Source organism: Actinomadura sp. J1-007 (genome assembly GCF_009793335.1).
GTDB lineage: Bacteria > Actinomycetota > Actinomycetes > Streptosporangiales > Streptosporangiaceae > Spirillospora > Spirillospora yumaensis.
In genome coordinates this window covers 3,866,839-3,980,995 of the sequence record NZ_WING01000001.1, presented here as the reverse complement: position 1 = coordinate 3,980,995, position 114,157 = coordinate 3,866,839, and the positions used below count along the sequence as shown (strand labels likewise).

The following is a 114,157-nucleotide window of genomic DNA, read 5'->3' as shown; positions in this document are numbered from 1 at the left end:
GAACCGCGGGCGCCCGTCCGCGCCGGCGCCGTGCGCGGCGAGCCGCGGGGCGGTGACGACCAGCCCGGTCGCCCCGGTGCACGACACGATCAGGTCGGCGCCCGCGAGCGCGCCGTCCAGCTCGGCCAGCCCGATCGCGCGGGCCGGCACGTCGAGGGACGCGGCGAGCCGTTCGGCCTTCTCGAACGTCCGGTTGGCGATCACGACCTCGCGGGCCCCGGCGCGGCTCAGCGTCGCGGCGGCGAGCGAGCTCATCGACCCGGCGCCGACGACGAGGGCGCGCGCGCCGTCCAGCGGGCCGAGGTGCGCGGCGGCGATCTGGAGGCCGACGCTGACCAGGGACGCCCCGGCCTTGTCGATGCCCGTCTCGTGGTGGGCGCGCTTGCCGACCCGCAGCGCCCGCTGGAGGACGTCGTGCAGGTCGCGGCCCAGGGTGCCCTGCTCCTGGCCGAGCCGGAACGCCTGCCGGATCTGGCCGAGGATCTGGCCCTCGCCGACGACCATCGACTCCAGGCCGCACGCCACCGCGAACGCGTGCTGGATGGCGCGTTCCTCGTAGTGCACGTACAGGTGCCGCGACAGGTCGTCCAGCGGCACGCCCGAGTGCAGGGCCAGCAGCTCGGAGATCGTCGAGACGCCGCCGTGGAACTTGTCGACGACCGCGTACACCTCGACCCGGTTGCAGGTCGACACGATCGCGGCCTCGGCGACGTGCGGCGAGTCGTGCACGGCGTGCAGCAGCTTGACCAGGTCGTCCCCGGTCACGGCGGCCTTCTCCAGCAGGGCCACCGGTGCGCTCCGATGGCTGAGCCCCACCACCAAGACGCTCATCGCACCCGTTCCTCCCGCTCGTTCCCAACGCGCCCTGCCCGCCCCGGCTTCCCGGGGCCCTGCGGCTTGCCGCGGCCCTTCGGCCTGTAGTGTCCCGCGGCGGCCTCACGCCCGCCTTGAGGCCCGCGCACGCCGATCACAGATCCACCGCCTCGACGTAGTGGGCGGTGCCCGGCGGGGCCTCGCCGGTCGCCAGCGCGTCGTAGTCGCCCGGCCCGCCGGCCTTGCGCTGCTCGTGGAACGCCAGGATCTGGAGCTCGATGGACAGGTCGACCTTGCGGACGTCCACGCCGTCGGGCACCGACAGCACGACCGGCGCGAAGTTGAGGACGCTCGTCACGCCGGCGGCGACCACCCGGTCGCACACGCCCTGCGCGGCGGCGGCCGGCGTCGCGATCACGGCTATGGACACGCCGCGCTCGGCGATCAGCTCCTCCAGGCGGCCGATGTTCTCGACGGTCATCCCGGCGATCTCCTGGCCGACGATCGACTCGTCGGCGTCGAGCAGGCCCGCCACCCGGAAGCCGCGGGAGGCGAACCCGCCGTATCCGGCCAGCGCACGGCCCAGGTTACCCACGCCGATGATGGCCACGACCCAGTCCTGGGTGAGGCCGAGCTCGCGCGAGATCTGGTAGACGAGGTACTCGACCTCGTAGCCGACGCCGCGCGTGCCGTACGAGCCGAGGTGCGACAGGTCCTTGCGGAGCTTGGCCGAGTTGACCCCGGCGGCGGCGGCGAGCTCCTCGGACGAGACGGTGGCGACCCCGCGTTCCTGGAGGGTGTGCAGGGCCCGCAGGTACACCGGCAGGCGCGCCACGGTGGCTTCCGGAATGCCGCGTTCCGCGCGGTCGCGGGGGCGGGTCTGTCGAGATGTCACGGCCTGCTCTTCGGGGCTCGACGCTAGGGGCGGGGCCCGAGAACCCCTGGCCCCGGCTCGCCGGGTCCGGGCGTCAGCCGCGGCCCGGCCGCCCCAGGGCTCCCCCCAGGTTAAGCCTTTGTGAATACGCGCACAAAGTCGCCCCCCGGTTCGGCGTTGGGAAAGGGTGCCCTAAGAAACCCTGTATCCCCAGGTCAAGGGCCGTACCAGTGGACGGTCGCGAGCGCCTTGCCGGGCGTCCTGGTGTGACTGACGAGACATCGCCCGCCCGGTGTTTCCCCGTAATTGCGGGCGGCTCACTTCGCCTTTCGCAATTCGGCGACGGCGGCGCGCAGCCGCGCCTCGTCCACCCGCCAGAAGTCGTGCTGGACGCCGTTGATCAGCGTGACCGGGATCTGCTCCCAGTACTCGCGGGTGTCGGCCTCGGACCGGGTGATGTCGCGTTCGGTCCAGGCGACGCCGAGGTCGGCGGCGACCCGCTCGATGACCGCGCGGGCGTCGTCGCACAGGTGGCAGCCGGGCTTGCCGAGCATCGTGATCACGATGTTGTCCGCCGGGGACGGGCCGTTCGGGGCGGACGGGTCGTCCGGGGCGGGCACGGTCACCGCCCGGGGTACTCGGGCGCGGTCGCGGACGGCGACGGGGACGCGGGCGGCTTGGGCCCGGACGGTCCGGACGGGCCGGGGGGCACGGGGGGCACCTTCGCCGTGCCGAGCTTCAGCTCGATCACGTTGGTGGCGAGGACGTGCCCGCGCGACTCGGCCTGGAAGCGCCGCAGGTGCGGCTGCCGCCGGTGCGCGGCGAACGCGGCCTCGTCGCGGAAGAGCTGGTAGAAGATCCGCTGCGTGGGGGCGTTGACCACCTCGTGGCAGGCGAAGATCACCGTGTCGGGCTCGGCGGTGCGGGCGCCGTTCACCAGGTCGTCGGCGAGCCGGTCGAACGCCTCCTCCCGGCCGTCCAGCAGCGTGTAGACCGTGATCTGCCCGCAGGCGGACGACAGGTCGGCGCCACCGGCGCCCGCGGGGCCTCCGGCGCCGGGCAGGCCGCCCAGGAGGCCGGGCAGGGCGGCCGCGGCGGCGGGAACGGACGGCTCCGGGACGGCGGCCCGGTCGACCGTGGTCGGCGCGGGCGGCTCGGGGAAGCGCAGCTCCTCGGCCTGCGGCTCGGGGAAGCGCAGCTCGCCCGCTTGGTCGCGGGCGAGACGGGCGGCGCGCCGGGCGGCGGGGCGGGCTCGGGCGGCGGCGGGGCGGCGTAGCCCTGCTCCTCGTAGCCGGCCGCCTGGTCGCCGGCGTAGTCGTCGCCGTACTCGTCGTCGTAGTCGTCCTCGTCGTACACCGGGATCGTGCGCATCGCGCCGTACCAGACGAGCCCGGTGGCGGCGCCGAGCGCGATCACGGCGAGCGGGCCCGGCAGGAACCCGCGGGTGCCGCTCACCACCAGCACCCCGGCGAGGGCGACCAGCGCGATCGGGATCAGCAGCTCGGCGGCCTCGCGGTCCTGCTTGCTCGCGAGCCAGGCGGTCACGCCCGCGCAGCCCATCAGGGCGATGACCGCGACCACGTGCGCGCCGTCGATCAGCAGCAGCGGCAGCGCGTCGTAGGTGTCGCCGGGCTTCGGCAGGCTCTTGGTCAGCGACGCCTTGAGCGGGTCGAGCACCAGGATGACCAGGGCGACCACGGTGTAGGAGACCGCGAACAGCCAGGCGGCGAACCGGACCTGCACGTACCGGGCGATCAGCTCGATCATGCCGAGGGCCAGCCAGACCGGCCCGATCATCGCCGCGCCGATCTCCATGACGCGAAACAGCGGGCCGCTGTAGCCGAGGAAGAAGCCGAGCGTCATCGCGGCCAGCGCCAGCGAGAGCCCGACCAGGGTGAGGGACCAGGCGATCAGGTAGAGCAGCCGGTCCTTGTAGGCGCGCGAGACCAGCAACCCCGTGGCCACTAAGGCACCCAGGGTCGCCAGCAGCGCGAGAACTCCGTCGACCATCGCGCCCCATGGTGCCCGATGCGAGGGGGTGAGGGGTAACCGCTCCCCCGAACCGGGCCGTCCCGGCACTTCGCCCACGGCACACCATTGCCTGCGATACCTGGCGGTATCTAGAGTGGCAGATCCCGCCGGAGGTCGCGCACGCCCCGAGGAGAACTGCATGAGCAGCCTGACCCTCGACGCACGGGTCGTCCCGTTCCCGCGGCGCTCCCGGCGGACCGGTCCAATCGGGCGGGCGGCCGGGCCGGCGGCGGACCAGGCGGAGACCGTGAAGGCCCTGGTCCTGCGCGCGCGGGACGGCGACGCCGACGCGTTCGGACTCCTCTACGACCACTACGTCGAGCTGGTCTACCGGTACGTCTACTACCGGGTCGGGACGCACTCGCTGACCGAGGACATCACCAGCGAGACGTTCCTGCGGGCGCTGCGCCGGATGAGCGACTTCAACTGGCAGGGCAAGGACTTCGGGGCCTGGCTCGTCACGATCGCCCGCAACCTCGTCGCCGACCACTTCAAGTCCAGCCGGTACCGGCTGGAGATCAGCACCGCCGAGACGCTGGAGCCGGGCCGCCCCCAGGAGGGCCCGAACGGGCCGTGATCGACTCGATGACGCACCGCACGCTGCTCACCGCCGTCCGCCGGCTGGGCTCCGAGCAGCAGGAGTGCGTGGTGCTGCGGTTCCTGCACGGCCTCACGGTGGCGGAGACGGCGCTGGTGATGGGCAAGAAGACCGGCGCGATCAAGGCCCTCCAGTACCGGGCCGTCCGCTCCCTCGCCCGGATGCTCCCCGACGACCTGCGCGCCTGACCCCCGGCCGTCCCGCTCGGCGTCCGGCGCCGCTCCGTTCCGGCCCCGAGGTCCGGGCATCGCCCGCTGGAACGTCCAATCGGGGTCGGGCCGTAACCCCGGCCGCGTCCGGCTCGTTCTTGCGGGCAGGGAGCGTGCGCGCGGCCGTGCCACCGGCACCGTCCGCGCGTGCGGGGAGAACGTTGGGGGCCGACGGCATGATGAAGGTGTGCAGGGTCACCGGGAGGATCTCGCGGGAGGAGCGCAACCCGTTCACGGGACTGCGGGCGAGCGAGGCGGCGCCGGACCCGGAGTTCCGCGCGGGCCTGCGTGAACGGCTCGTGTCGGCCGCGGCCGACCGCGGTCTCGCGGCGGCCGCCGCGGGCCGGGCCCCGGCCGGGAGCGACGACGTCCGGGGTCGCGCGGGTTGACTAGGCTCGGGGCCATGCGGCGATTCTGGCAGCGCGGCAAGGAGAACGACCACGTGAGCGCCGGGGAGGCGGCGGCCGCGGCGGCCACCGGGCCGAACCGCCCGCTCCCCGACCCCGACCCGACGGCGGCGGCGTTCTTCGACGTCGACAACACGATGATGCGCGGCGCGTCGATCTACTACTTCGCGCGCGGGCTGGCGTCCCGCAAGCTGTTCACGGCGCGCGACCTGGCGATGTTCGCGTGGGGCCAGGCCGCGTTCCGGCTGCGCGGCACCGAGAACCACGAGCACATCGGCAGCGCCAAGGAGGCCGCGCTCGCGTTCGTCGCCGGGCAGCGCGTCGACAAGATCGTCCGGCTCAGCGAGGAGATCTACGACGAGGTGATGGCCGACCGGATCTGGCACGGCACCCGCACCCTCGCCCTCCAGCACCTGGACGCGGGCCAGCAGGTGTGGCTGGTCACCGCGACGCCGGTGGAGGTGGCGCGCACGATCGCGCACCGGCTCGGGCTGACCGGCGCGCTCGGCACCGTGGCCGAGACCCGCGGCGGCGTCTACACCGGACGGCTCGTCGGCAACCTGCTGCACGGCCCGCCAAGGCCGAGGCGGTACGGGCCCTGGCCCAGCGCGAGGGCCTCGACCTCGCGCGCTGCTCGGCGTACAGCGACTCGGTCAACGACCTGCCGATGCTCACCGTCGTCGGGCACCCGCACGCCGTCAACCCCGACGCCGACCTGCGCGACCACGCCAAGGAGAACGGCTGGCCGATCCACGACTTCCGCACCGGCCGCAAGGTGACGATGGTCGCCCTGCCCGCCGCGGCGGGCGCCGGCGCGCTGGCGGGCGGCGTCGCCGCGGGCATCGCCCTGCGCCGCCACTACTCCCGCTGACCCGCGGGCGTCCCGGCGCTCGGCGGGGCGGCGGCCGTCCAGAAGGGCCGGAAAGGTCAGAAGAAGGCGGGGCCCCGGCGCAGGAGCGTGTCGTAGAGCATCTGCTGGACGTTCTCGCGGACGTGGTCGGTGATGTTGAACACCGTCATCGGGTCGTCGGCCGCGTCCTCGCCGTACTCCTCCAGCGGCATCGGCTCGCCGAACCGGATCATCCACTTGGACGGCAGCGGCAGCAGCCCGGCCGCGCCGAGCAGCGGGAACGTCGGGGTGATCGGGAAGTAGGGCAGGCCGAGCAGCCGGGCCAGCGGCCTCAGGTCGGCGATCTTGGGATAGATCTCCTCGGCCCCGACGATCGCGCACGGGATGATCGGGACGCCGGCGCGCAGCGCCGTCTCCACGAATCCGCCGCGGCCGAAGCGCTGGAGCTTGTAGCGGTCGGCGAACGGCTTGCCGACGCCCTTGAACCCCTCCGGGAACACGCCGACGAGCTCGCCCTTGCCGAGCAGCCGGGCCGCGTCGGCGGGGCACGCGAGCGTGTGCCCGGCCTTGCGCGACAGGTGGCCGAGCAGCGGGAGCTGGTAGACCAGGTCGGCCCCGAGCAGCCGTAGCGCGCGGTCGGCGTGGTCGTGCACGGCCACCGACAGCATGAGCCCGTCGAGCGGCACGGTGCCCGAGTGGTTGGCGACGAGCAACGCGCCGCCCTTCTCCGGAACGTTGTCGAGACCGAGCAACTCGACCCGGAACCACCGCTCGTACAAGGCCCGCGCGACGGGCAGCATCACCGCGGCGTTGAAGTCGGGGTCGTAGCCGAACTCGTCGACCTCGTACTCCCCCGCGATGCGGCGGCGCAGGAACGCCAGCCCCGACGCGATCCCGCGCTCCAGCGCCCCGCGCTCGTCCGGCCCGCGCCGGTGCCCGTCGGAACGGGCGGAGTCGAGCGGGATCACCCGCGCCCCCTCGTCCTCGCGGTCCCCGTCCAGGCGCCGCTCGTGGTGGGCGTTCATCCTGGTGGACCTCCTCGGGAGAACGCGGCGGTCAGCCGGTCGAAGAGCTGGAGCGGCACGCCGGGCCCCGGGGCGCGCGCCGACAGGAAGTCGGCGAGCGCCGCCTCCGAGCCGTGCTTGGGACGCCATGCCAGCTCGTTGACCAGCGCGGTGTTGTCGATGACCCGGCCGTACGTCAGCCAGCGCAGCAGCTCGGGCGAGAACCCGGACATGCCGCCGAACCTGCGCCCGAGGTCGCCGAGCATCGACATCGACGGCGCGGGGACCGGCACGTAGGGCCGTCCCGCCCGGCGCAGCGCCTGCGACAGCAGCAGCACGCCGTCGCCCGCGACGTTGAAGCAGCCGGGGTGGTCCTCGACCGTCATCCGGCGCAGCACCTCGACCCCGTCGTCCTCGTGCAGGAACTGGAGGCGCGGGTCGAAGCCCAGCACCGTCGGGACGACCGGCATGGTCAGGTAGCGGGTCAGCGGGGAGTCGACGCCCGGCCCGAGGAAGTTGGCGAACCGCAGCACCGACACCGTGAGGTCGCCGCGGCGGCGCCGCAGGCCGCGCACGTAGCCCTCGACCTCGACCGCGTCCTTGGCGTAGCCGGAGGTGGGCGCCTCGACGGGCTCGTCGCGTTCGGTGAACACCGCCGGGTCCATCGGCGAGGAGCCGTAGACCGCGGCCGACGAGCGCACCACGAGCTTGCGCATGTCGGGCGAGCGCTGGCACGCCGCGAGGAGCTGCATCGTGCCGATGACGTTGAACTCCTTGACCTTCGCCCGGGAGACCGTCTGGGAGGTCACCAGGTTCAGGTGCACCACCGTGTCGACCTCGGCCGTGGCGATGATCTTGGCGATGCTCGGCGTGCGGATGTCCACGCGCACGAACTCGGTGCGGCCGAGCGGTGTCGAGGGTGGGACCGTGTCCACGCCGATGACCCGCTCGATTCCGGGGTCGGCTTGGAGGGTGTTCGCGACCCGCGCCCCCAGGAAACGGGAGACGCCCGTGACAAGTACGACACGGGCCGCGGCGGCGGGCATGGAGGACACTGTGCGCCCCACCCCTTACGGCTGAGTGGCAGGCGTGTTTACTTCTTGTTGCGACGCTGGATGCGCGTCTTCTTCAGCAGCTTGCGGTGCTTCTTCTTGGCCATCCGCTTGCGGCGCTTCTTGATGACAGAGCCCACGAGACCTCGCTCGACGTGTCGGGAGTTGTGCAGGAGACGGCTGTGGCGCATGCGAGCATGACTCGGCGGGCGTACACGGGCCGCTGCCCAAGGGTACCGCTGTACCGGTGGAGGTCATGCCGCCGGTCACCGGCCGGGCGCCCGCCCACGTCGCGGGCCCCGTTCCCGCCCCTTCGGAGGAACGCGTCGCCGCACCCGTTCCCGAGCCCTCGGGGGAACGCGTCGCCGTCCCCGTTCCCGCGCCCGTCCGGTCGCGCGCCACCGAGCGCACCGCCGAACGCGCCGTCGTGCTCGCCGTCTCAGCCGCCCCGGCGTTCGACTCCATGCGCGCTCCCCGCGCGCAAGCCGTCACGGACCCGGCTCTCATCGACGCGACCGGCACAGCCGCCGCCGTCATGGACGCCGCCGTGGCGGACGTCACCGTCACGGTCGCCTGCGGTATCGCGTTCGGTATCGCATTCGGCGTCGCGTCCGCCGAGGCGTTCGCCGCCGCGTCCGTCGCCGCGCTCGCCGTCATGGGAGTCACCGGCGGGCACCGCCTCGCGGCGGCCCCCGCCCGGTGCCCTGTCCACTGCCGTCCCCGGCGCCGGGGCGCGCGGCGGGCATCGTCGATGCCGCCGACCCCCCGGACACCGGTACCGGCGGCCTCGCGGTCGCCGGCCGGCCTGTCTTCTCGGCTCGTCCCCGCTGGTGCGGGGAGTGTTCCCCAGCTTCCGCCGCGGATCGTCGGATCCGCGCCGGAGCCCCCTGCACGGCCGGGTGTGGAGCTGGCGACGGGGTCATGGTGCATGCCCCGCCACTACCCCCCGGAACGTCCCCGCATTCGCGGGAACGGACGTTATCCGGCTTCGATGTACGCTTCGCGCAGGTAGTCGTGAACGGCCTGCTCGGGAACTCGGAACGAGCGGCCCACGCGGATCGCGGGCAGCTCGCCTGAGTGGACGAGACGGTAGACGGTCATCTTGGACACCCGCATCACCGCCGCCACTTCGGCCACAGTCAGGAACCTGACCTCGCTGAGAGGTCGCTCGCCTGAGCTCATCGGACGCCCTCTTCCACACGTGCCGCGCACCGGCCCTTTGGGTGACTTTGATCACGCACGTGTACTTCCCCCAGCGTAAATCGTGTATCGACAGTCGCAAGAGGGGAGTTCCACCCATTTCCGTATCCGGACCTGACCGACCGGACACATTGTCGTCCCGCACGCAGCGTGGGTCTGACCGCACCGGGCGTGAGGCGGCGAACCGTTGTCAACCGAAACCACGCGGTGACCTGCGACTCAGGCGCCAACGAGGGCTCCGCGCGGGCGCAGACGCCACGCTACGGCCGTTACGTCACACGCAGTGACGTCCGAACGGGCGTTCCGCGGGCATTTCGGAGCCCGCGGCGGGTCAGCCGAGCCCGGCGCGGGCGAGCAGATAAGCCGTCAAAGGGGCGTAATGGTGCGGAGATATGCCGTCGTCCAGCGGAACGACCACGTCGATCTTGCCTTCGGCGGCGCCCGCGAACAGCGCGGGGTCGTTACAGTCCGCGAATCCGACCGTGTCGATGCCCGCCTGACCGGCCGCGCCAGCCCAGCCGTGGTCGGCGATGGCCAGATCCGGCCAATCCTCGCGTTTAGCGCCCGCTATGTCCGTGTCGGCGGTAACGGCGGCCCCCTCCTCACCGATGGCGCCGCCCCCGCGCGCCCCCTTCAGCCCCTCGTCACGCGGCGCGGAAGCGGCGCCGGCTCCGGCCCGGACGCGGGCGCTCCGCCGGTACGGGCCAGCTCGTCGAGCATGGCGTTCATCGGGTGGGGGTCGTGGGTGTGCTGGGTCAGGCCGCTCTCGTCCTCCAGCATCGCGACGCCGCCGGGCGCGTAGACGAGGCGGCGCGTCTCGGTGCCGTGGTACGAGACGTCGATCTCGTACGTCCAGCCGTCGGCGGGCGTCAGCACGCGGCACCCGCGTCCGGCGAGCGCGCGGGCCACCGCCTGGTAGAGGGGCGTCAGCGTGGCGGGGTGGCCGGTGGCGACCACGACCGTCTCGCGGCGGCGCGCGGCCTCGCCGATGCGGTCGCCCATCGCCTCCAGCGCGTCGATGGTGAGGTCGGGGTCGATCGTGTCGTCGCCGTAGACGTGCCGGGGGTCGGGATCGACGCCGCAGCGCTCGACCATCATCTCCAGCACGGTCCGCTCGGTCCACGAGGGCTTGAGCTCCAGGCCGAACTGGTAGTACGGGTGGCCGGCCGCCATCCGCCGGTAGTGCAGCAGGTTGTTCTGGCGCGGGGTGGCGACCTCGCCCGCGATCATCGTCCGGACGAGGTGCGCGCGCAGGTCGGGACGCGACGGCGCGTCGGCGGCCTCCGGACGGCCCGCCGCTCCGAGGCCGGTCACAGGTCGCTCATGGGGTCCAGGCCGTGTTCGGGGAACACCGCCCTCCGGGTCGCCAGCACCGCCTGGTCGACCGGGTTCGCCGGGTCGTAGCCTTCCCCCCACGTGTGCACCTCCACGACGTTCGTGCCATCGGTCATCCGGCGGGGCGCGACCTCCTCGGTGCGCTGCCGCACGAACTCGCGCCACCCGTCGGGCGTCTGCGTCTCGGGCGGGATCGGCGCTCCCGCCGCCTCCGCCAGCAGGTGGGTCCACGCGCGAGGAACGACCTGCACCAGCTCGTAGCCGCCGCCCCCGGTCACCACCCACCGGCCGCCCGCGGTCTCGTGCGCGAGCCGGTGCAGCCAGGAGTAGGCGGTCCGCTGGCCGTCCACGCTGAGGATCAGGTGCGCGAGCGGGTCGAGCGAGTGCGCGTCGGCGCCGTGCTGCGTGACCAGGACCTGCGGGCCGAACGCGCGCAGCAGCGGCGGCACGACGGCGTCGAACGCCCGCAGCCAGGGCGCGTCGCCGGTGCCGGGCGGGAGCGCGACGTTGACCGCGGTGCCCTCCGCGCCGGGCCCGCCGGACTCGTTCGGGAAGCCGGTGCCGGGGAACAGCGTGCGCGGCGTCTCGTGGAGGCTGATCGTCAGCACCCGGGGGTCGTCGTAGAACGCGGCCTGCACGCCGTCGCCGTGGTGGACGTCGATGTCGACGTACGCGACGCGTTCGGCGCCGGAGGCGAGCAGCCGGGCGATCGCGACGGCCGGGTCGTTGTAGACGCAGAACCCGCTCGCGGCGCCGCGCAGCGCGTGGTGGAGGCCGCCCGCGATGTTGGCGGCGTGCTCGGCGCGGCCCGTCCACACCGCCTCGGCCGCGGCGACCGAACCGCCGACGACCAGCGCGGACGCCTCGTGCATGCCGAGGAAGACCGGGTTGTCCGGGGTGCCGAGGCCGTGCCGCGGCTCGGTCAGCCCGGTCGCCCCGGCGTGCCTGACCGCCGCGATGTACTCCTCCTCGTGCACCGTGCGGAGGAGTTCGTCGGACGCCGCGTCGAACGTCCGCGTCGCCACGTTGGGCGGGTCCGGGACCCCGAGCTCGCGGGCGAGCGCCATGGTCAGCTCGACCCGGATCGGGTTCATCGGGTGGCCGGGGCCGAAGTCGTACGAGGTGAGCCGGTCGTCCCAGAAGATGTCGAGGCCGCAGCCGACGGGGGCTTGGGGCCTGGGCCCGGAGTTCTCGGGTGCCGGGGACGAGGCGCTGCTCATGGGCTCACGCTATCGCCCGTCCCGCCCCGCCGCCGGACCGCGTGGCCCGGATCACAGCCGCACCGCGGTACTCGCGTCCCTGGTCGGAACGGTCCCGGACCGTTCGCAACGGCCTCGCGGGCGGACGCGCCGAACGTCGTAAAGAAGTTGTGACGTGAACAAAGCGCCAAGGATGGGTATCCCACGTAACAACACGGAAACACGACATGGGGTGTGAATGGACTCGCGACTCCCCTCCCGGCCCCGGCGGAGGTGACCCCTCTGCCGCTCGGCACGGCAGCCGGCACCGAGGCCGCCCAGACCCCCCGGTCGCAGGCCACCCCGCAGCCCGCGCCGCCCGACGGCGAACCGTCCGAGCACCCGCCCGGCACCCGCCCGGCCGGAGCACCCCCGTCCGGGGCCCGCCCGTCCGGCGCACCCCCGTCCGGCGCACACCCGTCCGGGGCTCAGCCGTCCGGGGCTCAGCCGTCCGGTGCACATCCGTTCGGCGAGCGGCCGTTCGGTGAGCGGCGGTTCGGTGAGCGGCGGCCGAGCGTCCGCAGCCGCGCCATCTCCGGTGCCCTCCGGCTCGGCGTCTTCCCGTTCCTGCACCACGTGCCCGGCCGCGCGCGCGGCCTGCGCACCGCGCGCTCGACCGTGGACGCCGCGTCCCTGCTGATGCGGCACACCCAGCGGGTGCGCGTCCGGCCGCTGTACGACCCGCAGGTCGAGGTCGCCGGGGTGCGCCGTCCCGTCGTCGGCGAGTGGGTCGTCACCCGCGGCGCCGAGGAGGAGTCGCCGCCCGGCGCGATCCTCTACCTGCACGGCGGCGGGTACGTCGTGTGCTCGCCGCGGACGCACCGGCCGATCACCTCGCGGCTCGCGCTCGACACCGGCCTGCCGGTGCTCGCGGCCCGCTACCGGCTCGCGCCCGAGCACCCGTTCCCGGCGCCGCTGGAGGACGCGCTCGCCGCGTACCGCTGGCTGCTGACGCGCGGGATCCCGGCGTCCGGGATCGTCGTCGCGGGCGACTCGGCGGGCGGGCACCTGGCGGCGGCGCTGACCGCCGAGATCTGCCGCGCGGGCCTGCCGAGGCCCGCCGGGACGGTCCTGTTCTCCCCGTGGGTCGACCTGACCTGCGAGCTGTCCACGCGTGCCCAGCACGGCACGCGCGACGCGTACATCAGTGCCTCCGCGGCCCAACGGGTCGCGCGTCTCGTAGTGGGGCCGGCCGGATTCGACGACCCGCGGCTGGCCCTGCTCACCTGCGGATGGGACGAGGCGCCGCCGGTGCTGATCCAGGTCGGCGGCGCCGAGGTGCTGCGCCCGGAGGCCGAGGCGCTCGCCGAGGCCCTCGCGGCGGCGGGCGCCGACTGCGAACTCCAGGTCTGGAAGGGCCAGATGCACGTCTTCCAGATCCTCAACCGCGTCCTCCCGGAGGCGAACGCGGCGATGCGGGAGACCGCCCGCTTCGTCCGCGACGTCACCGCCGGCGCGGACGCCGCGCTCGGCGCGGGAGCCGTGGCGTGACCCGCCCGCACGCGCGCGGGACGCCCCTGACCTGAGGTGACCTCCGCACGGCCGCCTGGTGCGCGAGACCGCGGCCGTGCGGAGGCGCCTCGCCAACCACGGGAACGACCACGAGAACAAGACGACCCCCGGCCGAAACCGGGGGTCGTCGCACGCGGGGCGTCGGTCAGGGACGGGCGGGGGATTCGCTTCGGGGTTCCGCGGTCGGGGTCCTTCGCGCCGTCAGGAAGGCGGCGAGGGCGGCCAGGGCCGCGACGGCCTCGCCCGCCAGGCTGACCGTCTTCTCCGCGTACCAGACGGGTTCGTGCATGTCGGGCAGCGGCCAGATCGCCCCCGCGTCGACGTAGTAGTAGAGCACCACCGCGCCGGCGGCGCTGGCCGCGACGAGGAACGCCAGCGCGTACGACCAGCGGCGCGCGACCGCGAGGACCAGCACGGCGACCGCGGCGGCGAGGACGGCCTGGGCGCGGAACACCTCGTCGCCGCCCAGCGCGCCGCCCTCCACGTAGGCCATGTCAGGGGCGAACTTCCAGTGCACGACCGCGTCGGCGGCGAGACCGGCGGCCACGAGCACGCGCAGCAGGATTCCCATACCTCTAACACGGCCCGTGCGGGCCGTTCGGCTCAACGATTGAGGCGTCAACTTCCGGGGCCGTCCGGGCGGGGCGCCGCCGGGTCAGCCTCCGGCGAGGGCCCGGCCGCGGTCGCGGGCCGCCTCGATCGCCTCCAGGACGGCGGCGCGGACGCCGTGCCGCTCCAGCTCGCGGATGGCGGCGATGGTCGTCCCGCCGGGGGACGTCACGGCCTCGCGGAGCAGCACCGGGTGCTCGCCCGAGTCGCGCAGCATCACCGCGGCGCCGACGGCCGACTGGACCACCATCTCCAGCGCGGCGGCGCGCGGCATGCCGAGCAGGATGCCCGCGTCGACCATGGCCTCGACCAGGTAGTAGAAGTACGCCGGGCCGCTGCCGGACAGGGCGGTCGCGCCGTCCTGGAGCGCCTCGGGGATGCGCAGCACCTTGCCGACCGGGGACAGCAGCTCCTCGGCGAGCTTCAGGTGCTCCTCGCCCGCGTGCGCCCCGGCGGAGATCACGCTCATCGCCTCGTCCACGAGGACGGGCGTGTTGGACATGACGCGGACGACCGCGACGCCGTCCGGGAGCCGCCCCTCGATGAACCCGGCGGTGATCCCGGCGGCCATCGAGATCACCAGCGCTCCGGCCGGGACGTGCGGGCCGATCTCCTCCAGCAGCGCGCCCATGTCCTGCGGCTTGACGGCCAGCACGAGCGTGCTCGCGGACGCGGCGGCCTCGACGTTGGTGACGATCTCGATGCCGTACCGCTCGCGCAGCAGCGCGCCGCGCTCCTCGCGGCGGGCGGTCGCCCTCAGCTCGGACGGGCGGCGGCCGGCCCGGAGCACCCCGGACAGCAGCGCCTCGCCCATCTTCCCGGCACCCAGAATCGCGATCATTCGCATACCTTGACGTGGGGTTGCAACGACCGGCCCAGCCTAGTCGACCGCCCGGGACCGCCCGGCGCGGGGCGCGGGGCGCTGGCGTGCGCGGTCAGGAGCGGCCGGCGACCGAGCGGATGAAGAACCCGACGTTGGCGGGGCGCTCCGCGAGGCGGCGCATGAAGTAGGCGTACCACTCGCTGCCGTACGCCACGTAGACGCGCACCTGGTCGCCGCGGGCCGCGAGGCGGCGCTGCTCCTGCGGGCGGATCCCGTAGAGCATCTGGTACTCGAACGTCTCGGCGTCGCGTCCGTCCAGCACGGCCAGCGCGCCCGCGATCTCGATGAGCCGCGGGTCGTGCGTGGCGAGCATGGGGTGGCCCTTGCCCGCCATCAGCACCTTCATGCAGCGCACGAAGGACCGGTCGACCTCGGCGCGGTCGGTGAACGCGACCGCCTCCGGCGCCGCGTAGGCGCCCTTGCACAGCCGGACCCGCGACCCCTCGTACGCGAGGTCGGCGCAGTACTCCTCGGCGCGCCGCAGGTAGGACTGGACGACGACGCCGACGTCCGGGAAGTCGCGGCGCAGCTCGTGCGCCATCGCCAGCGTGGCGTCGACCCGGTCGTGCTCCTCCATGTCGAGGGTGACGGTCGTGCTCGCCGCGCGGGCCGCCTGGCAGACGCGTTGCGCGCTCGCGAGCGCGAGGTCGTCGTCGATGCCCTGCCCGATCGCCGACGGCTTGAGCGAGACCTCCGCGCGGGTGCCGAGGCCGGAACCGCCGAGCCGTTCCAGCAGCTCCACGTAATGGTCGGCGGTCGCGGTGGCCTGCCGGACGTCGCCCACGTACTCGCCGAGGACGTCGAGGGTGACCAGCAGCCCCTGGCCGGTCAGCTCCTGGGTGACGCCGAACGCGTCGTCGACGGTCTCCCCGGCGATGAACCGCCGGACGACGTCGCGGCCGAACGGAGCGGTCTCCACGATCCTGCGCGCACCGCCGCTGCGCGACGCGGCCAGCAGGGCCTGACGAAACACGTGCGATCCCCTCGTCCGGAGGGACGGCTCCGTCCCTCCCGTTCCAGGTTAACGCGCCGAGGTCGGCGAGCCGTTCCGGCGCGAGCGGCCGGGGGAGGCGGCGCGCCGGAACGTCAGGAGACGGTGCCGAGCGGGTTGACGCCGCCGTACTTGCGCACGTACTCGGGCATCTCCGCCGTCTTCACGGCCTCGAACAGCGCCGACGACTTGGCCCGGTCGAGCAGCACCACGCTCTGCTTGCCGCGCTGCGCGCTGCCCTTGTTGGGCGCGGTGATGAACTTCACGTCGCCCGCGCGCAGGTTGCGCAGGCCGAGCGCCAGCGAGCGCAGCTTGCCGCCCGACAGCCCGTCGTCCACGCTGATCGACTTGGTGAACGCCGACATGAACCGGTCGAGCTTCAGCGGGTTGGTGAGCGTCCCGCCGTCGGCGGCCTTCTTCGCGAGCGCGCCGAGGAACGCCTGCTGCCGCCGGATCCGGTCGAAGTCGCCGTTGGGCAGGTTGTAGCGCTGCCGGACGAACAGCAGCGCCTTCTCGCCGTCGAGCCTCTGCCGCCCGGCCGTCCAGTTCACCTTGCGGGCCGGGTCGTACACGCTCTGCTTGATGTCGACCTCGACGCCGCCGAGCGCGTCGGTCATCGACTTGAACCCGGCGAAGTCGATCGCGCCGAAGTGGTCGACGCGGATGCCGGTGAGGCTCTCGACGGTCTCGATCAGCAGCTTCGGGCCGCCGAACGAGAACGCCGCGTTGATCTTCTGGTTGCCGTACCCGGGGATGCCCACCCACGAGTCGCGCGGGAACGAGATCACGTACGCCTTGCGCCGGTCGGCGGGCAGGTGCAGCAGCATGATCGTGTCGGAGCGCTGCTGCCCGGGCTTCCACACGTCCGCGCCGTCGCCGGTCGTGTTGGCGTCGGCGCGGGTGTCGGAGCCGACGAGCAGCCAGTTCTGCGTGCCGGTGACGTTGGGGCCGGGGCGCTTGCCGCCGGGCATCACGCCGTGGATCCGGTCGATGTTGCCGTTGTAGGCCGACTGCCGCTGCCAGATCAGTCCGCCGAGGCCCGCGACGACGAGCGCCAGGAAGACGCCGATGGCGATGAGGATCCGGGGCCAGCGGCGCTTGCGCCTGCGGGTGCCCGTGCCGTCGCCGCCGGGACCGTCGCCGCCGTCCCCCCAGAACGCCTCGCCGGGGCCGCCGTCCTGCGTCGCGGTCGCCGGCGAGCCGCCGCCGGGCGGCACCGGAGCTCCCGCCGGTCCCCCGACGGGGCCGCCTGGCGCACCGGGTCCGCCGGGGCCCGCCGGGCCCGCGCCCGTCCCTGCCGGCCCGGAGGCCGGACCCGGCGCCTGTGCGCCGGGCATCGGGTCCGCCTGGTGCGCGGGCGCCTGCTCACCGCCGGGGTACGGGGAGGCCGGAAGGCCGTCGGGGTCTCGGGGGCTCATGGCGCCGGAGGCTACCAGCCGGACCTGTGGGGGACGGGCGGGTTGACCGGTGTCGCCCGTTCTCAGCCGGTACGGCGGCGCAGCGTGGCCGCGCCGAGCACCAGCGCCAGCAGCGTGCAGCCCGCGATGATCCCGACGTCCCGCGCGAGCGCCCCGGTGAAGCCCGGCTCGCGGCTGACCTCCTGCATCGCGTCCACCGCGTACGACAGGGGCAGCACGTCGGAGACCGCCTCCAGCCAGCCGGCCATCTGCCCGCGCGGCATGATCAGCCCGCACAGCAGCGCCTGCGGCAGCACGAACGCGGGCATGAACTGCACCGCCTGGAACTCGGTGCGCGCGAACGCGCTCGCGAACAGCCCGAGCGCCATGCCGAGCAGCGCGTCCAGCACCGCGACCAGGACCAGCGACCCGACCGAGCCGTTCAGGTCCAGCCCGAGCCAGGTCAGCGAGATGGCGAGCACCACGCCGACCTGCGCGAGCGCGACCAGGCCGAACGCCAGCGCGTAGCCGAGCAGCAGGTCGAGCTTGCCGAGCGGCATCGTCATCAGCCGCTCCAGGGTGCCGCCGGTGCGCTCGCGCAGCGTCCCGACGCTGGTCACGATGAACATGATCACGAACGGGAACAGCCCGAGCAGCATCGGCCCGACCCGGTCGAACGCGCCCGGCCGGTCGAACACGTACCGCAGCAGGATCATCAGCAGCGACGGCACGCCGATCAGCAGCCCGAGCGTGCGGTGGTCGTGGCGGAGCTGCGCGAGGATGCGGCGCATCGTCGCCAGCGTGATCGTCAGGCTCATGTCGGGCTCCCCGCGCGTTGGCTGATCACCTGGAGGAACGCCTCCTCCAGGTCGTCCGCCCCGGTGCTGGCGCGCAGCGACGCGGGCGTCGAGTCGGACAGGACGCGGCCCTCGCGCATCAGCAGCAGCCGGTCGGTGCGGCCCGCCTCGTCCATCACGTGGCTCGACACGACCAGCGTGGCGCCCCGTTCGGCGAGCTCGCGGAACAGCTCCCACAGCTCCTGCCGCAGCACCGGGTCGAGCCCGACGGTCGGCTCGTCCAGGACGAGCAGCTCGGGCGCGCCGAGCAGCGCGACGGCGAGGTTGGCGCGGCTGAGCTGGCCGCCGGACAGGGTCGCGGCGATCTGGTCGCGGTGCCGGCCGAGGCCGACCTCCTCGACGACCCGGTCGGCGTCCCCGCGCGGCGCGCCGAGGACGGAGGCGAAGTAGCGCAGGTTCTCGCCCACGCTGAGGTCGGCGTAGACGGCGGGCGACTGGGTGGAGTAGCCGACGCGGCGGCGCAGGCCGGGCGATCCGGCGGGCTCGCCGAGGACGGACACGGCGCCGCCCTTGACGGTCTGCACGCCGACCAGGCAGCGCATCAGCGTCGTCTTGCCGCAGCCGCTCGGGCCGAGCAGTCCCACCACCGACCCGCGCGGCGCCTCGAAGGTGACGCCGTGCAGGACCGGCCGCCCGCCCCGTTCCACCAGCAGGTCGCGGACGCTGACCGCCGGAGATGAACTCATCATGTGTTGAATTTAAGCCCGCGCCGGTCCCGAGTCAAGCCCCCGCGCCCCGTCGAACGGCGGCGAAGCCGAGGCGCGAGGTGGTCACGGGAGCGCTCCCATATCGGACGCGCCGCAGCCCGCGCCGGGAAACTGAGAAACCGGGAGCGACGCGGCGGTCAGGGGGCGGAGTGGTCCAGATAGCGCTGGATGGACGGGCCGATCAGAGTGACCAGCTCCTCCTCCGGAACGGAGGCGATCGGCTCGACCCGGATGACGTAGCGCAGGAGCATCACGCCGATGAGCTGCCCGGCGGCGCTCTGCACGTTGACCAGCGGGACGTCGGCCGCCGCGCCCGCGCGGGCGAACAGCGCGGAGCTGACGAACTCGCGCATCATCGCCGCGGCGCGCTCGTTGGTCATCGCCGAGCGCAGCATCGCGAGGATCGGGGCGCGGCGGTCGGCGTCGCTCCAGATCTCCAGGAACGTGCGGACCATCGTCTCGCCGAGCCGCTCCCGCGGCGCGGCCATGATCACCGGCAGCAGCCTGCCCGGGTCCACCGGGAAGCGCATGGCCGCGATGAACACGCCCTCCTTGTTGCCGAAGAAGTGGTGCACGAGCGCGGGATCGACCCCGGCCTCGCGCGCGATCGCGCGCAGCGACGCCCCGTCGTACCCCTTCTCGGCGAACAGCTCGCGGGCGGACGCCAGGATCGCCTCGCGCGTCTCGGTCGGACCGGGACGGCGGCCGGGCCCGCGCGAGCGGACCGCGCCCGTCACCGCAGGCTCCTGCGGGAGACCTCCCCGCCGGAGGTGACCTCCCACGTGCGGTCGGCGGCGGCCAGGTGCAGCCGGGCGAACGCGAGGGCCTCGGCGAGGTCCTCCATGCGCTCTGCGCGGGACGCGGCGCGTCGCGTGTTGACCTCCAGCACGATGTGGCCGCGGAACGAGCTCTCGGCGAGCCTCTCCAGGAGCGGCCCGCACGGCTGGCCTCCCCGGCCGGGCACGAGGTGCTCGTCCTTGTTGGTCACCCCGACGCCGTCGGCCAGGTGGACGTGCCGGAGCCGGTCGCCGAGGTCGGCGGCCATGCCGAGCGCGTCCGAGCCGGACACCGCCGTGTGCGACAGGTCGAGCGTGACGTACGGGTAGTCCTGGTCGACGGGGTCCCAGTCGGGCAGGTACATGCCGGCCTCGGCGCCGCGCGCCTTGAGGGGGAACATGTTCTCCACCGCGAACAGCACGTCGGTCTCGTCCTGCATCCGGGCGATGCCCTCGACGAAGTCGCGCGCGTACTCCCGCTGCCAGCGGAACGGCGGGTGCACGACCACGACGTCGGCGCCGAGCTCCTCGGCGACCTCCTTGGAGCGCACGAGCTTGCCCCACGGCTCGCGCCCCCAGACCCGCTGGGTGAGCAGCAGGCAGGGCGCGTGGATCGACTTGATCGGGACCTGGTGGTACTCCGAGAGGCGCCGCAGCACGTTGAGGTCCTGGGAGGAGGCGTCGGTCGAGACCATGACCTCGATGCCGTCGTAGCCGAGCAGCGCGGCGATCTCGAACGCGCTCGGCACCTTCTCCGGGTAGACCGACGCCGTGGACAGCGTGATCGGCGCGTCCGGGACCCGGATGGCCGGTGCGGCGCTGCCGTTGTGCTGCGGGGTCAAGGCTCCCTCGCCAGAATGTCGCTCGACAGGTTCGTCGGAAGGTTTCGTGGCAAAGCCTATGCGCCCGGAGCGCGGACGAAACCCTCGGCCCGCGGTGATCCTCATCGCCCGGCTCCGGGGCGGCTACGCTCTGTGGACCATGGTCGAGATCGCCCCGGGGGCCGTGCCGAGCCCCAACATCTGGAACTCGCCGCGCGTGTACGAGATCGAGAACCGCGCCGTGGACCCGGACGGGACGCTGGAGGCGGCCATGCGCGCCGTCCGCCCGTGGGACGGCGCGACGGTGCTCGACGTCGGCTGCGGAACGGGCTTCCACCTGCCCCGCTTCGCGCGGGACGCGGCGCGGGTGGTCGGCGTCGAGCCGCACTCCGGCCTCGCCGCGTCGGCGCGCCGCCGCGCGAAGGACGTACCGAACGTCACGGTCCGTGTCGGCAGCGCCCAGGCGTTGCCGCTTCCGGACGCCTCGGTGGACGTGGCGCACGCCCGCTGGGCCTACTTCTTCGGACCCGGCTGCGAGCCGGGCCTCGCCGAGCTGGACCGGGTCGTCCGGCGCGGCGGCGCGATCTTCGTCATCGACAACGACGCGACGCGGTCCACGTTCGGCGGCTGGTTCCGGCGGAGCCTGCCGTCGTACGACCCGGAGGCGGTCGAGCGGTTCTGGTCGCGGCGCGGCTTCTCGCGGGAGCCGCTCACGATCCGCTGGGCGTTCGACAGCCGCGACGACCTGCGCGCCGTGCTCGGGATCGAGTTCCCCGCCGACCTCGCGGACGCGTGCATGCGCGAGCACCCCGGCTGCGAGGTGGACTACGCGGTCAATCTGTGGTGGCGTTGCCCCTGAGTTACTGACTGGTCGGTCACCGCGGGGCCGGTGTGACCGCTACTGGACCTCGTATACAACAATGCGGTGCACAGCACGCGGAAGGGGAGCACCATGGGCCGAGCCGCCAGGACGAGCCGTACCGTCATCGCCGCGACCGCGCTCGGCGCGGGCGCCGCCGGAGCCGGGGTCGCGGCCCAGCGCCGCGCCCTGCGCCGGCTCAGGCTCCGTCCCGACCCGTACGCGGGCGAGCCGTTCGGGTCCCTGCGCGGGCGCCCGACGCCCGTCCGCGCGAGCGACGGCACCCGCCTGTACGCCGAGGTGGACGGGGAGGACCGCACCGACCTCGCCGTGGTCTTCTCGCACGGCTGGACGCTGACCCAGGACTCCTGGCACTTCCAGCGCAAGGCCCTGCGCGGCCTCGGCCGCCTGGTGTTCTGGGACCAGCGCGGGCACGGCCGCTCCGACGGCGGCGCCCGCGACGGCTACGCCATCCCGCGCCTCGCCGCCGACCTCGCCGCCGTGATCGACGCGACCGTTCCCGAGGGCACGCCGGTCGTCCTGGTCGGCCACTCCATGGGCGGCATGACGACCCTGCGGTACGCCGACGAGCACCCGGACGAGATCGGCCGCCGGATCGTCGCGACCGGCCTGCTCTGCACGTCCTCCGGCGGCCTCGGCGAGGTCACCCTCGGCATGCCCGCCGCCCTCGCCCGCACCACCCAGCGCGTCCTGCCCCGCGCGCTGCGCGCCGCGGGCGCCGGGTCCGCGCTGATCGAGAAGGTCCGCCACCTCGGCCGGGACGGCTCGATGCTGATCGAGGACCTGATCGCGTTCGGCCCGGACGCGAGCCCGGCGGCCGTCGCGTTCGCCGAGCAGATGATGGCCGAGACCCGGATGGACGCGTTCATCGACTTCTTCCGCTCGATGATCACGACCGAGGTGATCAGCGACTGCGCCGCCCTCGCCGAGGCCGACACCCTGGTCATCGGCGCCGAGAACGACATGCTCACCCCGGTCGAGCACAGCCTCAAGATCGCGAGCTGCGTGCCGTCCGCCCGGCTGGAGATCGTCCCGACGGCGGGCCACATGGCGATGATGGAGCGCCCGAGCGTCGTGTCCGACCACCTCGGCGACCTCATCGAACGCGCCCGCAAGTCGGCCGCCGCCTGACCCTCGCCCCCACCCGTCCGCGCCCGCGCGGAGCGGGTCGCCGGGCCCGCCGGCCACGGAATGTCACCGGCGGGCTCTACGCTTCGGCGCATGGCGAAGGCGAAGACGGCGGCCAAGGCGGCCTACCGCTGCGCGGAGTGCGGCTGGCAGACGTCCAAGTGGGTGGGGCGCTGCGGCGAGTGCCAGGCGTGGGGCTCGGTGACCGAGGCGGGCAGCGCCACGCCCGCGCGGGTGGTGACCGCCGGGGTGGTGAGCAGCCCCGCGCGCCCGATCGGTCAGGTGGACGTACGGTCCGCGCAGACCAGGCCGACCGGCCTCGACGAGCTCGACCGCGTCCTCGGCGGCGGCATCGTCCCGGGCGCGGTGCTCCTGCTGGCCGGCGAGCCCGGCATCGGCAAGTCCACCCTCCTGCTCGAAGTGGCCGCCCTCGCGTCCACCGGCGGCGTCCCGCCCAACGCCGACGCCGCGCGTGGCGCGGCCACCGCCAGCGGATCGGGGGCCGGTCCGCCCGGCGACGCCGCGCGGAGCGCGGCCACCGCCAACGGCTCGGGGGCCCGGCCGACCGGCGACAGCGCGCGGGGCGCGGGCTCCGGCGGCGGAACGGAGGCTGGGCCAACAGGCAACGGGGTCCGTGGCTCCGGCTCCGGTGGCGGTTCGGAGGCGCGGCCGACGGGCGACGGCGTGCGCAGGCCCGTGCTGTACGTGACGGGCGAGGAGTCGGCCGAGCAGGTGCGGCTGCGCGCCGACCGGGTGGGCGCCATCACCGACGACCTCTACCTCGCCGCCGAGACCGAGCTGTCGGCCGTCCTCGGGCACGTCGAGGCCGTCGAGCCCGCGCTGCTGGTGGTCGACTCCATCCAGACGATCGGCACGTCCGAGGTCGACGGCGCCCCGGGCGGCGTCACGCAGATCCGCGAGGTCGCCGCCAACCTGATCCGCGTCGCCAAGGAGCGCGGCGTCACGGTCGTGCTGGTCGGCCACGTGACCAAGGAGGGCGCGATCGCCGGTCCGCGCCTGCTGGAGCACCTGGTCGACGTCGTGCTGTACTTCGAGGGCGACCGGCACAGCCGGCTCCGCATGATCCGCGCCGTCAAGAACCGCTACGGCCCGACCGACGAGCTCGGCTGCTTCGACCTGTCCGAGGTCGGCATCGTCGGGCTGCCCGACCCGTCCGGGCTGTTCCTCACCCGCCGCGAGGAGCCCGTCCCCGGCACGTGCGTCACGGTCACGCTGGAGGGGCGCCGCCCGCTGGTCGCCGAGGTGCAGGCGCTGGTCGCCAAGTCGCACCTGCCGTCGCCGCGGCGCGCGTCGTCCGGCCTCGACACCTCGCGGGTCGCGATGGTCCTCGCCGTCCTCGCCCAGCGCTGCAAGATCTCCATGCACGAGCAGGACGTGTACGTCTCCACGGTCGGCGGCGTCCGCCTCTCCGAGACCTCCGTCGACCTCGCGCTGGCCCTCGCCGTCGCCGGGTCCACGGTCGAGCAGGCCCTGTCGGGCAGCCTCATCGCGCTCGGCGAGGTGGGCCTGGCCGGGGAGGTGCGCGTCGTGCCGGGCGTCCAGCGCCGGCTCGCCGAGGCCGCCAGGCTCGGCTTCAAGCACGCCGTCGTGCCGCGCGGCTCGCTCGAACTGGCCGACGGATCGCCGCTGCGGCGGGCCGATCCGCAGCTGTCGAGCTACGAGGGGATGAAGGTGATGGAGGTCGACAGCCTCCAGCAGGCGCTCCAGGTTTCCTTTACGGCGCCGTAACGCACCTCACGCCAGAGTATTACGCGCGACCCCGCACGCTTGCGACCAGGGGAGGAACCGGCGCGCGCGCCTCCTCGGTAAACTGACGCCGTCCAGCGACCTCCGGGGGCCAGGTGCCATCACTAGACAAGCCTCATGACGAACGACGCCGCGCCACGCTCGCCGCGGTGGCCCCGGGCACCCAGATCCGCGACGGACTGGAGAGGATCCTGCGGGGGCACACCGGCGGCCTGATCGTGCTCGGCTACGACCAGCTCGTCGAGGAGCTGTGCAGCGGCGGCTTCGAGCTCGACGTGGAGTTCTCCGCGACGCGGCTGCGCGAGCTCGCCAAGATGGACGGCGCGATCGTCCTCGACGGCACCCACGACCGCATCGTGCGCGCGGCCGTGCACCTGGTGCCCGACTCCACGATCCCGACCGAGGAGTCCGGCACCCGGCACCGCACCGCCGAACGGGTCGCGCGGCAGACCCGCTACCCGGTGATCTCGGTCAGCCAGTCGATGCACATCATCGCGCTCTACCTCGACGGCATCCGCTACGTCCTGGAGGACTCGGCGGCGATCCTGTCGAAGGCCAACCAGGCGCTCGCGACGCTCGAACGCTACAAGCTGCGCCTCGACGAGGTGTCCGGCACGCTGTCGGCCCTGGAGATCGAGGACCTGGTCACGGTCCGCGACGTCAGCGCGGTCGTGCAGCGCCTGGAGATGGTGCGCCGCATCGCCGACGAGATCGAGGGCTACGTGGTCGAGCTCGGCACCGACGGCCGGCTGCTGTCCCTCCAGCTCGACGAGCTGGTCTCCGGCGTCGACGTCGACCGCGAGCTGATCGTGCGCGACTACCCGTCCGCCGACACCCGCGCCCGCGGCGTCGAGGCCGTCCTCGCCGACCTCGACGTGCTGTCGGCCAACGAGCTGCTCGACCTGTCGACGGTCGCCGAGGTGATGGGCTTCTCCGGCCCTGACGCGCTCGACCTGCCGGTCAGCCCCAAGGGCTACCGCCTGCTGGCCAAGGTCCCGCGCCTGCCGAGCCTGGTGGTCGAGCGCCTCGTCGAGCACTTCGGCGGCCTCCAGAAACTCCTGGCGGCCAGCATCGACGACCTCCAGGCCGTCGGCGGCGTGGGCGAGTCCCGCGCCCGCAGCGTCCGCGAGGGCCTCTCCCGCCTCGCCGAGTCGTCCATCCTCGAACGCTACGTCTGACCCCGTCCCCGCCTCCGCGGGCGGGCCCGTGGCGCCGCGGGGGGCGGCTCAGCGCAGGGAGAAGATCTGCTTGCGGACCTTGATCTTGTCGGGCGAGTGGACCTTGGCGACGTAGGTCCCGGGACGTACGGGCAGGCGCTTGCCCTGGCAGCGGCCCGAGCCGCGCTTGCGGTCCCACGTGATCGTCGCGGCGTAGGGGATCCCGCGGCGGAGCATCTGGATGGACGAGCCGTCGCCCCGGTCGCACTGCGCCGACGACCACACCCGGTCCGAGCCGGACGTGACGCGCACGTCGAGGGAGCGCGGGCCGACGTCGAACGTGCAGGCGCGCCCGCCGGTGTTGACGGCCGTCAGGCGGAACTGGGGCTGCTCCCCCGCCGCGTACGTCTCGCGGGTCGCGGCCATGGTGACCACGACGTCGCGGGCGTCGCAGGCGTCGCCGGGCTTCTGCGCGGGCTTCGGCGTCGCGGTGACCTTGGCGGTCGCGGTGACGGTGACGGTCGGCATCGCCGAGGGGATCGGGACCCCCGACGGGGACGGGCCCGCCGTCGCCGCCGCGTTGCGCAGCGGCTTGCCCTCCTCGCCGCCGTCGCCGGCGCAGGCCCACGCCAGCAGGCCGACGGCGCCGATGACGCCGCCGAGCGCGATGGCGCGCCGGCGCCAGTACTGGTCGAGGCCGCCGGGATCACGACCGGTGTCCGCACCCATACGGTCAGTATGCATTCGCGGGTCCCGGGAGGCGGCGCGACCCGCCGTGCCGGGCGCGTCCCGCCGTGCCACAATGGCGAGTCGTCATGCAGATTCCGAACTCCCCCGCCTACCACGACCCGATCCTCGCCTGGTACGAGGCGAACGCCCGCGACCTGCCCTGGCGGGCCCCGGACGCCACCCCGTGGGGCGTGCTGGTCAGCGAGATCATGCTCCAGCAGACCCCGGTGGCCCGCGTCCTGCCGGTCTGGCGCGAGTGGCTGGAGCGCTGGCCCGAGCCCGCCGCGCTCGCCGCCGAGCCGTCCGGCGAGGCCGTGCGGGCGTGGGGCCGCCTCGGCTATCCGCGCCGCGCGCTGCGGCTGCACGCGAGCGCCGCCGCGATCGTCGAACGGCACGGCGGCGAGGTCCCGTCGTCGCACGACGACCTGCTCGCCCTGCCCGGCATCGGCGCCTACACGGCGGCGGCCGTGGCGAGCTTCGCGTTCCGGGGGCGGCACGCGGTGCTCGACACCAACGTCCGGCGGGTGCTGGCCCGGCTGGTCTCCGCCGAGGAGTACCCGCCGAGGTCGCAGACGCGCGCGGAGGTACGGCTCGCCGAGTCGCTGCTGCCGCTCGACCCGCCCACCGCCGCGCGCTGGAGCGTCGCGGTGATGGAGCTCGGCGCGCTGGTCTGCACGGCCCGCTCGCCGCGCTGCGTCGACTGCCCGGTGCTCGCGCGGTGCGCGTGGCAGCGCGCGGGCCGTCCGGCCTACGACGGGCCGCCGCGCAAGGGCCAGACGTACGCGGGCACCGACCGGCAGTGCCGGGGCCGCATCCTCGAAGTGCTGCGCAACGCCGAGGGGCCCGTCCGCAAGCCGGAGCTGGACGTCGTCTGGTCCGAGCCCGTCCAGCGGGAACGGGCCCTGGACGCCCTGATCGCGGACGGCCTGGTGGACCCGCTGGACGACGGCCGCTACGCCCTGCCCGGCTGAACGCGAGGAACCGGCGGAACGCGAGGAACGGCCGCTACGCTCCGCCCGGCTGAGCCCGCACCCGGCCCCCGGGGAACGGGCGGTCAGCCGTCGAGGAGCCACTCCAGCGTCGCCGGGGTGGCGTCGAAGTGGCCCGCGTGCCCGTCCTCCTCGCCGCGTACGAAGACCGCGCCGGGAATGCGGGCGGCGAGCCACTCGGCGTGCGCGAACGGGACGACGGGGTCCTGCACGCCGTGCCAGAGCCGTACGGGGACGGTGACGGCGGCGGGGTCGAAGCCCCACGGCTGGCCGAAGAGCGCCACGACGTCGTCGACCCAGCCGTCCAGCCCGGGACGCAGCGCGTCGGCGAACGCCTCGTCCAGCATCGCCTTGATCTCGGGCCGCCCGATGACGGACGTCTCGGTGTCGGGCAGCGGCGGGCGCTCCGCCGACCCGACCGCCGCCAGGTGCGACTCGACGGCGGGACGGCCGATGAGGGCGGCGACGGCGCTGTCCTCGTTGGAGGGCATCATCCCGGCCGTCCAGTCCAGGCCGCGGGCGTCGCGGGGCGCGAGCGCGGCGAGGGAGGCCACGCGGGTGACGCGGCCGGGATGCCGGGCGGCGAACGCCAGCGCGTGCGGGCCGCCGCCCGACACCCCGAACAGCGGGAACCGGTCGAGGCCGAGCGCGTCGGCGACAGCGGCGACGTCGTCCGCCGCGTCCGCGACGGCGCGGCCCGGCCGGGGCGCGGACGCGCCGTACCCCGGCCGGTCGTAGGTGATCAGCCTGATCCCGAGCCGGGCGAACAGGCCCGCGTCCGGGTGCCGCGCCAGCCGCCCGACCGGGGTGCCGTGCAGATACACCACCGGGGCCCCGTCCGGGACGCCCCACTCCTCCACGGCGAGCGCGCGGCCGTCGTTCGTGATCACCTGTCGCATGCCCGCGAACCTAGCCGCTCCGCGCCCCGTTCGCCCCGCTATCCGCCACGGGCGGAACGCTCATCGCCCGGCGGCGCGGCGCTTCTCGTAGGCGTCCATCAGCCGGCCGAGCTTCGCGAACTTCTCGGTGTAGGTGTACGGGTAGACGCCGGGCGGCGTCGCCGTGCGGTTCGCGTCGACGTACTGCGTGCCGAGGTTGGAGAACACCACGATCACGTAGCTGCGCCCGCCCTTGCCCGGCAGCGCCCGGACGATGCCCGCGTCGCCCGCCGAGTTGTTGACCCAGCCGGTCTTGTGGGCGAACGACACCTCGGCCTTCTTGTTGCACGGCCGCACGTCCCGGCCGAACTTCGCGCCGGCCACGGTCACCGTGCCGTCCGCGCCGATCCAGCGCGACGGCGCCGCGTTCGGGAGGCCGGGCGCCGGGTACGCGCCGCCGCACCGGTTCACCGACGAGAGCATGTCGTTGAAGCCCTGCTGCTTCAGCTCGTTCACGAAGAACCTGCGCGAGGCCGGGCTCAGCACGGCGCTCGTCACCGGCCTGCCGTTCGGCGCGGTCCACGCCTTGCCCGGAACGCCGTTGACCAGCGCCAGCAGCTTGGCGGTGTCGAGCGAGCTCATCGTGACCGGGTTGCCCCAGTGCCCGCCGTTGACCGGGTTGGTGCCCTTGAGCTGGAGCGTCGTCAGCCCGAGGTCCTGGAACGTCTTGTTGAGCGGGTCGACGGCCTTGTGGTCGTGCAGCAGCTTGATCAGCGCGCAGGACGAGGCGTTGGACGACGCGGTCAGCGACTCGTCGATGTACGTGCGGACGGTCTTGGCGCTCGCGCCGCCGCACAGGCTGCTGATCTCGGTCGGCTTGTACTCGTAGGTCGAGTCCAGCTTGACCTCGCCGCGGTCGACCAGCCGCAGCACGCCGAAGTTGACCATCAGCTTCAGCACGGACGCCGGGTAGGCGAGCATGTGGTCGAGCGGCGCCTTCTCGCGTCCGGGGACGACGTCGATCGTCCCCTGCCCCTTGTTGGCGTACCAGCCCTTGTCGTCCCACTGCCGCCACCGCACGTCCTGCGTGGACAGGTTCTTGTCGAGCGGGACGACGACGCCGTTCTTGTACTTCGGGCTCATCAGGACGGTCCCGGCCGAGACGGGACGGCCCTTGCCGTTCAGCTCGATGACCGTCGCGTCGATCTGCGGCTGCTGGACGATCGGCTCCGCCGCGGCGGCGGCCTTGGTCCCGGCCGCGTTCGTCCGGGCGCGCGGCGTCTGGCGCGCCTCCTTGTCGAACGCGTCGTCCAGCAGGCGCGCCTGGGCCTGCGATCCGGGCGGTGCCGTGTCGAGGACCTCCTGGAACCTCAGCCCGTCCAGGGTGGATCTCAGCCGTTCGGCGACCTTGCTCTTGGACCCGGCGGCGGCCTGCGTGTGCGCGACCTGCCCGGCGTTCACCGACCCGCACGAGGCGGTCAGCGCGGCGGCGGCGACGAACCCGGCCGGCCCGAGGACCCACTTGCGACTCAACACGATCCCCTTTCGGTACGAGTTCATGATCATAGTTACGTCTCGGTCGGATCACGCGGCAATCACGAGATTCCACCCCGGAACGCCGGTACGGCACGATCACGGCCGCCCCGCCCGGTCGAGCGCCCCCGGCGCACCCTCCTGGACCCCGCTCGGTCGAGCGCGCCCGGCGCACCCTCCCGAACCCCGCCCGCACCGCCCGCACCGCCCGCCGTCAGTCCGCGTCGATCCTGACCAGGTGCCCGGCGCGGATCTCGCGCAGGAACGGGTCGCCGTCGTCCTCCCACTGCGCGACCGTGCGGACGACCGGATGCACGGGCAGGCCGAGGCGCGCCGTCGCCTCCTGCGCCGCGTCGAACGCCGCGTCGCGCCCCGCGTCGCCGACCACGAGGACCTCCACGTCGCCGGGCGGCTCCCCGCGAACGCCGTCGTGCCGTTCGGCCCAGGCCCCGAAGAGGTACAGCTCCGCGACCCGGGGCACGCGCGCGAACTCCTCGGCGACCACGGCCGCCGGCCCGAAAGTCAGCATCAGCAGCCGCGCGAGCGGCTCGTAGAGCGGGCTCCCGGTGTCGCGCCGCACCAGCCGCCCGGCCGTCGTGCGGCGCAGCGTGAGGATCCCGGCGCGGGACAGCCGCTCGACCTCGCGGATGACCGTGCCGAGATCGGTACGGAGCATCACCGCCAGGTCGAGCATGCTCGTCTCGCGCTCCGGACCGAGCAGCAGCCGCGCGAGCAGCTCGCCCTGCGTCCGGGACCGGAAGATCGGGAGCTGCGGCGGCGCGGCGGCCCGCAGGTCGCGCAGGAACACCTGGGCGACGTGCGCGTCCAGCGGCCCCGGCCGCCGGGGCCGCCGCCCGCCGCGACGGAAGTCGGCGGCCGACCCGAGCACCGTATTCGATCGCATGTTCGAATGCTACGCGCCGCCTCGGACGTTCCACCAGGCCGGGCCGCGGCGGGCGGGTCCCGCTCCCCGCGTCAGCGCCTCAGGTAGGCGGTGAGGCCCGCGGCCAGCGCGCCGGCGGCCCGCTGGCGCCAGGCGGGCGTCCGCATCTTCCCGGCGTCCGTGGCGTTGCGCATGTTGCCGCACTCGATGAACACCTTCGGCACCTTCGACAGGTTGAGCCCGCCGAGGTCCTTGCGGACGTCGATGCCGTTCTTGCCGATGTACGACGCGTACGGCTGGCCCGCGCCGCGCTTGAACGCGTCGCGCACGTCGTACCCGAGCCGCTTGGACGGCTTCACGATCGGCCCCGTGTAGCCCTTCAGGTATCCCGGCAGGATCACGTGGAAGCCGCGCCGCGCCGCGGGGCGCCGTCCGCGTGGATCGAGATCGCGGCGTCGGCCCGCATCCGGTTGCCGATCGCGGCCCGCTCGTTGACGCACGGCCCCACGCCCCGGTCGTTCGGCCGCGTCAGCCGCACGGTCGCGCCCTGCGCGCGCAGCAGCGCCGCGAGCCGGGTCGCCAGGTCGAAGGTGTAGGCGTGCTCGGCGTAGCCGGAGCTCGTCGCGGTCCCGGTCGTGTCGCACGCCTTGCGGAACGGCCCCGCCGGCACCTTCTTGTTGATCGTCTTCGGATGCGCGTGGTTGCGTCCGTTGTGGCCGGGGTCGATGACCACGACCTTCCCCGACAGCGGCCGCACCGCCGCCGTCCGCCGCGCGGGCGCCGAGGCAGCGCCCTCGCCCTGCCCGGTCCCGACCGCCACGGCCGCCGCGAGGGCCGCCACCGCGGCCGTTCCGGCACTCAACGCACGCCAAGCCACCATGGCACCGAACGCTACCGGCAACGCCCCTCGCGCTCCCGTCCCGTTCCGGCCACACCCCCGTGCCCGGCGCGCCCCGTCCCCGGGCGCGCGGAAAGGCCCGTGCCGAACGATTCGGCACGGGCCTTTCCGATGACCTGGCGGCCGGCTCGCGGGAGCCGCGGCCTCAGTCCTTGTTGAAGTTGACCGCGCCCTCGATCGGGGGCGGGCTGTCGGGAACGGTCGACGGCTTCGGCACGCCCTTGAACGTGAACTTGGCGTCCTCGCCGGAGCCTTCGGTGCCGACGATCACGATCTGGCCGGTCTTGAGCTCGTTGTAGAGGATCTTCTCGGACAGGTTGTCCTCGATCTCCCGCTGGATCGTGCGGCGCAGCGGCCGCGCGCCGAGGACGGGGTCGTAGCCCCGCTCGGCCAGCAGGTCCTTGGCCTCCTGCCGGAGCTCCAGGCCCATGTCGCGGTCCTTCAGCCGCTCGTCCACCTTGGCGATCATCAGATCCACGATCTGGATGATCTCCTTCGGGGTGAGCTGGTGGAAGACCACCGTGTCGTCGACGCGGTTGAGGAACTCGGGCCGGAAGTGCTGCTTGAGCTCCTCCCCGACCTTCGCCTTCATCCGGTCGTACGAGCCCTGCTCGTCGTTCTGCCGCTGGAAGCCCATCCCCTGGCCCTTGGAGATGTCCCGGGTGCCGAGGTTGGTCGTCATGATGATGACGGTGTTCTTGAAGTCGACGACCCGGCCCTGCGCGTCGGTCAGGCGGCCGTCCTCCAGGATCTGGAGCAGCGAGTTGAAGATGTCCTGGTGCGCCTTCTCGATCTCGTCGAACAGCACGACCGAGAACGGCTTGCGCCGGACCTTCTCGGTGAGCTGGCCGCCCTCCTCGTACCCGACGTAGCCGGGCGGCGAGCCGAACAGCCGCGAGACCGTGTGCTTCTCCATGAACTCGGACATGTCGAGCTGGATCAGCGCGTCCTCGTCACCGAACAGGAACTCGGCGAGCGTCTTGGACAGCTCGGTCTTACCGACGCCGGACGGGCCGGCGAAGATGAACGAGCCGCCGGGGCGCTTCGGGTCCTTCAGACCGGCGCGGGTGCGCCGGATGGACTGGGAGAGCGCCTTGATGGCGTCCTCCTGCCCGATGACCCGCTTGTGGAGCTCGTCCTCCATGCGCAGCAGCCGGGTGCTCTCCTCCTCGGTGAGCTTGAACACCGGGATGCCGGTCGCGGTGGCCAGGACCTCCGCGATCAGCTCGTCGGTCACCTCGGCCACGACGTCCATGTCGCCGGCCTTCCACTCCTTCTCCCGCTGCGCCTTCTGGGCGAGGAGCTGCTTTTCGGAGTCGCGCAGCGCGGCGGCCTTCTCGAAGTCCTGCGCGTCGATCGCGGACTCCTTCTCGCGCCGCACGTCGGCGATCTTCTCGTCGTACTCGCGCAGGTCCGGCGGCGCGGTCATCCGGCGGATGCGCATCCGCGACCCGGCCTCGTCGATGAGGTCGATCGCCTTGTCGGGCAGGAACCGGTCGCTGATGTAGCGGTCGGCGAGCTGCGCCGCGGCGACCAGCGCGCTGTCGGTGATCGACACGCGGTGGTGCGCCTCGTACCGGTCGCGCAGGCCCTTGAGGATCTCGATGGTGTGCGACAGCGACGGCTCGGCGACCTGGATCGGCTGGAAGCGGCGCTCCAGCGCGGCGTCCTTCTCCAGGTGCTTGCGGTACTCGTCGAGCGTCGTCGCGCCGATGGTCTGGAGCTCGCCGCGGGCCAGCATCGGCTTGAGGATGCTGGCGGCGTCGATCGCGCCCTCGGCGGCGCCCGCCCCGACGAGCGTGTGCAGCTCGTCGATGAACAGGATGATGTCGCCGCGGGTGCGGATCTCCTTGAGGACCTTCTTCAGCCGCTCCTCGAAGTCGCCGCGGTAGCGCGAGCCCGCGACCAGCGCGCCGAGGTCCAGGGTGTAGAGCTGCTTGTCCTTGAGCGTCTCGGGCACCTCGCCCTTGACGATCTTCTGGGCCAGGCCCTCCACGACGGCGGTCTTGCCGACGCCGGGCTCGCCCACCAGCACCGGGTTGTTCTTGGTGCGGCGGGACAGCACCTGCATGACCCGCTCGATCTCCTTGTCCCGGCCGATCACCGGGTCCAGCTTGCCCTCGCGGGCGGCCTGCGTCAGGTTGCGGCCGAACTGGTCGAGCACGAGCGACGTCGACGGCGCGGACTCCGAGGGACCGCCGGAGGCGGCCGGCTCCTTGCCCTGGTAGCCGTGCAGCAACTGGATGACCTGCTGGCGGACGCGGTTGAGGTCGGCGCCCAGCTTCACCAGCACCTGGGCGGCCACGCCCTCGCCCTCGCGGATCAGACCCAGCAGGATGTGCTCGGTGCCGATGTAGTTGTGGCCGAGCTGGAGCGCCTCGCGCAGCGACAGCTCCAGCACCTTCTTGGCACGGGGAGTGAACGGGATGTGGCCCGACGGCGCCTGCTGCCCCTGGCCGATGATCTCCTCGACCTGCTGGCGCACCGCCTCGAGGCTGATCCCAAGGCTCTCCAGTGCCTTGGCAGCGACACCCTCACCCTCGTGGATCAGACCCAGGAGGATGTGCTCGGTGCCGATGTAGTTGTGGTTGAGCATCCGGGCCTCTTCTTGGGCCAGGACGACAACCCGCCGCGCGCGGTCGGTGAACCTCTCGAACATCTCGTCGCTCCTCACAGAGCGGTTGGGCAGAGTCCGGAACGTCCGGAACTGTCCTTCCGCATGCTAGCCCGCCCCGAGGAGGCCGCCCGGTGCACTCCCACCAGGAGACGTTCCCCAGCTAAGCGCTGTTCAGTCTCATCCAACTACCGCGCCGGTGCGTCATGTTCCCGCTACGCCCCAAGCGAACGGGGGCCTTTGCGCAGGTCGGCGACCCACCCGGCACCGCCTCTCACGAGGCGATACTCCGGCCGCGGGAACGGGGCGTACCTCCCGCCGCGGAACGCAAACCCGCGCGGCGCTACGCCACAAGCGAACGGCCCGCCTCACGCGAGGAGACGGGCCGCCGGCGGACGAGGCGTCAGTTGGCCGCGTCGTACTTCTCGATGACATGCGCCGGGATGCGGCCGCGCTCGTTGACCTTGACGCCATTGTTCTTGGCCCAGGCACGGATCTCGGCGCTCCGCTCACGGCTGGACGTGCCGCGCTGGCGGCGGCCGCGGGTACGGGCACCGGCCTTACGCGACTTCTCCACGAACGGCTGCAGAGAATCCCGCAGCTTCTTTGCGTTGGCGCCACTGAGGTCGATCTCGTAGGAGGCGCCGTCGATCGAGAACGCTACGGTCTCGTCCGCCTCGCCACCGTCGAGGTCGTCGACGAGAAGCACCTGAACCTTCTGTGCCATGGGGACAGACCTTTCAGACTGGAGCAAACTGCATTCGGTTGCCAAAGATATACCGGGAACGTTGCCGATGACAATTCAACACACGCGATGAACTTTCCTTCCCCGCCGGTAACTCCACGTAATCGTCCCCACCGAAACGGCGATCTGCCCCCATACCGCGGGGGGATGCGCGCCCCGGCGGGGCGCCGGGGCCGCGCGAATTGTCCGGCGGCGCCGCCCGGAGCGGGGTTTTCGGAGTGACCGAGGTCACCGGCGACCGCGCTGACCTGCCCCGGCGGCCGGGGATTGGACCGGGTTTCCGGCCATCCCGGCTTTCGGCGGGCGGACCGGCGGACCGGAATTGGGCCCGCGCCCGCCTTAACCGGGGCGGCAACACCCACCCCGAAGCCAACGATTAACCCCGGACGTAACGGCACTAACCACACCGCCGCCTGGGAATCCAGCACCGGCGGCGTCCCCTGCACCGTAGGGCATGGGGCACCCCCGGGCGCAGGCGATGTCGACAGATGACGCCATCTCGTCCAGCGCCGAAATCTCTTGCCATCGGCCGCCCGGCGAAGTGCCCGCGCGCAGAACTGCCCGCCGCGCCGAACTGCCGGGCCACCGCAGATCCCGGGCCGCGCACGGAACGCGCACGGCCACAATCTCCCATATCGAGAGGATTGGCCCGCATTGGCGGCCGGTTAGGGCCGCTTCAACACGACGGTGCCCGCAAGCCTGTCGTGCAACGCCTGGCGTCGCGTTCCTTCGTACATCGCCCCCGCGTTCCCCACCCAGAACAGCCCGGCGATCAGCCCGAGTACCGGTACCGGCCGCACCGCGACCGGCCCCGCGTAAACGGCCGTCCGGAGCAGCGCGCGCCAAACGCCGGGGCGCGCGGACGGCCGGGTCGCATTGGCATGCGGGACGTCGTTCCCGGGCGCGCCGTTCTCGGGAACGCCGGGGGCGGCTCCCCGAGAAGCTGATCGTCGCCGTTGAGGGGCTGTACGGGCCGTACGGGCTCCGGAGTCCCGAAATTGGACGCCTCATCCAAGGCGGGATCTCCGGGCGTTCCGGAGCCTTCTGAGGGCCCGGGAAAGGCCCCCTGGCCGCCCGCCGGAACGGCCTCCGCCCCGACCGCCGGAACGGCCCCGGAACCGCCCCCCGGAACACCGGCTTCGGGACCGGGCACCGGAACACCAGCTTCGGGGACGGCCTCGGGGCCGGGCGCCGGGACGGCTTCGGGGCCGGGCGCCGGAACACCAGCTTCGGGACCGGCTGCGGGACCGGGAGCCGGACCGGCTTCGGGGTCGGGCGCCGGGAGGGCCTCGGCGGGGAGGGCGTCGGCGCGGACGACCTCGATGCCGGCGAAGCGCTTGCCGAGCGTGCGGCCCCAGACGGCGAGCTGGACGGCCTCGTACACGAACAGCAGCGCGGCGACGGCCGGCGGCGCGACGACGTCGAAGTCGCCGCGCGGCGCGACCTCGCGGACGACCATGACGACGGGCAGGCCGACGAGGAGGGTGTCGACGATGCGGGCCAGCAGCCGCTGGCCCGGCTCGGCCAGGACGGGGGCGTCCGGCGGGGCGGGTCGGTCCGCGCCGGGCGGCGCCGCCATCGCCGGGGCTATCCCTCGTACCCGGAGTACTCGGAATCCTCCTCGTACTCCACGCGCTCGTCGATCACCAGGGTGCCCGCGAAGCGGTCGTGCAGGGCCTGGTGCAGGGGCTGGTCCCAGATCGCCCACAGGTACGCCATGAGGGTGCCCGCCCAGACGAGCAGCATCCCGTACGCCGCGTAGCTCCACGCCAGCGCGGCGATCGCGAGGAAGAAGAACACGCCGAGCTGGTAGCCGATGTGGGTGATCCCGGCCCGCCAGATCGCCTGCGTCGTCGTCACCGGGTCGCCCGCGGGCCGGGCCTGGACGACGCCGATGTGCAGGATCCGCTTGCCGAGCGTCCGCCCCCACATGGAGAGCTGCACCGCCTCGTAGATGAACGGCAGCAGCGACAGCACGCAGAAGAGCGTGAAGATGATGGGCCAGTTCCAGATGCCGCCCTCGTCTCCGGCCTTGCTCCCGGGAGAGTCGAGGCCGATCGCGCCGACGGTGATGGGCAGCACGAGCGCGAAGCCGAAAACCGCGACGAGCGCGTTGTCGAGAATGCGCGCGCCCGCGCGTCGGTAGATGGGCGCCAACGGCAGGTCGGCCCCAGCGGAAGCGTCGTCGTAGTGGTCATAGGAAGACTGCTGCCACTGCTGCTGCTGCGGGCCTTGCTGTCCCCACTGCTGCTGCGGCTGCTGCCATTGCTGCTGCGGGGGCTGCTGCCATTGCGGGGCCGGTTGCTGGTGCCTCGGCTGCTGGGGCTGCTGCCACTGGGAACCGTCGTAAGCGGGCGGCGGGCCGTACGAGGGCCCGCCGTGGGGTGGCTGGGGCGGCCGCCCGCGGTAGGGGGGTTCGCTCATCGGTCAGTCCTCCAGGCGAAGCAGCATCCGGGTGTTGCCCAACGTATTCGGCTTGACCCGGTCGAGGTCCAGGAACTCTGCCACGCCTTCGTCGTAGGAGCGGAGGAGTTCCTCGTACACCTCGGGCGCCACCGGAGTACCGAGTATCGGCGCGAAACCGTGGCGCGCGAAGAACTCCACTTCGAAGGTAAGGCAGAACACCCGGCGGACGCCGAGATCGCGTGCCGTCTCCAGCAGCCGGGTGACGATGCGGTGCCCGATTCCCCGCCCGCCGTGCCCCTTCTCCACCGCGACCGAACGGACCTCCGCGAGGTCCTCCCACATGACGTGCAACGCGCCGCAGCCGATGACGGGACCGGCCGCCCCCTCCGGGACGTCCTGCCTGTCCTCGGCGACCCAGAACTCCTGGACGTCCTCGTACAGCGTCACCGTCGTCTTGCGGAGCAGGCGTCGTCCGGTTCCCGCGTACAGGTCGACCAGCCTGCGGATCTCCTGAACGTCGGCGGTGCGGGCACGCCTGATCACGACTTCCACAAACAGGCGAGATTATCGAACATCAGGGTTTTACCAGATGTCGGCACCCCCTTACGTCGGGTGACCGCCCGAGAAGTGACTAGATAAAAACAACCACACCCCTCCGGGAAGGTGACGCACAACACATCTCCGGCAACGGACAGTCCCGGCGCATCCGCCGGAACCGTCGCCCTTCACCTGCGATTTCGCATGTTCTGGTTGGCATCCATTGCCGGTTCCGTTAGTGTCCTGCGCTGACATCGGCCGCCGCTGGACGGAGGCCGTACCGCCGAGTCCGCGGGCCGCAACCAGCGTCCCGAGGAGCCGGGGAACCACTTTCGGAGTGTTCCGGGGGACCGCCCCGAGAGCCCATGCCCGACTGGGGTTAATCCGCAGACCGCGTGGATCGACCGCACGCGCCCGCGGACGGGCTGCTCCGGCCCGCACCCGTCAGCTAACCCGGTAGGCGGACGAGGAGAGGAGAATGAGTGGAGCCATTGCGCCCTGCATCCCTTTCACGCTCCGAACGTTCGGGAGCCTGCTCGGCCGGTGCCGGAAGAGCCGCTCGATTCCGCCGCCGCGGCGCGGTCCTGACGGGGGCGCTCGCCGCCCTCGCGCTCGCGTCCCCGACGGTCGCGGCGCACGCCGACCCGGAGCCGTCCACCAAGGACCTCAAGGCGCAGGCCACCAAGCTGGCCGACCAGCTCGAACAGCTCACCGAGCAGTACAACGGCCTGAAGGTCAAGCTCCAGCAGTCGCAGCGGGCCGCGAAGGTCGCCACCGAGAACGCCAAGCGCCAGGAGAAGGCCCTCCAGGCCGTGCGCGACAAGGTCGGCAACCTCGCCGCCACCAGCTACATGCAGGGCGGCTCCGACCCGACCGCCTCGTTCGTCGCCTCCCAGGACCCGCAGGCGTTCCTCGACCAGGCCGCCACGCTGCACTACTTCGCCTCCCAGGACGGCAGCAAGGTCCAGGGCCTCATGCAGGCCATGCAGGCCGCCCAGCGCGCCCGCAAGGCCGCCGAGGAGCGCGCCCGGCAGGTCTCGGATCTGCGCGGCAGGCTGGAGGCGCAGCGCAAGAAGGTCTCCCAGACCTACGAGAAGACCCGCGGCAAGCTGGTCAAGAAGGACCCGACGCAGCTCGGCAAGCTCCCCGTCGTCGGCAGCGGCAAGGGCGCCCAGGCGCTCCGCTACGCGATGACCAAGATCGGGCGCCCGTACGTCTGGGGCGCGTCCGGCCCGTCCACGTTCGACTGCTCCGGCCTCACCATGTGGGCCTACAAGCAGGTCGGCATCAGCCTCCCGCACTACACCGGCAGCCAGTGGAACGCGGGCACGCACGTGTCCCGCGGCCAGCTCCAGCCCGGCGACCTGGTGTTCTTCCACGCCGACCTGCACCACATGGGCATGTACGTCGGCGACGGCAAGATGCTGCACGCCCCGCACACCGGCGACGTCGTGAAGATCGCTCCGCTGGCCGGCCGCCCGTTCGCCGGCGCCGTGCGAGTCGCCTGACCCGAGCCGCAAGCGCCCCGCCCGGAAAGCCCGGCCACGCTCCCATGACCCGCCATCCCGCCGTTTCGCTCCCCGCCCGCCGACCCGCGCCACCCGAACGACACGAACGCCCGCCGACACGGCCCCTCGCTGTACGTGATCGGGCCCGTACGCAGCGCGACGCAACGTACGAGCGGCGATGCGCGGAGGGCGGCGGGGCCCGGGGCTCGCGGCGCGGGGCCGGGCGCGGCGAGCGCGTTCGGGTGGGGGTTCCGCCATGACGACGACGTCCGCGGCGGCGCCTTCTACAGGGACCTACCTGTCAGGGGTTCGGCGCCGCCGCCGCGGGGTGGACGGCGTACGTCTCGGTCGGCCAGGGGTTTTCGGTGACGCCCGCCTTCCCCGGGGCGGACGTGGAGCGCACCGCTAGATGAGCTGCCTTCGGGCCGCCCACACAACGGCCTCGATAGGGGTGTTGACGTCGAGCCGGTCGCAGATCGTCCGCAGCCGGCGCCTCAGTGTGCGCGCACTCAGTTCGAGCTTTCGTGCCGCCACATCCGCGGTGACACCGCTGGCGATCTGCGCGAGGAGCCGGATCTCCTCCTCGCTGAGGCGCAGATCGTCCGTGCCTCGCCGTGTGAGTGTGGCCTGTTCCACTCCGTCCTCCCTCGTCCGTGGTGATGACCGCGGGGATGCAGCCGTCCGCTGCACAGGCACGAGTGGGCCTGGGTGTGTACGCGTTGGGTTGCCGGGTCCGGTGCGTTCCGGACTTAGATCATCGGGTTCCTTTGCCGTCGAGCGCGCTTGGCCGGAGGTGGCCGAATGGCCGATTGAGGGCTCCCCTGGAGGAACTCCGGGTGACGATTCACTCGTTGGCCAACCGAACGCGGACGCACCTCCGGGTGCGGAGGGCACGACCACGATGAGGTGGCAGGCCCCGCCGGGGAGGGGGACGTCTTGTCCGGGACGGGTCACGATCGCCAGCCATCCGAGCCCATCCCTTCTCGTTCGATTCGCCGTTCCCGCCGTGGGCGAAGATCGTGAATCGTTTCAAGCTACGCTTCGGCTCGGAACGCTAGGCGGCCGGATCCGGCCCGTCAAGCGCTGGTCAAGTACTATGCGCGTTCACTTGGCTACGTACCGCGACCAGTTTTTCAGGGGCTCGTTATGCAAAACTCGACAACCTGCGAAAACAGACCCGGGGCCGACGAGGAGTGAGTTGCCACAGAGCAGTATTCGCGAGGTAGCCAGGCGTGCCGGAGTCTCAGTTGGGACGGTTTCGAATGTCCTAAACCGGCCAGACCTCGTGGCCGAAGCGACCCGAGACCGCGTCCGCGCGGCGATCGAGGAGCTCGGATTCGTCCGCAACGAGTCGGCCCGCCGGCTCCGCCAGGGACCGGTCCGCACCGAGTCCGAACCGTCCGAACCCCGCGGCCGGACGCGCGGGCGCGCGTTCGGCATCGTCGTGGAGGACCTCACCAACCCGTACGCCACCGACGTGGCGCGCGGCGCGGAGCTCGCCCTGAACGAGGCGGGCCACGACGCCATCTGGCTGACGAGCGACCACTCCTCCGCCAAGGAGCGGCGCTCGCTCGACCTGCTGGAGGCCCAGCGCGCCGCCGGGGTGCTGATCATCCCGGTCGGGCTGGGCGACGCGGGCATCACCCGGCTGCGGTCGGCCGGGATGACGGTCGTGCTGATCGACCGCGCCGGGCCGGACGTGTGCTCCGCGCAGGTGGACCACGTCGCGGGCGGCGAGATCGCCGCCGCGCACCTGCTCGGCATCGGGCGCGAGCACGTGGCGTTCGTGACCGGCGCGCCCGAGCCCGTCCCGTGCGTCGAGCGCCGCGACGGCGCCGCCCGGACGCTGGAGGAGGCCGGGGTGAAGCCGCCGCTGGTCCTCGTCCAGGACGCCCTGTCGCCGACCGAGGGGCAGGCCGCGGCGCAGCGGCTGCTGGACCTGCCGGCGCTCCCCGGCGGGGTGTTCTGCGCCAACGACCTGCTCGCCATCGGCCTGATCAACGAGCTGACCCGGGTCGGCGTCCGCGTCCCCGAGGAGGTCGCGGTCGTCGGCTACGACGACATCGAGCTGGCCGCCAGCGCGGCCGTCCCGCTGACCACCGTCCGCCAGCCCCGCCGCGAGCTCGGCTGGGAGGCCGCCGAGCTGGCCCTCGCCGAGGTCGCCGAGGGCCCGTCGCACCGGCACCGCCAGCTCGTGCTGACCCCCGAGCTGGTCATCCGGCACTCCGCCTGACCGGCCGCGCCCGACCGGGCCGCAACCGACCGGCCGCGTCTGACCGGCCGCGTCTGACCGCCCGCCGCCGGACCCCCGCCGCACGCTGTTGACATCTCGTCCATGAACGGGATGACATGCCCTATGGGCAACGTGACCGGGACGAGCGGGCCGGCGATCGACGCGACCGCGATCCTCGGGTTCGACCCGTTCGATCCGGCCTTCCGCGCCGACCCCTACGCGCACTACCGCCGCCTCGGCGCGGACGCCGGGCTGCACCGCACCGGCGCCGGCCTCTGGATCACCTCGTCGTACGAGGTGTGCGAGCGGGTGCTGCGCGACCCGGGGTTCGGGCACCGGCCGGAGAGCGGCGGGGTGTGGCGCGAGCCGGCGGCGCGCAACCGGTCGTTCCTCACTCTGGACCCGCCCGACCACACCCGGCTGCGCCGCCTGGTCAGCAAGGCGTTCACGGCCCGGCTGATCGAGCGCCTGCGGCCCCGCGTCGAGGACCTGGTGGACGAGCTGCTCGCGGGCCGTTCGGGCGAGGTGGACCTGATCGCCGCGCTCGCCTACCCGCTGCCGGTCATCCTGATCAGCGAGCTGCTCGGTGTGCCGCCCGAGGACCGCGACCGGTTCAAGGGCTGGTCGGACGCGCTCGCCCGCGGCCTGGACCCCGACTTCCTGCTGCCGCCGGACCAGCTCGCCGAGCGGGACGAGGCCCGCGCGGAGTTCGCGGAGTACTTCCGCGAGCTGGTCGCGCGCCGCCGCGCCGCGCCGCGCGGCCCCTTGCCAGCCGCACAGCCCGACGCGCCGTCCGACCTGCTCGGCGCGCTCGTCGCGGTGTCGGACGGGGGCGACGCGCTGACCGAGGAGGAGCTGCTCGCCACGTGCGTGCTCCTGCTGGTCGCCGGGCACGAGACCACGGTCAACCTGATCGGGAACGGCGCCCTCGCCCTGCTCCGCGACCCCGCGCAGCTCGCGTGGTTCCGCGCGCACCCGGACGCGGCGCCGGACGCCGTGGAGGAGCTGCTCCGGTACGACCCGCCCGTGCAGCTCACGCTCCGCGCCGCCCTGGAGGACACCGAGGTCGCCGGGACGGCGCTTTCCGAGGGCTCGCTGCTCCTGCTGCTGACCGGCGCCGCCAACCGCGACCCGTCCGTCTTCGCCGACCCCGACCGCCTCGACCTCGCCCGGTACGGCTCGGACGCGCCGCGCCACCTGTCGTTCGGGCACGGCATCCACTTCTGCCTGGGCGCGCCGCTCGCCCGCCTGGAGGGACGGATCGCGCTGCGCAAGCTCTTCGAACGCGACGTCGCCCTGACCGGCGAGCCGCTCCACTACCGCGAGAACCTGGTCCTGCGCGGCCTGTCGGCCCTGCCGGTGACGCTCGGCTGACACCGTCCGACGGCGTCGCGGGCCGACACGCGCGCCTTCGGGCGTACCTGAACGGCCTCGAACGCGCTTGAACGGGCCTGAACGCCCGTGGACGCCGCCAGAGCGCACTGGCGAGGTGCATGTACACCCGGGGACCGTACGGCGCGTGCGGGCGCGTTCAGGGCCGTACGCGCGCGTCCCCGAGGGCCGGCGTCACCCGGCCCGGACGGGCGTCCGGACCGGGTGCGCGCGTCACTCGGGCTTGACCAGCGGGAACAGGATGGTCTCGCGGATGCCCTTGCCGGTGAACGCCATGATCATGCGGTCGATCCCGGCGCCCATCCCGCCGGTCGGCGGCATCGCGTACTCCAGCGCCCGCAGGAAGTCCTCGTCGAGCTGCATGGCCTCCGGGTCGCCGCCCGCCGCGAGCAGCGACTGCTCGGTCAGCCGCCGCCGCTGCTCGACCGGGTCGACCAGCTCGGAGTAGGCCGTGCCGAGTTCGGTGCCGAACCCGATCAGGTCCCACTTCTCCGTCAGCAGCGGCTCCTCGCGGTGCTGGCGGGTCAGCGGGGACGTCTCGACCGGGTAGTCCATGACGAACGTCGGCTGCACGAGCGTGTGCTCGATCAGCTCCTCGAAGATCTCCTGGACGAGCCGGCCCTGGCCCCACTTCGGGTCCCAGGTGATCCCGCGCGCGTCCGCCAGCTTGCGGACGTGCTCGATCGGCGTGTGCGGCGTGACCTCCTCGCCGAGCGCGCCCGACACCGACCCGTACAGCGTGATCCGGGGCCACTCGGGGAGCCCGAGGTCGATCTCCACGCCGTCGTGGACGACCACGGACGTGCCGAGCGCGGCGACGACCGCCTTCTGGTACATCCGCTGCGTGAGGTCGGCCATGTCGTTGTAGTCGAGGTAGGTGCCGTACGCCTCCAGCATCGTGAACTCCGGGTTGTGCGTGGAGTCCGCGCCCTCGTTCCGGAAGTTCCGGTTGATCTCGAAGACCTTCTCGATGCCGCCGACGACGAGCCGCTTGAGGTACAGCTCGATCGCGATGCGCAGGTACAGGTCCATGCCGTACGCGTTGATGTGGGTCCTGAACGGCCGCGCCGCCGCCCCGCCGTGGATCGGCTGGAGCATCGGCGTCTCGACCTCCAGGTAGCCCTCCTCGTGCCAGAAGTCGCGCACCGCGCGCACGGTGGCGCTGCGGATGCGGGCCATCCGGCGGGCCTCGTCGTTGACGATCAGGTCGACGTACCGCATCCGGACCCGCGCCTCGGGGTCGGTGAGGCCCGCGTGCTTGTCCGGCAGGGGCCGCAGCGACTTGGACGTGAGCGCCCACCGGTCGGCCATGATCGACAGCTCGCCGCGCTTGGAGGTGATGACCTCGCCCTCGACGCCGACGTGGTCGCCGAGGTCGACGTCGCGCTTCCAGGCGTCCAGGGCGTCCTGCCCGACCTTGGCGAGCGACAGCATCACCTGGATGTCGCCGCCGCCGTCCCGGATGGTCGCGAAGCACAGCTTGCCGGTGTTGCGGACCAGCATGACGCGACCGGTGACGCCCGCCTTCTCGCCGGTCTCCGTGCCCGGCTCCAGGTCGGGGTGTTTCTCCCGGATCTCGCTGATCGTCGCCGTCCGGGGGAAGCCCACCGGGTAGGGGTCGATGCCGCTCTCGCGGATCCGGTCGAGCTTCTCCCGGCGCACCCGCATCTGCTCCGGAAGATCGTCGTAGGTCTCGTCACTCACGGCCCAAGGCTATCGACCCGGCGAGATGCCGGGCGAACGACTTCCGCGCCGTTCACCGGGAGGGCTCCAGATAGTCGAACTCGTGCTCGGGCAGCAGGACGGGCCCGAGGTCCCTGGCGATCGAGGCGGCGAGCGAGCGGAACGCCCGCACCTCCGGACCCGTGTCGCCGCGCCGCGCCACCAGGACGCTGCTGTCCCACGGCGCGTCCAGGATCGGGACGTAGCGGACGCCCGGCCACTGGTAGAACCGCGCGAACGAGCACAGCGCCGACCCCACGCCCCGTCCCGCCGCCACGCTCGACAGCACCTCGTGCGGGTTGCGCGCCTGGTCGGGGCTGCGCCGCGGCCACGCGTCGCCCCGCGCGGACGTGAAGTACAGGTAGTCCTTGAACGCCTGCGGCGTGCACACCGGCACGTTGACGTACGGCAGGTCCAGCACGTCGGCCAGCAGCGCGGTCCGCCCGAGCCGGCTGCCCTGCGACACGACCACGATCCTCGGCTCGGTCGTCAGCACGTCCGCCTCGACGCGGTCGTCGTCCGGGGCGGGCCGTACGAACGCCACGTCCACCCGGTGCGAGAGCAGCGCCGACACGTGCTCGGTGAAGTCGAGGGTCTCGATCACCACGCGCGTCTCCGGCCTGGCCCGCCGGTACGCCTGGAGGATCGCGGGCGTCAGCTCCGCCGAACCGTGCCCCATGACGCCCACCCGCAGGACGGGCTCGGGGTCCCCGGACAGGTCGGCGACGGAGTCGGCCGCCGCGTTCACCGCCGCGAGCGCCGCGCGCGCGTGCGGGACGAACCGTTCGCCCGCCTCCGTCAGCCGCAGCGGGGACCGTTCCAGAAGCGCGACGCCCAGCTCCCGCTCCAGCCTCCGTACGTGGCCGGTCACGGCGGGCGGCGACAGGAACAGCCGGGCGGCGGCACGCGCGAACTGCCCTTCCTCGACCACCGCCAAGAACGACGCAAGCTGCCGCAGCTCCATGCCGTCCACGCTAGCCGCCTCGCTTCACGAAACGTGAAGGGAGGGTCCAGATCACCGCGTCTGCTTCTAAACAGAACGGCATGAAGGAAAACTGGCGTCCGGTGGCACTGCTGATGTTCGGTGTCGGATGGGGCGCGAACCAGTTCGCCTCCCTCCTCGGCCTCTACACCGACCAGCTCCACCTGGGGAACGGCAGCGCGCAGGCCATGTTCGGCGTCTACGCGCTGGGGCTCGTCCCGGGGCTCGCGCTCGGCGGCCCGGCGTCCGACCGCTACGGCCGCCGCCGCGTCGCGCTCCCGTCCGCCGCCGCGTCCGCCCTCGTCACGGTGGTGCTGATGACCGGGGCGACGGCGCCGTACCTGCTCTACACCGGCCGCTTCCTCGCGGGCATCGTCACCGGCGCGGTCCTCGCGTCCGGCACGGCCTGGGTCAAGCAGATCTCCCCCGCGTCCGGCCCCCGACTGACCGCCCTCGCCGTCTCAGCGGGCTTCGGCGCGGGCCCGCTGACCTCGGCCCTCATCGCCCAGTGGGCCCCCGCCCCCCTCGTCAGCCCGTACGTCCCGCACCTGCTGATCATGCTGGTGGCCGTCCCGTTCGCCCTCCGCGTCCCAGAGCCCGCCGCCCCCGCCCCTCCAGCGACCACCATGGACGGCTCCCCGCCTTCTTCGCCCGCCCCCATGGGCCCGGCGACCGACGTGCGCTCCCGGCCCGCCCCGCCACCGGTCCGCCTCGCGGGCATCCGCCACCCCGCGTTCCGCCGGAAGGTGCTGCCCACCGCGATCTGGACGTTCACGGCCCCGGTCACCGCGTTCACCATCCTCCCGGCCGAGGCGCCGGTCACGCACTGGCCGATCGCCTACACGGGCGCGCTGACCGCGCTCACCCTGGCCGCGGGCATGGCCGCCCAGCCGATCGCGCGCCGCCTGGAAGCCCACCACCCACGCCTGGTCGCCCTAGCGGGCCTGGGCTCGGTCACCATCGGCCTGCTTTTCGGCGCCCTAACGGCCCTGACCCACCAACCAGCGCTCAATCCCCTGGCCGCAATCCTGCTGGGCGCCGGATACGGCTTCATCCTCACGTACAGCCTCACCGAGGTGGCCCGCATAGCCCGCCCGAACGAACTCGCCGCCCTCACCGCCGTCGCGTACGCGTTCATCTACATCGGCATGTTCACGCCGCTCGTCCTAACGGAACTCCACCACCTAGCCCCCCTCCCCGCCCTCCTAACAGCCGCCGCAGCCCTAACAGCATTGAGCACCCTCCCAGCTCTCCGCGACCGCAACCCGAACACCCACTCAGCAGCGCAGTGACGCATTACGGCCCGTACACGTCGGGATGCGCCCGCCCGCTAAGCGGCCCCGCTCGCCTCAGGTCGTACGCCCCATCCTTAACCTCCCGGACGAACACGTCCCACGCGTCCCCCGTCAACGCCAACCGCGGTCCGCCCGGGTCCCGGGAATCGCGCACGGCGATTCGGCCAGCGGAAACGCCGCCGACCTCCACACAAGCGTTCGGCCCTTCGCTGCGACGACTCTTTCGCCAGGAGACATCGGACAGATCCTCGTTCCGCATCCACACTCCTCCAAGCAGATGAGCCAAGGAGTTCCGTGAACCTGAGTGTCGTCCTCCACCGGGCGCACTCACGGTGGTCTCCACAAACCCTCATCATGGTGAACGCTCCCGAGCGACCAGCGTAAGCGCCCGGGACACCAGGCAACATCTGCAACGTCCCGTTAGAACGCTCGGCCCTCACCTCAGGTCGTACGCCCCGTCCTTAACCTCCCGGACGAACGCACCCCATGCACCGCCCGCAACCACCAGCGTGGGCCCTCCAGGATCGTTGGAATCGCGCAGCGCGACGAAACCGGCCACGGGGGCGGCGACCTCCACGCAATCGTTTCCCTGCGGGATGCTCTTGCTGCTCTTGCGCCATGCCGTTCGCCTCAGATCAACCATCAGGCCGTGAGAGCTCCTCCGCCACGTCGGCGATGAACGCCACCGACCTCTCCGGAGGCATCGCCACGTCGCAAATGCGATTGAACGTCAGATTACTCCGCGCCACCTCGTCCGCGCTCTCCAAGAAGACGTCGCCTCCGAACCCCTCGACATAAACCACGTCGGGCTCATCGAGGACCGCACCGAAACCGAGAATGACGAAGGGCCCGCCGAGGCCCGCGTGCGCGCCGGCCTCGTTCGCGAGGACGCGCACGGTGACGTTGGGGCGCTCACTGGCGAGCGCGATCGCGAGAAGCTGCTCCTTCATGGCCAAGCGCGAGCCCACTTTCCGACGGAGCGCGGCCTCGTCCAGAACCACGTCCAGAACGGGCGCGTCTTTGCGGGACAGCAGCGTCTTTCGCGCCATGCGCGCCTGGAGGCGACGGTCCACCGCTGCGGGGTCGCCTGGAAAAGCGGCTTCCAGCAAGTGCCGCGCGTACAACTCGGTTTGCAGGAGACCTGGGATGACCTGGATCTGCCATGAGCGAATCGTCGCCGCCTCATCTTCGAGGCCGACATACGAGCCGGTGAAGACGTCCTTGTAGCTCGTCCACCACCCTCGGCGCCACGCGTTCTTGGCGAGGTGGTCCAGCGCGGCGCGACGACCGCCATCAGCGCCGTAGAGGTCGAGCATGGCGTTGAGGTCGGCCGCACTCGGTTTAGTCTGCGCCCTCTCTATCCGACTGATCTTGAAGCGGCTCCAGCCAAGACGCACGGCGGCCTGCTCGGGAGTGATCTCCGCATCCGCACGAAGCTGACGCAGCTCTCTGGCGAGGCGGCGACCTCGGACGGTCGGACTGTGGGGCTGCACCATGCCGCCAATATTCGCCCAGTGTAGTCATGTGATGTCTGTCAGTGACCACATGCGGTCACTGGCAATCATGCTCTCCACATTGTGATCACGCTCAGTGCACGAAGACGCTGTTCGCGTAGTCAGCCCAGTACAAGGAGTGGTGTGCATGAGGTGGGCGAGGGTGGAGCCATGAGCGTTCGGGAGATCGCTCAGGTGGAGGAGCCGCTCATGTGGCGGCGGGTGTTTCCGGGGCGGGTCGAGCAGGTGCGGAACGTGCGGCAGCTCGTGGCCGTGTTGCTGGCGGACGAGCCGTGCGTGGACGACGTCGTACTGGCGGCGTCGGAGCTGTTCGGCAACGCGTGCGCGCACACGCGGTCGGGCGAGCCCGGCGGTCTGGTGGTCGTAGATGTACGCAAGGGGCACGGCGGCGCGGCGATCGCCGTCACCGATCAGGGCGGTGCCACCGAGCCCAGGTGCGGGCAGGCGGACGGGCTGGGCGAGCGCGGGCGGGGGCTTCTGATCGTTCAGGCCACCGCCGCGGGGTGGAGCTGGTACGGCGACCAGACGGCTCGTACGGTGACGGCCGTTTTCAGGTGAACGGGGCCCTCAGGCGGAGGTGGCTATGTTGCGTTCGTAGATGAGGCGGAGGCCGACGAGGGTTAGCCAGGGTTCGAAGGCGTCGATGCTGCGGGATTCTTCGAGGACGAGGGGGGCGAGGCCGCCGGTGGCGATGACGGTGACGCTCTCGGGGTTTTCGGCGAGGTCCTCTGACATGCGTTCGACGATGCCGTCGACCTGGCCGGCGAAGCCGAAGATGATGCCGGACTGGAGCGCCTCGACGGTGTTCTTGGCGATCACGCTGCGGGGGCGGACGAGCTCGATCTTGTGGAGCTGGGCGCCGCGGGCGGAGAGGGCGTCGATGGAGATCTCGATGCCTGGGGCGATGGCGCCGCCGACGTACTCGCCCTTGGCGGAGACGGCGTCGAACGTGGTGGCGGTGCCGAAGTCGACCACGATCGCCGGGCCGCCGTGCAAGTGCACGGCGGCGAGGGCGTTGACGATGCGGTCGGCCCCGACCTCCTTGGGGTTGTCCATGCGGACCGGGACGCCGGTCTTGACGCCGGGCTCGACGATCACGGCGGGGACGTCGCCGTAGTAGCGGCGGCACATCTCCCGCATCTCGTGCAGGACGGACGGCACGGTCGAGCAGAGGGCGATGCCGCTGATGTCGGTGTCGGCGAGCAGCGGGCTCTGCTGGACGAGCCCCTGGAGGACGACGGCGATCTCGTCGGCGGTGCGGCGGGGGTCGGTGTTGATCCGCCAGTGCTCGATCACCTCCTCGCCCTCGAACAGGCCGAGGACGGTATGGGTGTTACCGACGTCGATGGTGAGCAGCATCAGGTCCCCGCTGATCAGGTGAAGTCAAGGCCGATGTCGAGCACGCGGGCCGAGTGCGTCAGCGCGCCCACAGAAAGGTAGTCCACACCGGTCACGGCGACGTCTCGGGCCCCGTCCAGGGTAAGGCCACCGCTCGCCTCCAGCTCCGCCCGCCCCGCCACGAACCTGACCGCTTCGGTCATGTCGGCGATGGACATGTTGTCCAGCATGATCGACTCCGCGCCGGCGGCGACCGCCTCCTCGACCTGGGCGAGGGTGTCGCACTCGACCTGGACGTGCAGGGACGGGTACACCGCGCGGATCGCCTCGTACGCCGCGGTGACCGAGCCCGCGGCGGCGACGTGGTTGTCCTTGACCAGCGCCGCGTCGCTCAGGCCCATCCGGTGGTTGACGCCGCCGCCGCAGCGCACCGCGTACTTCTGGACGGCGCGCATCCCCGGCAGCGTCTTGCGGCTGTCGCGGACCTTGGCCTTCGTGCCCTCCAGTTCGGCCGTCCAGCGGGCGGTCGCCGTCGCGATCCCCGACAGGTGGGTGAGCAGGTTGAGCGCCGGGCGCTCGGCGCGCAGGACGGCGCGGGTGGGGCCGGAGACGGAGATCAGCACGTCCCCGGCGGAGACGCGGTCGCCGTCGGCGGCCCTCGCCTCGTGGCGGACGCCGAGCAGTTCGAACACCGTTTGCGCGACCGGGACCCCGGCGACGACGCCGTTCTCGCGCGCGGTGAGGTCGCCGGTCGAGACGGTGTCGGGTGCGAAGATCGGCTCGCTGGTCACGTCGGCCTCGCCGTCCTCGGCCAGCGCGACCCTGACCAGGTTTTCCACAGCCTGTGGATCGAGCCCGGCGTCCTGGAGGCGGGCGTGCAGTTCCGGTGTCATGGGTCCTCTTTCCTCAGCGAACGGGTCGGTGGTCGGTCGTGAGCGCGCCGTCCGCGAGGCGGGTGACCAGGCGGGCGCGCCAGGCGGTGTCGTCGCGGTCCGGGAAGTCCTCGCGCCAGTGGCTGCCGCGCGTCTCCTCGCGCCGGCGCGCGGCGGCGACGATCGCCGTGGCGACCGTGTGCAGGTTGGTGGTCTCCCACGCTTCCACACAGGGCGCGGACGGGGCCTCGCCGGGCCCGCCGGAACGTTCCGAGAGTCGTTCGAGCTCGCGGGCCGCGGTGGCGAGGCCCGCGGCGTTCCGCAGCACTCCGGCGTGCTCGGTCATGATGCGTTGGATCTCGTCCCGGGCGCCGGGGTCGAGCAGGCGGCCCCCGTCGCGCGGGGGCTGTGCGTCCTCGCCGGCCGGGCGGGCGTCGGCGGGGATGGCCTCGGCGAGGCGTTCGGCGAAGACCAGCCCCTCCAGCAGGGAGTTGGACGCCAGGCGGTTGGCGCCGTGGACGCCCGTGCAGGCGACCTCGCCGCAGGCGTAGAGGCCGGGGACGGTGGTGCGTCCGGAGAGGTCCGTCCGGACGCCGCCGCTCGCGTAGTGGGCGGCCGGGACGACGGGGACCGGCTCGTTCAGCGGGTCGATGCCGTGGTGGCGGCAGGCGGCGAGGATGGTCGGGAAGCGCCGTTCCCAGGTGGACGCGCCGAGGTGGCGGCCGTCCAGCCACACGCACGGGTCGCCGGTCTCCCGCATCCGCGTCATGATCCCCTTCGCGACGACGTCGCGGGGGCGAGTTCGGCGAGGTCGTGGCGGGCGGGCATGAACCGTTCGCCGGAACGGTCGACCAGGTGGGCGCCCTCCCCGCGGACGGCCTCGGAGATCAGCGGCTGCTGGCCGCGCGCGCCGTCCCCGAGCCACAGGACCGTCGGATGGAACTGGACGAACTCCAGGTCGGCGACCTCCGCGCCCGCGCGCAGCGCCAGCGCCACGCCGTCGCCGGTGGACACCTCGGGATTGGTGGTGGCCGAGAAGACCTGCCCGAGCCCGCCCGTCGCCAGCACGACCGCTCCGGCGCGTACGGCCCCGACGCCGCCGGGCTGGCCCTCGCCCATGACGTGCAGGGTGATCCCGGCGGCGCGCCCCGCGCCGTCGCGCAGCAGGTCGAGCACCAGCGCGTGCTCGATCACCTCGATCCCGGCGTCCTTGAGCGCGGCGAGCAGGGCCCGGCTGATCTCGGCGCCGGTCGCGTCCCCGCCCGCGTGCGCGATGCGGCTGCGGTGGTGGCCGCCCTCGCGGGCGAGCGCGATCCCGCCGTCCGCCGAACGGTCGAACTCGGCGCCGAGCGCGATCAGCCGCCGTACGGCCTGCGGCCCCTCGGTGACGAGCGCCCGCACGGCGTCCTCGTCGCAGAGCCCGACCCCGGCGGTGAGGGTGTCGGCGAGATGGTCGTCCGGGGTGTCGTCGGCGGCGAGCGCCGCGGCGATGCCGCCCTGCGCCCAGCGGGTGGATCCGGCGTCCAGCAGGGCCTTGGTGACGAGCAGGACGCGCCCGTACGGGCGGCAGCGCAGGGCCGCGACCAGGCCCGCGATGCCGGAGCCGATCACGACGACGTCGGTGCGGGCGGTCCATCCGGGGGCGGGGGCGGCGAGAACACGAGGAATCATGGACGCTCCTCAGCGAGTTGTTCTCGTCATTGTGACATTATCCCCGCCCGCGGCGATCGACCGACCCCCGGCATACCCACGCACAACGGCCGTGCGCGCCCCTGAGCAGGGCGGACGCACGGCCGTTCGGAACGGGGCGAGGGGCTCAGCCGCGGATCAGATCACCGCGGACCTCGCCGCCGCCCGGCACCGGCTCGGCGGGGTCCGAGCCCAGCGAGATGATCTTGTTGGACCGGTCGACGTGCACCACCCGGGGCTGGAACTCGCGCGCCTCGGCGTCGCTGAGCTGCGCGTAGCTGATGATGATCACCAGGTCGCCGGGCTGCACGAGGCGGGCCGCGGCGCCGTTGATGCCGATCACCCCGGAGCCGCGCTCCCCCGCGATCAGGTACGTCTCCAGGCGGGCGCCGTTGTCGATGTCGACGACGTGCACCTGCTCGCCCGGCAGCAGGTCGGCGGCGTCCATCAGGTCCTGGTCGATGGTCAGCGACCCGACGTAGTGCAGGTCGGCCTGGGTCACCGTGGCGCGGTGGATCTTCGACTTGAACATCGTCCGGAACATCACGACTCCTTGGGGCTGCCGAACTTCAGGGGGAGGTTGTCGATCAGGTGGGTGGCGCCGACCCGGCCGGCGACGGCGAGCACGGCGGGACCGGCGTGGTCCTCGCCGACCTCGGTGAACGTGGCCGGATCGACCAGGACGAGGTAGTCGAGCTCCAGCGGCGGCTCGGCCCCGGCCGCCTTGTCCAGCACGGCGCGGGCCGTCCGCAGCACCGCGCCCGGCCCGTCCGCGAGCGCGCCCGCCCCGGCCTGGAGGGCCTCGGAGAGCGCGGCGGCCGTGCGCCGGTCGGCGGCGGACAGGTAGCGGTTGCGGCTGGACAGCGCGAGCCCGTCCAGCTCGCGGACCGTCGGGCCGCCGACGACCCGTACCGGCAGGTCGAGGTCGGCGACCATCCGGGTGACCAGGGCGAGCTGCTGCGCGTCCTTCTCGCCGAAGACCGCGACGTCCGGGCGGACAAGGTTGAACAGCTTCAGCACGACGGTGAGCATCCCGTCGAAGTGGCCGGGCCGGGCCGCGCCCTCGATCACCGAGCCCATCGGGCCCGCCGCGACCGTGACCTGCGGCTCGCTCGGGTACATGACCTCGCTGGTCGGCGCGAACACCAGGTCGACGCCCTCGGCCGCGCACGCCTCGATGTCGCCGGCGAACGTCCTCGGGTAACGGTCGAAGTCCTCGCCCTCCCCGAACTGCAACGGGTTGACGAAGATGCTCACGGCCACCGTGTCGGCCAGCTCGCGCGCCTTGCGGATCAGCGAGCGGTGCCCCTCGTGCAGCGCGCCCATCGTCGGCACCAGCGCCAGCGTCCCCCCGACCGTCGAACGGACCGCCGCCAGCTCCGCGCGCGTCTTGGCGATCACCGGTGTCACGCCGCCGCCCCCAGGTCCCGCCCGCCGCGCCGGACCGGCGCGCCGCACCGGACCTGCCCGCGGCGCCCGACCGGCGCGCCCGCCGTCGGTTCCCTCATTGGGAGTCCTCCTCGCTCAATCGGCCAGCACTTCGAGGAGCCGTTCGGCGTCCTCGGGCTTCAGCAGACCTGCGCCGAGCGCGCGGTCGGCGGTGAGGCGGGCCAACGCCACGTACGCGCGGCGGCCCTCGGGCGACACCCGCGACAGCTCGCCGACGTGGTCGGCGACCGTGCCCGCGTCGCCGCGCGCGACCGGCCCGGTGAGCCCGTCGACGCCGAGCCGCAGCGCGTTGTCGAGCGCCGCGCCGAGCAGCGGCCCGAGCATCCGGCCCGGCTCGGCCACGCCCGCCCGGGCCAGCAGGTCCATCGACTCCACGACCAGCGTGACCAGGTGGTTGGCGCCCCCGGCGAGCGCCGCGTGGTAGAGCGGGCGCCGGTCCTCGGCGATCCAGACGGGCTCGCCGCCCATCTCCAGCACCAGCGCCTCCGCGACGGGCCGCAGCGCGTCCGGCGAGGTCACGCCGAACGAGATGCCGGTGAGCCGGTTGACGTCGTCGGGACGCCCGGTGAACGTCATGACCGGGTGCAGCGCGAGCGGCAGCCCCCCGGCGCGGACGACGGGCTCCAGGACGTCGGTCCCGAACCGTCCGCTCGTGTGCAGGACGAGCTTGCCCGCCACCGGGACGTCGGTGAACGCCAGCCCGGCCGCGAGCTCGGGCAGCGCGTCGTCGGGAACGGTCAGCAGCACGAGGTCGGAGCCCGCCACGACCTCCTGCGGGGTGACGACGGCCGCGTCCGGGAGCCGTTCGGCCACCCGCGCGCGGGAACGGTCGGAGACGGCGGCGGCGGCCACGACGCGGTGGCCCGCCTGGGCGAGCGCCGATCCGAGCGCGGTGCCGACCCGGCCGGCGCCGACGACGCCGACCGCCAGCCGCGCCGGGCGGTCTTCCGGCCTCGGCTCGGACCCGTCGCCGGGCGCGCCGGAGGACGGCGGGACGTGTGCATCCATCTGTTCGTTCCAGTCCTTTGCTAGGTACCGGACGTGCGCGACCCAGCGTACCCGCGCGCGGAAACCGCGCCGGTCCCCGCCCCGGCGCTGCGGAGCGGCGGCCCCGGCCGGTGCGGCGCGTTCCTTTCGGCCCCGGCCGATGCGGCGCGTTCTTTTCGGCCGCGGCCGGGTGAGCGTTACGCGGTACGGCGGGTCCGACCGGATCAATCACACTCCGGTGACGGTTCGGCTACCGATCGTTACTGTCGCCTCGATGGCCCCGACACAGTTCGAGCGTCGCGGCCGGTGAAGCCTTGCCAGCGATCTCCCGGCGAGGGTAACTCTGGGTTGTGACGCCAGTCACGCAAGGTGAAGCAAGGGCGCTCCGCCCCCGACGAGATGGAGCCAGATCGTGATCAAGACCGCTCTCAAGACCGGTGCCGTTGCCGCGACCCTCGCAGGTGCCGCGTTCGTGGCGACCCCCGCCATGGCGAACACGAACGGCAACAACAACGGGCAGGCCAACGGCAACAACGTCAACGTTCAGATCGTCGGCGGATACGGCGTGACGTGCGGCTCGGTCTCCCTGGCCGGCCAGAGCGGCACGGACTGCAACGGCAACGGCGTCCACAACCACGGCAACGACAGCGAGTCCGGCGCCATCGCCGGGAACGACGACTGATAGCACCGGGCACGGCCCCCTGAGGGGCCCCGCACCGCCTCCGCCCCACCGCTCTTCCCGTACGAGCGGTGGGGCGGAGTCATGTCCGGACACGGGCCGCGGCCCCGGCGGACGCCTCGCCGGGGCCGCGGCGGCGCCTAGACGCTCAGCGACTCGACGATGGACGCCTTGGCCGCGCGGCGGGCCGGGAGGACGGCGGCGAGGACTCCGGCGACGGCCGCCAGGGCGATGAACCCGACGATCTGGAGGTACGGGACGGCGAACACGGCGTCATCGTCCATCGAACCCGTCGCCGCCCAGCCGAACCCGACGCCGAGCACGACCCCGGTGAACGCGCCGATCACGGCCATGACCAGGGCCTCGACCGACAGCATGCGGCGGAGCTGCCGCCTAGTGAGGCCGAGCGCGCGCAGCAGCGCCGACTCGCGGGTCCGTTCCACGACCGAGAGCGTGAGGGTGTTGGCGATGCCGAACAGCGCGATGATGATCGCCAGCCCGAGCAGCCCGCCGAAGATCATCAGCATCATGTCGATGGCGTCGGTGAACTCCTCCTTGATCTCGGCCGCCGAGGCGACCTTGACCGTCGGGTACGGGCGCGCGGCGTCCTGCACGACCGTGCGGGCGCTCGCGGCGGACACGCCGTCCTTGACCTTGACGTAGATCGCGTTCGGGCCCGGCGAGCCGAAGTGGCGGGCGAAGTCGGTGTCGGGCACGAGCACGTCCGGCAGCGGCAGGTCCCCGCCGTAGATCCCGACGATCTTCACCGGGACCGGGCCGCGCGGGGTCCGCACCTGCACGGTCGCGCCGGTGGCGAGCCCGCGGTCCTTCGCGAACAGGTCGCCGACGACGGCCGTTCCCGGCTTCAGGGCGGCGGCCGACCCGCTGGTGAACTCCGGCTTCAGCACCGTGCCGAGCGCGTCGCCGCTGACCATGCCGACCGTGGCCTGCGACGCCTCCGCGCCGAGCGAGGCGCCGGGCGCGGCGACCCCGGTCTCCTTCTCCTTCTTCTCGATGACGCGTTCGAACTCCGGCCGCTTGCCCAGCCCCTCGGCGAGGGCGCGCGGGATGGGCCTGGACTCGGAGTTGAGCTCGTTGTTGACCTGGAAGTCGACCGGGAACTGCTGCTGGAGCTGGTGTTCGGAGCTGACCTTCGCGCTCGCCCCGACCACCGCGAACAGGCTCATCAGCCCGACGCCGATGGTCAGCGCGATCGTGGTGGTCGCCGTCCGGTGCGGCGAGCGGCGCGCGTTCTCCACCGCGAGCCGTCCGGGCACGCCGCCGAGCCGCGCCGGGATCGCCCCGGCGACGCGGCCGAGCGGGCGGACCAGGGCGGGCATGACGGTGACGACGGCGAGGAACATCAGCCCGCCCGCGCCCGCCACCATGAACATCGACGACTCGCCCTTCTCCATCACCACCGCGCCGAGGAACGCGGCGCCGAGGCCGCCGACCGCGAACACGGCGGTCAGCACGGAGCGCACCCAGCCGAGCCGGAAGCGCCCGCCGCCCGGCTCCAGGTCGCTGCGCAGCGCGGCGACCGGCGCGACGCGGGTCGCGGCGCGGGCGGGCAGCAGCGCCGACAGGACGGTGACGACGATCCCGACCAGGAGCCCGACGACGACCGTACGGGGCGTGAGCGCGACGCCCGCAGTCGGCATGTTCGCTCCGAGCGCGTTGAACAGCGCCATCGCGCCGGCGCCGAGCCCGAGCCCGACGAGCAGCCCGGTCACGGACCCGACGAGCCCGACCACCGCCGACTCGGCGACGACGCCGCCGAACACCTGGCGGCGGGTCGCGCCGACGCAGCGCAGCAGCGCCATCTCCCGCATCCGCTGGGCGATCAGGATCGTGAACGTGTTGTAGATGACCAGCGCGGACACCAGCATCGCGACCAGCCCGAAGATCAGCAGCCCGGTCCGGATGATCTTGGTGTCGGCGCCGGCGGCCTTGGCGAGCGTCTCGCCGAGCCGCTTGCCCGTGTAGACCTCGTACTTCGGGCCGGCCGCCGCGGCGATCGCGGCCCGGTCCGAGCCGATGACGTCGATCTCCTCGACGCCCTTCTCACCGGTCATCAGCGCGGCGGTGGCCGGGTCGAACCCGACCGCGCCGCGCATGCTCGCGTCCTGGTCGATCCCGAAGTCGACCAGCCCGACCACGGTGAACCGGTGCGCGGCCCCCTTGGAATCGAGCACGGACACGGCGTCGCCGACCGAGAAGTGCTGGCGGCCCGCCGTACGGGAGTCGAGCACGGCCTCGCCGGACCCGCGCGGCACCCGTCCCTTGTCGAGGTCGTAGCGCAGCAGCCGGCCGTCCGGCACCGACAGCCCGACGGTCTGCATGTCGCCGACCGTCTTGCCGTCCCGGCCGACGAGGGCCGCGTCGCCCTTGACCTGCCCGTGCACGTCCTTCACGCCGGGCAGCGAGCGGATGCGCCCGACGAGCGCGGCGGGGATGTCCTCGGACGCGGTGGCGGACGGGCGCACCGCGTAGTCGACCTTGTCGGCGCCCCGCGCGAACGTCTGCTGGACGCCGCTGTCCATCGAGTCGGTCAGCACGAACGTGCCCGCGATGAAACCCACGCCCAGCGTGATCGCGACGGCGGTGAGCAGCAGCCTCAGCTTGTGGGCCCGCAGGCCCGCGAGTGTCGTCCTCAGCATCCGGCTCAGCCCCCGAGGCTCTTGAGCCGGTCGAGCACGGTGTCGGGCGTGGGCTGGAGGAGCTCGTTGACGACCACGCCGTCGCGCAGGAACACCACCCGGTCGGCGTACGACGCGGCGACCGGGTCGTGGGTGACCATCACGATCGTCTGGCCCATCTCCCGCACCGAGGCGCGCAGGAACCCCAGCACCTCGGCGCCCGCGCGCGAGTCGAGGTTGCCGGTCGGCTCGTCCGCGAAGATCACCTGCGGGCGGGCGACCAGCGCACGCGCGCACGCCACCCGCTGCTGCTGCCCGCCCGACAGCTCGTTCGGCCGGTGCGAGAGCCGGTCCCGCAGCCCGACGACGTCGACGACCTGGTCGAACCACGCCCGGTCGGCCTTGCGGCCCGACAGTTGCAGCGGCAGCAGGATGTTCTGCTCGGCGGTGAGCGTCGGCAGCAGGTTGAACGCCTGGAACACGAACCCCACCCGGTCGCGGCGCAGCAGCGTCAACTGCTTGTCGCTCATCCCGGTGATCTCCGCGTCGCCCAGCCGGACGGCGCCCTCGCTGACGGTGTCGAGCCCGGCCAGGCAGTGCATCAGCGTGGACTTCCCCGACCCGGACGGCCCCATGATGGCGGTGAACGCCCCCTGCGCGAACCCGACGCTCACACCGCGCAGCGCGTGCACGGCCGCGTCCCCTGAGCCGTACACCTTCGACACGCGGTCGGCGACGACGGCCGGCGGTGCGGCGGCGGGGCTCGGCGCGCCCCCGGGCGGACTGGCGAACGTGCTGGTCACGGCTTCTCCTTCGCGGACTCCATCGACGCGTCCAACGCTAGGAATCCGCGGCCCCCCTGCCATCGGCCCCATGGCCACGATGCGGATCAGCACTCTGGCTGGCGCACCCGCCCGCGTACGACCTTTGGCGTACGCGGCCGTCAACCCCCAAGGCGACCCGCGACCACGCGGGAGCGCCGGGCCCCCGATTTGCGGGGGTCCGGCGCTCTCGTGAAGGGGTCAGGCGCGCGCGGTCGCGCGCCGGCGGCCGGTCAGCGGTGGTGGTGGCCGGCCGGGGCCTGCTTGACGGAGGCGCCGCCGTGGCAGCCGGCGCCCGCGGTGCCGATGACCGCGATGGCGTTGCCGCAGACGTCGACCGGGACGCTGATGGGGGCGAAGATCTGGTTGCCGGAGATCACCCCGCCGCTGCCGTCGGTGTGGATGTCGGCGTTGGCCGGCGCGGCGGCCAGGACGGAGCCGGTGACGGCGAAGCCGAGGATGCCGGTGACTGCGAGCTTCTTGAGCACGTGAATCCTCCCGTACGTGGGCCCGAGGGGCCCCGAGTTGAGCAGGTGCTGATCCGCCGCGAGGGCGTGATCACGTACGGTAGTTATCCAGATACCCACCGGTAAGGGAAACCGGACCCCAAGGTCGAGGGAGAAAAGTCATCGCAAGGTAATCGCACCGTTACGGTAGGTGGTCGTTTTGCCCGCTCCTGACCAGACCCGTCTCGTACGCGAAGACGACGGCCTGCACCCGGTCGCGCAGGCCCAGCTTCATCAGGATCCGGCCCATGTGCGTCTTGACCGTCGCCTCCGAGACGTACAGCCGCCCGGCGACCTCCGCGTTGGACATGCCGCGCGCGACGAGCCGCAGCACCTCGCCCTCGCGGTCGGTCAGCGAGTCCAGCGCGCCGCTCGCCTGCCGCTCGGCGTCGGGCAGGTGCAGCGCGAACCGGTCCAGCAGCCGCTTGGTGGTGCTCGGCGCCACGACCGCGTCGCCGGAGTGCACCGCCCGGATCGCCTCGATGAGCTGCGCCGGCCCCGCGTCCTTGAGCAGGAAGCCGCCCGCCCCCGCCTTGATCGCCGCGAACGCGTACTCGTCCAGGTCGAACGTGGTCAGGATGATCACCTTGGGGCCGTCCGAGCCCGGCGCCGCGGCGGCGGACCGTCCGGCTCCCCCGGCGGCGCCCGCGGCGGCGGCACCGGCGGCGCCCGCCGCGCCCGCGCCTCCTGCCTGGCCGGCGACGATCCGGCGGGTCGCCTCGATCCCGTCCATGCGCGGCATCCGCACGTCCATCAGGACCACGTCGGCGGCCGTGCCGCGCAGCAGCTCCAGCGCCTGCGCGCCGTCGCCCGCCTCGCCCACCACCTCGATGTCGGGCTGCGCGTCGAGCACCATCGTGAAGCCCGCCCGGACGAGCTCCTGGTCGTCCACCAGCATCACCCGGATCGGGCGCTGCCCGGCCGGATCGCCGTCCAGACCGTCCAGCCCGTCCAGACCGCCGGGGCCCGCGCCCTGCCCGCCGTCCGCGCCCTGCCTGCCGTTCACGTGCGTACCTCCTCGCGTACCGGGACCCGCGCGACCACCTCGTACCCGCCGCCCGCGCGGGGCCCGGCCGCCACCGTGCCGCCGTAGACGGCGGCGCGCTCGCGCATGCCCGCCAGGCCGTGCCCGCGGCCGTCGTCGGCCGCCGAGGCGCCCCGGCCGTCGTCCACGACCCGGATCTCGACCGCGTCGCCGAGGTAGTGCAGCGCGACCCGCGCCTCAGCGCGCGGGCCCGCGTGCTTGAGGGTATTGGTCAGCGCCTCCTGGACGATGCGGAAGACGGTGAGCTGCCTCCCCTCCGACATCTCCTCCGGTACGCCCTCGACCGCGAACACCACCGGCAGCCCGGACGCGCGGACCTGCTCCACCAGCTCGTTCAACTGGCTCACGCCCGGCTGCGGGGCGAACGGCCCGGCCCCGTCGCCCTCGCGCAGCACGCCGAGCAGCCGCCGCATCTCCGCCAGCGCCTGCCGCCCGGTCGAGGAGATCGTCTCCAGCGCCTGCTTGGCGCGCCCGACGTCGGTCTCGATGGCGTACGACGCGCCGTCCGCCTGGACGACGATCACGCTCACGTTGTGCGCCACGACGTCGTGCAGCTCGCGGGCGATGCGGGCCCGTTCGGCGGCCATGGCCACCTGGACCTCGGTGTCGCGCTCGCGTTCGAGGCGCGCGGCACGTTCCTCCAGCGACCGCATGTAGGCGCGGCGGGTGCGCATGTGCAGCCCGAGGATCCACGTGCCCGCGACGAGGACGACCAGCGTGATCCCGGTGCTCTGCGCGTCCTCGGCGGTGATGGACCACCGCGCCAGGACCAGCAGCGAGCCGAGCTGGCCGACGAGCATCGCGGCCAGGCCCCACCGGAACGAGCGGCCCGCCGCCACGGTGTAGAGCACCATGAGGAACGAGGCGTTCGGCGGGATCGGATGGATGCCGACCACCCACTGCGCGAACGAGATCAGGGAGATCACGGCGAACGTCGTGCGCGGCAGCGTCCGCCGGAACACGAGCGGGAAGATCAGCACGGTGGTCAGCACGAGCACCTTGAGCTCTCCCAAGGCGTACGCGCCGCCGGTGGCGCCGAGCAGCGAGAGCAGCAGGAGCGGGAAGGCGAAAGCGGCGTCGACCAGCGGCGTCTTCGTCCGCCACCAGTCCCAGATTCTGCCGACCATGCTCCCAGCGTAAGTTCCCGCAGGTCAGCCCCGGATCACCCAAAGGTCTGACGCTCCGTACGCCCCAAGGAGGGGCGGTTTCCCGGCCGCTCCCATGACCGGCCCGCGACCCGGACGGGGCCGCCCGCGGGGCGGCGGGCGGGGGCGATCAACCGGCGCGCGCGATAACGTCGCAGTCGTGGCGGCGTGGATGACGTGGCGGACCGCGATGGACCGGGCGTTGTACGGTGCGGACGGTTTCTACCGGCGAGGAGAGCGCCCCGCCGAGCATTTCCGTACGTCGGTGCACGCCTCGCCGCGTTTCGCGTCCGCGCTGGCCCGGCTGCTGGCCGAGGTGGACGAGGCGCTGGGGCATCCGGCGCGGATCGACCTGGTCGACGTGGGCGCCGGGTCCGGACGGCTGCTCGCCAACATCCTCGCGACCGCCGACGCCCCGCTCGCCGCGCGGCTCGCGCCCGTCGCCGTGGAGATCGCGCCCCGCCCGCCCGACGTCCCCGAACGCGTCGAGTGGCGCGAGGACCTGCCCGACGGCATCACGGGCCTGGTCATCGCGAACGAGTGGCTCGACAACGTTCCGCTGGACGTCGTGGAGCAGACGCCCGACGGCCCCCGCACGGTCCTGGTGGACCCGGCGTCGGGCGCCGAACGGCCCGGCCCCGCGCCGTCCCCCGAGGACCGGGACTGGCTGGAGCGGTGGTGGCCGCTGCGCGAGCCGGGCGAACGCGCCGAGATCGGCCGTCCGCGCTGCGCCGCCTGGGCCGCGGTGGTCGGACGGCTCGTTCGCGGGATGGCGGTCGCGATCGACTACTCGCACGCGCGGACGGCCCGTCCCGTCTACGGGACCCTGGCGGGATACCGGGACGGCTCGACCGTGCCCGCCGTCCCGGACGGGTCGTGCGACGTGACCGCGCACGTCGCCCTGGACGCCTGCACCGCCGCGGGACGCGACGCCGGCGCGACCGCCACGCTGCTGACCACGCAGCGCGCGGCGCTGCGGGGCCTCGGCCTGTCCGGCGCGCGCCCGGCCGTCGAGGCCGCGCACCACGACCCGCGCGGCTACCTGGCCGCGCTCTGCGCCGCCGGAGAGGACGCCGAGCTAACCGACCCGACGGGCCTGGGCGGCTTCGGCTGGCTGGTCCAGACGGTCGCGATCCCCGTTCCGGCCGTCCTGTCCTGACGCGTCCCCGCGTCCACGCGCGCCCGCGCAGACGCCCAGGGGTCAGCACTCCACGTGCAGCGCCTCCAGGCCGCGCAGGACGAAGCCGGGCTTCCACGCCGGCTCCTCGGCGAGTCGGAGCGCGGGCGCGAGGCGCAGGAGCGCGCCGTACGACTCGGCCAGTTCGACGCGCGCGAGCGGCGCGCCGAGGCAGAAGTGGATGCCGAGGCCGAACGAGATGTGCGGGTTCGGGTCGCGGCCGAGGTCGAGGCGGTCCGGCTCGGCGAAGACCGACGCGTCGCGGTTGGCCGACGCGAACTGCAACGCGACCTCCGCGCCGCGCGGGATGTCCACGCCGGAGACGGAGACGTCCTCCAGGATCCACCGCTCGAACATCGGCGACGGCGTGTCGTACCGCAGCAGCTCCTCGACGGCGGTCGGCACCAGCGCGTGGTCCGCGCGGAGCCGTTCCAGCTCGCCGGGGTTGCGGAACAGGGCCCACCAGCCGTTGCCCGTCGCGTTCACCGTCGCCTCGTGGCCCGCGTTGAGGAGCAGCACGCAGGTGCCGATCAGCTCGTCCTCGGTAAGGCGGTCTCCCTCGTCCACGACCTGGGCCAGGGCGCTGATGAGGTCGTCGCGGGGTTCCGCCGCGCGCGCCCGCGCGAGGGCGCGCAGGTAGTCGGAGAACTCCGTGGCGGCGCGCACGGCCGTACGCTGCGCCTCCATCGACGGGTTCAGCTCGAACATGCCGCAGATCCCGGCGGACCACGGGCGCAGCAGCGGCCGGTCCTCGGCGGGGACGCCCAGCATCTCGGCGATCACGGTGACCGGCAGCGGCTCGGCGACCTCGGCGATCAGGTCGCCGCCGCCCTTCGCCGCCAGCGCCCCGGCGAGGTCCTCGGCCAGCGCGCGGACCATCGGCCGCAGCCCCTCGACCATCCGCGCGGTGAACGCCTTGGCCACGAGCCTGCGCAGCCGCGTGTGCGTGGGCGGTTCGAGTTCGAGCATCCCGGCGCGGTTGAGGTCCCAGAACGGCCGCAGGAACTCCGGCTCCGGCTCCCGTCCGAACTTCTCGTGCCCCGCGACGTGCAGGTACGTCCGCCCGAGCCGCCGGTCGCGCAGCAGCGCGTCCACGTCCGCGTGGCGGCTGACCACCCACTGCCCGGTCGGCTCGTCGAAGTAGACCGGCCGTTCCGCCCGGAGCCGCTCGAACGCCGGGTACGGATCGGCAACGAAATCAGGCGACCACGGGTCATAAGCCACATCGCTCATGCCCAGACGATAAGCCCGCACCCCCTCCCGCACCGCGCGGTTCCACCGACGGCCCGTTCCAGCGGCGAACGGCCCTGGAGACGGGCCGTTCCAGCGGCGAACGGCCCTGGAACGGCCCGTCTCCAGTGGCGAACGGCTCTACGCGACGGACGGCGCTAACGGCGGACGGGGCCTAACGGCGAGCAGGCTTAGCGGCGGACGGTCTTAACGGCGGGTCGCCCAGCGGGCGGGGTCGCCGCCGGACCTGCGGGCCGCCTGCGCGCGGAAGGCCGCCGAGTCCACGATCGCGCGCGCCTCGCCCAGGTCGCGGTCGGCGGCGGCGACCTGGACCGGTCCGGGCGGCGCGTCCACGTGCACGGTCGCGAGCCCGAGGAGGCGCTGGACGGGATTCACGGTGAGCCGCACGCTCTGCGCCCGCGCGTGCGCGATGACGTCCGTCCGGCGGCACAGCCATCCGTGCCGCGTCACGAAGACCTTGTCGTCCGTCCCGGCCGCGTCCGGGCGATCGAGCGCGACCGCCTTGTCCGAGGCGGGCAGCAGCGGAACCGCGTCCACGTCCGCGCCGGGGAACACCTGCGCCACCATCGCCATCGCGACCGCCCTCGGCGCGACCGGCAGCAGCGTGGACGACAGCGCCTGCCGTTCGCCCGCGTAACCGGCGATCGTCACATCAACGCGCGCCCACCCGAATCCGCGCCAGATCGCGGGCTCCACCACGCTCACGGCCTGCACGCGTCCGGGAGGCAGCGTCTGCATGCGCGTCTCCAGCAGGCCGTACCGGAGCCGTACGCCGTCCGGAGACATCGCGGCGCGGAAGTTGGCGTACATCACCAGCGGTGCCGCGACCGCACGGATCAGGCCCAGCAGCGCCGGAACGGCCACCGCGAGCATTCCCGCCTCGGCCCACAGCAGCATCAGGACCAGCGAGACGAAAAACAGGATCGCCGTGCCGATGACGGGCAGCCGCAAGACCAGAGATCCGAGAAGCGCTCCGAACGGCACGCGCCACAAGGGCCGTTCCGGTGCTTCGGGTGTATGCCCGGGGAGTCCGGCGGCGCGCGCCAGAAGTTCCGCACGCAAACGCTGCGCGGTGTCCCGTCCCAGGTAACGCAGCGCGATCTCGCTCTGCTCGCCGCCCGCCAGCTCGACCCGTACCTCCGCCAGCGAGAACACCCGCGTTACCAGCGGCCGTACGACATCAATGGCCTGCACGCGCGACAACGGGATTCTCCGCCTCCGCTTACGCAGAACGCCGGTCTCCACCACCAGATCGCTGCCGTCCACCCGGAACCGCAACGCCAGCCACGCCCACAACCCCGAACCGGACGCGATCACCCCCATCGGCACGGTCACGGCCACGAACCGTACGACCACTTCTGGACTCAGCTCGAACGCCACCCCGGAAGGCGTCTGCGTCAGCAGCAGCGGAAAGCCCAGCAGCACGAAGTACACGATGAGGAACACGAACGCCCGCAACGGCGCCGTGGCCCAATGCAGCCGATGCGTCCCCTCAGAGAACGGCAACGGCGGCGCCGCCACCTGATATCCGTACCCGCGCCTCGCATATCCGGGAGGCGCGTGTGCAGCACCTGCATATCCGGGGCCCGCATATCCGGGAGGCGCGTGCCTGGGAGGTGCGTAGCCGGGAGGGGGAGGGGGTGGGGGACTTTGCGGTGCAGAGCCGGGCGACAGATAACCCGTCTGCCCGTAACCGGGCTGCGCGTATCCGGGCTGCGCGTGCCCAGGCTGTACGTAGCCGCGCGGCGGATATCCGGGCTGCACGTAACCGGGCGGCGGGTGACCGGGTTGCGCGGTCATGGGAGCCGCCGGTCCTTCAGCCGGTCCGGGCGTTTGGCTGTTGTCCGGGGAGCCAGGGGGCAGGTAAACGGGCTTCGCGCCGTCGGCTCCCGGAGGAGGGCCTGCGATTCCGTACTCCGGACGGCCGGGCGGTGCGTACTCCGGGCCATACGCTCCGTACGGCGCGCGTCCCAGGGAAGTCTGGCCTTCAGCGTCGGTTCTCGCCCGTACGGGCTCCTCGCCGTTGCCGGGCACATTCTCGGACCCGTCGCCAGGGACGCCGGGATCACCCGGGACTCCGGGGTCGCCGGTGCTGTGCGGGGGCTTCACAGGCCCATGTTCCGCTCTTCGCCCTTGCGGGCGAGACGGTCGCGGAGCATCGCGGCCTCCGCGGCGGGGACGCTGGGGATCGTGGCGTCCGTCGCCGCCGCGGCGGTGTGCATGCGGACGGTCGCGATGCCCATCCAGCGCTCCAGCAGCCCCGCGGTCACGTCCACGAACTGCATCCGCCCGTACGGGACGACGATGAGCCGCCGTACGAAGACGCCGTGGGTGACGATGAGGTCGTCCGCCCGTTCGGCGTACCCGACCGAACGGTGCGCCAGCTCCGCGATAATCCCCGTGAGGACGACCGCGACCACGACGGCGGCCACCCACAGCAGGGCGCCGGGCAGCCCGCCGTTCCGCGAGACCAGGAAGCCGCCCACGGCCGCGGCCGGGACCGCGCACACCGCGGCCATCGCCACCCGCTGCCACGTGTGCCGCGGTGAGATCCGCGTCCACTCCAGCCCGTCCCCCGCGGCGAACGCCGACCCGGCCGCGTACTCCGACCGCGACACGGCGGCGGCGTCCGGCGGAGGTCCGGGGACGGCGGCGCCGGCCTCGCGCGGCGCGTCCGGCGCATCCGAAGCGTCCGGGAAGTTCGGGACGGCCGACGCGGCCGGGGCGGCGGCGGGGGTGGAAACGGGGCCTGATGGCGGTTCGCCATGACTTGCGTTCATTGCCCTCTAGTCAACCGGAAAACGTGCGCCGCACGCCATGGGACTATGGAGGAGTGACCCGAGCGGCGGAGACGCGACCATGACCACCGAACGGATCGTCGGGATCGGGGCGGGCGCCAAGGAGCTCGCCACCGAGGACATGACCCTCAACATCGGGCCCCAGCATCCCTCCACGCACGGGGTGCTCCGGCTGCGGCTGACGCTCGACGGCGAACGGATCTCGGCGGCGGAGCCGATCATCGGCTACATGCACCGGGGCGCGGAGAAGCTGTTCGAGGTGCGCGACTTCCGGCAGATCATCGTGCTGGCCAACCGGCACGACTGGCTGTCGGCGTTCTCCAGCGAGCTCGGGGTCGTGCTCGCGGCCGAACGGATGCTCGGCATGGAGGTGCCCGCGCGGGCGGTCTGGACGCGCACGCTCCTCGCCGAGCTCAACCGGGTGCTCAACCACCTGATGTTCCTCGGGTCGTACCCGCTGGAGGTGGGCGCGATCACGCCGATCTTCTACGCGTTCCGTGAGCGCGAGACGTTGCAGCGCGTCATGGAGGAGATCTCCGGCGGGCGGATGCACTACATGTTCAACCGGGTGGGCGGCCTGAAGGAGGAGCCGCCCGCCGGGTGGACGGGCCGCGTCCGCGAGGCCGTGTCCGGCGTCCGGGGCGGCATGTCGCAGATCGCCGACCTCATCATGGGCAACGAGATCTTCCGCGCGCGCACGCGCGGGGTGGGCGTCATCACCCGCGAGCAGATCCTCCAGTACGGGGTGTCCGGGCCGATCGCGCGCGCGGCGGGCGTCGACTTCGACCTGCGCCGCGACGAGCCGTACCTCGCCTACGGGGAGCTCGACACGCGCGTGGTGACCCGGACGGAGGGCGACTGCCTGGCCCGGTTCGAGTGCCTGCTCGACCAGGTGTACGCCTCGCTCGACCTGGCGGACGCGTGCCTGGACCGCCTGGCCGGGCTGCCGCCGGGGCCGATCAACCAGCGCCTGCCGAAGGTGCTGAAGGTCCCGGAGGGCCACACGTACGCCTGGACGGAGAACCCGCTCGGCATCAACGGCTACTACCTGGTGTCGCGCGGCGAGAAGACCCCGTGGCGGCTGAAGCTGCGGTCGGCCTCGTACAACAACGTCCAGGTCCTCGCCGAGCTGCTGCCCGGCAACCTGGTAGCCGACATGATCGCCATCCTCGGCTCGATGTTCTTCGTCGTCGGCGACGTCGACAAGTGACCCCGCCCCGCGCCCGGCGGGCGGACGTCACGCCGTGAGCAGCGGGGCCAGGCGTTCGAGCACGTCCACGGCGGACGGCAGGTCGGCGGCGAGCGGGTTCAGCAGGACGTGGTCCGCGCCGGCGTCCAGGTGCGCGCGGAGCCGGGCGGCGACCGCGGCCTCGTCCCCCCAGGCCAGCACGTCGTCCACGAACCGGTCGCTGCGCTCGCCACCGAGGTCCTCGTCGCCGTAGCCGAGGCGCCGGTAGTTGCGCTCGTACGGGCCGCCCCGCGTCCGTCCGCGGCCGCCGAAGACCGCCCGGAACGCGCCGCGCGCGGCGTCCGCGCCGGTCTCGACCAGCAGGAACTGGTGCGGGATCAGCAGCGCGTCCGGACCGGCCGCCTCGCGCGCGATCGCCGTGTGCCGGACGGGCTGCATGAACGGGTGGACGCCGTCGGCGCGTTCGGCGGCGAGCGCGTGCGCCTTCGGCCCGAGCGCCGCGAGCACGCGCGGGTACCGGACGTCCGGCAGGACGGTCCGCGCGGTCTCGTCCATCGCGTCGAGGTACTCGCGCAGCGCCGTCAGCGGCCGGTCGCCCCGCTGCCCGCCGAGGCCCAGCACGAACCGGCCCGGGTACGCCTCGGCGAGCGTGGCGGCGGCGCCGTGCATGGCGGCCGGGTGGCGCATGCCGACGTTGGCGATGCCGGTGCCGACGACGAGGCGTTCGGTCGCGGCGAGCATCAGGCCGTGCTGGGTGAACGCCTCGCGCCCGACGCCCGGCGAGTCCGCGGGGGCTCGCCGCTCCACAGCGACCCGTACCCGAGCCGTTCGATCCGGGCGAACTGCTCGCGCTGCACCGCGACCGGCGTCGCGTGCAGCGTGACCGGCATCAGCCACACGCCGAACGAGCCGAGCCGCCGCCGCGTCCCGTCCAGCGCCGTCGTCCCGCCCAGCGCCGTGGTCCCGTCCGCGGTCATCGCGCCTCCTCCGAGAGATAACCGGAGGCAGCCTCCGGCTTGTCTCGGACTACGATAGGGAGGCCGACTCCGTTTAGCAATCCCGGGGCGGCCCGCGATCGAGACCGGAGGGCGACCATGGGCGACGGCACGGCCCCACAGCCCCCGCGCGCCGGCACGGCCGCACGGCCCATGCGCGCCGACGCGCGGCGCAACTACGACAGGCTCCTCGCGGTCGCGCGGGACGCGTTCGCCGAACGCGGCATCGAGGCGTCCCTGGAGGACGTCGCGCGGCGCGCGGAGGTCGGCATCGGCACCCTCTACCGGCACTTCCCGACGCGCGACGCGCTGCTCGAAGCCCTCCTGCGCGAACGGTTCGACGCGCTCACCGCCAAGGGGCGCGCGCTGCTGGACCGGCCCTGCGACCGCGCCGTCCTGCTCGACTGGACGCGCTCGTTCATGGAGATGCTCGGCACCTACCGGGGCCTCACCGCCGCGCTCACGGCGACGCTCGCGGACGAGACGTCCGAGCTGCACGCGTCCTGCGCGGCGATGCGCGGCACGGGCACGGCGCTGCTCGTCCGGGCGCAGGAGTCGGGCCTGGTCCGCACCGACGTGGACGCGAGCGAGTTCATGACCCTCGTCAACGGCGTCACGTGGGGCAACGAGCAGTCGTTCGCCGGCTCCCCCGAACGCCTCGACAAGCTCCTCGGCATCGTCTTGGACGGCCTCGCCCCCGCTGACACGCGACGCGGCCAACGGGAGAAAGAGCCCAGCGGAGTCAGGCCCGGGACGAGCCCCGTTCGCGGTGCTCCTCGTCAGGGTCCTTCGGCACGCGGCAGGCGTACTCCAGGAAGAACGCGGCGCCCGTCAGCACCACCGCGGCCAGGAACGTGCCGCCGCTGACGAAGAAGTCCTGCCGCGGCGTCGGCTTGTCGAGCGAGTCGGCCAGCGACAGCGCGAAACCGCCGAACAGGCCCGCCAGGACCGTCGCCGACAGCGCGGTCGCCTTGCCGAGGGCGGCCATCCGCGCGACGACGAGGGGCTCGACGGGGCGGGTGTTGGGCTTGCGGCGGATGCGGCGCAGCACGTTCACGCCCGTGACGCCCTCGCCGAGCGCGAGGAGCAGCAGCGTCGGGACGGCGGTCCAGGGCAGCGGCGGCAGCGACACGTACGCCGTGCGCAGCACCGCCCAGGTGATCGCCGCGACGACGACCACCAGGGCGAGCAGGAACAGGGGGCGGGTGGCCTTCATGCAGGCGGCTGCAAGGTCAGGTCCTCCCGGCGGCGGACGGCCGACGGGCCTCCTTCCGCCGCCTTCGCGTCGGCCAGGTCGCCGACCCTGCCGTGCCCCGGCAGCAGCACGTCGGGCTCGATGTCGGCCCACGGCACCAGCACGAACGCCCGCTCGTGCGCGCGCGGGTGCGGAAGCGTCAGATCCGGGTCTTCGGACGAGACGTTCCCGAAGACCACGATGTCGATGTCGAGCGTGCGCGGGCCCCAGCGGACCTTGCGCACCCGCTGCATCGAGTGCTCGATGTTGAGAACGCGTTCGAGGAGGTTCTCCGGGGGAGCCGGGTGTCGGCGACGAGCACCACGTTCAGGTAGTCGCCCTGCTCCGGGAGCGCCTCGCCGGGCGGCGCGTACGGCGCGGTCTCGTACACCGGGGACAGCGCCACGTAGGACAGTCCCGGCGCGTCGAACAGCGCGTCGACGGCCTCCTGGATGTTGTCCAGGCGGTCGCCGAGGTTGCTGCCGAGCGAGAACACGACCCGATGCTGGACGAGCATGTGTCCACCGGTCGCGGTGCGCTCGGGCATGCGGTCGGACGCTGTCATGGGCGACTCCTCCTGATCTTCACGGCCACGTCCGTGAAGGGGTGCGGCACCGGGGCGCTCGGCTTGTGGACGGTGACCTCGGCCTCCGCCACCGTCGCGTCTTCCAGGCAGATCTTCGCGAGCCGTTCGGCCAGCGTTTCGAGGAGGTTGACCGGTTCCCCCTCGACGGCGGCGACCAGCCGCCCCGCGAGCGATCCGTAGTCGACGGTACGCGACAGATCATCGCCGGCGGCGGCCGGGCGGGTGTCGAGCCCGAGCGAGACGTCCACCACGAACTCCTGCCCCAGCTCGCGTTCCGCCGGGAGGCAGCCGTGCCGGCCCCGCGCCCTCAGCCCCCGCAGCTCGATCCGGTCCATCGCGTCGCTCATTCCTCGCCGGCCTCCGCGCCGTTCAGTATGGGGGACCCGTGGTGGAGCAGGAGCCGCCACGCGCCGTCCGAGCGGACGAACACGTTGGTGGCCACGATGCTCCCTCCCGCGAGGAACCCGGCCTCCGTGCCCTCGTCGGCGGTCAGGACGTTCTCCTTGCACGTGACCACCGCATGGTCACCGTAAACATCACTTTCCACGTCTGTCAGGACGAACTGGATGTACGCCGTGTTGGCCATGATCAGCGCCCAGGACCGCAGCACCTCGTCGCGCCCGCGCAGCATCGGCCACCCCGGATGCACGCACGACACGCCGTCGGCGTAGGCGCCGTCGGCCCACACCGCCGCCATCCGGTCGAGGTCGCCCTCCTCGAACGCGGCGTAGAACTCGGCATGGGCCTCTTCGAGGTCGGCCCCGTCCACCGCCCTGCTCACGCGCTGCCTCCCGTTCGCTCGTCCGGTCCGGAAGCGTCCCGCGGCTGCGCCGCCGGGCCCATCGCCTCGCCGAGCGCGGCGGCCCACTCCCCCGTCGGCCCCGAGCCCGCGGGGCCCGCCGCGAGCCGTACGGCGGCGGCGACCCGCACGGCGTCGGCGTTGGGCCGGACGCGGTGCACCCGCACCGCCCACGCGCCCGCGACGGCGGCCAGCGCGGAGATCGCGACGGTGGCGTCGTCGCAGTCGTTGAACGAGCGCGGTGTCCCGTCCGGGCCCGCCAGCAGCTTGCCGAGGAACTGCTTGCGCGACGCGCCCACCAGCACCGGGTAGCCGCTCGCGAGCAGCGCGTCCAGATGCGCGAGCAGCGCCCAGTTATGCGCGGAGCTGGGCTTCTTCGCGAACCCGAGCCCCGGGTCCAGAACGACCATCGAGGGGTCGACGCCCTCCGCCAGCACGGCGTCCACCCGGCGCAGCAGCTCGTCGCGCACCTCGCGCACCACGTCGTCGTACAGCGCCCTGGTCTGCATGTCGTGGCTGTGCCCGCGCCAGTGCATGACCACGTACGGGACACCCGCCGCCGCGACGACGCGCGGCATGTCGGGGTCGGCGAGACCGCCGCTGACGTCGTTGACGAGCCGCGCCCCTGCGGCGACGGCGGCTTCGGCGACCTCCGCGCGCATCGTGTCGATGCTCACCGGAACGCCTTCGGCCGTGAGCGCCTCGATCACCGGAACGACGCGGCGCAGCTCCTCCTCGCGGGAGACCCGCTGCGCCCCCGGCCGCGTGGACTCGCCGCCCACGTCGACCACGTCGGCGCCCTCGGCGACCAGGTCGAGCCCGTGCCGGATCGCCTTGTCGGCGTCGAACCACGCCCCGCCGTCGGAGAACGAGTCGGGAGTCACGTTGACCACGCCCATGACGAGGCACCGCCCTGGCGCGGGCAGCCCCGAAACGGCGGCACTGGTCATGCGGTCAACCCTATGCCTAGAACGGCCCCCTCGATCCCGCCGCCCCCGCCCCGCGAACGGGCGCCTCCGGGCCCGTACCGCACGGCCCGGGTCAGCGGCCGAGAATGAGGCTCATAGCCTCCGCACGCGTCTCCGCGTGGTCACGGAAGTCACCGCGCACCGCCGACGTGACGGTCTTGGCGCCCGGCTTCCGAACGCCGCGCATCGTCATGCACAGGTGCTCGGCCTCGACGACCACGATCACGCCTCGCGGCTCCAGGATGCGCATCACCGCGTCGGCGACCTGGCTGGTCAGCCGCTCCTGCACCTGCGGCCGCCGCGCGTAGACGTCGACCAGCCGCGCCAGCTTCGACAGCCCGGTGATCTGCCCCTTCTTGTTGGGCGTGTACCCCACATGCGCCAACCCGTGGAACGGCACGAGGTGATGCTCGCAGGTGGAGTAGACCTCGATGTCCTTGACCAGGACCATCTCGTCGTGGTCGGCCTCGAAGACCTTGTTGAGGGCGTCCTCGGGGGCCTGGCGGAGGCCGGCGAACTGCTCGGCGTAGGCGCGGGCCACGCGGGACGGGGTGTCGCGGAGGCCGTCGCGTTCGGGGTCCTCGCCGATGGCGAAGAGGATCTCGCGGACGGCGCGTTCGATGCGGGCGTGGTCGAACTTCGCGACGTCCGGCAGCCCGTCGCCCGCGGCGATGTCGTCGAACGCGCTCAGCGCGTCGCCGCGTCCGGCGGTGTCGCGCGGGGACGCAGGGACGGGCGCGGCCTGCGGGGTGCTCGATGCGCGGGAAGGCCCGCCGGAGACCTCGGTCTCCGGCGGGCCGTCCTGCCGTGATGCCTCGTCACGCAAAACGATCAGCTCTCGCCCGGGGCCGGGTCGGCGGCGGGCTCGCTCGCGCCCTGACCGTTGTTCTTGGTCAGGTCGGCGACGTCCTGCGGGCCCATCAGGGCGAGCTCCTTCGGCGTCAGCACGGGCGGCCGGTCGGACGGGAGCCGCTTGCCGTAGCCGGTGTAGGAGTTCTGGAGCGGACGCTTCTGGATCGGGGAGAAGATCCGCAGGACCTGGTCCTTGGAGAGCGTCTCCTTCTCCATGAGGTTGACCACCAGGTCGTCCAGGACGTCCCGGTACTCGACCAGGATCTCCCAGGCGGCGTCGTGGGCGGCCTCGATGTAGCGGCGCACCTCGTCGTCGATCGCGGACGCGATGTCCTCGGAGTAGTCGCGCTCGTGGCCGACGTCGCGGCCGAGGAAGACCTCGCCCTGCCCGGTGCCGAACTTGCGGGCGCCGAGGCGCTCGCTCATGCCGTACTCGGTCACCATGTTGCGGGCGATCGAGGTGGCCTTCTCGATGTCGTTGGCCGCGCCGGTGGTCGGCTCGTGGAACACCAGCTCCTCGGCGGTACGGCCGCCCAGCAGCATCGCGAGCTGGTCGGTCATCTCCGAGCGGGTGGTGAGGAACTTGTCCTCCATCGGCAGGGTCATCGTGTAGCCGAGGGCCCGGCCGCGGGGCAGGATCGTGACCTTGTGCACCGGGTCGGAGTTGGGCAGCGCGTGGGCCACCAGGGCGTGCCCGCCCTCGTGGTACGCGATGATCTTCTTCTCCTTCTCCGACATCACCCGGGTCTTGCGCTCGGGCCCGGCCATGACGCGGTCGATGGACTCCTCAAGGGTGTCCATGTCGATCAGCTTGCGGTCGAAGCGGGCGGTCAGCAGCGCCGCCTCGTTGATCACGTTGGCGAGGTCGGCGCCGGTGAAGCCCGGCGTGCGGCGCGCGATGACGTCCAGCTCGACGTCCGGCGCGAACGGCTTGCCGCGGCCGTGCACGCGCAGGATGCCCTTGCGGCCCTCCAGGTCGGGACGGTCGACGGTGACCTGCCGGTCGAAGCGGCCCGGGCGCAGCAGCGCCGGGTCGAGGATGTCGGGGCGGTTGGTCGCCGCGATCAGGATCACGCCGCCCTTGACGTCGAAGCCGTCCATCTCGACCAGGAGCTGGTTGAGGGTCTGCTCGCGCTCGTCGTGGCCGCCGCCGAGGCCCGCGCCGCGGTGCCGGCCGACGGCGTCGATCTCGTCGATGAAGATGATCGACGGGGCGTTGGTCTTGGCCTGCTCGAACAGGTCGCGGACGCGGGAGGCGCCGACGCCCACGAACATCTCGACGAAGTCGGAGCCGGAGATCGAGTAGAAGGGGACGCCCGCCTCGCCCGCGACCGCGCGGGCCAGCAGGGTCTTGCCGGTGCCGGGCGGGCCGTACAGCAGCACGCCCTTGGGGATCTTGGCCCCGATGGACTGGAACTTCGCCGGGTTCTGGAGGAAGTCCTTGATCTCCTCAAGCTCCTCCAGGGCCTCGTCGGCCCCGGCCACGTCCGCGAAGGTGGTCTTCGGCGTGTCCTTGGTGATCAGTTTCGCCTTGGACTTGCCGAAGTTCATCACCCGCGAGCCGCCGCCCTGCATCTGGTTCATGATGAACAGGAAGATCAGCACGATGACCACGATGGGCAGCAGGCTGAACAGCAGGTTGAGGAAGAAGCTCTGCTTGGGGACCTCGACGTTGTAACCGCCGGGGAGCTTGTTCTGCGCGGCTTGCTGCTGGAGTTGCTCCTGCAGTCGGATGCCCTGGCCGTCGACCCAGGAGGCCTGCTGCTGCTTGCCGTTGGTGAGCGTGACCTCGATCCGCTGGTCCTTGTCGATGATCTTGGCGGACTTCACCTGGCCCGCGGCGATCTCCTGGACCACCTTGGAGGTGTCGGTCTTCTCGTACGAACGGCCGGGGTTGACGCCCCACATGACGAGGGCGACCAAGAGGCCGAACAGCAGGATCCACAGCAGCGGCCCGCGAAAATAGCGCTTCACGTCCATTTATCCGGTTACCCCTTCGGGGCCCGTCCCTCCTGACCAACGTCTGTGTGCGATCCTCGCCCGTCCCGAGGACGGACGCCACTGCGAACCGACTCGTGCACGGCAGGCCCGTCGCCTGGGGCGCCCACCCGCCTAAGCGGTCTCTCCATCATGCGGCCCCGGGCCGAAAACGGCCCGGAACAACGACGGTACACCGCAGGGCACAGCGGACGCAGCCAGCGCCGATCCCCTGATCCTCTCGATATACCCGTCAACGCTCTTTGCAACGATCGGTAAGGGCGCCTTGTTCCCCAGGGGGCGGCTCAGCCCCCCTGGCCTCCGTAGACGTGCGGGGCGAGCGTGCCCACGAACGGCAGGTTGCGGTATTTCTCGGAGTAGTCGAGGCCGTAGCCGATGACGAACTCGTTGGGAATGTCGAAGCCGATGTACTTCACGTCGAGCTCGGCCTTGACCGCCTCCGGCTTGCGCAGCAGCGCGCAGATCTCCAGGGACGCCGGCCCGCGCGACCGCAGGTTGCTGACCAGCCACGACAGCGTGAGACCCGAGTCGACGATGTCCTCGACGATCAGCACGTGCCGGTCGAGGATGTCGGTGTCGAGGTCCTTGAGGATGCGCACCACCCCCGAGGACTTCGTACCGGACCCGTACGACGAGACGGCCATCCAGTCCATGGACGCCGGCGTGTGCAGCGCCCGGGCCAGGTCCGCCATGATCATGACGGCGCCCTTGAGCACGCCCACCAGCAGCAGGTCCTCGCCCGCGTAGTCGTCGTCGATCTGCCCCGCCAGCTCCCGCACCTTGGCCTGGAGCCGGTCCTCGGGGATCAGTACCTTCGCCAGGTCGCTGCCCAGGTCCTTCTCGTCCACAACCCCACCCTCGTTGTCGCGACCACACGACCGCGCCACGTGGCCGAACGCGCGTCACCCCGGACCGAACAGCAGCCTTCCACACCGCCGGAACGCGCGTACGCCCCCCGGCAGATCGACGCGCCGCTGCCCGCGCCAGGCCGTGACCAGCCGATCCACTTCATCGACGTGAACGGCCGCGAGCGTACCCGGTGGGCTTCCCGCCTCGATCGCCGCCATCCGCAACACCCGGGTCCGTACCGCACGAGGCAGGTCGGCCACCCCTTCCACCCCGAGCACCACGACGGCCTCTCCTTCCACGGAACGCTGCCCTTCACCCGGTGCGTCCTCGTCGGCTCCCTGCGTCTCGTCCGTAACGGGCCGGTTCTCCTCGGCGGCTTGGCTTCGCGGGTGCTCTGCGGGTGCGTGTTCGCTTTGCGCGAAGAGGGCGTCGTGCTCACGCTCCGTTAGCTCTGAGTATGCGCGAGTGGCGAATTCGTCCAAGGCATCGGCGTCGTCCCGCAGCATTCGGGCGGTACGAGCGAGCGCGGCAGGGATTCCGGGGCCGAGCGCGTTTTCGAGGGCCGGGAGGGCGTCGTGCCGTACGCGCACGCGCGTGTAGGCGGGGTCGTCGTTGTGCGGGTCGTCCCAGGGCTCAAGGCCCATCGCCTGGCAGGCGCGGCGCGTGGTTTCCCTGTCGAGCTCCAGCAACGGACGGTGGTAGCGCACACCGCCTTCCCCGCGTACTTCCCCGCGCACGAATGTCGGCGGCATGCCCGCCAGGGAACGCGCTCCCGAACCCCGCGCCAGGCCCATCAGGACGGTCTCGGCCTGGTCGTCGCGGGTGTGTCCCAGGAGAACGGCCGCGGCGTTCAGGCGGCGCGCCGCCTCGTCCAACGCGTCGTACCGCGCGATGCGTGCGGCGTTCTCGGGTCCGCCCTCGGCTCCCACGTCGACGGCGACGGACCCGGCGGGATCAAGCCCGAGATCGGCCAGCGTCCGTACAACGAGGGTGGCGCGCTTGGCGGAGTCGTCCTGCAATCCGTGGTCGATCGTGACCCCGCCCGCCGGACGCCCGGAGCGCGGGGCCTCGAACGCCAGCGCCGCCGCCAGCGCCAGCGAATCGGCTCCGCCGCTGCACGCGGCCAGCACCATCGCGCCGGGCGGCAGGTCGGCGAGCACGCGCCGTACCGCCAGTCTCACGGTCGCGACCGCAGGATCAGGCCCCATGCCAAATCTCTACCACGCCCCTGTTTCGCCCTTCGTCCGCCGGGAGCCGCGCCGTCTCGCGCGGATATCCGGGGAATTCGGGCTGGACGCGTCCCTCGCCGCGTTCCCGGTTGTACGGCCGACGCGGGCGCGTTCGCCGGGGAGGGGTTCAGGCTTCGTTGGCCTCGGGCGGGGCGCTGTCCAGGGCGCGGGGGCCGATCACCCTGTCCATCCAGAGCGCCGGCTCCTTGATCTCGTCGTGGGTGGGCAGCGTGGCGGGCGACTGCCAGATCTGGTTGAAGCCGCCCATGCCGACCTCCGCGACGACCCTGTGGACGAACCGCGATCCCTCGGCGTACTGCTTCATCTTGAGGTCGATGCCGAGGAGCCTGCGGATCGTCTTGTCCATCCGCGAGCCGCCGTCGCGGCGGCCCTGGAAGCGGGAGCGGATCTGCTGGACGGACGGCACCACCTCGGGGCCGACCGCGTCCATCACGTAGTCGCCGTGGCCCTCCACGAGGGTCATCACCGCGGTGAGGCGGTCGAGGATCTCCCGCTGCTCCGGCGTCTGGATCGCGTCGATCAGGTTGGCGTCGCCGCCGCGCACCGCGTCGGCGACGGCCTCCGCCGCGTCGCGGATGCGGTCGAGCATCGCGCCGGGGTCGAGGTCGGACGCGAGCAGGAAACGGGTCATCTGGTCCTGCACGTACTCGCGCAGCCACGGCACCCCGGTGAACTGCGCGCGGTGCGTCTCCTCGTGCAGGCACACCCACAGCCGGAAGTCGCGCGAGTCGACGGAGAGCTCCTGCTCGACCTGGACGATGTTGGGCGCGACGAGCGTGAGCCGCCCCGTGGGCGCGCGGCCCGACGGGTCGGGCGGCAGGAAAAGCTCGTACTGCCCGAGAACGCGGCTCGCCATGTAGGCGAGGATCGCGCCGACCTGCATGCCGGTCACCCGCGAGCCGATCGCCTCCACGACCACACCGCCCGGCCCTCCGCTCAGCAGGCCGCCGCCCCGGCGCTCCTGCATCTGCTCCATCAGCGGTTCGAGGACCACGCGGAAGCCGTCCAGATTGGCGCGGATCCAGCCGGGACGGTCGACGACCGTCGCGGGCGCGGGGTCGTCCTCGGACGCCATGCCGGTGAAGTCGCGTACGTGCCCGTGCGCGAGGGCGGACAGGTCACGCAGTTCCGCCACGACCTCCCTCGCCTCGTCGTGGCTGACCTGGGGCCCGGGCCGGACGAGCCGGGTCCCCGTCTGGACCGCCACGTTCCAGTCGATCATTGAGGCGCTCATGTACTCCACCGTACGTTTCAGTGATGGCGCCGGAGCGCCCTGCACGATCGTTCAACGAACAACCGATCTGGTTATCTCCCGTACGGCTTTGCCCACACTCCGCACCGCCGTCCGACCTCAGCTTCTCGGGTTTCCGACGGGCCCGCCACGGCGCTCCTACGGACGGACGTCCGTACGACCGGTGACGGCCATTCCCGGGGCCGTTCGCAGGGCCGTTCGCGGGCTCATCCGCAGCCGCAGCTCGCCACGGCGGCGGCGAGGCGGTCGAGACCGCCCGGATCGACCGGCGTCTTGCCGTCGCCCGCCATGAACGCGAACGCGAGGAGCCGCCCGTCCGCGTCGTACGCGACCCCGGCGAGCGTGCTGACGCCAGACAGGGTGCCGGTCTTGGCGCGGACCAGTCCGGCGCCCGCCTGGCTCGCGGGGACCGTGTAGCGCGGCGGGCGCAGCGTTCCCGAGAACCCGGCCACCGGCATGCCTGTGATGACGGACCGCAGTTCGGGATGGTCGGGAGAGGCGGCCAGGGACGCCAGGCGCGCCAGGGCGAGCGGCGTGATGCGGTTGAGGGGCGACAGGCCGCTCCCGTCGTTGACCGACACGCCGTCGGCGGCGTCGAGGCCCGCGAGGACCTGCCGGACGGCCTGCGCCGCGCCGGTGAACGACGCGGGCGCGCCCCGCCGGATCGCGACCTGCCTCGCCATCGCCTCGGCGACGTCGTTGTCGCTTTCGGTCATGAGGTGCTCGATCAGAGCGGACGCTGTCGGCGACTGCACCGCACCGAGCCGTACGGCGCCCTTTTGTGCTCTCGTGCCCCTGCCCGCCTTGGCCGCGACCCCGTACCGCGTGAGGAGCCGGGCGAACGACGCCGCCGCAGCGGCGGGAGGGTCCGCGACGCGCGATTTGCTAGCGGGGTCGTTCGGCGCGACCCGTCCCTCGTCGACTGTCAAGGCGCTCACGGGGGCGACCTCGCCGTCGGGCAGGTAGTTGGGCTTCCACCCGGGCGCGGTGCGCGGTCCCTGATAAGCGGACGCGTCGTAGTCCACCCGGACGCGCCGTACTCCGGACGGTTTGAGCGCCGCAGCGGTCTGCCTGGCCAGGTCCGCCAACGACGCGTACGGCGGGTGGCCGGCTTCCGGGCGCGCGGGCAGGGCGGTCAGGGTAGGATCCCCGCCTCCGACCAGTACGATTCCGCCTCCGGAGCCCCGGACGACCTGCGTGGTGATGCGGTGGCCCGGCCCGAGCGCGGCGAGCGCGGCCACGGTCGTGGCCAGCTTGGTCGTGCTGGCCGGGGTGGCGGGCCGGCCCGCGCCCTGCTCGAACAGCGGCCGGCGGGTCACCGCGTCGATCACCACCGCGTTGATCTTCGCACCGGCCCCGCCCATCAGCCCCGACAGCCGCCCCGCCAGGGCGGACGCGTTCGGGACGCGGGCTCCTCCGGGGTCGGCGGCGGGCGCGGGGGCCGCCGCGGAGACCAGTTCCCGCGCGGCCACGCCGGGAGGCTGGGGCGACAAATGCCGCTCCGGTGTGAGTTTGGCCACTGCCAGCCCCGCGGCGACGGTGAAAACATTAAGGAGGGACAGTGTCACCATGGCGAGGGTGCGGCCCTGTACGCGCACCTGACCGCCCCTCTCCCACTCAGCACTCACCAACGTGCGACATCCTTATATAAGGGAACACCCACCCTGTGGGGGTCGGCCTCGCCCGCTCAGACTCCCGAAAGACTATTCACTGCGACCGCGCAGGGAGCGGAGGACATCTTGGATTTCGACGTCACCATTGAGATCCCGAAGGGCCAGCGGAACAAGTATGAGGTGGACCACGAGTCCGGCCGCATCCGGCTCGACCGGATGCTGTTCACCTCGACCCAGTACCCGGCCGACTACGGGTTCATCGAGGACACGCTGGGCGAGGACGGCGACCCGCTGGACGCGCTCGTCCTGCTCCAGGAGCCGACGTTCCCCGGCTGCCTGATCCGGTGCCGCACCGTTGGCATGTTCCGGATGACCGACGAGGCCGGTGGTGACGACAAGGTCCTGTGCGTCCCCGCGACCGACCCGCGCCAGGAGCACCTGCGCGACATCCACCACGTGCCCGAGTTCGACCGCCTGGAGATCCAGCACTTCTTCGAGGTCTACAAGGACCTGGAGCCCGGCAAGTCCGTCGAGGGCGCGAGCTGGACCGGCCGGGTCGAGGCCGAGGCCGAGATCGAGCGCTCGCGCAAGCGCTTCGTCGACCAGGGCGGTCACTGAGCTTCCAGGACGGCGCCGCTTCCGCTCCCCGCCGTTCCCGCCGCCGCACGCACGCGACGGCACGAGAACCCTTCCGTACGGCTCGTCCCGTACGGAAGGGTTCTTTCATGTCCACGCGCCTCACGTCCCGTTAGGGCACGGCCGTGCGGGGACGCTGGTCAGCCTGCGGGGCGGGTGGCGCCGATGAGGTCGTTCCGGTAAATGCTCGATATCCGGACCCGCGCACCTGTGTAGGGCGCCTCCACCATGCGTCCCCTGCGGAGATAGATGCCGACGTGGTGGATCGTCCTTGGATCCGAGGTGTTCCTGGCGAAGAAGACCAGGTCCCCTGCGCGCAACGACCCCAGCGGGACGTGCGGGCCTGACGTCCACTGCGAGCCGGTCCAGTGGTCGAGCCGTACACCGGCCTTGTCCCACGCGTACATGGCGAGCCCTGAGCAGTCGAAGCCGTAGATGCGCGCTCCGTGGTCCACGCCGTAGCTCGGGCCGTTCACCGTTCCGCCGCCCCAGGAGTAGGCCGTGCCCAGCCACCTGAGTGCGGCGCGCGCAGCCACAGCGCCCCTTTCCGTGTCCTCTCCGACACCGGAACGCGCCTTGGCCGCTTCCGCCCGTTCCCGCGCCCCCACGCGCGCGCGTTGGAGAGCGGACGCCCGCGCTCGGGCGCTTCCCAGTCGTTGCTCCAGACGGCGCTTTTCGGCCCCGATGCGTTGCACCGCCGCCCGCTGCCGTGCGACCGCAGCGTGCGCCGCGTTCTTGGCGTCCGCGGCCCTGCGCGTTGCGGACGCCTGCTCATCAAGGGTGACGTGCGCCTGCCGCCGGAACACGTCGGCGACGTTCCGCACCGCCTCCACACGCCGGACGATGGCCGTACGCCTGCGCGCCAGCACTTCGACCATCGCGGCCCTGTCCATGTAGCCCTGCGGGCCGCCGTTCCCTGCGATGGCCGACGGAATCTGGTTGAAGCCGGTGTTGACCCGGTAGGCGTTCGCCGCGAACGAAGCGAGCTCTTTCTGAGCCTCGTCCAGACGGTGCGCCGCCTCGACGCCTCGTCTCTGCGTGTCGGCGTACGACTGGCGGGCGTTCCGGAGCTGTACCAGTTCGCCGTTGTAGCGCTCGACCGCCGATTCGGCCGCGGCGGCGAGACGGGCCAGTTCGCCGTCCGCCTGCGCCACCCTCGCCTTGATGCGCCCTACCTCGGCGGCCCGTTCCCGTACCCGGCGCTCGCTTTCCGCTACCTGGTCGCCTCCGGGGCCTGGTCGGGCCGCGGTCGCTGCCTGCCGGGCGGGCTGGGCAGGCTGGGCGACTGCGGGTGGCGAGGCCGTGACGGCGATGACCGCCCCGGAGGACAGCGCTATCAGCCGCAGCGTCCTCGCGCGTGCGGAACGCGGCCCCGGCGGCGCTGACGCGCGACGCTGAAGCTCTGGTGTGCCCGGTGACGGAACCACGGTTCCTCCTGCGCGATCTACGCAATGCAAGCAATCAGCAACAGACGGTAGTTCACATGGACAACAATCTGAACTTCCGCCACAGAAGCCGACGGAAGTTCTACCGTTCGCCGCCCGTGTCTATACCGAGCAACCTGGCGATCCAGGGGCGCACGACCGTCCTCGGCGGCAGCGACACGCGGGGGTAGCCGAACACCGGCGCCTGCGTCCCGTACGAGGCCCGCAGTTCCGCCGCCTTGCACCAGTCGGCCGCCGTACGCATCGCCGCCCAGGCCGCGGCCAACGGCGGGCGCGCCTCCGTCCGCCGCTCCCAGAGCCGCAGCAGGGCGACGGTCGTGTGCGCGGCCGAGTAGCCGTCCTCCGGGTACGCCCCGCCCGCCAGGAACGCGGCGGTCACCTGTCCGCCGTGCGGCGTACCGAGCGCCCACGTCCAGTTGGCCACGACGAGTTCGCGTACGGGCCTTGGCAGGGTTGTCGCCGCCTCGTACATGCGGTCCTGCCTCGTCCCTGCCAGCCGATTGCCGGCGAGCAGCCACTCCAACCCGCGCGCGCCCGCGGGGGCAGCCTCCTGTTCACCGCCTGTGCGGTTCGTGCCTCGCGCGGGCGCGCGAGGGTCGTTGCCCAGAGCGAGCCACGACAGCACGGTCAGGCCGCGGGCTGTCTGGAGGCGGCACAGTTCGCCCACCTCGCGCCGCGTGCGCGACGCGGGTTCGGTCCACAGCGGCCATGCGACGCGCTGGATGTCGCTGACCAAGGCGACGAGCGCGGGCGGCACCGGATCCGGGCTCACTCTGGCGTCGGACCTGAGCACGTAGGCGGGACCGATCACGTTCAGGCGTCCGTGCCTTGCGCGGGCCGTCCGCCACGGGACGTCCGCGCAGCCTCGGGCGTTGCAGCGGGCGGGTCGCCGGACGGCGGATCGCTCTGGCCGCCGGAAGGCGGGGGCGTGCCGGTGGAGGGCGGCGGGTCAGGGGACGGAGGAGGGCTCGACGGGGTGGAAGGCGGGGGCGCCGTGGGAGGGGATGGGGGCGCCGGGTTGGACGGCGTGGAAGGACTGGTCGGGTGGTCGGATCCGGGCGTTCCGTGGGGTGATCCGGGCGTCGGCGTCTGCGTCGTCGGCGGATGAGTCGGATTCGGGCCGGGGCCCGGCTCTGGGCCTGGGCCGGTGCCTGGATCGCAGGGGCGCCACGTGACGTGTACTTCAACGCCTCCTGGCGTGAAGACGACGCTGCCTTCTCCTTGCGAACGGGCGTCACGCGAGACGTGCACGTGGACCGAGGTCGTTGTTCCGGCTTCGAGCCGTCCCGATGCCTGGCTCACCTGCACTCCGCCCGACGCGAAGGCGTGCCACGGGACGGGGCCGCCCACGGCGCGGAGCTCGATCGCACCGTCCGCTTCGTTCGCGAGGTCGAGGTAGAGCGGCGACGCCTCCAGCATGCCCGTCCCCTGTGGCGGCACGGGCTCGGACGGAACGCGCCGTTCAGCATCGGATCGGCCCTCGGCGGGAAGCGGCGGCGAGGGCAGCGCGGTCGGAGGCGCTGCCGAGGCCCTGGTGCCCAGCGGGAACGTCGCGGACACGGGCACCGCGTCGAGGTTCTGCCCTACGCCCACCCAACGGCTCCCTTGAGACCTGGCGTCTCGTTCGTGATGCTGCGGGATATCGGCCGGGGACGACGGTTTCGGACCGTTGCCCAGGGCCGTAGAGCCTGAGTCTTCGTTGTCCGAACCGAGGAGCACGCGGACTGCGGTGAGCCCTCCCCCGCACAGGATCAGCGCGAGCACCGCCATGACGGCCGTGCGTGCCCCCGGACGCCGAGCCCGCCTTCCTGGCTGACGGCGCGGACGTCGCAGCAGACCGGTTCGCCCGGGTGTCGCCGCGCGACTCTGCGCTGCCGGTCGCCGCGGCTGGAGCGGAAACCCATCCGAGGTGAACTCCGTAACGCGCGTGGCGACGAAAAGCCGGTAGCTGACGAGTTCGGGATCGAGAAAGCAGCTCATCACGCGCAGGCGGAGCCCTTCGGGCGGAACCACTTGAGGCAGCAGCCCGTAGACCTTGGCGGCCGACACCGCGCGCGGGCGGAACGCTCCGCAGACGGCACATTCCTGCGCGTGTGCCATCAGGCGTGCGCTCAGACGGGGTGTCAGATCCCCGCGCCGTTCGCCCAACAGCACCGCCCGTCGCTCGCATCCGTATGGGCCCTGGTGCGCGAGGACCTGAGCCGTCAGCACCGTTTCCAGTTCCGCGTGCGCGCGGTCGAGACGCGTCTGGGCCTCCTTGAGCGGCAGGTCGAACACGGCGGCGAGGTCGGGCACCGAGAGCTGGTGGCGAACCCGCAGTTCCAGGAGTTCGCGCGCGATCGGCGGAAGCGTCAGCACCGCCCGCCAGGCCATGAGCCGCTGGTCGACGTCCTCCTGATCGTGGCTGGCGACCGGCAGGTCCGGCCGCTGGTTCCGGCCCGGCGTCCGACGCGCGCACTCCAGCCGCGCGATCGCGTACAGCCAGGGACCGAACCGGTCCGGATGGCGCAGCTTGTCGATGTGCGCCTCCGCCACGACGAACGTGTCGCGCAGCGCCACCTGCGCCGCGTTCCGTCCGCGCAACTGAAACCAGCAGTACGCGTAGAGGCGCTCGGCGTACGCCGCGTACACCGCGATGGGGGCATCGGGATCGCGCGCCCGCAGCCCCTCGACCAGGGGGTGGTCATTCATGCCAGAAAAGCTAAAGGCTCTACGGACTCTTTACCCGCAATTTCAAAAGATCCGGGGCAATATGCTGGCGCATAATGTTCGGTGATTTACCACTCTTTCCTTAAGTATGGAGAATCAGGGGATCGGAGGGCATTGTGGCGATACGCCCGACCCTTTAGATCTTGCTCCTACCTGCCAGGGAGGCCGTACCGCAGCCGCACGGACACCGACGGTTAAGGGACGCGAAAGCAGTCCGTCGGGCCGTTCACTCCGGAAGGAACTGCTCCAGCATCGGCGGCAGAAGCCGTTCGGCCGCCGCTGCGATGGTGGCGACCTGGGCGCTGGTGAAAACCACCGGCCGGACCGCCAGCGCGTTGGGCAGAGCCCGCGCCGCCTGGTACAGCACATCCCCGTGCCGCATTCCGGCGTGGGGCACGCGCGCGCCGTGAACCGCCACCACGGCGGCGACCGGAACCTCGTGGTCCAGTTCGCCGGAGAGCATCTCCGCCACCGCGCGGGCGGACCGCGCGGCCGTTCCCGAGAGCCTCGTCACCGATCGCCGCCCGTTCCAGATCCAGCCCCCGGCCCAGGCACCGCGCTCCAGCCACGGCCCGCTCTCCTCTACGCGCAGGCGCGTACCCCAAGCGCAACGGCGGCTGGCTATCGCGTACACGCCGGTGAGGCCGACGACGAGATGGTCGAGGTTCGTGCCGGGCGTCGCTTCCAGCGCCCGGTCGTGCAGGACGTGGAAGCCGGCCGGATCGAGGCGGGCCAGCCGCTTCCCCGTACGCCGCTCGGCGAGCGCGCCCTGCCGCCACTGCGTCACGGGTCCGCGGCGCACACGTCCATATGCGACATGCCCGGCGAAGAACGCGAGACCCACGAGCGGCCCGGCCCACCAGACGATCACGCCGGCCGCGACGACGCCGGCGCCGAGCCCGAGAACGGCGCCGATCACCAGCCGTTCCCGCCGGTGCTCGGCGGCCAGGGCGCGGTAGCGGGCCCAGGCCGACGCTCCGGCCCGGGACGTGCCGACAGCGGCCCCGCGCATCCGCACGCCCCTTCTCGTCGGCGTCTCGAAGGCTCAAGAGTGCGGCAGGGCACCCCGGCGTTCAAGGACTTTGACCTTCTCGTGCTCGTCCCGGGACCCGCAGATTTGACAGTGTCATCATTACAGTGTCATCATCGGGCCATGGACGGCACCTGGACGATCACCGAGCTGGCGGAGCGGGCCGCCGAGGCCCTCGCCGCCGACGGCTCCGTACGCCACAACGGCCGGGTGCGCGACCTGCCCAACGAGCGGCTGATCCGCTGGTACACGACCATCGGCCTGGTCGATCCGCCGCTCGGCCGCCGCGGCCGCACGGCCCTCTACGGGCACCGCCACCTGCTCCAACTCCTCGCCGTCAAGCGGCGGCAGTCCGCGGGCCGCACCATCGCCCAGATCCAGGCCGAGCTCGCCGGCGCCACCGACGCGACGCTCGAACACATAGCCGCCACACCCCCGGCGAGGCCGAAGCAGCGGAGGCCGCGCCACAGACCGGCGAGGAGACACCGTCAGCCGTGTTGGGGCGCGCGACGCGGGAGGCCGGAGCCCCGGCGTCGCGCGAGCGTTTCTGGGCGGGACGCACCGATGTCTCCTACTCGCCGCCCGCCGAGATCGTCGGTCTCCACGACTCCCGCCCCACGCTCGTGCAGGGTGTGCGGCTGACGCCCGACCTGACCGTCCTGCTCGACGTTCCGGCGTTGAGCGGCGACGACCTGGCCGCGATCGAGTCCGCGGCGCGCCCCCTCGTCGAGGAGCTTCGGCGGCGCGGGCTCATCGCAGGCCCCGACGAGGCCCAAGACACGTCCCCCGCCCTACCCCGGAGGTCACCGTGACCGTGCGCATTTCACCGCTCCGAGAGACAGTGACGCCTCCGGCCCCGAAGGCGGGCTGGGCGCGCTCAGCACCGACCGAGGCAACCTGCCCCTCGACTCGGTCGACGTCCACGCCTCGATCACCGGCCTCGCCGCCGGGATCGAAGTCGTCCAGGGCTTCCGCAACCCGTTCGACGTTCCGCTGGAGGCCACCTACATCTTCCCGCTGCCCGACCGCGCCGCCGTGACGGGACTGCGCATGGAGGCCGACGACCGCGTCATCGAGGGCGTGCTCAAGGAGCGCGGCCAGGCCAGACAGGACTACGACGCCGCCATCGCTTCCGGCCGGCGCGCGGCCATCGCCGAAGAGGACCGCCCCGACGTGTTCACGATGCGCGTGGGCAACATCGTCCCGGGCGAACGCGTCACCATCCGGCTGACGCTCGACCAGCCCCTCCCCTACGAGACGCTCGACCGGCCGTGCGCCACGTTCCGCTTCCCGCTCGTGGTCGCGCCCCGCTACATCCCGGGCGTCCCGCTCGACGACCGACGCGCGGGCGCGGGCGTCGCCGACGACACCGACGCCGTGCCCGACGCGTCCAGGATCAGCCCGCCGGTCCTGCTGCCCGGATTCCCCAACCCGGTCCGGCTGTCCGTCACCGCCGACATCGACCCGGCGGGCCTGCCGCTCACCGAGATCCGTTCGGCCCTGCACGTGGTGGCCGAGCAGGAGGGCGACAGCGGCCGGACGACAGTCAGACTCCGTCCCGGCGAACGCCTCGACCGCGACTTCGTCCTGCGCATGTCGTACGCCCCGCACGAGAGCGCCGCCCTGACCCTCGTGCCCGACGGGTCGGGCGAGGAGGGCACGTTCACGCTCACGGTGCTGCCCTCGGGCGAGGCCCGGTCCCGCCCGCGCGACGTCGTGCTGATCCTCGACCGTTCCGGCAGCATGTCCGGCTGGAAGATGGTCGCCGCCCGCCGCGCCGCCGCCCGCATCGTCGACACGCTCGGCACCGGCGACCGCTTCGCGGTCCTGTCGTTCGACACCGTCATCGAACGGCCCCGCGACCTCGGCCCCGGTCTCGCCGAGGGGACCGACCGCAACCGGTTCCGCGCCGTCGAGCACCTCGCGGCGCTGAGCGCGCGCGGCGGCACGGAGATGCTCGCGCCGCTCGAAGAGGGCTGCGCCCTCCTCGCCGACTCCCCGCGCGACCGCGTCCTGGTGCTCGTCACCGACGGGCAGGTGGGCAACGAGGACCAGATCCTCGCCCGCCTCGCGCCGCGCCTTCACGGCGTCCGCGTCCACACCGTGGGCATCGACCGGGCCGTCAACGCGAGCTTCCTCCAACGCCTCGCCGCCACAGGCCAGGGCCGTTGCGAACTCGTGGAGTCCGAAGACCGGCTCGACGAGGCGATGGACCACATCCACCACCGCATCGGCGCTCCGATCGCCACCGGCCTGTCCCTCCACCCGGACGGCCTCGACCTCGTCCCCGACTCCGTGGCGCCGCACCGCCTCGGCAGCCTCTTCCCCGGCGTCCCCCTGGTCATCGCGGGCCGCTTCCGCGGCGAAGCCGCCGGAAACCTCACCGTCCGAGGCACCACCCCGAGGGCTCCGCCTGGCAGCAGCACGCCACCGGCACGGTCTCCAAAGACCCCGCCTCCGCATCGGTCTGGGCTCGCGCGCACCTGCGCGACTTGGAGGACCGCTACACCATCCGCGGCTCCGACGCCCTGGAACGCCGCATCGTCGACACGTCCCTCCGCTTCAACGTCCTCTGCCGCTTCACCGGGTTCGTCGCGGTCGACAGCCGGGTCGTCGCGAAGGGCGGCGCCACCCACCACGTCGTCCAGCCGGTCGAGATCCCCGACGGCTGGGACGCCCCGCCCGCGCCCGCCGCACCGTCCGCGATGACGATGATGGCCGGGATGGCGCCGATGGCCGCCGCAGAAGACCACACCGCCTTGGCCCCCGATAACGCGCCGTCCCCCACGGCTCCTCCGCCCCGGCCCGTACGCGGCACGTCCCGCGCCGGCTACGGAATGCCGCTGCCGCCGCCGCGCCCTCCGATCAGACCGGGCCCCCGTCCCGGAGGCGCCGCCTCTCCCACCGCCCGCGATGTCGCCGAAGCCAGACACACGCTGGCCACGGAACTCGCCCGCCTGGAGCAGTTCGCGTCCACCGAACCCGACCGGCGCAGCGAACACCTCCTGACCGTCCTGCTCCCCATCCTCGAATCCGTCACCCGAACCCTCAGGAGCCACCCGGAGACCGCCGACCTGTCCGCCCTGGTGACCGACCTCCAGGCCGCACGCCAGGCTCCGTCCCCTCTCCCCGGCTCAAGCCTCGACGACATCTGGTCCCGAACGATCGAGACCCTCAGAACCTTCACCACCGCCCCGTCCCCCTCCCGTTCTGGAAACGCCGCCCGTAACACCCCCAGCAGAGAAGCCCGCCAGGCAGCGCACGCAGCCCCCCGGACCTGCCTCCCCCGGACCAGCCACGCGAGTGGAAAAGGGGAGGTTGGCCGGTCCAGGCAGCCGTCCGAAGCGCAGCCGTCCGAAGGGCGGCCGTCCGAAGGGCGGCCGTCCGAAGGGCGGCCGTCCGAAGGGCGGCCGTCCGAAGGGCGGCCGTCCGAAGCGCGGCCTTCCAAAGGGCGGCCCTCCAAAGGGCCGCCGTCCAAAGCGCAGGCGTCCAAAGCGCAGGCGTCCGAAGGGCGGGCGTCCGGAGCGCGGGCGTCCAAAGCGCGGGCGTCCGGAGGGCGGGCGTCCAAAGCGCAACCATCCGAGGGGCGGGCGTCCAAAGAGCGCGTCGAAGGGCAGGAGAGCGAGAGGCAGGAGAGCGAGGTAGGAGAACGAGGCAGAAGAGCGGGCCATGGACTTTGGCCTAAAAGGCTTGGTCCAGCCTGTCGGTCCGAGAGATTGGACCGACAGGCTGGACCAGGGACTGCGGAAGTCGGCGCGGGCGATCGGCGGAAGGAGAGCCGATCAGCGGCGACGATGCAGGAGGGACAGTGGACGGGTCGGAGATTACGTGGTCGCGCCGTGCTTGGGCCGGTAGTGGCGGATGAGCGGGATCAGGTTGAGGAGCAGTCCCACGACCGCAACGCCGCTGACCAGGTTGACCCCCGGGTGGAACTGGCCGAAGTCGCCGCCGGACTGCGCGCCGCCCGCGACGAGCGCGGTGACCACGGCGAGCACCAGGGCGGCGCCGACCTGGCCGGACGTCTGGACGAGTCCGGAGGCGAGGCCCTGTTCGGAGTCGTCGATGCCGTCCGTGGCCTGGGCCATGATCGAGCTGAAGCCGAACGCGAATCCGCCGCCGAGCAGCAGCATCGTCGGGAGCACGGTGACGAGGTAGTTCGGCGAGTCCCCGGCGGTGGCCAGGAACCAGACGTACCCGAGGCTGAGCGAGACCATCGAGCTGATGATCAGGCGAGGGGTGCCGTAGCGGTCGATCAGGCGGCCGACGAACGGCGAGGCGAACGCGACCAGGAGCCCGATGGGCAGCAGTCCCATCGCCATCTTCAGCGGCGACCAGTGCAGCACGTCCTGGAGGTAGAGCGTCATCATGAACTGGAAGCTCAGGAACGACCCGAACAGCGCGACGATGCTCAGGTTGGCGCGGACGATGCTGCCGATGCGCAGGATGCCGAGCCGGACGAGCGGGTGCGCGACCTTCTTCTCCGTCACCACGAAACCGGCGAGCAGCGCCGCGGCGACCACGACGGAACCGATCGTCAGCGGGTCGAGCCAGCCGCGGTCGGGCGCGGAGACGACGGTGTAGACGGCGAGCAGCATCCCGCCGGTCAACGTGACGGCGCCGACGAGGTCGTGCCCGCCTTCCACCCTGGTGCGGTCCCGCGGGATCAGCAGGACGCCCGCGATCAGTGCGAGGACGGCCAAGGGCACCGGCGTCAGGAACGTCCAGCGCCATCCGAAGCTGGTCAGCAGCCCGCCGAGGATCAGCCCGGACGAGTAGCCGCTGGCACCGAAGACCGAGAAGACCGAGAGCGCCCGGTTGCGCGCCGGTCCCTCGTGGAATGTGGTGGTCAGGATCGACAGGGCGGTCGGCGCTGTGAACGCGGCGGCCAGGCCCTTGATGAAACGGGTGACGATGAGCAGCGTGCCGTCGGAGACCAGTCCCCCGACCAGTGACGCGACGGCGAACACGCCGAGGGCGATCAGGAAGACCCGGCGCCGTCCGAGCAGGTCGGCCGTACGGCCGCCCAGCAGGAGCAGGCCCCCGTACCCGAGCACGTAGCCGTTCACGATCCACTGCAGCGAGGTGGTCGACAGGCCCAACTCGGAGCCGATGGAGGGCAACGCCACGCCCACCATGGACACGTCGAGCCCGTCGAGGAACAGCACGGCGCACAGGACCGCGAGCACGCCCCACAGCCGGGGGTCCATGTCTGTTCGGCCGGCGCGGCCGGCGCACGGACAGCGGAGACAGGTGAGGTGTCGGTGATAGTCACGTCGGAGGAGGTTACATGCACATGCATTCAATGTCCATGCACAAATTTCGTGAGCATCTAATGCAAGTGCAACTGATGCGCGTGCATGGTAGGATGCGCGGCATGGAGTCGGATGCTGCTCTGGTCGACCGGTGGCGTCACCTGCTGACCTGCTACAACACGATCGCGTGCGACCTCGACCGTGAGCTGCACGACGCCCACGGCCTGAGCATGAGCGAGTTCGAGGCGCTCGACCGCCTCGTCCAGAGCGACTGTGAGCAGCGTCGCATGCAGGAACTCGCCGCCGACATGTACCTGAGCCAGAGCGCCCTCTCCCGCACGGTCGCCCGCCTGGAGAAGCACGGTCTGGTCACCCGCGGCCTGTGCGAGTCCGACCGCCGAGGCGTGTTCGTCAACATCACCGAGGCCGGCCGCACCCTCCATGGCGAGGCCCGCAAGACCCACCGCACCATCCTGGCCCGCCACCTCACCGACTAGCCCTTCCCGCGCACCGGCCTCCCCTCGGCCCCCCACACTCGTCCCGCAGCCGCCTGAGCCCCGCGCACCATGCGGGCCCCGTCGCCCCCATGCGGACGCGCGCGGCGCGCCATGCGGACACCGCACACACCCCGCCCGCCATGCGGGCCCGCACGCCCGGCGGGCCCAGTCCCCATGCGCGGCATGCGGACTCGCACGCCCCGCACGCCCCGCCCCGTACGCGCCATGCGGGCTCGCAAACCATGCGCGTCCCGCCCGCCATGCGCGCCATGCAAGTCCCGCGCCCCGCCCGCCATGCGGACCATGCGGACTCGCACGCCCCGCGCCCCCGCCCGCCATGCAGGCACGCGCACACCCCGCCCGCCATGCGCACCATGCGGGCCCCGTCCCCCATGCGCGGCACGTGGACTCGCACGCCCGCACGTCCTGCACGCCCCGCCCCGTACGCGCCATGCGGGCTCGCAAGCCCTGCATGTCCCGCCCGTCATGCGCGCCCTGCAAGTCCCGCGCCCCGCCCGCCATGCGCTCCCCGCCCGCCATACGGGCCCGGCGCACGCCCCGTCTGCCATGCGGACCATGCGGACTCCCACGCCCCCGCACGCCCGGTCTCCCATACGGCCACGCGGACTCCCACGCCCTCTCGCGTCCCGCCCGCCATGCACTCTCCCCGCCCGCTATGCGGGCCATATGGACTTGCGCACCCCACATGTCCTGCACGCCCCGCGCACCCGTCTGCCATGCGGGCCATGTGAACTCGCGCCCCCACGCGTCCAGCGCGCCCCGCATGCGGCCGCGCGCCCCGCACGCCCCGCGCACCCCCGCACGCCCGCCCGCCATACGCGCCATGTGAACTCGCGCCCCCCGCGCGCCCTGCGCGCCCTGCGCGCGGCCGCGCGCCCCGCGCACCGCACGCCCCGCAGCCCGGCCCGCCCCGCGCGCCTCGTCCGCCATGCGCCCTTCCGGCGTCCAACCCAGCCCCGCCGAATGCCGCCCGCGCATCGTTCAAGCCGTCCACGCACCCACGTCGGCGCCTGCCACGTCCCCCCTCCGTCTTGAGATCGTGCGTGCGCCGGCCCGTCCGCCCAAGAGGCTGTGCGCTTCGCGTCCCGTCCCGCGGCTGCGCGCTCCGCGTCAGGCTGATGCGCGCTCCGCGTCAGGCTGATGTGCGCACCGCCCGTTGACCCGGGCGCTGCGCACCCACGCAAGAGGCGCGCCTCGCACGGCCGTTCTCTCGACGCCGCCACCGCGCGCGCACTCAGCCGCACTGCTCGTTCCCCCGAACGACTCGCATCGCGCATCGCGCCAGCAACGCCGCTCGCTTCGCCGGACGCCGCGTACCCAGACTGTCCGCGTTGCCTTGTCGAGCGTCACGCCGCGCACCCCGGACACCAGTCAGACCGCGCGCCCTTCCCGAGCACCGTGCACTCGGACGGCCGCGCCGCCCGTTTTCCGGAGGCCGCACACGCGCGCATTCAGCCGTTTCCCGCTGCCCTTCCCAAGCCGCGCACTCCGATGGCGGCGCCGCCTGCCTCCCGGACGCTGCGCACTCGCGCACCCAGCCAGTCTGCGCTGCCCGTTTCGAGCGACTTGCACCTTGCGCTCGCCCAGCCATGCCACCCGCTTCCCGGACGTCGCGCACAGCGCATCCGGTCGACAGCGCTTTCCTCCGCCTCCGAGCGCTGGTCAGGCGCGCATTCAGTCGGCCCGCGCCGTCCGTTTCCCGCATGACGCGAACCGCGCGTCCCGGCTAGCCGTGCCGTCCGCTTCCCCAGAGGCCGCCCACCCGTGCCCACGGACAGCCCGCGCCAGTTCGTTTCGACCGACACGCACTGCGCATCCCGACGGACACGCGTTCGTTCCCTCCAGACGGCGCCCTCCCAACATGCAGACAGCCCGCGCAGCCCGTTCTTCCGAACGATTTGCGCACGGCACCCGGTGAGCCGTCCAACCCGTTCCCCAACAGACGCCGCGTACTCCCGCGTGCAGACAGCCCGCGCAGCCTGTTCTTCCGAGCGACGTGCGCACCGCGCCCGGTGAGCCGTCCAACCCGCTTCCCAACAGACGCCGCGCACTCGCGCATGCAGACAGCCCGCGCAGCCCGTTTCCCCGGACGGCGCGCACCACGTCCCGCGTCCCGGACGCCGCGCACTGCGTCCCGCGCACCGCGCACCACGCACCGGGAAGGACACGTCGTTTGTTCCGTTTGGACGACGCGCACGGTCGTTGTCGAGGGGCTTGGGCTTTGGTCGCTCAGAGCGGCTCAGCGGCTGGGGTGCGCGTACGGCTCCAAGTCGTGTGCGTCCTACCTGCGCGCGCGCATCCGCAGAGAAGAGGCCCTGGAACGGGGAAGCGCGGAGAGGGAAAGCAGGTGCCGGTTGCGGTTGATACCAAGGTGACCGCCATCCGCGCCATGGAAAGGCACCACATGACAGGGGATCCCCCGCCCCACCCGGCTGAGCGATTCGAGGAGGTTTTCGACCTCTACTTCGCCGAGATCCATCGGTACGCGGCCAAGCGGCTCGGTCCGGACGCCGCAGCGGACGTCGCGGCGCAGACGTTCCTGGAGGCGTTCCGGCAACGTCGGCGTTACGACCCGGAACGCGCGGGCGTGCGCACCTGGCTGTACGGCATCGCGACCAGGGTGGTCGGCAGGCACAAGCGGGCCGAGACGCGCGCGCTGCGGGCGCTCGCCCGCATCGGGCCCGGCCGCGACGCCGAGGAGCACACCGAACGGGTCGATTCGCGGGTCAGCGCCGAGGGGCTGCGGGGCGAACTCGCCGGGGCGATCGCGGCGCTGCCGCGCGGGCAACGCGACGTACTGCTGCTCGTCGCCTGGGCTGACCTCACCCACGACGAGGTGGCCGCGGCGCTGGGGATCTCCTACGGCACGGTCGGCTCCCGCCTGAACCGTGCCCGAACCAAGCTGCGCAAGGCGCTGGGCGGGACCAATCCGATGCTCACTTTGGAGGAACAGCATGGATGAGGTGCGGATGGTCCGGGACTGCTCGCCCGATCCCGCCCCGCCGACCGCCCGGGAGATCGCCCAGGCGAAGGCGCTGCTGAACGAGCCGCCGCGCCGTTCGCTGCCCCGGCTGCGGTGGGGGCTGGGCGGCGTGGTCGCGGCGGGCGCGGCGGCGGCCGTGGCGATCACGCTCGTCGGGGGAACGCGCACGCGCCGTCCGGTCCGGTGAACCTGGACGGCAAGGCGGCGATCCTCGCGGCGGCGCAGAAGGCGGAACGGCAGCCGACGGGCAACTACTGGTCCTCCGCCAGGATCGAGGGCCAGGCGTACGTCATGCGTCCGAAGACGGGCACCTATGCGATCGCCGGCGCGCATACCGAGACGTTCTACTGGTCGGGCGCGAAGGCGGGGATGAGCGAGGCGTCCTTCGAACGCGAACTCCCGGCCCGTCCCCTGACCGCGCGGGACACGGCGCTGTGGCGCAAGGCCGGGGCGCCGTCGAGCTTCCGCGTCTGGTCGGGCGACCACTACGCCACCTACACCACCAAGGCGACGAAGTGGGAGGCGAGACGGCCGGACGCCGGAGGCGGAGGGGACTTCCTGGACGGCAAGTCGGCCGAGGAACTGCGGCGGCTGCCGTCCGACCCGGCCGAACTCGCCGAGATGTTCCTGAGCCCGAAGGAGCTGGCCAAGGCGGCGGGCCTCCCGCCGGGCAAGGAACTCCGGCAGGTGGACCCCGCAGCGAAGATCGCGAGGGTGGCGACCATCCTGGAGGGCGCCCCCATCCCCCGAAGGCGCGGGCCGGGCTGATGCGGGCGCTGGCCGACCAGCCCGGCATCCACGCGATCGGCCGCGCCACCGACCCGCTGGGGCGTCCGGGCGTCGCGCTGGCCTCCGACGACCACGCCACGACGGTCACCGGCGAGTCCGGCGGGCCGAAGCACGATCGGGGCACCTACCGTTCCCGCTCGGTGATCGTCTTCGATGAGCGGACCGGCGCGCTGCTGTCCTCGCAGGACGAGCTGACGCGGCCGGGCGGCGAGTACGCGGAGATGAAGCCGGGCTTCGTCATCAACTACTGGACGGTCCGTTCCGCGAAGTGGACCGACACCAAGCCGGCCCCTCCGGCCGAGCTGCCGTTCCACTGACCTTTCAACGGGCCCGGTCCGTCGGTCTCGATGCCGTCCAGAACGACATCGAGACCGACTGGCCGTACCGGACGTCCCCCGCCTCCCGTCGTCCTTGCCTCTCGCCTCTCGCCTGCTCGAAGAACGCGGGCCGGACGGCGAGCCTTGGCCGTTCGGCGTGCGGACGCAGTCGCGTGGCGTGGTGCGACACGGTCGTTCAACGGGCGCGCGATCGTGGTTGGGGTCGGACGCGGTCGTTCGGCCGACGCACGCCGGCCGCGTCAGCGTTCAGCGGCCGACGCCGGGCGCACGGTCTGAGCTGGACACATGGTTCGGGCCGGGAGCGTGATCGGGCTCGGATACACGAGCTGGGCCGGGAGCATGGGCCGCGCCGGAAGCAAGGCCAAAGCTGGAGCCAAGGCCAGGGGCGGAAGTGGAGGACGGGCCGCCGATGGTGGGGCCGGTGGGCCAGAGTTCGCTGAGGTCCGCAGGGGTGAGGGGCGAACGGTATGCGGCCCGGAGCACGTTCCGCCACGTCGTCGCATCGGTCTCCGCCAGGTGGACGAACCAGTCGATACCCGCCGGATAGGCCCACAGGTACGAACGGAGCCGGGGGTCGGCGCCCCGGTCGGCGAGCGCGTCCGCGATCACGCCGTCGCTCCACCACGGGACGCGGCGCCTCGCGTGGTCCGCCAGTTCCAGGATCGGCGCGCCGCGTTCCAGCCCGAGGTGCAGTTCCGACCGGACGAGCTGGATGTAGTGGTCCACCTGGACGCGTCCCATCAGGACCCGGTCGTCGGGGGCCACGAAGAGCGGCAACGCCTGCGCCAGTCCCTCCAGCAGGACCTGGTGCTGCGCGTGAACGGACATCAGCCGGACCCACTCGACGCCTCGTTCCGCCGCGCTCGTCCAGCTCGAACTCTGCAAACCGTGCCCGAGCACCTCGTGCAGCGCGAACCGCCGCAGCCCCGCGCGGGTGAACACCGCGTTCCGCAGGTTGAGCCGCAGGCGTACCCGGTGGCCCGAGCCGTCCAGCCAGTACGCCCAGTACGCGTCGACGTCCGCCGTCTCGATGACCAACTCGAACGGCGCGTCGCTACCGACGAGCTCCCGTACGACGGGTTCGTCTGCGTCCGTCGCAGCGCGGATGGCGTCGGGGACGTCGGCGAGTTCGATGCGCCCTTCGATGTCGTTCAGCTCGGCGATCGTCGTCGGCCCCCATTTCACGCCGAGATCGTCCAATGTCCGCCGCGCCCGCTCCCCGCAGGCCGCCACGTACTCCTCGCCCCAGCCCGCCGCCCCGCATCCCTGGGTCGCCCCAACGAACTCGTCCAGCGGCAGCCGTTCTCCCAGCAAAGCGCCCAGGAACGCGATATCGGCCCCGATCCGCTCTCGGAGCCGTCCCTCGGCCATGTTCCGCAGTTCGACGAGCTGCCGATAGACCTCGACACGGCTTCCGGCGGCCGACACCCCGCCGTCCACCGGATGGCAGTCGAAGTCGATCACGGGCGAACCGCCGCGCCCGACCTCGTACGCGTCCCACGCCCGGATCGTCGCCTCAACCTCATCCCGGAGATCCACAACCCACAACCTAAGCCGAACGGGCGAATAATCAACGGCATGAGCGCTCGATGAGCAGAACGGTGGCGCTGGAGGAAGACCACCACTCGCAGCCGATGCGCGACGCTCTATGCATCCGCACTGCGCCATCCGCCGCGTCCGGCCACCTGCACATCCGCACTTGGCGGTACGTCGGCCATGGCTAACGCCGCGTCAGGCCGCCCGGTGCTCGAATGATGAAGGTCGGCCGACGCCACGATGCGCGCACGTCTTGACCAGCACCTTCCCCAACGCACGTCCCTCTTGACGAGCACCATGCCAGCGCATCGAGTGCCCTCCGCGATCCTTCACAGAGGCGGGACGCCGCCTTTGTTCGAATAACGCACGGCAGACGGCACCGCCCCATCCCTCCAGCCCCCACGGCCGGAGCAATGTCGGACGGCTCGATGTCCGTTGGCCGGCCGTTCGCCTATAACGTTCCATGCATGAACGATGCGGTGGTGACCAATCGAAACTGGTGGGACGCGCTGGCCGACAGGCACGGGCGCGGGGACGACGACTACTACGACGTGGACGCCTTCCTCTCCGGCGAATCCTCGCTGACCGAGCGAGAACGGACGGAAGTCGCCGCGGCGGCCGGGGACGTTTCCGGCCTGGATCTGCTGCACCTGCAATGCCACTTCGGGCTGGACACCCTGTCGTGGGCGCGAGAGGGAGCACAGGCGACGGGAGTGGACTTCTCCGCCGTCGCGGTGGAACGTGCCAGGAAACTGGCCGCCGAGGCCAAACTTTCGGCGGAGTTCGTCGAGTCCGATGTGCTGGCACTGCCGGAGAGCCTTTCCGGCCGATTCGACGTGGTCTTCGCCTCGTACGGCGTGCTGTGCTGGATCCGTTCGGCGGCCGAATGGATGGCCTCCGCGGCGGCCTGCCTGCGCCCCGGCGGCTCGCTGGTGCTCATCGACATGCACCCGCTGGTGACGATGACCGACACGGTGGAGCCCCTGGTGGTCGACTTCCCTTACGCGGGGGAACGGCCCGTACGCTTCTCCAACAGTTCGTCGTACGCGGTGAACGAACTGTCGCCGCAAACGACGGAGACCGTCCAGTATCCGCACGGGATCGGTGAGGTGGTGAGCGCCGTGGCCAGCGCGGGACTGCGGGTCGAATCTCTCACCGAATGGTTCGATGAGGACATCGACCCGAAACTCGTCCGCTCTCCTGACGGACGGATGCGGTTCCCGTTCGGCGACCAGTGGCTGCCCACCTCCTACGGTCTGAGGGCCCGCCGCCCGTAGCGGGACGGCGTGCACCCGCCGACGCGTACCGGCCTGCGAAGGCTTGCAGGCGAGATACGCAGCTCGTTCATCGCCTTCTGGACGTCTCCGTACGCCGGACGGGAACGTGCCGCGGCCGCCGGTACAACGGTGGCCGGGGGTGCGGTGGCCTCGCCCCGTTCCCGCGGAAACGGGGCGAGGCCGAGCCCCCGAGCCGATGTACCACGCCTCAAAAACCATTTCTTTCTAGAGGTACCGAGGCGTGACAGCAGACCACCACCTCCCGACCCGGGCTATTTCTTGGGACAGAACACCGTTCCGGCGGCCTTGCTGAGAGCCGCGCTGATGCCGGGATTCGCGTTGTCCATGCTCAACGTGACGGAGACGGCGAACTGCCGGCGTCCATCGGGCGTTGTGAACGTCACGGCATTGAGGCCGGGCGCGCTGCCGGCGGGCCCGCGCAGTTCCGGCCTGCCTCCGCAGGGCCCGCCGTTGGGAGGCGGGCCCTGCGGTTCAAGCACCCGTTGCAGGTCCGCGGGCAGGAGATCGCCCCTCTGGAAAGCGCGGAAGAACCTGCTGATGTCGCGGGCGTTCGAGACCACGCCGCCGGCTCCGAGCGCTCTACTCGGATTGAGCCGGTCCATGTCGTGCAACCTGCCCGAGGCATCGGGGAAGTAGCCGTGCCCGTGAGGGCCTTTGATGCCCTGGCCGGGCCTGGTGGGCAGGTAAGTACGGTCCATCCCGAGGGGACGGAAGATGCGCCGCTTGAACTCGGCGGCCAGGGAGCGGCGGCTCACTTTCTCGATAATCATGCCGAGAAGGATGTAGTCGGTGTTGGAGTAGGAGAACTTCTCTCCCGGCTCCTGTTCACGCGGCAGAGACCGCGATGCCTTCAGCAGGTCGGTCGGTCGGTAGTGCGTCGTGAAATCGAAGTCATCGAATTCCTTGGTGTGAGAGAAATCCGGGATCCCCGAAGTGAGTTGCACCAGCTGCCGAACGGTGATCTCGTCCGCTCGTTCGACCAGGTCTCGGCGTGCCACTTCGGGAAGGACCTCGCTGAGCTTGTCGTCCAGTCCGAGCCTGTGTTCGTCGACCAGTTGCAGAAGCACCGTGGCCGTTATCCTCTTGGTCTGGGACGCGATGCGGTAACGAGCATCAGTGGGAATCCTCCCTCCCTTGCCGTTGAGGAGGCGGGAGCCGGCCGTTCCACGCCCGACGCGCTTGCCGTCGACGTACGTCTCTCCGATGGCACCCACCACTCCGGGCGTTCCAGCGAGGGCGTCCATCGCTCGTTGCACGTCACCCATCGCGGACCGGCTCTCGCCCGCCGCGACAGGCACAGCAGCAGCGGCAGACACCGCAGTGCTCAGGGCCAGCATCGCGCCGGTAATGCCGACGGCCGTCGTCGCACGTTTCACCACAAGAATCCTTTCAACGAAATCACGCCGTCTGAACGCGCGCGGACTTCGCCCCGGACACAATCTCCGGGCATCCGAAGGCGTTGATCTTTCGAGGACCTTGTATAAACCAGCAGGCGTTTCCTCAGCGTTTCCGAGACGCCCCGCCGCCCCGGATCGCGACCAGCGAGACGGGACGCCGCAAACCCAAACCGCTCATGGGACGGCACCGACTGCTGCCCGCCCCGCACAAGCCGTACTAACCCCAGCACAAGCCGCGCCGACTACACCGGACACACCGGACACACTGAACGCACAGCAAGCTCACACCGCGCAGCACGCACACCACTCGCTAGGTCCGCGCCGTCCAACGGCCTCGGGGCCTCAGTCGGCCAGCCACCGTGCCCTGTGCGCTTGGGCGGACAAGGTGGAGGGATGGTCAGGGCCGAGGACTCGGGAGAGTTCAGGCAGCAATTCATCGAATGCGGCCACCGCCCCGTCAGGGTCGCCCGCCTCGCCGCGCCACCGCGCCAGATAAGCCCGAGTGACAAGCGTCTGCGGATGGACGGCCCCCAGCACTCGGACGAAATCGGGGAGCAGTTCCTCGAAAACGGCGAGCGCTCCAGCCGCGTCACCGGCCTCTCCCCGCCAGTTCGCGAGACTTCCCCGCGCGTGCAGAACGTGCGGATGGTCGGGGTCCATCAGTCGCAAACGGTCGATGAGCAGTTCCTCGAACGCCGCTGCCGCCCCGGACGCGTCCCCCGACCTGCCCTGCCAGGACGCGAGATTGCTCTGGGTGTCCAGGGTGCTCGGATGGTCGGGGCCCAGCACCCGCAGCCGGTCCGCCAGCAGTTCTTGGTAGGCGGCCACCGCGCCTTCGGCGTCGCCCGCCTCACCGCGCAAGTGCGCCATGCTGTTCCTGGCGGTATGGGTGAGCGGATGGTCGGGGCCGAGAACTCGGACGAGGTCAGGCAGCAGTTCCTCGTACGCTGCGATCGCGCCGGCCGTGTCCCCGGCGAGCCCTCTCCACTTCGCCATGTTGTTCCGCATGGCCAGAGCGTGCGCGGTGTCGGAGCCCAACGCTCGGTCCACATCGGGAAGCAGCGCTTCGTAAGCGGCCACAGCACCGGCGGCGTCGCCCGTCTCGCCTCGCCATTGCGCGGCGTTGTTCCGTACGCCCAGGGTCAGGGAATGGTCGGAGCCGAGTGCCCGGGTGAGATCGGGCAGCAGTTCCTCGAACGCGGCGACCGCACCGGCCGCGTCTCCCGCGAGCCCTCGCCAGTAAGCCAGGTTGCTTCGGCTGTTCAGCGTCTCGAAATCGTCCGGCCCGAGCACTCGGGCCAGGTCGGGCAGCAGCCGTTCGTATGCGGCGACCGCTCCCGCCACATCGCCCGCCTCGCCCTGCCAGTACGCCATATTGCTCCGGCATTCGAGCGTCTCTGGTTCGTCCGGCCCGAGCACGCGAACGAGTTCGGGCAGGAGCTGCTCGAAAACGGCTATCGCACCCGCCACGTCGCCTGTCTCCCCAGCGCACGTCCGACGGCGCCCCTGCTGGTGAGCGTGTCGCGGTGGTCGGGACCCAGGTATTCGCGGGCGGAGTCGTAGAGGCGGTTCCATTCCGCGAGGGCCGCCGCGGCCTGGCCCGTCTCGCCGAGACTGATGGCGGAGTGAAACAGCACCGGATGGGCTTGGTCGTTCTGCCAGAGGGCCGAGGGGTGGGCACGTTCCAGGGCGGCCGTGTTGGTGCGCAGGGTCTGCGCTAGCCGACCGTGCTCGTTCTCGGGCCAGACCTCCATCAAGGCGTCGGCAGCGGTACGAACTAGCGCGGCGAGCGCCTCCGCGCCGGGGTCGGCCGAGGGCGCGAAGTTGTTTTCGCGGGTTGCGCGCTGGATGAGCTGGTGGATACGGATCTCGCGGTCCGTGGCAGCCGGATTGTGAGTAACGAGGCTGAAACGGTGCAGCAGCCTTACCGCGTCCCGTACCAGCTCGTGGTCGGAACCGTTGAGCAAGGCCAGCGCGGCCGGTGCGGTGAGGATCTGTTGCGGGATGCCGTTGGGATCCAGTACGGACAGCAGTTCCAGCAGGGGGCGGGCCAGTCCCTGGGGACGGGCCGCGTTGGCGCGGTCGATCGACAGCGCCCAAGCGGCGGCGACGATCCGCGGATGGTCGTCCGGCAGGCTGTCCGGCGCCAGGTCGCTGAGCGTGCGCCGCTGGTCGGCCAGCAATATCCGGTATTCGGCACAGGTGATGCCCGCGTCGATGAGGTAGGCGGCGGCCTGAGCGAGCGCCAGTGGCAGATATCCCAGGTCTGCGGCCAAGCCGTCTAGTTCGGCGTCGGGTTCGGTGCGTTCCAGAGCGGCGAGCTTGTCGCTCAGGTAGGAACGGGCCTCTTCCGCGGCGTAGATGTCGATATCGAGCACGCGACGCCCGTGTCCCCACAGCGCGGCGTCCCGGCGGCGGGTTGTGGCCAGCACGCGTCCCCCTGCGGTGTCGGATGGCGGCCACCAACCCGAGAGGTCGTCGGGGTCGCCCAGGTCGTCCAGGACCACGAGCCAGCTTCGGTCGGTCTCCCGCGTCCAGGCCAGGAAACCGCGCGCATCGGCCTCCTGGTCGCTACCGTCGCAGCCGGGCAGGGCCAGACGGACGGCGGTCTCGGCGTACGCATCGATCACCGCCGGAGTCGAGGCCGCCGTCACCCACACCAGCACGTCCACCGCCCCGTGCTCCCAGGCGCGGCGTGCGAAATCGGCCGCCAACTGCGTCTTGCCCACTCCGCCCATCCCCGACAGCACTCGCCCCCTACCGATGGAACGCCGCGTCCCGTCGGGCTGCTGGGTCAAGACGACCGTTTCCCCACCGGCCGCCTCCAGAGCGTCCTGCAACACAACGGCGACCTGACGCGGCTGGAAACAGTCCGCGACGGGCGGGATCACACCGACCAGGCACCGTTCCGGCGCGGAAGCAGATATCGGCGCCGACGGCCGCGCACGCGGCGGACGGCCGCCTTGGCCGCCGTCGGCGCGGCGTTCGGCGAGCGCCTGCCGGCGCATCTGGCCCCACCAGTCCGGTTTCGCGCCGACGAAGCCGGGATCACGGTGGCGCGCCCTGCGGGTCAGCAACTCGACCACAAAACCGGCGACCCGGGAGTTGGACGGCACGTTCCTGCCGTTGATCCAGTCGCTCCACGACGATTTGGCGATTTTGACCGGCGGGCGCTGCGCCGTGCCCTGCCGCGCCAGCTCCCTGTGGGGCGGCCTCCCCGCCGCCTCCCACAGACCGTTCAGTGCCGCCGCGTACCTGGCGGTCGCGTCGCGCCCCTCGGACCCGTTCACCCCGCCGCCCCCATCGCTCAGTCCGGTCCGAACCGTCCGGAGAAACGCACCGATGCCGCGTACCCGCCGGAAAGCCCAGGTCCACCACCCTGCCCGGCCGCCGCCCGCCAGACGACCAGAACCGGAAAACCGGCCGGAGTGCGCCAATCGCCCTTAACGCCCCAGACCACCACAGGGGCCGCACTCGAAAGGCCGCCATGACCAGCACCTCGCCCAAGCCCCACGTCGGGAGACGCCTGCGCGCCCGTGCCCGCAGGCTGAACCGCCTGGCCACCACCGCGGCCGTCCGCGGCCTGGCCTACGGCACCGGCACCGCCCTGGGAGCCGCCGCCGTCGACGCCCTGACCTGGTGGATCACCCACCACTGACCATCACTGAAGGGGCCCGGCCACCGGCCGGGCCCCTTCACGTCCGCCCGTTCCGCCTATACACAGAACATCCCGGAATCGTCCATCAAGAGACGACGGCCGCGATGGCGACGAACAACTCCTCGCCGCTCTCAAGCTCGACGCTGAACATGCCGGTCTCGTCCTCCACGACCTCCACCCGGACGGCACCGGGAAAGTCCCCGGCCGCCGCGGTGAGATAGTCCCGAAGCGCGACGATCTTGTCTCTGGCCATGGAGCTCCTTCTGAACGACAGCACCGCCGATCTTCCACCAACCCGACCGAGTCAGACCATGCCCACGGCGCGTCCGGCCCGCAAACGTCCAAGCACGGCCGTACGGCCCCCGCAGCCTCGGCCTCGCTCCCACCCCCGCCCCCGCTCCGACGCGACACGCACCGGCTCCTGCCCGGCCGCCACCCGTTGGCCGGGTGATCACTCGCGGTCGCCATCTTGATCGGGACGTCGTTCGAGCGAAAGGCCACCCATGCGGAAAGTCGCGCTGCGCGCCGCCCTCGTCTCCCTGATCGGCCTGGCCCCGGCATTCGGCCCGGACGTCTCGGCGAACGCCGCGCCCGCGAGAGCCGATGTGATCGCCCACCGCGGTTCCTCGGGCGTCGCGCCGGAGAACACGGCGGCCGCGATCCGGACCGCGATCCGGCAGAAGGCGGATTTCGTGGAGATCGACGTGCAGCGGACCAAGGACGGCCGACTGGTCAACTTCCACGACTGCACAATGGAACGCACCACCGACGTCGAGGAGCGCTTCCCCGGCCGCCCTTCCTACCGCGTGTCTGACTTCACCTGGAATCAACTGCGCACCCTGGACGCCGGCTCCTGGTTCAACAAGCGCTACGCCGGAGAGCGGATCGCCTCGGTACGCGAGGTCATCCAACAAGTCCGCGGCAAAATCGGACTGCTCGCCGAAATCAGCCCGTGCGACCACTACGACGGACTGCCCGAGGACATCAACCGCGAACTCCGAGCCGTCCCGGGCTACCTCCACCGAGCACTGGCCAGAGGTGAACTGGGCGTCCAGTCGTTCGTCGTGGAAGACGCCGAACGATTCCACGAACTGCTTCCGCAGGTACCGATCGGCGTACTGGACGCGGAACGCCCGTCCGACGCCGAACTGGTCGCGCTCAGCAAATGGGCCGACGACGTGAACCCGCAGTTCACGGTCACCGACAAGGCCCTGGTCGATCGCGTCCACGCCCTCGGCATGGGCATCAACGTTTGGACGGTCGACGAACCCGGCAGCATCCGCACCATGCTGGGCCTCGGCGTCAACGGCATCATCACCGACTACCCCCAGTCCATAACCCAACGCTGACCGATCGGAGCGGAACCGGTAAGCGGACGGCTCTAACGTTCAGGCAAGGTCGGATGCGGACTCGTAGGCAGAATGTCGACCATGGTGTTGGTGACCGCCCACCGTTCGTGGTCCCGCCACACGCCGTCGATGAACAGCAGTTCGGGCGAGTACCCTTCGTACCTGAATCCGACTCGTCGAGCCAGCTTGAGAGAAGCCTGGTTCTCAGGTTGTATATTGGCTTCGAGCCGATGTAGCTGCAACTGCTCGAACGCAAAGCGCATCACCAGCTCCACTCCTTCGGCCATATAGCCCTGACCGGCGAAGGAGGCAAAGGCGGCGTAGGCGATCGAGGCCGATTGGAACCGCCCCCGAATGATGCTGTTGATATTGACCACACCCGCGATAGCCCCACTACTGCGCAGGCAGACGAGCAACGACTCTTCACCCGGCTGCTCGTATCGCGCAAGGTAGGCCGCGTACTGCTCCGGCGTGGACGGCAGAGACATCCACGGATGGTGCAGTTCCGTGCTCGCGCTCACCAGGCCAAGGAACTCGCTTTGGTCACGACTGGCAGGGTGGCGCAGGGTCACCCGGCGAGAATCGTCCGGTCGGTTGGCCAGGAAGGCACTGATCACCGCATCGTTCACCGTCGAAACGATACCGGACGCCCAGAAAAGCGAGACGACCACCGAGCCCGCCTCACCCCAAGCACACGCAAGCGACACGGCTCATCAGGACCGGGCTGCCGGCAGGCCTCCCATCCCGGCGCGCCGAAGAAGACAACCGCATGACAAAAGCCCAAGAAACACATCGTCAGAGAAACGGAAGCGCCTGCTGTCAGCCAATGAGGCAGCCTGGATACTCTCATAAGTAAGAGAGTGCGAGCCCGCCATGGACCGTACTAACACCTTGTCGGAGCGTCCCGCATTAGTAACAGCGTTGAGGGCACGCCGAGCCACACGAAGATGCGATTCTATACGCGGCCTTGCAAATATCAGTCTCTGTCCGCGTCGGCCATGGTCGCCTTGACCGCGTTGACACCCGTCGCCTCCGCCACCGCGGCCGCACCTCTCCGGGTCACCGTCAACGGTTTCGACGCCGGGCCAGAACCCGTCGCGTACACCGGGACGGTCACCGGTCATGGCCAGTTCATGGTTGCGCGAGCGGACGGAAGCAAGGCACCGGCTCCCTACGTCCCGTACCGGCTCCAGTTCTCCGCCGACAAGAAAAACCTGGGGCAACAAGAGCGCGCTGACGTTGACGGATGAGCAGGGCCGCTTCAGTGTGACCGGCAAGGCGTACCGCGACGGGTACTGGCGCGTGGCCGTTCAAGGCAGCACCTACGGCGACTACGTGACGACGGCGGGACCGTCCGACTACGTGGACGTGCGCCATCTCACGCGCATCCTCGACTACAACGCGGCCCCCGAACCCGTTCGCAAGGGCGGGACGGTCACCGTCCAGGGAATGCTCTACCGCTACACCGACAAGTGGCACCACTTCGTCAAGCAGAAGATGTACTTCTACTTCCGCCCCAAGAGCTCGGCCAAGTGGACCTACGTCGGCAGCACCCGCGGCGACCGCAACGGGCTCTTCCGCAAGGGCTTCAAGGCATCCAAGGACGGCACCTGGCGGGCGTACCATCCCGGCTCGGCCACCTACGCGAAGGTGCACCGGGACGACTACGTGGACGTGCGGTAACGGCGGTCTACTCAGGCAGTCACGCAGAAGGCCCCTTCCGGGAGCGGAAGGGGCCTCTGACGTGGAGCCGCCTATCGGAATCGAACCGATGACCTATTCATTACGAGTGAATCGCTCTGCCGACTGAGCTAAGGCGGCGTGCCGTTGGTGGACGGCGGCTTGCAGTCTACCGGGTGTTGGGGAGTGCGTGCATCAGCGGCAGACGGTGCCGTCCTTGGGGGGCTGGCCGGTGAGGAGGTAGCCGTCGGTGGCGCGGCTGATGCAGGGGTTGCTCTGGAGGTAGGCGGTGTGGCCGTCGCCGTCGAGGGTGAGCAGGACACCGCTGGAGAGCTGGGAGGACAGGCTCTTGGCCCACTTGTACGGGGTGGCGGGGTCGCGGAGGGTGCCGATGACGAGGATCGGGGCGGCGCCCTTGGCGGTGATGGGCTTCGGCTGGGTGTGGGTCTGGACGGGCCAGTAGACGCAGGGCAGGCCGCCCCAGACCACGAACGGGCCGAAGCGGGGGAGGTCTTCTTGGCCTCGTCGGCGAACTTGGCGTAGGCGGCGAGCGACGGCGGGTTGGGCTTGTCGACGCAGTTGACGGCCATGTTGGCGTCGGTCTGGTTGCTGTAGGAGCCGTCGTCCTTGCGTTCCACCATGGTGTCGGCGAGACGGAGGAGGAGCGTGCCGTCGTTCGCCTGGAGGGCCTGGGCGAGGGCCTGGCGGAGCACGGGCCAGTACTCCTTGGCGTAGAGGGCGGTGGCGATGCCCGTCGTGGCCCAGGCTTCGGTGACCTTGCGGTCGTCGCGGGTGTTGGCGAGGGGGGTCTTGTCGGCCTTGGCGAGCAGGTCGGCAACCTTGGCCAGTGCTTGGTCAGGCGATTTTCCTAGGGGGCAGTTGGTTTTGACGCAGTCGGCCACGAAGGCTTTGAGGGCGGTTTCGAAGCCCTTGGCCTGCTCGACCAGGGTTCCGGTCGCGGATTCCTGGGGATCGAGGGCTCCGTCGAGGACGAGCGCGCGGACGTTCTTGGGGAACTGCTCCGCGTAGACCGCGCCGAGGTACGTGCCGTAGGACGCGCCGTAGTAGGTGAGCTTGCGGTCGCCGAGTGCGGCGCGCAGGACGTCCATGTCGCGTGCGGCGTCGGCGGTGCCGAGGTGGGGCAGCGATTCAGCGTTCTTGGCTTTGCAGTTGTCGGCGTAGCCCTTGCTCTGGGCGGCGAACGCGTCGGTTTCCGCCTTGTCGTCCGGGGAGGAGTCGGCGCTGAAGAACGCGTCGAGTTGCGGGCCCGTCATGCAGCGGACGGGCGCGCTGGCGCCGACGCCGCGGGGGTCGAAGCCGACGATGTCGAAGCGCTGCCGCAGGTCGTCGCCGAACGTGCGGGCCGCCTGCCGAACGAACTGGATGCCCGAGCCGCCGGGCCCGCCCGGGTTGGTGAGCAAGGAACCGATGCGTTCGGCCTTGTTCTCGGCTGGCAGCCGGATCAGCGAGAGCTTGATTTTCGTGCCGGAGGGCTTGGCGTAGTCCAGCGGCGCCTCGGCGGTCGTGCACTCGAAGCCGCCACCGCAGGACTTCCATTCGGGCTTCTGCTGATAGAACGACGTCAGGCCGGCGGACGGAGCCGGCTGCGCGGGCGGTGTCGACGCGGTCTGCTTCTTGTCGTCGCCCCCGCCGCCGCACGCCGTCGCCAGCAGAAGCACGGCGACCGCCGTGATGACTCGCGCTGCCCGCACTGGATCCCCGTCTCGTCGTCGCACCACGTGCACCTGCGCCTACGCTATGTCCCAGCCGCCTCGCGCGGCCACCGGCGGGGCGTTTCAGGCCCCGCCGTACTCGCGCTCGATGCCGTCGAGCAGCCAGTTGAGCCCCTTCTCGAAGCTCGCCTGACCGAAGATGCCCGCATCGAGGACCGGTTTCAGATGCTGGAAGTGGCCGTCTTCGAGCCAGCTTCTGAAGTACGGACGGCCCATCAGGCTGTCCTGCACTTCCTGGAGGCCGGTGCGTCCCATCTCGTCGATACGCTGCTCGCGCAGGGTGAATCCGAGCATGTAGTGGTCGATGCTAGTGACGATTTCCGTCTGGCTGAGGGGATCGTCGGTGAGTTTGGCCGCCACGCCCAGGGACTGGTCGGCGTGCCGCAGCCCGTTCGGACCGATCCTGGGCGAACTGCCCGCGAGCTGGAACATCCACGGGTGCCGCAACCCCGCCGCGCGCTCCTTGCGCGCGATCACCATGAACGCCTCGCGCCAGTCGTCCGGTAGCTCACCCTCGATCAGCACGTGCGCGGCGACCTCGTCGTACATGAGGTCGAGCAGGTCCTCCTTGCGGTCGATGTGCCCGTACAGGCTCATCGCGCGCACGCCCAACTCGTTCGCGACGCGGCGGATGGACACCGCCTCCAGGCCCTCCGCGTCGGCGATCTCGATCGCGGCGGCGACGATCGCCTCGCGCGACAGCTTCGGACGGCGACCGCCGCGTGGCCGGTCCCACACGTCGTAGCGCGCGGGCACGCCGCTGCGCTCGCCGCCGCGCGCCCGCGGTGCGCGTTCACGCTCGCCGCCGCGGCCCTGGTCACGGTCGCTCCGCTGAACGCGGCGCCGCACCCGATCACGGACCGCCGCGTCGTCGCGCACCTGCTCGGGGTCGTCGTCCTCCTCGTGATCGAGATGATCACCGTTCGCTGTCTCTGCCACGTTCCGATCTTACCCATACAGCGTACGTCCAGGCCGATACGGTGTACGCCAAACCGATACGGTGTACAGATCTCTCGATACGGTGTACGGTGGCACCGATACGGCGTACGGAAACCTCACTCCAGAAGGCGGCCGGATGACCACTCCTCCACCTGACAAGGCGTCTGACCAGGCAGGATTCGATCGGCACCTGTGGCGGCTGGCGCTGGTCGTCGTCCTCGGCGCGATCATGACCGTCCTCGACACCACGATCGTCAACGTGGCGCTCCCGACCCTCGGCACGGACTTCGACGCCTCGCTCTCGACGATCCAGTGGGTCGCGACCGGCTACACCCTGGCGCTGTCCATGGCGATCCCGCTGACCGGCTGGTCGGTGCAGCGGTTCGGCGCCCGCACGATGTGGCTGACCTCGCTGGTGCTGTTCATCGGGGGCTCGCTGCTGTGCGGCGTCGCCTGGTCGGTGCCCTCGCTGATCGCGTTCCGCGTGCTGCAGGGCATCGGCGGCGGGATGCTGATGCCGGTCGGGCAGACCATGCTGGCGCGCGCCGCCGGCCCGGCCGGATGGGCCGGGTGATGAGCATCGTCTCGGTGCCCGCGATGCTCGCGCCCGCGCTCGGCCCCCTGCTCGGCGGCGTGATCGTCGATCACCTGAGCTGGCGCTGGCTGTTCTACGTCAACGTCCCGTTCTGCGCGGCGGCGCTGCTCGCGGCCGTGCTGATGCTGCCGCGCGACACCGACCGCGACCGCGCGAGCCGCCTCGACGTGCTCGGCATGATGCTGCTGTCCCCGGGCCTCGCCGCCCTGGTGTACGGGCTGTCGGAGGCCGGGAACGGCGCGAGCCTCACCGGCGCCCGGTTCCTGACCAGCGTCATCGCGGGCGGCGTGCTCGTACTGGCGTTCGGCGCGCACGCGCTGCGCAAGGGCTCGGGCGCGCTGATCGACCTGCGGCTGCTGCGGACGCGCGCGTTCACCACGGCGACCGGCGGGTTCTTCCTGTACGGCGGGGCGGTGTTCGGGCTGATGATCCTCATCCCGCTGTTCGCGCGGATCGTCCGGGGCGACTCGGCGCTGGAGTCCGGCTGGCTGCTCGCGCCGATGGGCGTCGGCGCGATGGTCACGATGCTGATCGGCGGGCGCCTCACCGACCGCTACGGGGCGCGCTGGATCGGGTCCGGCGGCGTGGCGATCGTGCTCGCAGGGGCGCTGGCCCTCACCACGATCGACGCGTCCGGCGGGCGCTCCCTGCTCATGGGCGCGATGCTGGTCGTCGGCCTCGGCCACGGCCTGATCGCGCCCGCGCTGATGGCGGCCGCCTACCAGGGCCTGCCGCCCGCGTCCGTACCGGCCGCGACCGCCGGGAGCAACGTGCTGATCCGGATCGGCAGCTCGTTCGGAACGGCCGCCGCGGCCGTCGTCCTACAGATCGCGATCCGAAGCGAGATCCCGGGCGCGAGCGGCAACCTCAACGACGCCGCCGCGAACCACGGACCGCGGACACCCGCCCTGCTGACCGACGCGTTCACCGAGACGTTCTGGTGGACGGCCGCCGTCCTGCTGGTCGCCCTGGTCCCAGTCCTGATCATCCCGCGCCGAAAGCGCGAGCCCGACACCAAGACCGAGTCCGGAGCCCCAACCCCGGCCAACGCCTGACCCCCAACCCACTGCACGGCGAGCGCGTTGAGGAGCGTCGGCCGGCTGCGGCTGCTGCTGGAGACGAGCGCGCATGGCAGCGGAACTCCTAGCGGGGAGAGACGAGTCCAGTGCGTTAACCGGGAGCGTGCACGAGACCCGCGCCTCGGTCCCGGACACGTACGCCGACCCGCGCCTCGGCCCCGAACCCATACGCGACCGGCGGCTCGGACCGGGAGCGTGCGGGTCTCGCGGCTCAGTCCCGGACGCGTGCGGGGATCGCGCCTGGGGCCCGGACGCGTACGCGACCCGCGCCTCGGTGCCGGACGCGTGTGGGGCTCGCGCCTCGGTCCCGGCCCCGTACGCAACCCGCCCCTCGGATCGGGACGCGTGTGGGGCTCACGCCTTGGGCCCGGCCCCGTACGCAACCGCGCCCCGGACCCGGACCCGCTCCGCCCCTCGGACCCGCACCCGTACGCGACCCACGCCTCGGACCCGGACGCGTGCGAGGCTCGCGGCTCAGTCCCGGACCCGTACGCAACCGCGCCCCGGACCCGGACCCGCTCCGCCCCTCGGACCCGCACCCGTACACGACCCGCGCCTCGGTTCCGGACGCGTGCGGGGCTCGCGCCTTGGGCCCGAAGGCACGTGCGACGCGCGGGCCGGGCCGGGGCGTGTCCGAGGCTGCCGGGACGTGTTCGAAGCCGGGGCGTGTTTGAGGCTGGGCGTGGGTCGGGGGCGTACGGGGCTGGTCTTCTGGTGGGAGTGCGGACGAGAGAAACTCGGGGATTGCGCTTATCGGAGGGGTTTTTGCGGGCGTATCGGGTTTCCCTAAGGACGGTCGGAGATTTCGTTGGGCGGCTTCGCTGGGAGGTGAAATAGGGGTGCGGCGGGGGCTGTTGGCCCGGACATGGGCTCAACAAAGGACAGTGCTTCTCAGCGAACGCGCGTTCGGATCGAGCAGAGCGCCAAGCGGGTGCGGGCGTACCTCGGTGGGCGGCTGGTGGCCGACACCACGTCTCCCTCGCTCGTGTGGGAGATCCCCTACTACCCGGCCTACTACCTCCCGGTATCCGATGTCCGGGCCGAGCTCGTCGAGGACGGCCCCGGCGACCACTCGCCGAGCCGCGGCGACGCGACCGCCTACACGGTCCAGGTGGACGGCGCGCGGGCGCCCGGGGCGGCGGTGCGCTACAAGGACTCCCCCGTCGAGGAACTGCGCGACCTGGTACGTCTCGACTGGGACGCGATGGACTCCTGGTTCGAGGAGGACGAGGAGGTCTTCGTCCATCCGCGCAACCCGTACACCCGGGTGGACGTGCTGGCCAGCTCGCGCACCGTACGGATCGAGGTGGACGGCGTCACGGTAGCGGAGTCGAGCAGCCCGAAGCTGCTGTTCGAGACGGGACTGCCGGTGCGCTACTACCTGCCGAAGCCGCACGTCCGAATGGACCTGCTGGAGCCGAGCGATACGGTGACCGGCTGCCCCTACAAGGGGACGGCGGAGTACTGGTCGATCCGCGCGAACGGCGAGGTGCACAAGGATCTCGCCTGGTCGTACCGTACGCCGCTTGATGAGGGCCGGAAGGTCGCCGGTCTGGTCTGCTTCTACTCCGAGAAGCTGGACGTCTTCGTGGACGGCGTACGGCAGGAGCGGCCGACGTCGCCGTTCTGATCCGCCGGTTCGTTGCCCGGTGCGCGTTTTGTTAGCCGGGCCGCACACGGCGGGGCGGGTCTTTGTCAGCGGGCATTACACCATTCCATGGGACATCATGCGATGGTGTGATGCCCGTCGCTTTTGTCCGGCGGGGCTTGCCTACGTCCCTCTACCTACGCGAGCGTAGGTTACCCAAGCGTAGGTTCGAGCGCCCCGGGGAGGCCCGACTTGACCGCATCGCACGCGACCCGACGGCGGACCGGCGCAACCGCGCCCAGCAGCCGCTCCGGCGAGGGCCAGGGTCCGGCTGGCGGCAACTTTGGCAACCGTCCCGGCGGAGCCCAGGGTTCGGCAGGAAGCAACACCGACAGCGGCCCCGGCGGCCACTCCGACGCCGGCCGGGGTTCGGCTGGCAGCCGCTCCGGCGGCGGTTCCGGCAGCGGTTCCGGCAGCGGCCGGGGTCCGGTCCGCAGCGACTCCGGCAACGGCCGGGGCCAGGTCCGCAGCGGTTCTGGCGGGCCCTCCGGCGGCGCTGGCGGGAGCGAAGTTCCTGCTGGCAGTGGCTCCGGTAATGGCCCGGGGCCGGTCGGCGGCGGCTCCGCTGGCGGTGCCAGCAGCGGCTCTGGCGGCCACTCCGGCAGGGGCTCCGGCGACGGCTCCGGTGACGGCCGAAGTTCGGCAGGTAGCCATTCCGGCAACGGCTCTGACGATGGCCGCGGGCCGGCTGGCAGCCGTTCCGGTGACGGCTCCGGTGGTCGCTCTGGCGGGGGGCGGGGGCGGTCGGTGCGGCGCGGCGGCTCGTCGCTGCCGCGCGGTGGCTGACCACGCCCCTGCTGCCCGAGGACTACCTCGGCATGATCAACCCGCTTTGGTCCGCGGCGGACCCGCGCGGTCGGATCGAGGCCGTACGGCATGAGGCGCCCGGCGCGGCCACCCTCGTGATCCGTCCCGGCCAGGCGTGGCGCGGGCACCGGCCCGGACAGTGGGTCAAGATCGGCATCGACATCGACGGCGTCCGGCACTGGCGCACGTTCTCGCTCTCCTCGCCGCCGCGTCCCGACGGCCGCATCACCGTGACCGTCAAGGCGGGTCCGGACGGCTTTGTCTCCAGGCATCTCGTTCACGCGGTCCGTCCTGGGACGATCGTGCACCTCGGCGCGGCCGAGGGCGATTTCGTCCTCCCGCCGGATCTGCCCGAACGGCTGTTGTTCCTGACCGCGGGAAGCGGCATAACGCCCGTCATGGCCATCCTCCGCGCCCTCACCGAACGCGCCGCAGACCGCACGCCGACCCCGATCCGCCCGCGAGCCGCGGACCGCACGCCGGGCGTAGACCGTCTGCCGGGTGCGGGGCGTATGCCGGATGTTGTGCTCGTTCACTCCGCTCGTACGCCCGAGGATGTGATCTTCGGTGCGGAGCTTCGGGCGCTCGCCGAACGCGTGCCCGAGCTGCGGCTGTACGAGCGGCACACCGGCACCGACGGGCGGTTCAAGCTCGCCGAACTGGCCGACGTCTGCCCCGACTGGGCCGAGCGCGACACCTGGGCCTGCGGGCCGTCCGACCTGCTGGACGAGATCGAGGCGCACTGGCGTACGGCCGAGGCCGGCGACCGGCTGCGAATGGAACGTTTCCGGCTCGCCCTCCCC

At 72.1% G+C, this 114,157-nt stretch carries 104 protein-coding genes, 1 tRNA gene, 8 pseudogenes and 1 riboswitch (2 of these 114 running past the window's edge); of the genes and pseudogenes, 36 read left to right on the top strand and 77 right to left on the bottom strand.

Annotation, left to right across the window (positions count from 1 at the left end):
• The 5 genes from GEV43_RS18100 to GEV43_RS18085 all read right to left on the bottom strand — a co-directional run.
• Positions 1–831, bottom strand: the 5' portion of a protein-coding gene (locus GEV43_RS18100; RefSeq protein WP_160821713.1) for a glutamyl-tRNA reductase. Its footprint begins 555 nt before the window's first position; only the first 831 of its 1,386 coding nucleotides appear in the window; the start codon lies at positions 829–831; its stop codon lies off the left edge, out of view.
• A 136-nt stretch (positions 832–967) separates the two neighbouring features.
• Positions 968–1,708: a redox-sensing transcriptional repressor Rex gene (locus GEV43_RS18095; RefSeq protein WP_160821712.1), complete on the bottom strand. Its 741-nt coding sequence runs from the start codon at positions 1,706–1,708 to the stop codon at positions 968–970.
• A gap of 296 nt (positions 1,709–2,004) precedes the next feature.
• The gene (locus GEV43_RS18090; protein ID WP_160824599.1) at positions 2,005–2,241 is read right to left on the bottom strand and encodes a glutaredoxin family protein; all 237 of its coding nucleotides are present in this window, start codon (positions 2,239–2,241) and stop codon (positions 2,005–2,007) included.
• A 68-nt stretch (positions 2,242–2,309) separates the two neighbouring features.
• Complete coding sequence (locus tag GEV43_RS50460; protein ID WP_309239695.1) at positions 2,310–2,624, bottom strand: hypothetical protein; 315 nt, start codon at positions 2,622–2,624, stop codon at positions 2,310–2,312.
• Positions 2,621–3,697 carry a hypothetical protein gene (locus tag GEV43_RS18085; RefSeq protein ID WP_241682948.1) on the bottom strand — a complete coding sequence of 359 codons (1,077 nt, stop codon included), beginning with the start codon at positions 3,695–3,697 and terminating at the stop codon, positions 2,621–2,623. Before GEV43_RS18085 ends, GEV43_RS50460 begins: the two co-directional genes overlap by 4 nt.
• A gap of 160 nt (positions 3,698–3,857) precedes the next feature.
• Here GEV43_RS18085 and GEV43_RS18080 point away from each other — a divergent pair, with 160 nt between their 5' ends.
• The 4 genes and pseudogenes from GEV43_RS18080 to GEV43_RS18070 form a co-directional block, all read left to right on the top strand.
• Entirely contained in the window at positions 3,858–4,295 is a 438-nt protein-coding gene (locus tag GEV43_RS18080; RefSeq protein ID WP_241682947.1) for a sigma-70 family RNA polymerase sigma factor, read from the top strand.
• Positions 4,292–4,504 (top strand): sigma factor-like helix-turn-helix DNA-binding protein, encoded by a 213-nt coding sequence (locus tag GEV43_RS50455; RefSeq protein WP_309239694.1) that lies wholly within the window; start codon positions 4,292–4,294, stop codon positions 4,502–4,504. The genes GEV43_RS18080 and GEV43_RS50455 overlap by 4 nt, the downstream gene beginning before the upstream one ends.
• Positions 4,505–4,686: 182 nt before the next feature.
• Complete coding sequence (locus GEV43_RS18075) at positions 4,687–4,914, top strand: hypothetical protein (RefSeq protein ID WP_160821711.1); 228 nt, start codon at positions 4,687–4,689, stop codon at positions 4,912–4,914.
• A gap of 14 nt (positions 4,915–4,928) precedes the next feature.
• A pseudogene (locus GEV43_RS18070) lies at positions 4,929–5,545 on the top strand (HAD family hydrolase); the annotation flags it as partial.
• A gap of 314 nt (positions 5,546–5,859) precedes the next feature.
• On the opposite strand, the gene GEV43_RS18065 reads toward GEV43_RS18070, so the two are convergent.
• From GEV43_RS18065 to GEV43_RS18035, 7 genes and pseudogenes are all read right to left on the bottom strand, one after another.
• Positions 5,860–6,807, bottom strand: coding sequence for a lysophospholipid acyltransferase family protein (locus GEV43_RS18065; RefSeq protein ID WP_160821710.1), 948 nt, complete (start codon positions 6,805–6,807; stop codon positions 5,860–5,862).
• On the bottom strand, positions 6,804–7,832 hold the full coding sequence (locus tag GEV43_RS18060; RefSeq protein WP_160821709.1) for an NAD-dependent epimerase/dehydratase family protein: 1,029 nt from the start codon (positions 7,830–7,832) through the stop codon (positions 6,804–6,806). The genes GEV43_RS18065 and GEV43_RS18060 overlap by 4 nt, the downstream gene beginning before the upstream one ends.
• A 47-nt stretch (positions 7,833–7,879) precedes the next feature.
• Positions 7,880–7,978 carry a 30S ribosomal protein bS22 gene (locus GEV43_RS18055; RefSeq protein ID WP_018654693.1) on the bottom strand — a complete coding sequence of 33 codons (99 nt, stop codon included), beginning with the start codon at positions 7,976–7,978 and terminating at the stop codon, positions 7,880–7,882.
• An 838-nt stretch (positions 7,979–8,816) separates the two neighbouring features.
• On the bottom strand, positions 8,817–9,020 hold the full coding sequence (locus GEV43_RS18050) for a helix-turn-helix domain-containing protein (protein ID WP_026403281.1): 204 nt from the start codon (positions 9,018–9,020) through the stop codon (positions 8,817–8,819).
• Positions 9,021–9,369: 349 nt separating this feature from the next.
• Positions 9,370–9,600, bottom strand: a pseudogene (locus tag GEV43_RS53245) (phosphatase); the annotation flags it as partial.
• Between the two features lie 71 nt (positions 9,601–9,671).
• The gene (locus GEV43_RS18040) at positions 9,672–10,352 is read right to left on the bottom strand and encodes a phosphatase (RefSeq protein ID WP_309239693.1); all 681 of its coding nucleotides are present in this window, start codon (positions 10,350–10,352) and stop codon (positions 9,672–9,674) included.
• The gene (locus GEV43_RS18035) at positions 10,349–11,467 is read right to left on the bottom strand and encodes an acetoin utilization protein AcuC (RefSeq protein WP_241683629.1); all 1,119 of its coding nucleotides are present in this window, start codon (positions 11,465–11,467) and stop codon (positions 10,349–10,351) included. The genes GEV43_RS18040 and GEV43_RS18035 overlap by 4 nt, the downstream gene beginning before the upstream one ends.
• Positions 11,468–11,845: 378 nt before the next feature.
• Here GEV43_RS18035 and GEV43_RS18030 point away from each other — a divergent pair, with 378 nt between their 5' ends.
• Positions 11,846–13,102, top strand: coding sequence for an alpha/beta hydrolase fold domain-containing protein (locus GEV43_RS18030; RefSeq protein ID WP_309239692.1), 1,257 nt, complete (start codon positions 11,846–11,848; stop codon positions 13,100–13,102).
• 166 nt (positions 13,103–13,268) lie between these two features.
• Here GEV43_RS18030 and GEV43_RS18025 read toward each other — a convergent pair whose 3' ends face one another.
• The 8 genes from GEV43_RS18025 to GEV43_RS17990 form a co-directional block, all read right to left on the bottom strand.
• The gene (locus tag GEV43_RS18025) at positions 13,269–13,694 is read right to left on the bottom strand and encodes a hypothetical protein (RefSeq protein WP_160821708.1); all 426 of its coding nucleotides are present in this window, start codon (positions 13,692–13,694) and stop codon (positions 13,269–13,271) included.
• Positions 13,695–13,778: 84 nt separating this feature from the next.
• Entirely contained in the window at positions 13,779–14,573 is a 795-nt protein-coding gene (proC, locus tag GEV43_RS18020) for a pyrroline-5-carboxylate reductase (RefSeq protein ID WP_160821707.1), read from the bottom strand.
• A 94-nt stretch (positions 14,574–14,667) separates the two neighbouring features.
• The gene (locus GEV43_RS18015) at positions 14,668–15,588 is read right to left on the bottom strand and encodes a proline dehydrogenase family protein (RefSeq protein WP_160821706.1); all 921 of its coding nucleotides are present in this window, start codon (positions 15,586–15,588) and stop codon (positions 14,668–14,670) included.
• A gap of 113 nt (positions 15,589–15,701) precedes the next feature.
• On the bottom strand, positions 15,702–16,823 hold the full coding sequence (locus GEV43_RS50450) for an LCP family protein (protein WP_309239691.1): 1,122 nt from the start codon (positions 16,821–16,823) through the stop codon (positions 15,702–15,704).
• A gap of 263 nt (positions 16,824–17,086) precedes the next feature.
• Positions 17,087–17,821 (bottom strand): ABC transporter permease, encoded by a 735-nt coding sequence (locus GEV43_RS18005; protein WP_160821705.1) that lies wholly within the window; start codon positions 17,819–17,821, stop codon positions 17,087–17,089.
• On the bottom strand, positions 17,818–18,549 hold the full coding sequence (locus GEV43_RS18000) for an ABC transporter ATP-binding protein (RefSeq protein WP_206681205.1): 732 nt from the start codon (positions 18,547–18,549) through the stop codon (positions 17,818–17,820). Before GEV43_RS18000 ends, GEV43_RS18005 begins: the two co-directional genes overlap by 4 nt.
• A gap of 155 nt (positions 18,550–18,704) precedes the next feature.
• Positions 18,705–19,304 (bottom strand): TetR family transcriptional regulator, encoded by a 600-nt coding sequence (locus tag GEV43_RS53820; protein ID WP_160821704.1) that lies wholly within the window; start codon positions 19,302–19,304, stop codon positions 18,705–18,707.
• Positions 19,301–20,185, bottom strand: a complete 885-nt coding sequence (locus tag GEV43_RS17990; RefSeq protein ID WP_241682946.1) for a sugar phosphate isomerase/epimerase — start codon at positions 20,183–20,185, stop codon at positions 19,301–19,303. Before GEV43_RS17990 ends, GEV43_RS53820 begins: the two co-directional genes overlap by 4 nt.
• 139 nt (positions 20,186–20,324) lie before the next feature.
• Between GEV43_RS17990 and GEV43_RS17985 the strand changes: the two genes are divergently transcribed.
• The 4 genes from GEV43_RS17985 to disA all read left to right on the top strand — a co-directional run bounded on the left by GEV43_RS17985 (position 20,325) and on the right by disA (position 25,117).
• The gene (locus GEV43_RS17985) at positions 20,325–21,023 is read left to right on the top strand and encodes a class I SAM-dependent methyltransferase (RefSeq protein WP_160821702.1); all 699 of its coding nucleotides are present in this window, start codon (positions 20,325–20,327) and stop codon (positions 21,021–21,023) included.
• A gap of 66 nt (positions 21,024–21,089) precedes the next feature.
• Complete coding sequence (locus tag GEV43_RS17980) at positions 21,090–22,175, top strand: alpha/beta hydrolase (protein ID WP_309239690.1); 1,086 nt, start codon at positions 21,090–21,092, stop codon at positions 22,173–22,175.
• A gap of 90 nt (positions 22,176–22,265) precedes the next feature.
• Positions 22,266–23,921: a DNA repair protein RadA gene (gene radA, locus GEV43_RS17975; protein ID WP_160821700.1), complete on the top strand. Its 1,656-nt coding sequence runs from the start codon at positions 22,266–22,268 to the stop codon at positions 23,919–23,921.
• Positions 23,922–24,034: 113 nt separating this feature from the next.
• Positions 24,035–25,117, top strand: coding sequence for a DNA integrity scanning diadenylate cyclase DisA (disA, locus tag GEV43_RS17970; protein WP_160821699.1), 1,083 nt, complete (start codon positions 24,035–24,037; stop codon positions 25,115–25,117).
• A gap of 48 nt (positions 25,118–25,165) precedes the next feature.
• Here the strand turns inward: disA and GEV43_RS17965 are convergent, their stop codons facing one another.
• Positions 25,166–25,825: a hypothetical protein gene (locus GEV43_RS17965; RefSeq protein ID WP_160821698.1), complete on the bottom strand. Its 660-nt coding sequence runs from the start codon at positions 25,823–25,825 to the stop codon at positions 25,166–25,168.
• Between the two features lie 86 nt (positions 25,826–25,911).
• On the opposite strand from GEV43_RS17965, the gene GEV43_RS17960 reads away from it, so the two are divergent.
• Positions 25,912–26,796: an A/G-specific adenine glycosylase gene (locus GEV43_RS17960; RefSeq protein ID WP_175250078.1), complete on the top strand. Its 885-nt coding sequence runs from the start codon at positions 25,912–25,914 to the stop codon at positions 26,794–26,796.
• A gap of 83 nt (positions 26,797–26,879) precedes the next feature.
• On the opposite strand, the gene GEV43_RS17955 is transcribed toward GEV43_RS17960, so the two are convergent.
• The 9 genes and pseudogenes from GEV43_RS17955 to GEV43_RS17915 form a co-directional block, all read right to left on the bottom strand.
• The gene (locus GEV43_RS17955) at positions 26,880–27,713 is read right to left on the bottom strand and encodes an alpha/beta fold hydrolase (RefSeq protein ID WP_160821697.1); all 834 of its coding nucleotides are present in this window, start codon (positions 27,711–27,713) and stop codon (positions 26,880–26,882) included.
• A 60-nt stretch (positions 27,714–27,773) separates the two neighbouring features.
• Complete coding sequence (locus GEV43_RS17950) at positions 27,774–29,225, bottom strand: serine hydrolase (RefSeq protein ID WP_160821696.1); 1,452 nt, start codon at positions 29,223–29,225, stop codon at positions 27,774–27,776.
• 214 nt (positions 29,226–29,439) lie between these two features.
• Positions 29,440–30,129, bottom strand: a complete 690-nt coding sequence (locus GEV43_RS17945; RefSeq protein WP_160821695.1) for an ArsR family transcriptional regulator — start codon at positions 30,127–30,129, stop codon at positions 29,440–29,442.
• Positions 30,130–30,200: 71 nt separating this feature from the next.
• A pseudogene (locus tag GEV43_RS17940) lies at positions 30,201–30,988 on the bottom strand (N-acetylmuramoyl-L-alanine amidase).
• Between the two features lie 163 nt (positions 30,989–31,151).
• Positions 31,152–33,665: an ATP-dependent Clp protease ATP-binding subunit gene (locus GEV43_RS17935; protein WP_160821694.1), complete on the bottom strand. Its 2,514-nt coding sequence runs from the start codon at positions 33,663–33,665 to the stop codon at positions 31,152–31,154.
• A gap of 358 nt (positions 33,666–34,023) precedes the next feature.
• On the bottom strand, positions 34,024–34,347 hold the full coding sequence (locus GEV43_RS17930; RefSeq protein ID WP_160821693.1) for an Lsr2 family protein: 324 nt from the start codon (positions 34,345–34,347) through the stop codon (positions 34,024–34,026).
• Positions 34,348–35,137: 790 nt separating this feature from the next.
• Entirely contained in the window at positions 35,138–35,944 is an 807-nt protein-coding gene (locus tag GEV43_RS17925; RefSeq protein ID WP_160821692.1) for an RDD family protein, read from the bottom strand.
• Positions 35,945–35,952: 8 nt separating this feature from the next.
• Positions 35,953–36,789: an RDD family protein gene (locus GEV43_RS17920; protein ID WP_160821691.1), complete on the bottom strand. Its 837-nt coding sequence runs from the start codon at positions 36,787–36,789 to the stop codon at positions 35,953–35,955.
• A 3-nt stretch (positions 36,790–36,792) separates the two neighbouring features.
• A complete protein-coding gene (locus GEV43_RS17915) occupies positions 36,793–37,323 on the bottom strand; it encodes an amino-acid N-acetyltransferase (RefSeq protein ID WP_309239689.1) in 531 nt (176 codons plus the stop codon).
• A gap of 256 nt (positions 37,324–37,579) precedes the next feature.
• Positions 37,580–37,787: riboswitch (cyclic di-AMP (ydaO/yuaA leader) on the top strand.
• A 3-nt stretch (positions 37,788–37,790) separates the two neighbouring features.
• Here GEV43_RS17915 and GEV43_RS17910 point away from each other — a divergent pair.
• Positions 37,791–38,816: an NlpC/P60 family protein gene (locus GEV43_RS17910; RefSeq protein WP_309239688.1), complete on the top strand. Its 1,026-nt coding sequence runs from the start codon at positions 37,791–37,793 to the stop codon at positions 38,814–38,816.
• A 405-nt stretch (positions 38,817–39,221) separates the two neighbouring features.
• On the opposite strand, the gene GEV43_RS17905 is transcribed toward GEV43_RS17910, so the two are convergent.
• Positions 39,222–39,452 carry a LuxR C-terminal-related transcriptional regulator gene (locus GEV43_RS17905; protein ID WP_160821690.1) on the bottom strand — a complete coding sequence of 77 codons (231 nt, stop codon included), beginning with the start codon at positions 39,450–39,452 and terminating at the stop codon, positions 39,222–39,224.
• Between the two features lie 562 nt (positions 39,453–40,014).
• Between GEV43_RS17905 and GEV43_RS17900 the strand changes: the two genes are divergently transcribed.
• Together GEV43_RS17900 and GEV43_RS17895 are read left to right on the top strand one after the other, a co-directional pair.
• Complete coding sequence (locus tag GEV43_RS17900) at positions 40,015–41,049, top strand: LacI family DNA-binding transcriptional regulator (protein WP_241682945.1); 1,035 nt, start codon at positions 40,015–40,017, stop codon at positions 41,047–41,049.
• 123 nt (positions 41,050–41,172) lie between these two features.
• Entirely contained in the window at positions 41,173–42,423 is a 1,251-nt protein-coding gene (locus tag GEV43_RS17895) for a cytochrome P450 (RefSeq protein ID WP_160821688.1), read from the top strand.
• A gap of 231 nt (positions 42,424–42,654) precedes the next feature.
• On the opposite strand, the gene lysX is transcribed toward GEV43_RS17895, so the two are convergent.
• Positions 42,655–44,145: a bifunctional lysylphosphatidylglycerol synthetase/lysine--tRNA ligase LysX gene (lysX, locus tag GEV43_RS17890; protein WP_160821687.1), complete on the bottom strand. Its 1,491-nt coding sequence runs from the start codon at positions 44,143–44,145 to the stop codon at positions 42,655–42,657.
• Between the two features lie 52 nt (positions 44,146–44,197).
• Positions 44,198–45,127 carry a LysR family transcriptional regulator gene (locus GEV43_RS17885; protein ID WP_160821686.1) on the bottom strand — a complete coding sequence of 310 codons (930 nt, stop codon included), beginning with the start codon at positions 45,125–45,127 and terminating at the stop codon, positions 44,198–44,200.
• An 80-nt stretch (positions 45,128–45,207) separates the two neighbouring features.
• On the opposite strand from GEV43_RS17885, the gene GEV43_RS17880 reads away from it, so the two are divergent.
• On the top strand, positions 45,208–46,437 hold the full coding sequence (locus GEV43_RS17880) for an MFS transporter (protein WP_160821685.1): 1,230 nt from the start codon (positions 45,208–45,210) through the stop codon (positions 46,435–46,437).
• Between the two features lie 4 nt (positions 46,438–46,441).
• Here GEV43_RS17880 and GEV43_RS17875 read toward each other — a convergent pair whose 3' ends face one another.
• The 3 genes from GEV43_RS17875 to GEV43_RS17865 all read right to left on the bottom strand — a co-directional run bounded on the left by GEV43_RS17875 (position 46,442) and on the right by GEV43_RS17865 (position 47,936).
• A complete protein-coding gene (locus GEV43_RS17875; RefSeq protein ID WP_160821684.1) occupies positions 46,442–46,699 on the bottom strand; it encodes a DUF397 domain-containing protein in 258 nt (85 codons plus the stop codon).
• Between the two features lie 177 nt (positions 46,700–46,876).
• Complete coding sequence (locus GEV43_RS17870; RefSeq protein ID WP_160821683.1) at positions 46,877–47,083, bottom strand: DUF397 domain-containing protein; 207 nt, start codon at positions 47,081–47,083, stop codon at positions 46,877–46,879.
• Positions 47,076–47,936, bottom strand: a complete 861-nt coding sequence (locus GEV43_RS17865) for a helix-turn-helix transcriptional regulator (protein ID WP_160821682.1) — start codon at positions 47,934–47,936, stop codon at positions 47,076–47,078. Before GEV43_RS17865 ends, GEV43_RS17870 begins: the two co-directional genes overlap by 8 nt.
• 168 nt (positions 47,937–48,104) lie before the next feature.
• On the opposite strand from GEV43_RS17865, the gene GEV43_RS17860 reads away from it, so the two are divergent.
• Complete coding sequence (locus GEV43_RS17860) at positions 48,105–48,512, top strand: ATP-binding protein (protein WP_160821681.1); 408 nt, start codon at positions 48,105–48,107, stop codon at positions 48,510–48,512.
• Between the two features lie 9 nt (positions 48,513–48,521).
• Here GEV43_RS17860 and GEV43_RS17855 read toward each other — a convergent pair whose 3' ends face one another.
• From GEV43_RS17855 to GEV43_RS17830, 5 genes and pseudogenes are all read right to left on the bottom strand, one after another.
• Positions 48,522–49,313 (bottom strand): type III pantothenate kinase, encoded by a 792-nt coding sequence (locus GEV43_RS17855; protein ID WP_160821680.1) that lies wholly within the window; start codon positions 49,311–49,313, stop codon positions 48,522–48,524.
• 14 nt (positions 49,314–49,327) lie between these two features.
• Positions 49,328–51,835 (bottom strand): annotated as a pseudogene (locus tag GEV43_RS17845) (L-aspartate oxidase).
• 145 nt (positions 51,836–51,980) lie between these two features.
• Entirely contained in the window at positions 51,981–52,397 is a 417-nt protein-coding gene (gene panD, locus GEV43_RS17840; protein ID WP_160821678.1) for an aspartate 1-decarboxylase, read from the bottom strand.
• Complete coding sequence (gene panC / locus GEV43_RS17835; RefSeq protein ID WP_160821677.1) at positions 52,397–53,263, bottom strand: pantoate--beta-alanine ligase; 867 nt, start codon at positions 53,261–53,263, stop codon at positions 52,397–52,399. Before panC ends, panD begins: the two co-directional genes overlap by 1 nt.
• A gap of 114 nt (positions 53,264–53,377) precedes the next feature.
• The gene (locus GEV43_RS17830) at positions 53,378–54,310 is read right to left on the bottom strand and encodes a Rossmann-like and DUF2520 domain-containing protein (RefSeq protein WP_160821676.1); all 933 of its coding nucleotides are present in this window, start codon (positions 54,308–54,310) and stop codon (positions 53,378–53,380) included.
• Between the two features lie 391 nt (positions 54,311–54,701).
• Here GEV43_RS17830 and GEV43_RS17825 point away from each other — a divergent pair, with 391 nt between their 5' ends.
• On the top strand, positions 54,702–54,971 hold the full coding sequence (locus tag GEV43_RS17825) for a hypothetical protein (RefSeq protein ID WP_160821675.1): 270 nt from the start codon (positions 54,702–54,704) through the stop codon (positions 54,969–54,971).
• A 137-nt stretch (positions 54,972–55,108) separates the two neighbouring features.
• Here GEV43_RS17825 and GEV43_RS17820 read toward each other — a convergent pair whose 3' ends face one another.
• From GEV43_RS17820 to GEV43_RS17800, 5 genes are all read right to left on the bottom strand, one after another.
• Positions 55,109–57,628: an ABC transporter permease gene (locus GEV43_RS17820; protein ID WP_160821674.1), complete on the bottom strand. Its 2,520-nt coding sequence runs from the start codon at positions 57,626–57,628 to the stop codon at positions 55,109–55,111.
• A 5-nt stretch (positions 57,629–57,633) separates the two neighbouring features.
• Positions 57,634–58,410: an ABC transporter ATP-binding protein gene (locus tag GEV43_RS17815; protein WP_309239687.1), complete on the bottom strand. Its 777-nt coding sequence runs from the start codon at positions 58,408–58,410 to the stop codon at positions 57,634–57,636.
• 251 nt (positions 58,411–58,661) lie between these two features.
• On the bottom strand, positions 58,662–58,916 hold the full coding sequence (locus GEV43_RS17810) for a chaplin family protein (RefSeq protein ID WP_160821672.1): 255 nt from the start codon (positions 58,914–58,916) through the stop codon (positions 58,662–58,664).
• A gap of 160 nt (positions 58,917–59,076) precedes the next feature.
• Positions 59,077–59,832 carry a response regulator transcription factor gene (locus GEV43_RS17805; RefSeq protein WP_160824589.1) on the bottom strand — a complete coding sequence of 252 codons (756 nt, stop codon included), beginning with the start codon at positions 59,830–59,832 and terminating at the stop codon, positions 59,077–59,079.
• Positions 59,833–59,936: 104 nt separating this feature from the next.
• On the bottom strand, positions 59,937–61,106 hold the full coding sequence (locus GEV43_RS17800; protein WP_160821671.1) for a sensor histidine kinase: 1,170 nt from the start codon (positions 61,104–61,106) through the stop codon (positions 59,937–59,939).
• Between the two features lie 178 nt (positions 61,107–61,284).
• Here GEV43_RS17800 and GEV43_RS17795 point away from each other — a divergent pair, with 178 nt between their 5' ends.
• Positions 61,285–62,283 (top strand): SAM-dependent methyltransferase, encoded by a 999-nt coding sequence (locus GEV43_RS17795; RefSeq protein WP_309239686.1) that lies wholly within the window; start codon positions 61,285–61,287, stop codon positions 62,281–62,283.
• A 42-nt stretch (positions 62,284–62,325) separates the two neighbouring features.
• Here GEV43_RS17795 and GEV43_RS17790 read toward each other — a convergent pair whose 3' ends face one another.
• The 3 genes from GEV43_RS17790 to GEV43_RS17780 form a co-directional block, all read right to left on the bottom strand.
• Entirely contained in the window at positions 62,326–63,534 is a 1,209-nt protein-coding gene (locus GEV43_RS17790) for a cytochrome P450 (protein WP_160821670.1), read from the bottom strand.
• A 204-nt stretch (positions 63,535–63,738) separates the two neighbouring features.
• The gene (locus GEV43_RS17785) at positions 63,739–65,058 is read right to left on the bottom strand and encodes a PH domain-containing protein (protein WP_241682944.1); all 1,320 of its coding nucleotides are present in this window, start codon (positions 65,056–65,058) and stop codon (positions 63,739–63,741) included.
• A 599-nt stretch (positions 65,059–65,657) separates the two neighbouring features.
• Positions 65,658–66,332 carry a PH domain-containing protein gene (locus GEV43_RS17780; RefSeq protein WP_160821668.1) on the bottom strand — a complete coding sequence of 225 codons (675 nt, stop codon included), beginning with the start codon at positions 66,330–66,332 and terminating at the stop codon, positions 65,658–65,660.
• A gap of 79 nt (positions 66,333–66,411) precedes the next feature.
• On the opposite strand from GEV43_RS17780, the gene GEV43_RS17775 reads away from it, so the two are divergent.
• On the top strand, positions 66,412–67,560 hold the full coding sequence (locus tag GEV43_RS17775; RefSeq protein WP_160821667.1) for an NADH-quinone oxidoreductase subunit D: 1,149 nt from the start codon (positions 66,412–66,414) through the stop codon (positions 67,558–67,560).
• A gap of 27 nt (positions 67,561–67,587) precedes the next feature.
• Here GEV43_RS17775 and GEV43_RS17770 read toward each other — a convergent pair whose 3' ends face one another.
• On the bottom strand, positions 67,588–68,280 hold the full coding sequence (locus GEV43_RS17770) for an LLM class flavin-dependent oxidoreductase (RefSeq protein WP_206681204.1): 693 nt from the start codon (positions 68,278–68,280) through the stop codon (positions 67,588–67,590).
• Positions 68,280–68,516: a hypothetical protein gene (locus GEV43_RS48095; protein ID WP_206681203.1), complete on the bottom strand. Its 237-nt coding sequence runs from the start codon at positions 68,514–68,516 to the stop codon at positions 68,280–68,282. Before GEV43_RS48095 ends, GEV43_RS17770 begins: the two co-directional genes overlap by 1 nt.
• Positions 68,517–68,633: 117 nt before the next feature.
• Here GEV43_RS48095 and GEV43_RS56155 point away from each other — a divergent pair.
• Positions 68,634–69,221: pseudogene (locus GEV43_RS56155) on the top strand (TetR/AcrR family transcriptional regulator); the annotation flags it as partial.
• A 55-nt stretch (positions 69,222–69,276) separates the two neighbouring features.
• Here the strand turns inward: GEV43_RS56155 and GEV43_RS17760 are convergent.
• The 11 genes and pseudogenes from GEV43_RS17760 to dacB form a co-directional block, all read right to left on the bottom strand.
• Positions 69,277–69,750 (bottom strand): DUF3180 domain-containing protein, encoded by a 474-nt coding sequence (locus GEV43_RS17760; protein WP_160821666.1) that lies wholly within the window; start codon positions 69,748–69,750, stop codon positions 69,277–69,279.
• Positions 69,747–70,285, bottom strand: a pseudogene (gene folK, locus GEV43_RS17755) (2-amino-4-hydroxy-6-hydroxymethyldihydropteridine diphosphokinase). The gene GEV43_RS17760 and the pseudogene folK overlap by 4 nt, the downstream one beginning before the upstream one ends.
• Before the next feature lie 44 nt (positions 70,286–70,329).
• Positions 70,330–70,701 carry a dihydroneopterin aldolase gene (gene folB / locus GEV43_RS17750; RefSeq protein WP_206681202.1) on the bottom strand — a complete coding sequence of 124 codons (372 nt, stop codon included), beginning with the start codon at positions 70,699–70,701 and terminating at the stop codon, positions 70,330–70,332.
• Complete coding sequence (locus GEV43_RS17745) at positions 70,698–71,135, bottom strand: nuclear transport factor 2 family protein (RefSeq protein ID WP_160821665.1); 438 nt, start codon at positions 71,133–71,135, stop codon at positions 70,698–70,700. Before GEV43_RS17745 ends, folB begins: the two co-directional genes overlap by 4 nt.
• Positions 71,132–72,103, bottom strand: a complete 972-nt coding sequence (folP, locus tag GEV43_RS17740; protein ID WP_164717201.1) for a dihydropteroate synthase — start codon at positions 72,101–72,103, stop codon at positions 71,132–71,134. Before folP ends, GEV43_RS17745 begins: the two co-directional genes overlap by 4 nt.
• Positions 72,104–72,194: 91 nt before the next feature.
• Positions 72,195–72,812 (bottom strand): GTP cyclohydrolase I FolE, encoded by a 618-nt coding sequence (gene folE / locus GEV43_RS17735; protein ID WP_375539096.1) that lies wholly within the window; start codon positions 72,810–72,812, stop codon positions 72,195–72,197.
• Positions 72,813–72,952: 140 nt separating this feature from the next.
• Positions 72,953–74,953 (bottom strand): ATP-dependent zinc metalloprotease FtsH, encoded by a 2,001-nt coding sequence (gene ftsH, locus GEV43_RS17730; protein WP_160821664.1) that lies wholly within the window; start codon positions 74,951–74,953, stop codon positions 72,953–72,955.
• Between the two features lie 302 nt (positions 74,954–75,255).
• Complete coding sequence (gene hpt / locus GEV43_RS17725; RefSeq protein ID WP_160821663.1) at positions 75,256–75,819, bottom strand: hypoxanthine phosphoribosyltransferase; 564 nt, start codon at positions 75,817–75,819, stop codon at positions 75,256–75,258.
• Between the two features lie 54 nt (positions 75,820–75,873).
• Complete coding sequence (gene tilS, locus GEV43_RS17720; protein WP_160821662.1) at positions 75,874–77,028, bottom strand: tRNA lysidine(34) synthetase TilS; 1,155 nt, start codon at positions 77,026–77,028, stop codon at positions 75,874–75,876.
• 148 nt (positions 77,029–77,176) lie between these two features.
• Entirely contained in the window at positions 77,177–78,292 is a 1,116-nt protein-coding gene (locus tag GEV43_RS17715; protein WP_160824584.1) for a zinc-dependent metalloprotease, read from the bottom strand.
• A 236-nt stretch (positions 78,293–78,528) separates the two neighbouring features.
• Entirely contained in the window at positions 78,529–79,794 is a 1,266-nt protein-coding gene (gene dacB, locus GEV43_RS17710) for a D-alanyl-D-alanine carboxypeptidase/D-alanyl-D-alanine-endopeptidase (RefSeq protein WP_309239685.1), read from the bottom strand.
• 267 nt (positions 79,795–80,061) lie between these two features.
• On the opposite strand from dacB, the gene GEV43_RS17705 reads away from it, so the two are divergent.
• Positions 80,062–80,553: an inorganic diphosphatase gene (locus GEV43_RS17705; RefSeq protein ID WP_160821661.1), complete on the top strand. Its 492-nt coding sequence runs from the start codon at positions 80,062–80,064 to the stop codon at positions 80,551–80,553.
• Between the two features lie 158 nt (positions 80,554–80,711).
• Here GEV43_RS17705 and GEV43_RS17700 read toward each other — a convergent pair whose 3' ends face one another.
• The 4 genes from GEV43_RS17700 to GEV43_RS17685 all read right to left on the bottom strand — a co-directional run bounded on the left by GEV43_RS17700 (position 80,712) and on the right by GEV43_RS17685 (position 85,737).
• Complete coding sequence (locus tag GEV43_RS17700; RefSeq protein WP_309239684.1) at positions 80,712–81,725, bottom strand: NlpC/P60 family protein; 1,014 nt, start codon at positions 81,723–81,725, stop codon at positions 80,712–80,714.
• A gap of 373 nt (positions 81,726–82,098) precedes the next feature.
• Positions 82,099–82,788 (bottom strand): hypothetical protein, encoded by a 690-nt coding sequence (locus tag GEV43_RS17695; protein ID WP_160821659.1) that lies wholly within the window; start codon positions 82,786–82,788, stop codon positions 82,099–82,101.
• A 41-nt stretch (positions 82,789–82,829) separates the two neighbouring features.
• A complete protein-coding gene (locus GEV43_RS17690; protein ID WP_160821658.1) occupies positions 82,830–84,707 on the bottom strand; it encodes an RNA polymerase sigma factor in 1,878 nt (625 codons plus the stop codon).
• Positions 84,708–84,951: 244 nt separating this feature from the next.
• Entirely contained in the window at positions 84,952–85,737 is a 786-nt protein-coding gene (locus GEV43_RS17685) for a nuclease-related domain-containing protein (protein ID WP_160821657.1), read from the bottom strand.
• A 141-nt stretch (positions 85,738–85,878) separates the two neighbouring features.
• Between GEV43_RS17685 and GEV43_RS17680 the strand changes: the two genes are divergently transcribed.
• The 3 genes from GEV43_RS17680 to GEV43_RS17675 are packed head-to-tail and all read left to right on the top strand — an operon-like array spanning position 85,879 to position 88,464.
• Positions 85,879–86,397 (top strand): MerR family transcriptional regulator, encoded by a 519-nt coding sequence (locus GEV43_RS17680; RefSeq protein ID WP_160821656.1) that lies wholly within the window; start codon positions 85,879–85,881, stop codon positions 86,395–86,397.
• Positions 86,388–86,567 (top strand): hypothetical protein, encoded by a 180-nt coding sequence (locus tag GEV43_RS46880; RefSeq protein WP_164717139.1) that lies wholly within the window; start codon positions 86,388–86,390, stop codon positions 86,565–86,567. The genes GEV43_RS17680 and GEV43_RS46880 overlap by 10 nt, the downstream gene beginning before the upstream one ends.
• Positions 86,568–86,622: 55 nt before the next feature.
• Entirely contained in the window at positions 86,623–88,464 is a 1,842-nt protein-coding gene (locus GEV43_RS17675) for a VIT domain-containing protein (protein WP_309240017.1), read from the top strand.
• A gap of 1,115 nt (positions 88,465–89,579) precedes the next feature.
• Here the strand turns inward: GEV43_RS17675 and GEV43_RS17670 are convergent.
• A complete protein-coding gene (locus tag GEV43_RS17670) occupies positions 89,580–90,962 on the bottom strand; it encodes an MFS transporter (protein WP_175250076.1) in 1,383 nt (460 codons plus the stop codon).
• A gap of 167 nt (positions 90,963–91,129) precedes the next feature.
• On the opposite strand from GEV43_RS17670, the gene GEV43_RS17665 reads away from it, so the two are divergent.
• The 5 genes from GEV43_RS17665 to GEV43_RS17645 all read left to right on the top strand — a co-directional run bounded on the left by GEV43_RS17665 (position 91,130) and on the right by GEV43_RS17645 (position 95,614).
• Positions 91,130–91,504, top strand: coding sequence for a MarR family winged helix-turn-helix transcriptional regulator (locus GEV43_RS17665; protein ID WP_160821655.1), 375 nt, complete (start codon positions 91,130–91,132; stop codon positions 91,502–91,504).
• A gap of 2,425 nt (positions 91,505–93,929) precedes the next feature.
• Positions 93,930–94,487 (top strand): RNA polymerase sigma factor, encoded by a 558-nt coding sequence (locus GEV43_RS17660; RefSeq protein ID WP_160821654.1) that lies wholly within the window; start codon positions 93,930–93,932, stop codon positions 94,485–94,487.
• A complete protein-coding gene (locus GEV43_RS17655) occupies positions 94,480–94,695 on the top strand; it encodes a hypothetical protein (protein ID WP_160821653.1) in 216 nt (71 codons plus the stop codon). The genes GEV43_RS17660 and GEV43_RS17655 overlap by 8 nt, the downstream gene beginning before the upstream one ends.
• The gene (locus tag GEV43_RS17650) at positions 94,692–95,276 is read left to right on the top strand and encodes a hypothetical protein (RefSeq protein ID WP_160821652.1); all 585 of its coding nucleotides are present in this window, start codon (positions 94,692–94,694) and stop codon (positions 95,274–95,276) included. The genes GEV43_RS17655 and GEV43_RS17650 overlap by 4 nt, the downstream gene beginning before the upstream one ends.
• Positions 95,276–95,614 carry a hypothetical protein gene (locus tag GEV43_RS17645; protein ID WP_160821651.1) on the top strand — a complete coding sequence of 113 codons (339 nt, stop codon included), beginning with the start codon at positions 95,276–95,278 and terminating at the stop codon, positions 95,612–95,614. Before GEV43_RS17650 ends, GEV43_RS17645 begins: the two co-directional genes overlap by 1 nt.
• A 267-nt stretch (positions 95,615–95,881) precedes the next feature.
• On the opposite strand, the gene GEV43_RS17640 is transcribed toward GEV43_RS17645, so the two are convergent.
• Entirely contained in the window at positions 95,882–97,174 is a 1,293-nt protein-coding gene (locus GEV43_RS17640) for a hypothetical protein (RefSeq protein ID WP_206681201.1), read from the bottom strand.
• Positions 97,175–97,638: 464 nt separating this feature from the next.
• On the opposite strand from GEV43_RS17640, the gene GEV43_RS17635 reads away from it, so the two are divergent.
• Positions 97,639–98,448 carry a bifunctional 2-polyprenyl-6-hydroxyphenol methylase/3-demethylubiquinol 3-O-methyltransferase UbiG gene (locus GEV43_RS17635; protein WP_160821650.1) on the top strand — a complete coding sequence of 270 codons (810 nt, stop codon included), beginning with the start codon at positions 97,639–97,641 and terminating at the stop codon, positions 98,446–98,448.
• A gap of 272 nt (positions 98,449–98,720) precedes the next feature.
• Here the strand turns inward: GEV43_RS17635 and GEV43_RS17630 are convergent, their stop codons facing one another.
• From GEV43_RS17630 to GEV43_RS17620, 3 genes are all read right to left on the bottom strand, one after another.
• On the bottom strand, positions 98,721–99,845 hold the full coding sequence (locus GEV43_RS17630) for a serine hydrolase (protein WP_160821649.1): 1,125 nt from the start codon (positions 99,843–99,845) through the stop codon (positions 98,721–98,723).
• A 363-nt stretch (positions 99,846–100,208) separates the two neighbouring features.
• Positions 100,209–101,336 carry a tetratricopeptide repeat protein gene (locus GEV43_RS54940; protein WP_160821648.1) on the bottom strand — a complete coding sequence of 376 codons (1,128 nt, stop codon included), beginning with the start codon at positions 101,334–101,336 and terminating at the stop codon, positions 100,209–100,211.
• Positions 101,321–103,156 (bottom strand): NB-ARC domain-containing protein, encoded by a 1,836-nt coding sequence (locus tag GEV43_RS17620; protein WP_160821647.1) that lies wholly within the window; start codon positions 103,154–103,156, stop codon positions 101,321–101,323. Before GEV43_RS17620 ends, GEV43_RS54940 begins: the two co-directional genes overlap by 16 nt.
• Before the next feature lie 197 nt (positions 103,157–103,353).
• On the opposite strand from GEV43_RS17620, the gene GEV43_RS17615 reads away from it, so the two are divergent.
• A complete protein-coding gene (locus tag GEV43_RS17615; protein ID WP_160821646.1) occupies positions 103,354–103,524 on the top strand; it encodes a hypothetical protein in 171 nt (56 codons plus the stop codon).
• A gap of 85 nt (positions 103,525–103,609) precedes the next feature.
• On the opposite strand, the gene GEV43_RS17610 is transcribed toward GEV43_RS17615, so the two are convergent.
• Entirely contained in the window at positions 103,610–103,777 is a 168-nt protein-coding gene (locus tag GEV43_RS17610; protein WP_160821645.1) for a hypothetical protein, read from the bottom strand.
• Between the two features lie 250 nt (positions 103,778–104,027).
• Here GEV43_RS17610 and GEV43_RS17605 point away from each other — a divergent pair, with 250 nt between their 5' ends.
• Entirely contained in the window at positions 104,028–104,873 is an 846-nt protein-coding gene (locus tag GEV43_RS17605; RefSeq protein ID WP_160821644.1) for a glycerophosphodiester phosphodiesterase family protein, read from the top strand.
• Positions 104,874–104,905: 32 nt separating this feature from the next.
• On the opposite strand, the gene GEV43_RS17600 is transcribed toward GEV43_RS17605, so the two are convergent.
• Entirely contained in the window at positions 104,906–105,502 is a 597-nt protein-coding gene (locus GEV43_RS17600; RefSeq protein WP_164717200.1) for a GNAT family N-acetyltransferase, read from the bottom strand.
• Positions 105,503–105,871: 369 nt separating this feature from the next.
• On the opposite strand from GEV43_RS17600, the gene GEV43_RS17595 reads away from it, so the two are divergent.
• Positions 105,872–106,123 (top strand): hypothetical protein, encoded by a 252-nt coding sequence (locus GEV43_RS17595; RefSeq protein WP_160821643.1) that lies wholly within the window; start codon positions 105,872–105,874, stop codon positions 106,121–106,123.
• Complete coding sequence (locus tag GEV43_RS17590) at positions 106,113–106,556, top strand: hypothetical protein (RefSeq protein ID WP_160821642.1); 444 nt, start codon at positions 106,113–106,115, stop codon at positions 106,554–106,556. Before GEV43_RS17595 ends, GEV43_RS17590 begins: the two co-directional genes overlap by 11 nt.
• 62 nt (positions 106,557–106,618) lie before the next feature.
• Here GEV43_RS17590 and GEV43_RS17585 read toward each other — a convergent pair.
• The 4 genes and pseudogenes from GEV43_RS17585 to GEV43_RS17575 all read right to left on the bottom strand — a co-directional run bounded on the left by GEV43_RS17585 (position 106,619) and on the right by GEV43_RS17575 (position 109,165).
• A tRNA-Thr gene (locus GEV43_RS17585) sits at positions 106,619–106,694 on the bottom strand.
• 54 nt (positions 106,695–106,748) lie between these two features.
• Positions 106,749–107,042, bottom strand: a complete 294-nt coding sequence (locus tag GEV43_RS50425; protein WP_309240016.1) for an alpha/beta hydrolase — start codon at positions 107,040–107,042, stop codon at positions 106,749–106,751.
• A 446-nt stretch (positions 107,043–107,488) separates the two neighbouring features.
• Positions 107,489–108,232, bottom strand: a pseudogene (locus GEV43_RS50420) (alpha/beta fold hydrolase); the annotation flags it as partial.
• A gap of 117 nt (positions 108,233–108,349) precedes the next feature.
• Positions 108,350–109,165 carry a TetR/AcrR family transcriptional regulator C-terminal domain-containing protein gene (locus GEV43_RS17575; RefSeq protein ID WP_160821641.1) on the bottom strand — a complete coding sequence of 272 codons (816 nt, stop codon included), beginning with the start codon at positions 109,163–109,165 and terminating at the stop codon, positions 108,350–108,352.
• 196 nt (positions 109,166–109,361) lie between these two features.
• Between GEV43_RS17575 and GEV43_RS17565 the strand changes: the two are divergent.
• The 3 genes and pseudogenes from GEV43_RS17565 to GEV43_RS17555 all read left to right on the top strand — a co-directional run.
• Positions 109,362–110,875 (top strand): annotated as a pseudogene (locus GEV43_RS17565) (MDR family MFS transporter).
• Between the two features lie 982 nt (positions 110,876–111,857).
• Entirely contained in the window at positions 111,858–112,529 is a 672-nt protein-coding gene (locus tag GEV43_RS17560; protein WP_375539048.1) for a DUF427 domain-containing protein, read from the top strand.
• An 836-nt stretch (positions 112,530–113,365) separates the two neighbouring features.
• Positions 113,366–114,157 carry the 5' portion of a ferredoxin reductase gene (locus tag GEV43_RS17555; RefSeq protein ID WP_160821637.1) on the top strand. The gene runs 282 nt beyond the window's last position, so the window shows 792 of its 1,074 coding nt (coding positions 1–792); its start codon is at positions 113,366–113,368; its stop codon lies off the right edge, out of view.

Coding starts and splice junctions, on each gene's coding strand:
- GEV43_RS18090 (WP_160824599.1), bottom strand. CDS start 2,241: ATGCTCGGCAAGCCCGGCTGCCACCTGTGCGACGACGCCCGCGCGGTC.
- GEV43_RS18085 (WP_241682948.1), bottom strand. CDS start 3,697: ATGGTCGACGGAGTTCTCGCGCTGCTGGCGACCCTGGGTGCCTTAGTG.
- GEV43_RS18080 (WP_241682947.1), top strand. CDS start 3,858: ATGAGCAGCCTGACCCTCGACGCACGGGTCGTCCCGTTCCCGCGGCGC.
- GEV43_RS18065 (WP_160821710.1), bottom strand. CDS start 6,807: ATGAACGCCCACCACGAGCGGCGCCTGGACGGGGACCGCGAGGACGAG.
- GEV43_RS18060 (WP_160821709.1), bottom strand. CDS start 7,832: ATGCCCGCCGCCGCGGCCCGTGTCGTACTTGTCACGGGCGTCTCCCGT.
- GEV43_RS18050 (WP_026403281.1), bottom strand. CDS start 9,020: ATGAGCTCAGGCGAGCGACCTCTCAGCGAGGTCAGGTTCCTGACTGTG.
- GEV43_RS18035 (WP_241683629.1), bottom strand. CDS start 11,467: ATGAACCCGATCCGGGTCGAGCTGACCATGGCGCTCGCCCGCGAGCTC.
- GEV43_RS18025 (WP_160821708.1), bottom strand. CDS start 13,694: ATGGGAATCCTGCTGCGCGTGCTCGTGGCCGCCGGTCTCGCCGCCGAC.
- proC (WP_160821707.1), bottom strand. CDS start 14,573: ATGATCGCGATTCTGGGTGCCGGGAAGATGGGCGAGGCGCTGCTGTCC.
- GEV43_RS18005 (WP_160821705.1), bottom strand. CDS start 17,821: ATGAGCCTGACGATCACGCTGGCGACGATGCGCCGCATCCTCGCGCAG.
- GEV43_RS18000 (WP_206681205.1), bottom strand. CDS start 18,549: ATGATGAGTTCATCTCCGGCGGTCAGCGTCCGCGACCTGCTGGTGGAA.
- GEV43_RS17985 (WP_160821702.1), top strand. CDS start 20,325: ATGGTCGAGATCGCCCCGGGGGCCGTGCCGAGCCCCAACATCTGGAAC.
- radA (WP_160821700.1), top strand. CDS start 22,266: ATGGCGAAGGCGAAGACGGCGGCCAAGGCGGCCTACCGCTGCGCGGAG.
- GEV43_RS17965 (WP_160821698.1), bottom strand. CDS start 25,825: ATGGGTGCGGACACCGGTCGTGATCCCGGCGGCCTCGACCAGTACTGG.
- GEV43_RS17960 (WP_175250078.1), top strand. CDS start 25,912: ATGCAGATTCCGAACTCCCCCGCCTACCACGACCCGATCCTCGCCTGG.
- GEV43_RS17955 (WP_160821697.1), bottom strand. CDS start 27,713: ATGCGACAGGTGATCACGAACGACGGCCGCGCGCTCGCCGTGGAGGAG.
- GEV43_RS17945 (WP_160821695.1), bottom strand. CDS start 30,129: ATGCGATCGAATACGGTGCTCGGGTCGGCCGCCGACTTCCGTCGCGGC.
- GEV43_RS17935 (WP_160821694.1), bottom strand. CDS start 33,665: ATGTTCGAGAGGTTCACCGACCGCGCGCGGCGGGTTGTCGTCCTGGCC.
- GEV43_RS17930 (WP_160821693.1), bottom strand. CDS start 34,347: ATGGCACAGAAGGTTCAGGTGCTTCTCGTCGACGACCTCGACGGTGGC.
- GEV43_RS17925 (WP_160821692.1), bottom strand. CDS start 35,944: ATGGCGGCGCCGCCCGGCGCGGACCGACCCGCCCCGCCGGACGCCCCC.
- GEV43_RS17920 (WP_160821691.1), bottom strand. CDS start 36,789: ATGAGCGAACCCCCCTACCGCGGGCGGCCGCCCCAGCCACCCCACGGC.
- GEV43_RS17895 (WP_160821688.1), top strand. CDS start 41,173: ATGGGCAACGTGACCGGGACGAGCGGGCCGGCGATCGACGCGACCGCG.
- GEV43_RS17885 (WP_160821686.1), bottom strand. CDS start 45,127: ATGGAGCTGCGGCAGCTTGCGTCGTTCTTGGCGGTGGTCGAGGAAGGG.
- GEV43_RS17880 (WP_160821685.1), top strand. CDS start 45,208: ATGAAGGAAAACTGGCGTCCGGTGGCACTGCTGATGTTCGGTGTCGGA.
- GEV43_RS17875 (WP_160821684.1), bottom strand. CDS start 46,699: ATGCGGAACGAGGATCTGTCCGATGTCTCCTGGCGAAAGAGTCGTCGC.
- GEV43_RS17870 (WP_160821683.1), bottom strand. CDS start 47,083: ATGGTTGATCTGAGGCGAACGGCATGGCGCAAGAGCAGCAAGAGCATC.
- GEV43_RS17865 (WP_160821682.1), bottom strand. CDS start 47,936: ATGGTGCAGCCCCACAGTCCGACCGTCCGAGGTCGCCGCCTCGCCAGA.
- GEV43_RS17860 (WP_160821681.1), top strand. CDS start 48,105: ATGAGCGTTCGGGAGATCGCTCAGGTGGAGGAGCCGCTCATGTGGCGG.
- GEV43_RS17855 (WP_160821680.1), bottom strand. CDS start 49,313: ATGCTGCTCACCATCGACGTCGGTAACACCCATACCGTCCTCGGCCTG.
- panD (WP_160821678.1), bottom strand. CDS start 52,397: ATGTTCCGGACGATGTTCAAGTCGAAGATCCACCGCGCCACGGTGACC.
- GEV43_RS17830 (WP_160821676.1), bottom strand. CDS start 54,310: ATGGATGCACACGTCCCGCCGTCCTCCGGCGCGCCCGGCGACGGGTCC.
- GEV43_RS17820 (WP_160821674.1), bottom strand. CDS start 57,628: ATGCTGAGGACGACACTCGCGGGCCTGCGGGCCCACAAGCTGAGGCTG.
- GEV43_RS17805 (WP_160824589.1), bottom strand. CDS start 59,832: ATGCTGGTGGACGACCAGGAGCTCGTCCGGGCGGGCTTCACGATGGTG.
- GEV43_RS17800 (WP_160821671.1), bottom strand. CDS start 61,106: ATGGTCGGCAGAATCTGGGACTGGTGGCGGACGAAGACGCCGCTGGTC.
- GEV43_RS17790 (WP_160821670.1), bottom strand. CDS start 63,534: ATGAGCGATGTGGCTTATGACCCGTGGTCGCCTGATTTCGTTGCCGAT.
- GEV43_RS17780 (WP_160821668.1), bottom strand. CDS start 66,332: ATGAACGCAAGTCATGGCGAACCGCCATCAGGCCCCGTTTCCACCCCC.
- GEV43_RS17775 (WP_160821667.1), top strand. CDS start 66,412: ATGACCACCGAACGGATCGTCGGGATCGGGGCGGGCGCCAAGGAGCTC.
- GEV43_RS17770 (WP_206681204.1), bottom strand. CDS start 68,280: ATGCTCGCCGCGACCGAACGCCTCGTCGTCGGCACCGGCATCGCCAAC.
- GEV43_RS48095 (WP_206681203.1), bottom strand. CDS start 68,516: ATGACCGCGGACGGGACCACGGCGCTGGGCGGGACGACGGCGCTGGAC.
- GEV43_RS17760 (WP_160821666.1), bottom strand. CDS start 69,750: ATGAAGGCCACCCGCCCCCTGTTCCTGCTCGCCCTGGTGGTCGTCGTC.
- folB (WP_206681202.1), bottom strand. CDS start 70,701: ATGAGCGACGCGATGGACCGGATCGAGCTGCGGGGGCTGAGGGCGCGG.
- folP (WP_164717201.1), bottom strand. CDS start 72,103: ATGACCAGTGCCGCCGTTTCGGGGCTGCCCGCGCCAGGGCGGTGCCTC.
- ftsH (WP_160821664.1), bottom strand. CDS start 74,953: ATGGACGTGAAGCGCTATTTTCGCGGGCCGCTGCTGTGGATCCTGCTG.
- tilS (WP_160821662.1), bottom strand. CDS start 77,028: ATGGGGCCTGATCCTGCGGTCGCGACCGTGAGACTGGCGGTACGGCGC.
- GEV43_RS17715 (WP_160824584.1), bottom strand. CDS start 78,292: ATGATCGACTGGAACGTGGCGGTCCAGACGGGGACCCGGCTCGTCCGG.
- GEV43_RS17690 (WP_160821658.1), bottom strand. CDS start 84,707: ATGAATGACCACCCCCTGGTCGAGGGGCTGCGGGCGCGCGATCCCGAT.
- GEV43_RS17685 (WP_160821657.1), bottom strand. CDS start 85,737: ATGCGCGGGGCCGCTGTCGGCACGTCCCGGGCCGGAGCGTCGGCCTGG.
- GEV43_RS17680 (WP_160821656.1), top strand. CDS start 85,879: ATGGACGGCACCTGGACGATCACCGAGCTGGCGGAGCGGGCCGCCGAG.
- GEV43_RS17670 (WP_175250076.1), bottom strand. CDS start 90,962: ATGGACCCCCGGCTGTGGGGCGTGCTCGCGGTCCTGTGCGCCGTGCTG.
- GEV43_RS17665 (WP_160821655.1), top strand. CDS start 91,130: ATGGAGTCGGATGCTGCTCTGGTCGACCGGTGGCGTCACCTGCTGACC.
- GEV43_RS17660 (WP_160821654.1), top strand. CDS start 93,930: ATGACAGGGGATCCCCCGCCCCACCCGGCTGAGCGATTCGAGGAGGTT.
- GEV43_RS17655 (WP_160821653.1), top strand. CDS start 94,480: ATGGATGAGGTGCGGATGGTCCGGGACTGCTCGCCCGATCCCGCCCCG.
- GEV43_RS17645 (WP_160821651.1), top strand. CDS start 95,276: ATGCGGGCGCTGGCCGACCAGCCCGGCATCCACGCGATCGGCCGCGCC.
- GEV43_RS17635 (WP_160821650.1), top strand. CDS start 97,639: ATGAACGATGCGGTGGTGACCAATCGAAACTGGTGGGACGCGCTGGCC.
- GEV43_RS17615 (WP_160821646.1), top strand. CDS start 103,354: ATGACCAGCACCTCGCCCAAGCCCCACGTCGGGAGACGCCTGCGCGCC.
- GEV43_RS17610 (WP_160821645.1), bottom strand. CDS start 103,777: ATGGCCAGAGACAAGATCGTCGCGCTTCGGGACTATCTCACCGCGGCG.
- GEV43_RS17605 (WP_160821644.1), top strand. CDS start 104,028: ATGCGGAAAGTCGCGCTGCGCGCCGCCCTCGTCTCCCTGATCGGCCTG.
- GEV43_RS17595 (WP_160821643.1), top strand. CDS start 105,872: ATGGTCGCCTTGACCGCGTTGACACCCGTCGCCTCCGCCACCGCGGCC.